Here is a 113162-nt window from a genome sequence, read left to right on the forward strand (position 1 = left end):
ATCTTCGGGGTGGCCGAGGTGGTCAGCTACATCAGCCAGTTCATGACGCTGCTGCCCGGCGACCTCATCATCACGGGCACCCCCGCAGGGGTCGGGCTCGGCCAGCGGCCGCCCTTCTACCTGAAGCGTGGAGACACGGTGCGCCTTGCCATCGCCGGCCTCGGCGAGCAGCAGCAGGCCGTGGTCTAGGACCGGAAGGGAGGCACGTCATGTGGATCCTGCGGTCCGTCAAATCCATCGCCGGCTCGGACGCCATCCGGCCGGTCCTGCTCATGCTCATCATCCTGGTGGCCTGGGATCTGTGCGTGCGGATCTTCCGCATCCCGCCCTATCTCATCCCGGCGCCCACCTATGTGGTCTATGAGCTGGTCAACCAGTGGCCCATGCTGCTGCGCGAGACCTTGCCGACGCTCTATGCGACCTTGGGCGGGTTCGCGCTCAGCGCGCTGGTGGGCATTCCGCTGGCCATGCTGATCGCGTCCTCGCGCACCATCGAGAGCTATCTCTATCCGATCCTGGTCTTCTCCCAGAGCATTCCCAAGATCGCGGTGGCGCCGCTGTTCGTGGTGTGGTTCGGCTTCGGCATCTTCCCGAAGGTGATCTCCGCCTTCCTGCTGGGCGTCTTCCCGGTGGTGGTGGCGACCGTGCTGGGCCTGAAGAGCATCGACAAGGACATGCTGGACCTGGCGCGCTCCATGCGGGCGGGGCCGTTGCGCACCTTCCTGCGGGTGCGGCTGCCCTCCGCTTTGCCGAGCATTTTCGGCGGGCTGAAAGTGTCCATCACGCTGGCCGTGGTGGGCGCGGTGGTGGGCGAGTTCGTGGGCTCCAATTCGGGCCTCGGCTACGTCCTCCAGGTGGCGAACGGCAATTTCGACCTGCCGCTCATGTTCGCCGCCCTCTTCATCCTGTCCATGATGGGCGTGGTCCTCTTCATGCTGCTCGATTTCGCCGAGCACCTGCTCATCCCGTGGCACGCCTCGCGCCGGGACGAATTCGCGGGGCAGACCTGAGCGTCGAACCCAACGAGACCAAAACATAAGCAAAAACCGAGGGAGGAAGACATGTTCAGCAGAAGGAGTGTGATCGCCGGCGCGCTGGCCCTCATGTGCGGACCAGCCCTGGCCCAGGCACCTGCAAAGGCCCCCGACAAGGCCGTGCTGATGCTCAACTGGTACGTCTATGGCGAGCACGCGCCGTTCGTGCTCGGCCTCAAGAAAGGCTATTACGCGGACGAGGGCATCGACCTGGAAATCCAGGAGGGCCGCGGCTCCGCCGTCACCATCCAGGCGGTGGGCGCGGGCACGGCCACGTTCGGCCTCGCCGATATCAGCGTCATGATCAAGGCCGTGGCCAAGGGCGCCCCGGTGAAGACCGTGGGCGTGCTGCTCCAGCGCACCCCCGGCGCGGTGGTGGCGCCCCAGGGCAAGATCAAGGATGCGAAGGATTTGGTGGGCAAGACCATCGCCTTCACGCCGGGTGACGCCGTAACCCCCATCTGGCCGCTCTACCTGAAGAAGCTCGGCATCGCCGACGGCGCAGTGCGCATGGTGGCGGGCGACGCCCAGACCAAGCTGAACGCGGTGGTGAACGGACAGGCGGACGGGCTTATCGGCTTCACCACGGAGCAGGGCGCGCGCCTGCCGGACATCATGAACAAGCCCGTGGACATGTTCCGCTACACGGATGCGGGCGTGAACCTCGTGAGCCTCGGCATCGTCACCAACACCGACACCATCAAGTCCAAGCCCGATCTGGTGCGCCGCTTCATGAAGGCCACCACCCGCGCCGTGGAGGATGCGGAGAAGGATCCCAAGGGCGCCATCGACGTCCTGCTGACCGCCTATCCCAAGATCGGCATTCCGGACGCCCAGCTGCGCAGCCTGCAATATTCGCAGGCGCTCTACCGGGCGGACGGCGCTACCGGCACCCGTCCCTTCCGGATGAAGCCGCAGGTGCTGGTGGATACGCTGGACGTGCTCACCCAATATGGCGGCCTGCCCGCCGCCGACCGGGGCAAGCCCGAGGACTATTACGCCGCGGAGTTCCTTCCGTGAGAACTGCTCTCCAACACCGGGTGCCCGCCAGCATGAGCGCGCCGCACGTCGCCGTACGGAACGTCCATATCGAGATCCGCGGCCTCACCAAGACCTACAAGTCCAAAACGGGCAGCGTCCCCTCGCTCAAGCCCATCGATCTCGATATCGACAAGGGCGAGTTCGTGGCGATCGTCGGCCCGAGCGGCTGCGGCAAGAGCACCCTGTTGAAGCTGGTGGCCGGGCTCCTGCCCGCCACCAGCGGCACCATCCGCATCGGCGGGGCGAATGTGAAGGAGCCGATCGACGATATCGGCATCGTCTTCCAGAGCCCCGTCCTGCTGCCCTGGCGCACGGTGCGCGACAACATCATGCTCCAGATCCAGATGCGCGGGCGGCGCGCTGCGGATTATGAGGAGGCGGTGGCGCGGCTCCTGAAGACCGCAGGTCTCGAAGGCTTCGAGCACCGTTTCCCCTGGGAATTGTCCGGGGGCATGCAGCAGCGCGCGGCCATCTGCCGGGCGCTGGTGCACGACCCGAGCGTGCTGCTCATGGACGAGCCGTTCGGCGCGCTCGACGCCATGACGCGCGAGCGCATGAATGCCGAGCTTCAGCGCATCTGGTACGCCACCAAGAAGACCGTGCTGCTCATTACCCACTCCATTCCCGAGGCGGTCTTCCTTGCGGACCGGGTGGTGGTCATGTCTAGCCGGCCGGGATCGGTGGAAGCCATTTACGACATCGACCTGCCCCGCCCCCGCGACCTGTCCATCATGGGGGATCCGCGCTTCGTCCGGTACACGCAGGACATCCGCAAGCATTTCTTCGCGCAGGGCGAACTGGACCACTAAAGCGCGATCTGGACGACTGGGGCGCAATCCGATCAGATTGGCCCGATCTGATCGGTGAATCGCCCGCCAGTTGCTCCTCCAGGGCGCTTTCGAGCGCGGCGTGCAGCGGTTCGGATGAGGGAAACGCATTCAACCAAAGAGATAGAGCGGTTCATCGCTTTTCGTGGAACACGGGAGCGCTCTGAGCCCCAAGGCAGAAGATGACCTCCTCCTCCCCTTCACCCGCCTACGACTATGTGATCGTGGGTGGCGGCACGGCCGGCTGCGTGCTGGCCAATCGCCTGTCCGCCGATCCCTCGCTGCGCATCCTCATGCTGGAGGCCGGCGGCAAGGATGACTGGCACTGGTTCCACATCCCGGTGGGCTATCTCTATTGCATCGGCAATCCGCGCGCGGACTGGTGCTACCGCACGCAGCCGGAAGACGGCCTCAACGGGCGCGACCTCGCCTATCCGCGCGGGCGCGTGCTGGGCGGCTGCTCGTCCATCAACGGCATGATCTATATGCGCGGCCAGGCGCGTGACTATGACGAATGGGTCGCGCTGGGCAATCCCGGCTGGGGCTGGGCAGACGTGCTGCCCATCTTCAAGCGCTCGGAAGACCATCATGGCGGCGCCTCGGACTTTCACGGCGGGGGCGGCGAATGGCGGGTGGAGCGCCAGCGCCTGTCCTGGGACATATTGGACGCCTTCCGCACGGCGGCCGTGGAGGCCGGAATCCCGCGCACCGAGGATTTCAACCGGGGCGACAATGAAGGGGTGGGCTATTTCGAGGTGAACCAGCGCCGGGGCATCCGCTGGAACACGCGCAAAGCCTTCCTGTCGCCCGCGCTGAAGCGGCCGAACCTTGAGGTCTTCACGGGCGCTGAGGTCCATCGCATTGTCATGGAGAACGGCGCGGCGACGGGCGTCACCTATCGCGGTCGGGACGGCGCCCTGGTCACCGCCGAAGCGCGGCGGGAGGTGATCCTCGCCGCCGGAGCGGTCGGCTCGCCCCGGCTGCTGGAATTGTCCGGCATCGGCGATCCCGACGTGCTGCGGGAAAACGGCATCGAGGTGCGCCACGCCGCGCCCGGCGTGGGGACCAATCTGCAGGACCATCTCCAGCTTCGCCTGACCTTCCGCGTCACCGGCGCCCGCACGCTCAACACCATGGTCACGAGCCAGCTCGCCAAGATGCGCATGGGCCTGGAATTCGCCTTGGCGCGCACCGGGCCGCTCACCATGGCGCCGTCGCAATTGGGCATCTTCGCCCGCAGCGACCCGCGCCATGCCTCCGCCAACGTGGAATTCCACGTCCAGCCGCTTTCGTTGGAAGCATTCGGCGGCGGGCTCCACACCTATCCTGCCTTCACGGCGTCGGTGTGCAATCTGCGCCCCACGAGCCGGGGCACCGTGCATGTGACCGGGCCGGATCCGTCCGCGAACCCGGCCATCCGCGCGAACTACCTCTCCACGCAGGAGGACCGCACGGTGGCGGCCGAGAGCATCCGCCTCGCCCGCCGCATCTCGGCCCAGCCCGCCATGTCCGGCTACCGGCCGGAAGAGGTGAAGCCCGGCGCCGAATTGCAGAGCACCGAGGAGCTGATCACCGCCGCGGGCGCCATCGGCACCACCATCTTCCATCCCGTGGGCACCTGCCGCATGGGGTCCGACGAGGGCGCCGTCGTGGATCCGAGCCTGATGCTCAAGGGCGTGCGGCGGCTGCGCGTGGCGGATGCGTCCGTCATGCCCACCATCACGTCCGGCAATACCTGCTCGCCCACCATCATGATCGCCGAAAAGGCGGCCGACCTGATCCTCGGGCGGCACTGACCCGAAATGGCCGATCAACCCGCGGATGGTGAAGGACGGCAGGGGAGCCTGCCATCCTTCACATTGGGACCGTCAGGACATGGATGGCCAATGGTTCACGCCGCTCATCAGCAAGCCGATGCAGGGGATCGGATCCCGAACGAGCCGCTTTACCCGTCCAGCGCCTATCGCAGGCCGCCGCCCTGCACCGCCGCGCCGGGATCGGCCGGGGTGGGCAGCCAGGGGAAGAGCGGCTTGGGCGGAGCCGAGGTCTGGGTGCTCATGCCATGCGTCGAGGGATGGCTGAGGCCGAGCTGGACATCCCGGAACGTGTGACGGTCCCGCTGCTTCTTGCCGTGCGTCGGGCCTTCCAGCGCCTGCGCCGGGAGGGCCGTCGCCAGCAGGGCCCCGGCAAGGACGAAAGCCGCGGCGCGGCGCAGTGTCATATGCGATGTGGTCATGGGAGCCTCCCGCTCACGTGGCAGAAATTTCACTTGGCAGAGAATTTCGCTTGGCCGGACTTTCCGGCGGCGGTCTTGAGGACGACGGTGATGGCCGCGCCCGTTGGGATGGCGGCGGGGGCCTGCCCGGTGAGGGCATTGCCGGACGGGGCGAGCGGCAAGGTCTTGCGGTCGCTGCCCGAGACGATCATGGCGGAGCCCGTATAGCCGGTGGTGTCCACGGGCTTTCCGGCCTCGTCGAACACGTTCACCGTCACGGCCGGGCCGGCCACGACCAGTTCCCCATGGACGCCCGCCACGTCCTCCATGGGGCCGCCATTGGGCCCCTTCTGGTTGCCGTGGGCGTGCTGCGCGAGCGCGGCTGAGGGGGCGAGCAGGGCCGCAAGAACGGCAATGGTCTTCAACATGGACTTCTCCTGTGTCGGTTGGGTCAGGTCTGGGGGGATGAGGCTGTTTCAGCGGACGGCATCGCCGCGTCGTCCGCCGGCTTGGTCTCGCGCCGGAACAGGACGTAGAGCGCGGGCAGGACCAGCAAGGTGAGGATGGTGGAGGAGACGATGCCGCCGATGACCACGGTGGCGAGCGGACGCTGCACCTCCGCGCCCGGTCCCGTCGCCAGCGCCATGGGCACGAAGCCCAGCGAGGCCACGAGCGCCGTCATCAGCACCGGCCGCAGGCGGGTCAGCGCCCCTTCCCGCACGGCCTCGGCGATCGCCATCCCCTCTTCCCGCAGGCGCTGGATGAAGGCGATGATGACGAGGCCGTTCAGCACCGCCACGCCGGACAGGGCAATGAAGCCGATGCCCGCGCTGATGGAGAGCGGGATATCCCGCAGCAGCAGCGCCGCGATGCCGCCGGTGAGCGCCAGGGGCACGCCGGAGAACACGAGGAGCGCGTCGCCCATGGACCCGAAGCTCATGAAGAGCAGCAGGAAGATGAGCGCGAGGGCGATGGGCACCACTATGGCGAGGCGCTGGGTGGCGGAGACGAGCTGTTCAAACTGCCCGCCCCACCCGATCCAGTAGCCTTCCGGCAGCTTCACCTTCTCGGCCACCTGCTTCTGGGCATCGGCCACGAAGGAGCCGAGGTCGCGCTCGCGCACATTGGCGCTCACGACGATGCGGCGCTTGCCGTCCTCCCGGCTGATCTGGTTGGGACCCGGCGAGAGGTTCAGGTTCGCGATGGCCGAAAGCGGCACATAGCGGATCTGCGTGACCGCCCCCGTGCCCCACGCCGCCCGCACCGGCTCAGCATCGCCGGGCGCGGGCGGGAGCGGCACGGGCAGGCTGCGCAGCGCCTCGATGTCGGTGCGCAGTTCCTCGGGAAGCCGCACCACGATGTCGAACCGCCGGTCGCCCTCGAAGAGAACGCCCGCCTCCCGGCCGCCCACCGCGATCTCGATCAGCTCCTGCACGTCCGCGACGCTGACGCCGTAGCGGCCCATGGCCGCCCGGTTCAGCGAAACCGTGAGCATGGGCAGGCCGGTGACCTGCTCCGTCTTCACGTCCGCCGCGCCGGGCACCTGCTGGAGCACCGCCTGCACCTGCCCCGCCACCTGGAGGAGCGTGTCGAGGTCGTCGCCGAAGATCTTCACACCCACATCGGAACGGATGCCGGAGATCAGCTCGTTGAAACGAAGCTGGATGGGCTGGGAGAGTTCGTAATTGCTCCCGGCCACCTCCTGGGCCGCCTTCTCGATGTCCTCCATCACGGCGGATTTCGGCTTGGACGGATCCGGCCATTCCGCGCGCGGCTTCAGCATGATGTAGCCGTCGGAAATGGACGGCGGCATGGGATCGGTGGCCACTTCCGCCGTGCCCACGCGGGCGAAGATTTCCTTCACCTCCGGCACCTTCAGAAGGCGCTTCTCCAGCGCCTCCTGCATCTCGATGGACTGGGTGAGGCTGGTGCCGGGCACGCGCAGCGCCTGGATCGCCGCATCGCCCTCGTCCAGGCTCGGGATGAACTCCCCGCCCATGCGCGAGGCCGCAAGGCCGCTCGCGACCACCAGCGCCGCGGCGGCCAGGGCCACCACGCCGCGATACTCGATGGAGAGGTTGAGGAGCGGCGTGTAGGTGCGCCGGGCCGTGCGCATGATGAGATTCTCATGCTCGGAAACCCGGCCCGTCACGAACAGCGCCACCGCCGCCGGCACGAAGGTCATGGAGAACAGCGCCGCGCCGAGCAGCGCCATCAGCACCGTCACCGCCATGGGCGTGAACATCTTGCCTTCCACGCCCGTGAGCGTGAGCACCGGCAGATAGACCACGGCGATGATCATGGTGCCGAACAGGCTCGGCCGGATCACCTCCTTCGACCCCTTCAGGATGGTGTCGAAGCGCTCCGCCCGCGTCAGCAGGCGGCCCCTCTTGTGCTGCTCCTCCGCCAGAAGGCGCAGGCAGTTCTCCACGATGATGACGGCACCGTCGATGATGATGCCAAAATCGATGGCCCCGAGGCTCATCAGGTTGGCGCTGACCCGGTGCTCCACCATGCCGGTGATGGTGAAGAGCATGGAGAGCGGGATGACGCAGGCCGTGACGATGGCCGCCCGGATGTTTCCGAGCAGCACGAACAGCACCGCGATGACGAACAGCGCCCCCTCGACGAGGTTCTTCTCCACCGTCGCGATGGTGGCTTCCACGAGGTGCGAGCGGTCATAGACCGCCCGGGCGATGACGCCTTCGGGAAGCGAACGGCCGATCTCCTCCAGCCGCGCTTCCACGCGCTCGGCCACGGTGCGGCTGTTCTCGCCGATCAGCAGCATGGTGGTGCCGAGCACCACTTCCTGCCCGTTCAGCGTGGCCGCGCCGGTGCGCAGCTCCCGGCCCTCCCGCACATCGGCGATGTCGCCGATGCGCAGGGGCGTGCCGGAATGGCTGCCGATGACGATCTCGCGGATCTCGTCCGCGTTCGCCACCTGGCCCGGCGTGCGCACCAGATATTGCTCGCCGTTCCGCTCGATATAGCCCGCGCCCACATTGGCGTTGTTGGCGGCAAGCGCGGTCATCACGTCGCGGAACGAGATGCGGTAGGCCATGAGCCGCGCGGGATCGGGCAGCACATGGAACTGCTTCTCGTAGCCGCCGATGGTGTTCACCTCGACGACCCCCGGCACGGTGCGCAGCTGGGGCTTGATGATCCAGTCCTGGATGGTGCGCAGGTCGGTGGGGCTATAGGGCTCGCCCGAGGGCTTCTTCGCCCCCTCCTTCGCCTCCACCGTGTACATGTAGATCTCGCCGAGGCCGGTGGAGATGGGCCCCATGGCGGTTTCGACGCTGGGCGGAAGCTGATCCTTCGCCTGCTGGATGCGCTCGTTCACGAGCTGGCGTGCGAAATAGATGTCGGTCCCGTCGTGGAACACGACCGTCACCTGGCTCAGCCCGTAGCGGGAGAGCGAGCGGGTATATTGAAGGCCGGGCAGGCCGCCCATGGCGGTCTCGATGGGGAAGGTGATGCGCTGCTCCACCTCCAGCGGCGAGAAGCCCGGCGCGGACGTGTTGATCTGCACCTGGACGTTGGTGATGTCCGGCACCGCATCGATGGGCAGGCGGGTGAAGTTCCAGCTGCCCAGCCCGATCACGCCCAGGCAGACGAGGATCACCAGCCAGCGCTGGCGGATGGAGAAGGCGAGGATGGCGTCGATCATGACCGCGCCTCCCCGCTCGTGCGGAACGCCTCAATGCTCATGGCTGGCGCTCCCCTTCGCGAGCTCCGCCTTGACGACGAAGCTGTTGCGGGCGGCATAGACATCGCCCGGCATTAGGCCGAACAGCACCTCGACCCACTCCCCGTCCCGCTCGCCCAGCTCCACGTCGCGCGGTTCGAAGGCATCGCCGTTGCGCACGAAGACCACGGCGCGATTGTCGATGGTCTGGAGGGCGTTGAGGCGCACCGCGAGGTCCACGGGCTTCTCCGCGAGCACCATGGTGCCCACGGCGAACAGGCCCGGCCGCAGGCGCATATCCCTGTTGGGAATGGAGACGCGGGCCAGCGCGCTCTGCGTGTCGGCGGCGCCGATGGGCGAGACATAGATGACCCGCCCCTCGATGGGCGCGCCCCCGTCCTCGGGATCGACTTGCACGGCATCGCCCGGGCGGACCTTCGCGAAGTCCTTGCGGTAGACCGACAGATCCACCCATAGGGTGGAGAGATCGGCGACGATGAAGGCCGGCTTCTGCTCGGACACATATTCGCCGAGCGCCACGCCCCGCTCCACCACCGTCCCCGAAATGGGGGATTTGAGGTCGTAGCTGGTGAGGCTCTGGTTGCTCTCGATGACGGCGAGCACGTCGCCCTTGTTCACCTTGTCCCCGAGGCGCTTGCGGATCTCCCGCACGATGCCCGGGAAGCGCGGGGTCACCTGGACGATGGCGTCCTGGTCGGGCTGAACGAGGCCGTTCAGCCGCAGCTTCTGGCGCAGCTTTTCCGGCGCCGCTGTCTCAAGGCCGATGCCCGCCGCCGCGAGCTTGGCGTCGTCCAGTTTCACGACGCCTTCGCCGTGGCTCTCCTCGCCGCCTTCCGCGTGGCCGCCGCCATGGCCGTCCCCGGCCTCGCTGGCGGAAGCGGCGGAGCGGTCCGCGGGAAGGCGGTCCTGGAGGGCATAGAACACGCCGCCACCGGCCACGAGGCCGAGCAGCAGCATGGCCAGATCGCGTCTTGCCGGCCGGCTCATTTGGCTTTTCCTTTGGAGAAGGTCACGGGACGCCCGGTCAGCCCCTCAAGGGTGGCGAGGGCGGTGTGGTAGGCGACGAGCGCATCCAGCTCGCGCAATTGCGTCTCGGTGAGAGAGGACTGGGCATCCAGCAGTTCGAGGAGCGTGTAGCGCCCCTCCGAATAGCCGCCCTCCAGGCCCCCGAAGGCGGCGCGCGCCTCCGGCAGCGTGCTCTCGCGCAGCAGGCTCGCCTCGTCATAGGCGGCCTTCAGCCCGTCATAGGCGCGGCCCACCTGGGAGATGAGCGCGCTACGGACCACGGCCTCCTCGGCCTCGGCCCGGCGCAGCGCCTCGCCCGCCTCCAGGATGGAACCCTGGTTCCGGTCGAACACCGGAAGCGGCATGGAGAGGGAGAGAACCACGCCGCTGTCGGCGGTCTCGTAATAGTGGCGGTAGCCCACCCCCAGGGTCACGTCCGGCACCGCCTGCGCGCGGGCCCCGTTCAGCTCGGCGCTCCGCTGGGCCTTCAGCGCCGTGAAGCGCGTGAGCTGCGGATTTTCCTGCGCCGATTTCAGAATGCGGGCGAGCGGGGGCGGCGCATTGAGGCGGGCGAGATTGCCCGTCACCGCCGCGAACCGCGCCTCCGTGAGCCCCATGAGCAGGGCCAGCTCACGCCGCGCGGTTAGGAGCGCGGCGCGAGCCTTGTCCTGCTCCACGCGGGCGAGGTCCACGGCCACCCGGGAGCGCGAGATCTCGGACGGCGAAGACGCCCCGGCCTCCACGCGGGTCCGCAGCAACGGCGCCCAGCGCTCGATGTCGCCCACCTGCCCCTTGAGGATATCGAGCCGCCGCTGGGCGCTCAGCACCGCCACGAAGGCGGCGGTGGTTTCCGCCAGCACCTGCAGGCGCAGCGCCTCGCGCTCCCACCGCGCAACGCCGGAGCCGGCATTGGCGGCGGCGATGCGCGCCTCCCGCTTGCCGCCCAGCTCCACGAGCTGGCTCACCTGGAGCGTCTGGTCGGCCAGATCCAGCCCCTGGTAGGAGCCGGAGCCGAAGGCATTGTCCACCTCCAAAGAGAGGACGGGATTGGGCAACAGGGTCGCCTGGATGCCGCGCCCCTCGGCCATTCCGATGTCGCGGTCAGCGACCGTCAGCCTCGGATTGGCAGCAAGAGCGGCTGACAGAGCCTGGGAAAGCGTGAGAGGCCGCGGCGAAGCGGCAAGCGCGGGGATCGCATGAAGCAGCACGATCGCTGCCCCAAGCGCACGCGCGAGGGCACAAATAGACATGATCCGTTCCGGGCATGGGTATGAATTGGCCGACGCGGAAGCGTCAGCGCGTCACATGCGGAAGGATCAGGCTCTGGGAGGGCGCAGTTCGGCGCCGGGGTCGCGGCCGTCCACCAGGTTCGCCGCAGCGATATCGATGGTGACGTGAATGCGCATCACCGCAACGGTGGACGGCGCATTGGGAACGGCCACGGAGCAGGAATGGCAGTCATGGTCGGCCGCCGGCAGGGTGGCATGGTCCGACGTCTGCTTCGGGGCCGTATCGCCCGTCCCTGCGGACAGGGACGCCACATCGCCGTCATCCACATGGTGGAGGGCAAAGGCATTGGTGAGGGGCGACAAAGCAAGGCAGACGGCAAGGCACAGGGCCAGCATCCGCCGAAGGGGCAGATGGGCAAACGCGCGCAGAATCTGGGCGAGGCCTCGAACCATGAGGGGAGAAAGACCCGAAGGGCCGCCGGGTGTCAAGGCACGGGCGCGCGAACATAGCCTTTCAGCCGCCGCAAGTGGGCTGAGCGGAAAGCTGCGGCGCCCGGCGTATCAGCGCGCCGTCAGATGGAAAATCGCAGCGGAGACAAGCAGACCCGCACATGGAGGCTCGCGGCGGACAGAAACGCCGAGAAGGGAGCCTGTAATGTCCGGGTAAGTCTCAAGGGTTTTTCTTAACCCCTTGAGGAAAATGGTGGGCGCACTAGGGCTCGAACCTAGGACCCGCTGATTAAGAGTCAGCTGCTCTACCAACTGAGCTATGCGCCCTCCGGGGCAGCGCCCCGTTGAGGAGTGGTCGTGTAGCAGAGGCTTTCGGCAGTGTCCATAGCCGCCCCGAAAGAAATCCACAGGCACCCGCCGATGCCTTGAAACAGCGCCGTTTGCGCCCGCGCATTCGGGGTGACGTCAAAAGAAACGGGGCGGGATGTTGCCATCCCGCCCCGTCCCACCATTCGAATCGAGCCCTCTCCGACTATTCGCGGAAGGCTTCCTCGCGCGTCTTGCTCACCGAGGGCAGCAGCACCACCACCAGAGCGATGAGGGCCAGGGCCAGCAGCACGGCAGAGATGGGGCGCGTGACGAAGACCATCGGGTCGCCGCGCGAGATGAGCATGGCGCGGCGCAGATACTCTTCGAGCATCGGGCCGATGACGAAGCCCAGAAGCAGCGGCGCCGGCTCGCAATCCAGCTTCACCAGCGCGTATCCCGCGACGCCGAACAGCGCCATGGTGTACACGTCAAACGTGTTGTTGTTCACGCTGTACACGCCGATACAGCAGAAGGCCATGATCGCCGGGAACAGCACATGGTAGGGCACCGTCAGCAGGCGCACCCACATGCCGATGAGCGGCAGGTTGAGCAGCACCAGCATGAGGTTGCCGATCCACATGGAGGCGATGACGCCCCAGAACAGGTCCGGCTTCTCGGTGACCACGTTCGGGCCGGGGGTGATTCCCTGGATGATGAGCGCGCCGATCATCAGCGCCATCACCGGGTTGGAGGGAATGCCCAAAGTAAGCATGGGGATGAAGGAGGTCTGCGCGCCCGCATTGTTGGCGCTTTCCGGCCCCGCGACACCCTCGATGGCGCCCTTGCCGAACCGCTTCGGGTTCTTCGAGATCTTCTTCTCGATGGAATAGGCCGCGAACGAGGACAGCATGGCGCCGCCGCCGGGCAGGATTCCCAGGATGGAGCCGAGAATCGTGCCGCGCAGGACCGGCGCGATGATCTGCTTGAACTCGTCCTTGGTCAGCATGAGGCTGGACACCTTCGCCGCCACAAGGCTGCGCTGGCTCTCATCCTCAAGGTTGCGGATGATTTCGCCGATGCCGAACACGCCCATGGCCAGGGCCACGAAGTCGAAGCCGTCAGCCAGTTCCTGCACCTCGAAGGTGAAGCGCGGCGTGCCGGTATAGATGTCCTGGCCGGACAGGCCGAGCAGCAGGCCCAGCACAATCATGGCCAGCGCCTTGACGATGGAGCCGGAGGCCAGTGTCACCGAGGCGATCAGGCCGAGAACCATCAGCGCGAAATATTCCGGCGGACCGAATTTGAGCGCGAGATCCGCCAGCGGCGGCGCGAACAAGGCCAGCAGGAAGGTGGCCACCGTGCCCGCGAAGAATGACCCTAGCGCGGCTGTTGCAAGCGCGGCGCCCGCGCGGCCTTGCTTGGCCATCTGGTGCCCGTCCAGCGCCGTCACCACCGATGAGCTTTCGCCCGGCAGGTTGATGAGGATGGCTGTGGTGGAGCCGCCATATTGGGCGCCGTAATAGATGCCCGCCAGCATGATGAGGGCCGAAACCGGCGGCAGGCCGAAGGTCAGCGGCAGCAACATGGCGATGGTTGCCACCGGGCCGAGGCCGGGCAGCACGCCGATCAGCGTGCCGAGAAGGCAGCCGATGAAGCAGTAAGCAAGATTTTGAAGGGTGAAGGCGACGGAGAAGCCGAGCGCCAGATTATCGAACAGTTCCACGCCCGCCTCCTCAATAACCGCCGAGCCACGGGCCGATGAGCTGGATCGGGAGGCCGAGGCCCCAGATGAACACAGCCCACGAGAACACGACCATCGTCGCGGTGATGCCGAGAGCGGTCAGAAAATGGAATTTTTGGCTACCCAGCGCGCTCACGAACACCGTCACGGCGAGGGTCGGCAGGAAGCCCAGGGGCCGCAGGAAGAAGCCAAAGAAAAGGGATGCGAAGGTCAGGCAGAACAGACCACGCCAGGCGATGCTCGTAATGGCTTCGCCCTTGAACCGGAAACCGTTGATAAAAACGATCAGGCCGAGAAAGCCCATGAGGCCGGAAAGAAGCATCGGGAAATAGCCGGGCCCCATCCGTACGGAGGATCCCATGGGCAGAGTTTGCGCCTGCCAGCCGAACAAAAGCGCGAGCGCGATGAAAAGCAGGCCAGCAAGAACGTCCTTAGGACTGCGTATGAAACTCATCGACCCCCTCCCCCCGGTAAAGATTTATTGGAGCTTTGGCGAGCCGGGGCGCCCGCCTCGTCCACCGGGCCTCAAACCCGGGCACGGACCATACTGACTATCATGCGAAAGTCGAACAAAAGTTGCGGCTTCGCCCACAATAGAGCAGTGCCGCAACGGAACTTTGCTACTTTCCCGACAGGCGATAAGCACGCCTTACCTTTGGAAATGCAACAGGCGGGTGTAGCTACACCCGCCTGAAACTCTGGACAGAGACACGGCGGACAAGATTAGCGGCTCGGCCGCTCCGCCGCGGGCTCGTCAGTCGGCATACACGCCTGCGGCCTCGATGACCGGCTTCCACTTGGCCACCTCGTCCGCAATGAACTTCTCGTGGAACTCGCGGCTGCGGCGCTCCTTGGGCTCCGGCTCGGTGCCGAGATCGGCGAAGCGGGCGATCACCTTGGGGTCTTCAAGCGCCGCCTGGAGCGCGACGTTGAGCTTGTCCATGATGTCCTTGGGCGTGCCCTTGGGCGCATAGAGGCCGTGCCAGATGGTGACTTCAAAATCCTTCAGGCCGCTCTCCTTGAGCGTGGGCAGATCACCCAGCGACTTCACGCGACCGTCCGTGGTCACGGCATAGGCCTTCACCTTGCCCGCCTTGATCTGGCCGGTGGTGTTGGTGGTCTGGTCGCACATGAGGTCGATCTGGCCGCCGATGATATCGTTCATGGCCGGGCCCGTGCCCTGATAGGGAACGGTGGTCATGGGCGCGCCCACCTTGGACATGAGCAGCATGCCGCACAGATGCGAGGCGGAGCCGACGCCGGCATTGCCGTACGTGACCTTTTCCTTGTTCTTCTTGATGTAGTCGATCAGCTCGGCCGTATTCTTCGGCTCGAAGTTCGGCTTGCCGATCAGGGTCATGGGAACGGGGGTGATGAGCCCGCCTTCCTCGAAGTCGGTCAGCACGTTGTAGGGCAGCTTGCGATAGAGGGTCGCGGCGGTCGCCTGGCCGATATGGTGGATCAGCAGCGTGTAGCCGTCCGGGGCGGCCTTCGCCACCTGGCCCGCGCCGCGCGTGCCGCCCGCGCCGCCCACATTCTCAATGATCACCTGCTGGCCGAGGGTGCGGCTCATGGATTCGGCGATCAGCCGGGCCACCGTGTCGGTGGGGCCGCCGGCCGCGAAGGGCACGATCACCGTGATGGGACGGCTCGGGTAAGGCTGCTGCGCCTGGGCGGGCGCGGCGAGACCGATAAGGGCGGCAAGCGCAAAAACCGCGTGCTTGAATTTCATGACGACCTCCTGAGCCTTGGCATGGCCCGTTATCACGTGGAGCTTATGTGTCACTTCAAGAATATCGATGGGCCATTCGTCAAGCCCGCAATCCCCCTGCCCGCTATAACTTTGGCATGAGGGCAATTATATTGCGCTGCACAATTCGGCCGGGAATTTGATCGATTTTATTATTGCAAGGCATCAGTCATCGGCGTCGCACAGCAGAAATGACCGGATGTCCGCCGGAAAACCACTTCGCCCTGCCCTAAAGAAAAGGGCCGGGCAAATGCCCGGCCCTCTTTCTGTCTGGTCCGTGAATGGCGGCGCCCGGAGGCGTGTCAGCCCGCCACGGCCTGGGGATTCAGGCTCTGGCGCTTGCGGGTGAGCTTGTTCAGCGCCGTGATGTAAGCCTGGGCGGAGGCCACCAGCGTGTCCGGATCGGCGGCCTTGGCCGTCACGGCCTTGCCGTCCTCCTCCAGGCGCACCGACACCTCGGCCTGCGCATCCGTGCCCTCGGTCACCGCATGCACCTGATAGAGTTCCAGCTTCGCGGCGTGGGGCACCAAAGCCTTGATGCAATTGAAGGTGGCGTCCACCGGGCCGTTGCCCTCGGCTTCCTCGGTGAAGACCTGCCCATCCATCTCCAGGCGCATGGTGGCCCGCTGCGGGCCGCGCGTGCCCGCGATCACCGACAGGGACACCAGCTTCACGCGATCCCCGGCGGCGGCGATCTCCCGGTCCACCAGCGCCTCGATGTCCTCGTCGTAGATCACCTTCTTGCGGTCGGCGAGATCCTTGAAGCGGGTGAAGGCGTCGTTCAGGGCGTTCTCGCCCAGCTCGTAGCCCAGGGTCTTCAACTTGTCGCGGAAGGCGGCGCGGCCGGAATGCTTGCCCATGACCAGCGAGGTCTTCGACACGCCGACGCTCTCGGGAGTCATGATCTCATAGGTCTGGGTATGCTTCAGCATGCCGTCCTGGTGGATGCCGCTTTCGTGGGCGAAGGCGTTCCGGCCCACGATGGCCTTGTTGTACTGCACCGGGAAGGAGGTCACCGCCGCCACCAGCTTGGAGGCGCGGGTGAGCATGGTGGCGTCGATGCCGGTCTGGTAGGCCAGCACGTCCGAGCGGACATTGATGGCCATCACGATCTCTTCCAGCGCCGCATTGCCCGCGCGCTCGCCGATGCCGTTGACGGTGCATTCGATCTGCCGCGCGCCGCCGGCGACGCCCGCCAGTGAATTGGCCACCGCCATGCCCAGGTCGTTGTGGCAATGGACGGAGAAGACCGCCTGGTCGGAATTGGGCACGCGCTCGCGCACGCCGCGGAACAGGCGGGCATATTCTTCCGGCGTGGTGTAGCCCACGGTGTCGGGAATATTGATGGTGGTGGCGCCCGCCTTGATGGCCGCCTCCACGCAGCGGCACAAGAAGTCGAACTCGGTGCGGGTGCCGTCCTCGGCCGACCATTCCACATCAGCCACATGGTTGCGGGCGCGCGTCACCGAAGCGACGATCATCTCCAGCACCTCGTGGGGCTCCTTCTGGAGCTTGTACTTCATGTGCACGGGCGAGGTGGACAGGAAGGTGTGGATGCGCCCGCGACGGGCATGCTTCACCGCCTCGGCGCAGCGGTCGATATCGTTGAGGGCCGCGCGGGACAAGCCGGCGATCACCGCATTCTTGGAGCGGCGGGCGATCTCGGACACGGACTCGAAATCGCCGATGGAGGCGATGGGAAAGCCCGCCTCGATAATGTCCACGCCCATCTCGTCCAGCAATTCCGCGACCTGCAGCTTCTCCTCGAAGGTCATGGAGGCGCCGGGGCACTGCTCGCCGTCGCGCAGCGTGGTGTCGAAGATCAGGACCCGGTCCTTGTCGGATACGGGAACGGCGGGAATGGAAGCCTGGGAGGTCATGTGATGCGTCCTTCTCGGGTGTCGGCCGTCACGCACTGTGGGGACTGGCCGTCTGCGCTTTCGAGGTTCTCGAAGGTGACCCCTGAGTGCCCAGGCGCATGCGCCCGGCCGGCCCTCAGGGGCGGCTAAGGAGAAGAAGCGCGCGCAGAATCAGAGCGTTGCCCGCAACCCAGGGGGCGCGGGGGGCGTGTCCGGTGCTGTTCGTCTTATTGGACGACACGGCCTGTGGCTCGCTCTCAAATGGCTCTACGGCCTGCTGGATAGACGAATTCGCGTGCGGACACAAGGCGCGCGGAGGCGTCCCGACCGACAGCCCGGGCAACCCGCTCACACAGCCCCGGCGAAGCGCCAGCGCGCATAGGCGGCGGCATAGGGCACCACGGGCAGCCCGAGATCATTCTCCCCGGCGATCACGCGCACGGCCTTCAGTTCCGGCTGCGTCTCACTGGCCAGGAAGCGCGTGATGCGCGCGGCAAGGTCTTGCGCCTTTTCGGCAAACCGGACGCGGCGGAACAGCGCGAAGAAGATGCCGTGCTCCACCACATCCCACCCTTCTTCCTCCGCGCCCTCACCGGCATCGAGCCCCACCTCCTCGGTGAGTTCGCGCAGGGCCGAGCCGCGCAGGTCCAGCACCCCGTCTGTCACATCGCGCGGATCCGGCGTCCCGCCCGCGAAATAAACATCCCCGGCGCTCGCGGTATGGTCACCCATCTCGCCCATGACGAACGCGCCATCCCCACCTTCCAGCGCCACCATGCCGAAAAAGTTCCGGGCACTGAGATCGTCCAGGCCGCGCGCACGCCACCAGGTGAAGGCGGCGAAATCCGTCTCGAAACAGGTGCCCACGAGCATGCCGTCCTGCACCGAATAGCCACGCAGCAGGATCACCCGCCCGTTCCACAGATGCGGATTGGCCGCGCACATGCGGGCGAAGGCGGCATCGATCTCGGCCCGGTGCCGCTCCGCCTCGGGCCAGCCGCCCGCCTCGACCCGGAGATCGAGGCGGGAGACCTGAAAAATGCGGAACTTGGAACCGCTCACGCGGTGGGTTCCAGCACCGGATAGTCCGTATAGCCCTTGGCACCGCCGCCATAGAGCGTCGCCTGATCGAGGGGAGTCAGAGGGGCCTGTTGCTTGAGGCGCTCCACCAGATCCGGATTGGAGATGAAGGGGCGGCCGAAGGCGACCAGATCGGCCTTTCCGCTCTCCACCGCGGCGGAGGCCAAAGCGAGGTCGTAGCCGTTATTGACCATCCAGGCGCCCGAATAGCGGCGGTGCAGCTCCTCGAAGGAGAAGCCCGGCGCGATGTCGCGCGGTCCGCCCGTGGCGCCCTCGATCACATGCACATAGACCGGGCGGCGCTTCTCCAGCTCGTCCATCACATAATTGAACAGCGCCTGCGGATCGCTGTCGGTCAGGTCATTGGCAGGCGTCACGGGCGAGAGGCGCACGCCGGTGCGGGCGGCACCGATCTCCGCGATCACCGCGTCCATCACCTCCAGCAGGAAGCGGGAGCGGTTCTCGATGGAGCCGCCATAGGAATCGGTGCGCTTGTTGGCGCCGTCCCGCAGGAACTGGTCGATGAGATAGCCATTGGCTGCATGCACCTCGACACCGTCGAAGCCCGCCTTGATGGCGTTGGCCGCCGCGCGCCGGTAATCCTCGACGATGCCGGGGATTTCAGAGAGATCCAGGGCGCGGGGCGCGGAGGTCTCGGCAAAGGCATTGTTCACGAAGGTCTTGGTCTTGGCCGTGATGGCGGAGGGCGCCACCGGCGCGCCGCCGTTGGCCTGGAGCGATACGTGGGATACCCGTCCCACATGCCAGAGCTGCACCACGATGCGCCCGCCCTTGGCATGGACAGCGTCCGTCACCTTGCGCCAAGCCGCCACCTGGGCGTCGGTATAGATGCCGGGCGTGTCCTGATAGCCCTGGCCCTGCTGCGAAATCTGGGTGGCCTCGGAGATGAGGAGGCCAGCGGAGGCGCGCTGCGCATAATAGTCCGCGGTCAGGTCCGTGGGCAGGAAGCCGGGCGCCGCGCGGTTGCGGGTGAGCGGCGCCATGACGACGCGGTTGGACAAGGTGAGGTCGCCCAGACGGAAGCTGTCAAACAGCGTGGGACGGGTATCGGACATGGAAATCCTCAAGGATGGGCGCGGAGGGGGATTGCCGCGATGCACAAGAGATAGGTCTCCCGCCGCGATCTCCAAGGCCCCCGTCCGCCCACGCCGCCTTCACACAAGCGAGAGCTTCACAGATGCAGCACGCCTTCCGCGATGACGAGGGCGGCCCCGCCGATGGTAGTCTCGGCCAGCGCACCGCCTGAAACGCGGAAGCCCAGATCGATGCGGCTTGGGCGCCCCATCTCGAACCCCTGATCGATGCGCACCCGGTGGTGCCCCTCCACACGCGCCTCTGCATCCATGAGAACGGCGGGGAAGGCGGCGGCGGCAGCGCCCGTGGCCGCATCCTCCTCCGTGCCGAGGCCCGGTGAGAACATGCGGGTGCGGAAGTCCGCATCCCCCTCTTCATCGAGGGTGTAGAGATAGAGCGCCTCGCCATAGGAACCGAGGCTGCGGATGAAGGCCGACTCGTCCGGCCGGGCCCGCGCCAGCGAGGTGAGGTTCGCCACCGGCACGAACAGGAACGGCACGCCGGCGGACGCCACCACGGGGCGGTGGGCGTCGAAGCCGATATCGCTCACATCCAGATGCAGCGCGTCCGCGCAGTCGCGGCGGGAAATCTCCACCGGCTCCAGCTCCGCCCGGCGCGGCACGGTGAAGGTTGCGGCCCCCTTGCGTGGCCCCCCGTCCGCTGCGGAGACCTCGCATTTCACGACGCCGATCTGCTCCTCGATCAGATAAGTGCCCTTGGTCGCCTTGTCTTCCAGCGCCAGAAGCACGGCCGCGCCGACCGTGGGGTGGCCGGCGAACGGCAGTTCGTGGGCGGTGGTGAAGATGCGGATGCGCGCCCGGTGCGCCGGATCCTTGGGGGGCAGCACGAACACCGTCTCGGAGAGATTGAACTCCCGCGTGATCTGCTGCATCGCCGCGTCATCAAGGCCCACGGCATCGAGCACCACGGCCAAAGGATTGCCGCCGAAGGGACGGGAGGTGAAGACGTCGAGCGTCACGAAGCGGCGCGGCATGGCGTTTCCCGTTATCCCTCATGGCATGGGCCGCCCGGCCGTGGCGCGTCCGAAGCGGCGGTCGAAACTGCGGATATGGGGAAGCAGCCCGCCCCCGGCATGCCGCGGGTGGAACCAGCCCCCTTTCGCGCATTGTGACCCTAAACGGGCTCGGGCGTGAAGAGCGTCGTGGGCTGCACGAACTCGTCCTGCGCCTGCACCAGCAGCAATTCCCGCGAGCCCGCCTCATGGGTGCGCTTCAGCAGCCCGTAGATGGACGCGCCCGCCGCCGCCAGCGCGCCCGCCGTGGAGCCCAAACGCTTGCAATGCAGGAAGAACAGGGCGGCGATGGCATCGCCCGCGCCATTCAGCGACACGTCGAGCCGGGGGGTGCGGAGAATGAAGCGACCGTCCGGGCCGGAGGCGAACAGGTCGATGGAATCGGCCGGGGTTTCCTCTGTGTGGAGGGAGGTGACGAGAATCACCCTCGGCCCCCGCGTGTGGAGCAGGTCGCAGGCCGCGATCGCATCGGCCCGGCTGCGCACCTCATGGCCGGACAGCAGTTCCAGCTCGAACTGGTTCGGCGTGATGATGTCGGCCGCCGGCACCGCCGCGTCGCGCATGAATTCCGGAATGCCAGGCCGCACGAAGATGCCGCGCCCCACGTCCCCGATCACCGGATCGCAGCAATAATCCGCCCGGGGATTGGCCGCCCGCACCCGCGCCACCGCATCGAGGATCGCCGCGCCGATCTCGGCCGAGCCCATATAGCCGGAGAGCACGCCGTCGCACGCCGCGAGGCGCCCGCGCTCCTCGATGCCCTGGATCAGATCCCCGATCACGCCCGCATCGAACACCTGCCCGCGCCACGCACCATAGCCGGTATGGTTCGAGAACTGGACCGTGTGGATGGGCCACACTTCCACGCCCAGCCGCTGCAGGGGGAAGACGGCGGAGGAATTGCCCACATGGCCATAAGCGACGTGGGACTGGATCGACAGGATGTTCATGTCGGGCCGACCGGCTGGTGGAGACATTGGCGAGCTATCGCGCCTTTCCTCCGACGACAAATGGATTCTGCTGATGGCGGGGAACAGCGGCGGTGATCAGTCCCCGTCCCTCGCCCCGCCCGCCCTTGCGGAATGCGCGCCTGCGTGCAAAGCCGGACCCGGTTTTGTTCCAGCCGGTGTGTCCCATGCTGTTCGCCCGCGATCTCGCCCTCGACCTTAAAGCCGGCCGCCTCACCGCCCCGGCGCTTCTGGAACGGTGCGCTGAGGCCATCGCCGAGCAGGAACCGGAGATCGGCGCCTTTGTCGCGCTCGATCTCGACGCGGCGCGCCGGGCGGCGGAGAAGGCCCGGCCCGACACCCCACTGGCGGGCCTGCCCGTGGGCGTGAAGGACATCATCGACACGCGGGATCTGCCCACCGCCTACGGCTCGCCCCTCTATGCCGGACACCACCCGGCGGCGGACGCGCCCATCGTGCGGCAGATCGTCCGCATGGGCGGCATCGTGCCCGGCAAGACGGTGACCACCGAATTCGCCCATATGGCGCCGGGCAAGACCCGCAATCCCCGCCGGCTTACCCATACGCCCGGTGGCTCCTCCTCCGGCTCGGCAGCAGCGGTGGCGGCCGGCATGCTGCCGCTGGCCATCGGTACCCAGACCGGCGGCTCGGTGATCCGCCCCGCCGCCTTCTGCGGCGTGACCGGCTACAAGCCCACCTTCCGCAACCTGCCGACGCTCGGCATGAAGACTTTTTCCTGGCATCTGGACACAATGGGCCTGTTCGGCGCCCGTGTGCGGGATGTGGCCTATGCCGCAGCCGCTCTCACGGGGCGGGACCTCGACATCGGCGAGCGCACGGCGGACGCCCCGCGCATCGCCCTGGTGCGCACCGCGCGTAGCCATCTTGCGGACGCCGCCGCCCATGCCGCCCTGGAAGCGGCGGGGAAAGCCCTTGAGCGGGCGGGCGGCACGGTGCACGAGATCGACCTGCCCGAGGAGGTGGAGGCGGCGGACGCGGTGCATCCCGTGATCCAGGACTTCGAGGCCTGGATTGCCCTCTCCGACGAATATGACCGCGCGGCGGACCAGCTCTCGCCGGGGCTGCGGGCCCATCTGGAAGCGTCGGCCCGCATCGAGGTGGGCGCTTATGACGAGGCCCGGCGGCAGGCCAAGCGGGCGCGCCAGAGGCTCGGCGACCTGTTCGCCGATTATGACGCGCTCCTCACCTTCTCCGCCCCCGGCGCCGCCCCCGAAGGCTTCGCCTCCACCGGCTCGCCCGCCTTCAACCGCCTGTGGACCCTCATGGGGTCGCCCTGCCTCAACGTCCCCGGCCTTCAGGACGAGACGGGCCTGCCCGTGGGCGTCCAGGTGGTCGGCCGCTTCGGCCGGGACCGCGCCGCGCTGCTGGTGGCCGCCGCGCTGGAGCGGGCGCTTGCGCGGCGCTGACCGCCCGCTGTGCGGCGCGGCATGATGAAAAGAGAAGAAGATCTCCCTGGCATACAAAACACCTATCGCAACGCATGATTTTATTGATGCGATGCAATGACTTATTTCCTTTCCTCTCCGCTCGTCTTTGTTAAGCTTGACTTGAAGATCGGCCAAGGAGAGGACTTGGAACGTGACCTTCGGTTCGGCGCTCGATCTCTTGAAGCTCGGTGCTGCCATGGCCTTCATAGGCGCGGTGGCGATGGGCATGATCTGAGCGGGACCGGACAACCAGTCGAACCTTCGTAGAATATCAAGAACAATGAAGGACAGGCCGATCGGAGCGGCGCCGGAAGACATCTTCCGGCGCCGTTCTCCGTTACACGACGCGATTCTCGGCACCCGCCGGAAGATGCCGTGTTTCAAAGACTTGATGCACTGCCAAAAGAATTCATGACGGTTTACGGGGCACTTTGCCGACTATTGCCTCATAATTCGGCACCGGCTTCATCCAATCGTCATACCGCTGTTGCGCACCCCTTCTATGGGTTTGCCGCCACTGCGGAGCCGCTTCATGCTGGAGATCGAGGGACTGACATGCCGGTTCGGCGACAAGCTCGCCGTCAGCAATGTCGATCTTCAAATCGGACATGGCGCCTTCGTCGGCGTGATCGGCCGCTCCGGCGCGGGCAAGTCCACGCTCCTGCGCATGGTGAATCGCCTCCAGGAGCCCTCCTCCGGCCGCATCCGCTTCGAGGGGAACGACGTCACCGCCCTGCGCGGCCGCAACCTGCGCCTCTGGCGCGCCCAGGCGGCCATGATCTTCCAGCAGTTCAATCTGGTTGGCCGGCTGGACGTGCTGACCAACGTGCTCATGGGCCGGCTCTCCACCATGCCGTCCTGGCGCGCCTTCACCAAGGTCTGGAGCCTTGAGGACAAGGCGCTGGCCCTCTCCGCGCTCGACCAGTTCGATATCGCGCAACTGGCCTCCCAGCGGGCGGACAGCCTCTCCGGCGGCCAGCAGCAGCGCGTCGCCATCGCCCGCGCCCTGGTTCAGGAGCCGGGGCTGATCCTGGCGGACGAGCCCATCGCCTCGCTGGACCCGCGCAACACCAAGATCGTCATGGATGCGCTGCTGCGCATCAACAAGCATTTCGGCATCACCGTGCTGTGCAACCTCCATTCCCTCGACCTCGCCCGCTCCTATTGCGACCGGCTGGTGGGCATGGCGGGGGGGCAGGTGGTGTTTGACGGCGCGCCGGAGGCGCTCACCGACGATGTCGCCCGTGACCTCTACGGCCTGGAGGCGGGCGACGTGATGGAAGTGAGTGAGGCGAGGAAGCGCCCCGCCCTCTCCGCTTTGCCACTGGGCGCCACGGCCTGAGCCGAAGGCGCCGATCCTTTCCGCAGTTCGTTCGCGCGTTCCATTCCCCGCATCCCCCGAAGGAGCGAGACATGCTGACCCGTCGTACCCTGATCGCCGCCGCCGCGGCGCTCACCCTGTCCGCGGGCGCCGCCGGCGCGCAGGACTGGAAGGCCCAGTATCCCGAGCTGGTGTTCGCCATCATCCCCGCCGAGAACGCCTCCGGCGTGACCGAGCGCTACACCCCCCTCATGGACTATCTGACCAAGCAGATCGGCACCAAGGTGACGCTGCGCATCGCCAATGACTATGCGGCGGTGATCGAGGGCCAGCGGGCGGGCAACATCCATATCGCCTCCTACGGCCCGTCCTCCTTCGCCCGTGCCCTCATGACTGGCGCGAAGATCGACGCCTTCGCCATCGAGGTGAATCTCGACGGCACCAAGGGCTATCACTCGGTGCTCTATGTGAAGGCCGACAGCCCCTACAAGTCCATTGAGGACCTGAAGGGTAAGAACCTCTGCCTGGTGGATCCCAACTCCACCTCCGGCAACAACGTGCCGCGCTTCGCCCTGAGCAAGATGAGCATCAATCCCGACCAGTTCTTCGGGAAGGTGGTCTATGCGGGCTCGCACGAGAATGCCGTGATCGGCGTGCAGCAGGGAACCTGCGATGCCGCCTTCAACTGGTGGAACGACGAGCAGGAATCCAACCTCATGCGCATGGAGCGCAAGGGGATGGCGAAGTATTCGGACTATCGCATCATCTTCAAGTCCAGCCAGATCGTGAACTCCCCGCTCGCTTACCTGGACAGCCTTCCGGCCGACCTGAAGACCAAGATCCGGGATGCCTTCTTCTCCATTGAGAAGAACGACAAGACCGCCTTCGACAAGATCTATGAAGGCAAGCAGCGCGTGTGGGAGCCGGTCACCAACGCCTCCTATGACGAGATCATCGCGCTCAACAAGTTCGTGGACGACCTGCGCAAGAAGAAGGGCTCCTGAGCCCTCTCACACACGCATCCTAGAAGACCAGCCCTCCCCCGTCCGCGGGGGAGGGATCGATTTCAAACCTGAGGAAACCCGGTCTTTTGTCCCACGCCGTCGTCCAGCTTCCGCCCGAGCAGATCGCGCCCCTCGCCCGCCTTTATGACGAGGCCGTGGCCGCGCGCCGGCGGCATACCTACATCGTGGCGGCGGTCATATTGGTGGGCATCGTGCTGTCCTGCTGGGGGGGCGAGGTGCGGCCCGCGGTGTTCGCCGCCAATGCCCACCGCCTCGGCCTGTATTTCTGGAACATCCTGCCGGTCCTGCGTTGGGAGACCCTGGGGGCGGACCTCGCCGAATGGTACTGGAACCTCGACGGCTGGCTGAAGCTGCTGTTCGAGACCGTGGTCATCGCCTATCTCGGCACCGTGTTCGGCGCCATCGGCGCCTTCTGCCTGTGCTTCCTCGCCAGCGCGAACATGATGCGCAACACGCTGGTGCGCGTGTCCGCCCGGCGCCTGCTCGAATTCCTGCGCACCGTGCCGGAAATCGTGTTCGCGCTTCTGTTTGTGGTGGCCTTCGGCCTCGGCGCCATGCCCGGCGTGCTGGCGCTCGCCATCCACACCATGGGGGCGCTGGGCAAGCTGTTCGCCGAAGTGGTCGAGAATATCGACATGAAGCCCGTGGACGGCGCCACGGCGGCGGGCGCCTCCTGGACGCAGACGGTGCGCTTCGCCGTGCTGCCACAGGTGCTATCCAACTTCGCGTCCTACGGCCTGCTGCGCTTCGAAATCAATGTGCGCGAGGCCGCCATCATGGGCTTCGTGGGGGCGGGCGGCATCGGCCAGGACCTCGTGGAGGCGATCCGCAAATTCTATTATTCGGACGTCTCGGCCATCCTGCTGCTCATCATCGCCACGGTGATGATCATCGACATGGTCACCGAGCGCATCCGCCACGCTCTCATCGGCATGGACCAGTCCCGATGAACCGCGCCCGCCTCACCCCCTCCCCGCAGGATCGCGCCCGGCTCCTCGCCCTCCACCCGGCCCTCGCGCTGAGCGTGAGAGGCGGCCACTTCATCGCCCTCGCCGTGCTGTTCGCCCTCGCAGCCTTCGCCGTCTTCGGCATGTGGTACCTGGATTTTTCCGCCCGCAGGCTCGGCACCGGCATCGCGCAGCTGTTCCATTTCGTCACGCTGATGCTGCCGCCCGACCCGGGCCGGCAATTGCCGCTCTACATGCATGCCTTGGGCGAGACGCTGTCCATCGCCTTCCTGGGCACGCTGGCGGGCGGGCTGCTCGCTTTGCCCTTCGGCTTCCTGGCGGCGAAGAACGTCGTGTCGAACCCGGTGCTGCATTTCGGCGTCCGGCGCTTCCTGGACATGCTGCGCGGCATCGACAAGCTCATCTGGGCGCTGATCTATGTGACGGTGGTGGGGCTCGGCCCGTTCGCGGGCATCCTGGCCATCGCCACCGCCTCCGTCGGCGAACTGGGCAAGCTCTTCTCCGAGGCGGTGGAAGCCTCCGACCGCAAGCCGGGAGAGGGCATCGTCTCCTGCGGCGGCTCGAAGCCCGACACGGTGCGCTTCGGCCTGCTGCCCCAGGTGCTGCCGGTGCTGGCGAGCCAGATGCTCTATTATTTCGAGTCCAATTCCCGCCAGTCCACCATCGTGGGCATCGTGGGTGCGGGCGGCCTCGGACTGCATCTGGCCGAGCAGATCCGCATCCTGGAATGGCAGAAGGTGAGCTTCCTCGTCCTCATGATGCTGCTCATGGTGGCGGTGATCGACTTCATCTCCTCGCGCCTGCGCTTCGCCATCATCGGGCGGCGGCCGGTGGCCTTCTGAAAGCCTGGCGCGCGGACCTTCAGTAAAGCAGGTCGCGATAGCGGGTCAGCATTTCCGCCTGCGTTTCCGCCGGTCCCTGGAGACCGATCTGGTCCTTCAGCATCTCGCCCATGCTGGGCAGCGTCGTGCGCGGCAAGCGGGCGTCCGGATCCCACAGGCGCGAGCGCATGAAGGCTTTCGCGCAGTGAAGATAGGCCTGCTCCACCCGCACCCGCAGAACCGTCGTGGGTTGCCGCCCGCCGATGGCGAAGCGCGCGGTCAGGTCCGCATCGGCGCGGATTTCGCCTTGGCCGTTCACCCGCAGCGTCTCGTCGATGCCGGGAATGAGGAAGAGCAGCCCGACAGCGGGGTTGGCGATGATGTTTTCCAGACTGTCGAGCCGGTTGTTGCCGGGCCGGTCCGGCAGCAGAAGCGTGCGGTCATCCTCCACGGCCACGAAGCCCGCATGATCCCCGCGCGGCGACACGTCGGCATGTCCCGCAATGTCACACGTCGCCAGCAACACGAACGGGCTCAGCGCGATGAAGCGGCGGCAGTGGGGATCGAGCCAGGTCAGTTCCTTGGCGACCGAGCGCCCCTTCGGCTGGTCATAGAGGCTCCGGAGCGCTTCCGCTGTATCCACCCGGCTCATGGCTTGATCACCAGTTGAACGCGATCGGCCGCGAAGCTGGAGCGTCCCCATTGCAGCGGCGTGCCGTTCACCTCCACGTCCAGCCGCTCCAGCACCAGAACGGTGCGGCCGGGGGCCAGAGACAGGCGGTCCTGCTCCAGCTCATTGGCGGCGCGCCCGGTGATGCGCGTCTCGCGGCGGCGATAATCCTGGATGCCCAAAGTGGCCAGCGCGCGCGTGAGGGAGCCGGTGGCGCTGTAGATCAGATCAAGGTCGCGGCAACGCGCCTCCGGGAAATAGGACCGGCCGAAGGAGATGGGCACGCCGTCCGCCTCGTGGATGGTGTCGATGCGCAGCACGGCGGCGCCCTCCGCGAGCATCAGTTCGCGCGCCATCTCGCCATGCGCCTCCTCCACCGCGGAGCCAAGGCACCGCCCGAAAGGCTCGCGGCCACCAGCGGACACGATCTCGCTGAATCGCGTGCGGGCGCCGATGGGATAGCGCAGCGGCGCCTCCTTCACGAAGGTGCCCCGCCCGGCCGTCGCCTCCAGCAGGCCCTTTTCCGCCAGCACCGCCAAGGCGCGCCGTACCGTGTGGCGGTTCACGCCGAACTTGGCGGACAGGTCGGATTCCACGGGAAGCTGGGCGCCCGGCGCATAGACGCCCGAGCCGATCTGCCATTCCAGGCGCGCGGCGATCTGCTTCCACAAAGCGACACCGCTGCCGCGCGTCACGTCCTCTTGGGCCGGGTCCGTCATGGAGGCGTGATCGAAGGCATCCATAGTCTCCTCGCTCCCTCAGAACCAAGCGACGTCGCTGTCCGCTCATTTGTATAATTTGCTATACAAATATTGTCCAGCAGGCTATGGGTCCTCTGCCCGCCCAGAATGACCCAGGGACAGGGGATTTTGACATGGCGACGGAGCCGCAGACGACCAGCCCCCGGCAGGACCTGATGGCCCTGCTTGCCCAGGCGTCGCAGTCGGAACTCGATGCGGTCATCGAGCGGTTCGCGCCTCTGCCGCGTGTGGAAGACGTGCGGCCCGCGGAAGTAGGCTTGTGCATGGTGCGCGGGCGCATCGGCGGCGACGGCTCTCCCTTCAATCTCGGCGAAGCCACGATCACCCGCGCGGCGGTGCGGCTGAATGCCATTATCGGCGTTTCCTACCTTCTCGGACGTGACCCGGAGCGGGCTCGCGCGGCGGCGCTCATCGATGCGCTCTGGCAGGACACGGCGGCCCGGCCCGCCGTGGAGGAAGCGCTTGCGCCGGTGCAGACCCGGCTGACCGCGCTGCGGGAGGTGGAGGCGGCCAGCACGGACGCAACGCGCGTGGAATTCTTCACCCTGGTACGGGGAGAGGATTGATGAGCGACATATCCCAGGCCCAGGCGTCCCTGGCGCGCGGTTTCAACGATCCGGCCCGTGACTCCCAGACGGCGTTCCGCGCGCTCATGTATGCCATGGCCCGTCCCGGTGTCCCGCGCGCGCTAGAGGCCCGCCTTTCGCCCCCCGCACCGCTGACGCCCGAACTGGCGGCCCTCGCCCTCACCGTGTTGGATTACGAGACCACAGTATGGCTCGACCCGGCTCTGGCGGGCGAGGCGGCCGTCGTGGATTTCCTGCGGTTCCACACCTCCGCCCGTCTGGTCACCGAGCCTGAGGCGGCGCAGTTCGCGCTTATCGCGGACGGAAGCGCCCTGCCCGCCTTCTCCCGCTTCGCCCAAGGCGAGCCGGACTATCCCGACCGCTCCACGACGCTGCTGGTCGCCGTTTCGTCCTTCACGGACGGTCCCTTCCAGGTGGAGGGACCCGGCCTGCCCGCCCCCGTGGGCTTCGGCGCCACCCCCTTGCCCGCCGACATGACACAGCGGCTCGCTGAAAACCGGGCGCTGTTTCCCTTGGGAATCGATCTCGTGCTCGCGGCACCGGGGGCGATCCTCGCCTTGCCGCGATCCGTTCGCGTGCGGGAGGAGGCCTAGCCATGTATGTGGCCGTCAAAGGCGGCGAGCGCGCCATCCGCAACGCCCATGATTTGCTGGCGCAGACACGGCGCGGCGATCCGGAGGTGCCGGAAATCGGCATCGACCAGATCCGCGAGCAGCTCTCTTTGGCCGTGGACCGGGTGATGGCGGAGGGCAGCCTCTATGACCGCGACCTTGCGGCGCTGGCGCTGAAGCAGGCGCGGGGCGATGCCATCGAGGCCATCTTCCTGCTGCGCGCCCTGCGCACCACCCTGCCGCGCTTCGGCGCGACTCTGCCCGTGGACACCGGCACCATGCGGGTGCGACGGCGTGTGTCGGCCACCTTCAAGGACATTCCCGGCGGACAGGTGCTCGGCCCCACCTTCGACTATACGCACCGCCTCCTCGACCCTTCGCTCGCGACGGAGGCGGAGCCCCGCAAGCCCGCGCCCGCACCGAAAAAGAGCGCACAGGCCAAAGCCGCGCAGGCCCGCGCAGCCGTGCAGGAGCCCAGCGCGCCGCCGCCCCGTGTGGTGGATCTTCTGGGCGACGAGGGCCTCATCGAGCCATCGCCCCCCGACACGGGCGCGGAACCGCCCGATCTGACGCGCGCGCCCCTCGCCTTCCCGGCCGAGCGGGAAACGCGCCTGCAGAATCTGGCGCGGGGCGATGAAGGCTTCCTGCTGGCGCTGGGCTATTCCACCCAGCGCGGCTATGCGCGCACCCATCCCTTCGTGGGCGAGATCCGCATGGGCGCGGTGCAGGTGGAATTGTTCGCCGAGGAACTGGGCTTCGCCGTTCCGCTCGGCGAGATCACCTTGACCGAATGCCAGATGGTGAACCAATTCCAGGGCAGTGCGGAGGTTCCGCCGCAATTCACGCGCGGCTACGGCCTCGTCTTCGGCCAGTCGGAACGCAAGGCCATGTCCATGGCCCTGGTGGATCGCGCCCTGCGCTGGCAGGAACTGGGCGAGGAGAAGACCGCGCCCGCCCAGGATGCCGAGTTCGTGCTGTCCCATTCGGACAATGTGCAGGCGACCGGCTTCGTGGAGCATCTGAAGCTGCCCCATTACGTGGATTTCCAGGCGGAACTGGACCTGGTGCGGCGCCTTCGGGCGGAGCACGCGGCGCGCGGCGACAGCGAACCGCAGGACGAACCCACCGAGGCAGCGGAGGCGACGCCATGACCGTCATGCCTGCCATTACCTACAATTTCGCCTATCTGGACGAGCAGACGAAGCGGATGATCCGCCGCGCCATCCTGAAGGCCATCGCCATTCCCGGCTATCAGGTGCCGTTCGCCAGCCGCGAAATGCCCATGCCCTATGGCTGGGGCACCGGGGGCGTGCAGGTGACGGCGGCCATCCTCGGGGCCGACGACGTGCTCAAGGTCATCGACCAGGGCTCCGACGACACCACCAATGCGGTGGCGATCCGCGGCTTCTTCAAGGCCACGGCGGGCGTCGCCACCACCACGCGCACGCAGGAGGCGACGGTCATCCAGACCCGCCACCGCATCCCCGAGACCGCGCTCACGGCCGGGCAGGTGCTGGTCTATCAGGTGCCCATTCCCGAGCCCCTGCGCTTCCTGGAGCCGCGCGAGACCGAGACCCGCAAGCTGCACGGCCTCGCCGATTACGGCTTGATGCATGTGAAGCTCTATGAGGACATTTCCCGCCACGGCCATATCGCCACCACCTATGCCTATCCGGTGGCGGTGGCCGGGCGCTATGTCATGGACCCCTCGCCCATCCCCAAGTTCGACAATCCCAAGATGGACGACTGCCCGGCCCTGCAATTGTTCGGCGCGGGGCGCGAGCAGCGCATCTATGCCATCCCGCCCCACACGCGGGTGGTCTCGCTGGATTTCGAGGACCATCCCTTCGAGGTGCAGCGCTTCGACAAGCCGTGTGCGCTCTGCGGGGCGCAGGATGTCTATCTGGACGAGGTGATCCTGGATGACCGGGGTGGGCGCATGTTCGTGTGCTCGGACACCGACCATTGCGAGAGCCGCAGGGCGGACGGCCATGTGGGTCCCCTCGGCGCGCCGCCGCCCGGAAAGGGAAAACCATGATGGAGACCGGCATGGCAGCGCCCCTCTCCGACGAGGCGCCCCTCCTCGTGGCGGAAGGCCTCTCCCGCCTCTATGGCGCGCGCATCGGCTGCACGGATGTGGATTTGGAGGTCTATCCCGGCGAAGTGCTGGCGGTGGTGGGCGAATCCGGGTCCGGCAAGTCCACCCTTCTCTCGCTGCTTTCCACGGAGCTTGCCCCCACGTCCGGCAGGGTGCTCTACCGCATGGACAACGGGCTGCGCGACCTGTCGGCGCTCAGCGAGGCGGAACGGCGCCTGTTGCTGCGCACCCAATGGGGCTTCGTGCGGCAGAATGCCGAGCAGGGCCTGCGCATGGCGGTGTCGGCGGGCGGCAATGTGGGCGAGCGCCTCATGGCGGTCGGCTGGCGCAATTACGGGGATATCCGCGCGGAGGCCACCTCCTGGCTCGACCGGGTGGAAATCGCCGCAGACCGCATCGATGACGACCCGCGCGCCTTTTCCGGCGGCATGCGCCAGCGCCTCCAGATCGCCCGCAACCTTGTCACCCGCCCCCGCCTCGTCTTCATGGACGAGCCCACGGGCGGGCTGGATGTCTCCGTGCAGGCGCGGCTTCTGGACCTCATCCGCTCGCTCGTGTCGGACCTCGGGGCGGCGGTCATCATCGTCACCCATGATCTCGCGGTGGCGCGGCTCCTCTCCCACCGCATCATGGTGATGCGCCACGGCCGCGTGATCGAGGCGGGCCTGACGGACCAGGTGCTGGACGATCCGCAGGAGCCCTATACCCAGCTTCTCGTGGCCTCGGTGCTCGCCGCATGACCTACCTCACCCCCTCCTCCCCCTCGCCTGCTGTCCTCGCCGTCACCGGCCTCAGCAAGGCCTTCACCCTGCATCTGCGGGACGGGCTGCGCCTGCCGGTGGTGAGCGGGGCGGACTTTTCGGTGGCGGCCGGGGAATGCGTCGCTTTGGGCGGCCCCTCGGGCGCGGGCAAGAGCTCGCTGCTGAAGATGGTGTATGGGAATTACCGGGTGGATGCGGGCGCCATCCTGGTGACGGACGGGCCGGAGCGCGTGGATATCGCCCGCGCCGCGCCGCGCCGCATCCTCAAGCTGCGCCGCGAGCGCATCGGCTATGTCAGCCAGTTCCTGCGCGTGATCCCGCGCGTTTCCACCCTCGACGTGGTGGCCGAGCCTCTGCGGCTTGATGGCGCGAGCCCCGAGGCCGCTGCCGGGCGCGCCCGCGACCTGCTCGCGCGGCTGAACCTGCCGGAACGGCTTTGGTCGCTGCCACCCGCCACCTTTTCCGGCGGCGAGCAGCAGCGGGTGAATATCGCGCGCGGCTTCATCGCCCCGCGCGACCTCCTGCTGCTGGACGAGCCCACCGCCTCCCTGGATGCCGCCAATTCGGCCGCCGTGGTCGAATTGATCGCGGGCAAGAAGGCCGAGGGCACGGCCATTCTCGGCATTTTCCACGATGCAGCGGTCCGCACGGCGGTGGCGGACCGGGTCATCGATGTCACACGCTTCGGAGCTTCCCAATGACCACCGGCGAAACCCTGCTTGCCAATGCCCGGATCGTCCTGGCCGACCGGATCGTGAGCGGCCATGTGCGGGTGCGCAACGGGCGGATCGTGGAGATCGACACCGGCAGCGTGCCGCCGAGCGCGGAGGATTTCGGCGGGGACTATCTGCTGCCGGGCCTCGTGGAACTGCATACGGACCATGTGGATGGCCATCTGGCGCCGCGCCCCAAGGTGCGCTGGAACCCGTTCGCGGCGGTGCTCGCCCATGACGCCCAGGTGGCGGCATCCGGCATCACCACGGTGTTCGATTCCCTGCGCGTGTGGCCGGACAAGAGGGCCATGGGCATGGATGGCGACGCTCCGCTCCTCGCCGATGCGCTCGCGGACGCCCGCAAGGCCGACGCGCTGCGGGCCGAACACCTCATCCATCTGCGCTGCGAAGTGGCGACGGACACGGTGGCCGAGGATGCCGAGGCGCTGATGGACCGCCATGACATCCATCTCGTCTCCCTCATGGACCACACGCCCGGCCAGCGCCAGTTCTTGAGCGTGGACCAGTTCCGCGCCTATTACATGAAGAAGAGCGGCATCTCGGAGCAGGAAGTGGACATCATCGTCACGGATCGCCTCGCCGCCCATGCGCGCCATGCCCGCACCAACCGCGCCAAATTGGTGGCCGCCGCCCAGGCGCGGGGCATCGTGCTGGCGAGCCATGACGATGGCACGCGCGACCATGTGGAGGAGGCCATCTCCGACAAGGTGGCCATCGCGGAATTCCCCACCACGGAGGAAGCCGCGCGCCTCTCCCACGGCGCCGGGATCCGGGTGCTGATGGGCGCGCCCAATCTCGTGCGCGGCGGCTCCCACACCGGCAACGTCTCCGCGCAATCCCTCGCGGAAGCCGGGCTGCTGGACATCCTGTCTTCCGACTATGTGCCCTCCAGCCTGCTCTGGGCCGCGTTCGACCTTCCGGCGCGCTCCCCGCTCATCTCGCTGCCCCAGGCGGTCGCCATGGTCAGCCGCACGCCCGCGCGGGCGGCGGGGCTCGACGACCGGGGCGAGATCGCGCCCGGCCTGCGGGCCGACCTCGTGCGGGTGGCCGTGGCCGGTGGACATCCGGTGGTGAAGGCGGTCTGGCGCGAGGGACAGCGCGTCGCATGAGCCCTCCGTTCGGGCCGGGAGCCCTCATCCTCGTCGTCGGGCCGTCCGGCGCCGGCAAGGACACGCTGATCGACAGCGCACGCGCCATACTGGCCGACCGATCCGACATCCATGTGGCCCGCCGGCTGGTGACGCGCGAACCGGGCGCGGGCGAGGCTCATGGCACGCTTTCGCGCACGGAGTTCGAGGCCCGCCGGGCCGGTTTCCCGCTCTCCTGGGATGCCCATGGGCTCTCTTATGCCCTGGACGAGGACGTGGGGCGCCAGCTTGCGCGGGGCGAGACGGTCATCGCCAACGGCTCGCGCGCCGCCCTGCCGGTGGCCCGCAGACGGTTCTCACATGTGCTGGTGGTGCATGTCACGGCGCCCCCCGCTGTGCGCGCACGTCGCCTTGCGGCACGGGGCCGCGAAAGCGAGGCGGACATTCTGGAGCGACTCTCGCGGGCCCCTGCGCTGGATATCGCGCCGGACCTCGAAATCGAGAATGTGGGGACGCCCGAGGAGGGAGGCCGCCGGCTGGCTGACTTCGTGCAGCGCGCGGCGGCCGCCGCGTCACTGACGGTAGTGCTGGATCCGGGTGGTCCGCAGTCCCGGTAGGCCGTGACGGTCGATGGAGGCCTGCCAGGACAGGAACTCATCCACCGTCAGAGTGTAGCGCTTGCACGCCTCCTCCAAGCTGATGAGCCCCCCTCGCACCGCCGCGACGACCTCTGCCTTTCGCCTGATCACCCAGCGACGGGTGTCAGGCGGCGGCAGGTCCGCGACAGTCAGGGGACTGCCATCAGGGCCTATGACGTATTTCACACGCGGCCGATACGCATCGGTCATTGTTACGCTCACCCAATTACTCTACCCAACCCAGGGTGAGCATGAGCGCGGCCAATGAACATTTCCCTAAAGACCAAATAAAACATGTTATTTACTTGTCTTAAAAGCCCGTAAAACTTGAATTAAATAACGGTAAAAACACAATACAATCAAATACAGCGTGGATACAACTCCACCGAATACAAGCCGGGACCCAAGACAAAACAAAAAGACTACAAGGTCAAAAAAGAGCGCCCGATGAGGGGCATCCGCCCGTTCCGCCGGGGAGAGCGCGTGGACCGGCCATTAAGGCGGCCTGTCTTGCTTGGATGGACACGGCGGAGCCCTCCGGGAGCAGATGGACGCCCCTGCCGAGACTCGATCCGAGGGACTTAAACCCAGGCTCGCGCTTGCCCCATGAGCTTTTGCCCAAGCCCTTGCGGGGCTTCGACAATGCCACCCGGCCCCCTTCGGGACCGAGTGCTGTCGGCGTCAGCCTTCGATGCGGTCGAAGTCTGCGATGGCGCGGGTCGCAGCGCGAATCTCGTCCAGCAGGCGCAGGCGGTTGACCCGCAGGGCACTGTCGGAGGCGTTGACCGTCACGGCCTCGAAGAAGGCGTCCACGGGCGCGCGGAGCTGGGCAAGGGCCGCCATGGCACCCTGGAAATGCTCCTCGGCCACCGCGCGGGCAGCTTCCGCCTTCACGGTCTCGATGGCCTCCGCGAGGCGCTGCTCGGCGGGCTCGGCCAGAAGGGCGGCGTCGGCCGGCCCCTCATAGCGCGCGCCGTCCTTCTTCTCCTCGATCCGCAGGATGTTCACCGCGCGCCGGTAGCCCGCGAGCAGGGTGCGGCCGTCCTCGGTCTCCAGGAAGCGCTGGAGCGCATCCACGCGGGCGACGATCATGAGCAGGTCGTCCTGCTCCGGCAGGGCGAACACCGCGTCCACCAGATCGTGCCGGGCGCCGCGCTCGCGCACATGCACCTTCAGGCGCTCAGCGAAGAAGGCGATGAGATCATCCGCCAGATCGCCGGACATGGAGGCGCCCTCTACCCGGGCGACGTCCTCGGGAGCGGCGTTCGGATCCGCCTGGAGCAGGCGGCGGGCGAGATTGCGCAGCAGTTCGCTCACCACCTTGTCCGCAAGCGATTCCAGCCGGAACACATCGTGGGGATGGGCCTCGAAATGCCCCTCGCCCAGCAGCGGCCGCGCGGCGGACACCAGAAGCGGGCGCAGCGGCAGGCGCAGCTTGTTGTCGAGGATGATGCGGACGACGCCCAGCGCCGCGCGGCGCAGCGCATAGGGATCCTTGGAGCCCGTGGGCTTCTCGTCGATGGCCCAGAAGCCCACCAGCGTGTCGATCTTGTCCGCCAGCGCCACGGCCACGGAGACCGGCGCGGAGGGCACACGGTCGGACGGGCCCTGCGGCTTGTAATGGTCCTCGCAGGCGGTGGCGATCTCGGCCGGAAGGCCCTCGCCCTGCGCGTAATAGCGGCCCATCAGGCCCTGCAATTCCGGGAACTCGCCCACCACCTCGGTGAGCAGATCCGCCTTCACGAGGCGACCGGCCAGCTCGGCCGCATCCGGGTCCGCGCCGACGGACGGGGCGATGGCCCGCGCCAGCGTCGCGATGCGGGCGATCCGCTCCGCCTGGGAGCCGATCTTCTCGTGGAAGGTGATCTGCTCGAACTTGCCGAGCCGCTCCTCAAGGCGCGTCTTGCGGTCGGTATCCCAGAAGAACTTGGCGTCCGACAGGCGCGCCCGGATGACCCGCCCGTTGCCCGCGACGATGGCCACGCCGTCATCGCTGGCGGCAAGGTTGGACACGAGGATGAAGCGGTTGGCGAGCCGCCCGGTGCGGGGGTCCTTCAGCACGAAGCATTTCTGGTTCGCGCGGATGGTGGCGCGGATCACCTCGTCGGGAATGTCGAGGAAGGCTTCATCGAAGCTGCCCATGAGAGCAACCGGCCATTCCACGAGGCCGGACACTTCCTCCAGCAGCCCCTCGTCTTCCACCAGCTCCAGCCCATGGACCAGCGCGAGGTTGCGCGCATCGGCCATGATGATGGACTTGCGGCGCTCGCGGTCCACGATCACCTTCGCGGCTTCGAGCTTGGCCATCCAGTCATCCAGGCGGCGCACCTCAAACGTCTCCGGCGCCAGGAAGCGATGCCCGCTCGTGACATTGGAGGAGACGATGCCCTCCACCTCGAAGCGGACCACTTCCGGGTCCTCCACCTCGGTGCCGAAGGTGCAGACGATGGAATGGAGCGGGCGCACCCAGCGCATCGTTCCCGTGCCCCAGCGCATGGATTTCGGCCAGGGAAAGGTCCGCACGATCTGCGGCACGATCTCGGCGATCACCTCGGTGGTGGCGCGGCCAGGCCGCTCGATCACCGCCACGTAGAAGTCGCCCTTCTTCGGGTCGGACTGGATGGTCGCCTGATCGAGGGAGGTCAGGCCCGCGCTCTTCAGGAAGCCCTGCACGGCACCCTCGGGCGCCCCCACGCGCGGCCCCTTGCGCTCCTCGCGGGTGTCGCTCTGGCGGCCCGGCAGGCCGTGCACGGCGAGCGCGAGGCGGCGCGGCGTGACGAACGCCTTCGCCCCTTCATACAGGAGGCCCCGCTCCACCAGCGCATCCGTCACGAGCTTGCGGAGGGTCTCGGCCGCCTGCGCCTGCATACGGGCCGGAATTTCTTCGCTGAACAGTTCAAGGAGCAGATCGGGCATTGTCTCGTCCGGTGGGGCACCGGCTTCCAGGGTCGAGGGTGGGATTTGGCTCTAGAGGGTTTCAACCGCCCCGTCGAGTGCGCTCAGCCGAGCGCCCTGCCTGTGCGGTCCTTCACGGTGAGCGCGGCGGCAAGCGAGATGGCCGCGAGCACCATGAGGTAATAGGAGGGCGCCATGTCGTCATGGGTGCGGTTCACCAGATAGACCGCCACCATGGGCGCCGTGCCGCCCGCAATGCCCATGGACAGATTGTAGCTGACCGACAAGGCCGAGCAGCGCGTTCGCTGCTCGAACATTTCCACCAGCATAATGGGCATGGGCCCGGCATAGGCCGCGATCAGCACCGCGAAGCCGATCTGCCCCAACTGCGCCTGGAAAGCGTTTCCGCTGGAGAGGAGCAGGAACAGCGGCCAGGAGAAGAGCAGCAGGCCCAGGAGGCCCGTCACCACCACCACCTTGCGCCCCACATAGTCGGTCAGCGTGGAGAAGAGGAAAACGCAGACCAGGAGCACCATCATGCTCAGCGTATTGATCTGCAGCGCCTGCCGTTCCGTCAGGCCGTCCACCTGGTGCATGTAGGTCGTCAGATAGACGAAGACGAGATAGAAGCCCGCGCCCAGCATCGCATTGAGCGCGATGGCGCGCAGGATGTTGCGCCACTCCACCCGGAACGCCTCCACCAAAGGCGCCTCCCCGTGGGATGGGGCCACATGGCCGGGCTCCTCGCCCATGCCGCCCCGCAGGAACAGCGTGAACCCGCCCAGCACCACGCCCGCCAGGAACGGCAGGCGCCAGCCCCATTCCACCAATTGCTCGCTGGTGAGCAGCGAAGCGGTGAGCGCCCCCACGGCCGAGCCCAGAAGCGTGCCGCCCGTGGCGCCCATGGCTGCGAAGGAGGTGACGAAGCCGCGCCGCCGGGGATGGGTGTTCTCGCCGAGGAAGATGGCGGCGGTGGTGTATTCCCCGCCGATGGAGACGCCCTGGAGCAACCTCAGGATGAGCAGCAGAACCGGGGCGAGCGCGCCGATATGGGCGTAGGTGGGCAGCAGGCCGATGGCGACCGTGGAGACGGTCATCATGCCCGCCGACACATACAGCGCGCGGCGGCGGCCGTAGCGGTCGCCCATGTGGCCGAAGATGACCGCTCCCAGCGGGCGCATCAGGAAGGACGCGGCGAAGATGCCGAACGCCGAGATCAGCCCGATGAACGGGCTCGAACCGGGAAAGAAATTCTGCGCGAATATGCTCGCGAGAAAGCCGTAGGCGGCGAAGTCATACCATTCCAGCAGATTGCCCAGCGCGCCCGCCGCAATCATGCGGGGGGCGATGGGGGCTGGATGCGCAACCGTTTCGGCGAGCGCGGTCACGCCGCGCCTCCCGCCTCCGTCTTCAGCCACGCGGCTCCGCACGCCTTGGCCAGCTCGCGCACCCGCAGGATGTAGCTCTGCCGCTCGGTCACCGAGATCACGCCGCGCGCATCCAGCAGGTTGAAGACGTGGGATGCCTTGATGCACTGGTCATAGGCGGGCAGCACCATGAGATGGCGCTCCCCCGCATCGCCGGCGGCGAGATAGCGGGTGCAGGCGCCCTCCGCCATGCGGAACTGTTCCAGCAGCATGTCGGTGTCCGCATGCTCGAAATTGTGCCGCGAATATTCCTGCTCGGCCTGCTTGAAGACGTCCCCGTAGCTCACGCGCTCGGCGCCGTCGCGGCCGTTGAAGTTCAGGTCGTAGACGTTCTCCACGCCCTGCACATACATGGCGAGGCGTTCCAGGCCGTAGGTCAGCTCGCCCGCCACCGGCGCGCACTCAAAGCCGGCCACCTGCTGGAAATAGGTGAACTGGGACACTTCCATCCCGTCGCACCAGCATTCCCAGCCCAAGCCCCAGGCGCCGAGCGTCGGGCTTTCCCAATCGTCTTCCACGAAGCGCACGTCATGCAGGCGCGTATCGATGCCGATGGCGGCGAGCGACTGGAGATAGAGGTCCTGGAGGTTGTCGGGCGAGGGCTTCAGGATCACCTGGAACTGGTAATAATGCTGGAGCCGGTTGGGGTTCTCGCCATAGCGCCCATCCTTGGGCCGCCGCGAAGGCTGCACATAGGCCGCCTTCCAATGACGCGGGCCGAGCGCGCGCAGCGTGGTCGCCGGATGGAAGGTGCCCGCTCCCACCTCCATGTCATAGGGCTGGAGGATCACGCAGCCCTGGTCCGCCCAGAAGCGCTGCAAGGTCAGCAGCAATCCCTGGAAGGATTTGTCCGGGCGCATGTGCGGCGGGAGCGCCGTATCCATCGTCTTATCCTGTCGGCCATTCGGTGTGGGGCGCCGTGCGGCGCGCGGCGGACACTAGAGCGCGATCCGTTTGGATGGAAGCAGTCTGCTTCCATCCAAACGGTGAATCGCTCTCTCACTTTTTGAAAAGAGACGGATTCAGTGGTGAGGCGCAATCGCGGAACGATCGCGCCTCACCACATCCGGCTCTGGAGCGCGATCCGCTTGGATGGAGCACCCTCGATCAAAGGTTCAGGGGGTTTGCAGGCAGAGGGTTGGGAAGCCGGCACAAGGTTCCCGCTAAGGGCGCTCGGGCCGTGAACATTTCCGTGAATGAACCCAAAGGCATGGACGGCGTTTTGGGAGGGACGGGAGAATAAAAAGGAGACTTCCATGCGCAAGCTCACCCTCGCGACTGCGGCCCTGCTCGCTTTCAGCACCATCGGCGCCTCGGCGCAGATGAGCGGCACCGCCCCCGGCGCCAATACCCAGCGTGGCCCCGCCCAGGAAGGCGGACGCACAGGCATGACCCCTGGCGCGAGCGGCTCCGGCGTGGTGAACCCGGCTGATCCGGCGGCGCGCCCGACCACCAGCGGCACCATGAGCGCCCCCAATACCCAGGCGGGCGGAGCCCAGGAAGGCGGCCGTGTCCAGGCCACGCCGGGCGGCAACCCGGCCATGGCGCCGGACACCACCGGCACCGTGACGCCGCGTACGCCCAGTTCGGGCACCGCGCCCGGCCAGGATCCCCACAAGGGCCCGGCTCAGGAAGGCGGCCGCAGCGGCACCTCCACCGGCACCACCCGATAACAAAAAGGCCCCGGAGCGGATGCTCCGGGGCCTTTCTTTTTAGGCGAAGGCTGACGGATCAGCCGCGGGTGCGGGCGCGCACCATGTAGTCGTCATAGGTATATTCGACGATCTGCCACCACAGGTATTCCTCGTTCCGGAACGCCTTGGCGGCTTCGTACACCTTCTTGAAGTCGGGGTTCTTCTGGCTGAGCTCCTCATAGAGCTCGTTGGCCACCTTGAACGCGGCATCCATGACCTCGTTCGGATAGCGGCGCAGCTGCGTGCCCGACTTCACAAGGCTCTGGATCGCCTTGGGATTCTTGGTGTCGTAATTGGCCAGCATGTTCTCATTCGCCTGGGCGGCGGTAGAGGTGAGGATGGCCTGGTAGCTCTTCGGAAGCTCATTCCACTTGTTGAGATTGTAAAAGAAGGTCAGCGAAGCGCAGCCTTCCCACCAACCGGGATAATAATAATAGGGCGCCACCTTCTGGAGGCCGAGCTTCTCGTCGTCATAGGGGCCGACCCACTCGGCCGCGTCGATGGTGCCCTTTTCCAGCGCGGGATAGATGTCGCCGCCGGCGAGTTGCTGCGGCACGACGCCCAGCTTGCTCATGATCTGGCCGGCGAGGCCCGCGATGCGCATCTTCAGGCCCTGGAGATCCTGGACCGTCTTGATTTCCTTGCGGAACCAGCCGCCCATCTGGCCGCCGGTATTGCCACCGGGCAGCATGTAGACGTTATACTTCTTGTAGAACTCGTTCAGCATCGGAAGGCCGCCGCCATGGTAGAACCAGGCGTTGATCTGGCGGGCATTGAGGCCGAACGGGAAGGCAGAGCCGAACGCGAAGGTCGGATCCTTGCCCACGTAATAATAGGACGCTGAATGGCTCATCTCGACGGTGCCGTTCTGCGTGGCGTCGAGCGCCTGCAGGCCGGGGACGATTTCGCCCGCCGCGAACACCTGGATCTGGAACTTGCCGTCGGTGGCCTCGGACACGGACTTCGCCATCAGCTCAGCGGCGCCGTAGATGGTGTCCAGGGACTTGGGGAAGGACGACGTGCAGCGCCACTTCACTTCAGGCGCGGACTGGGCGATGGCCGGCATGGCGACCGCGGTAGAGGCGGCGACACCCGCACCGGCCGCGGTGAGGAATTCACGACGTTTCATTGGGCGACTCCCTGAAAAAACTTTTACGAGCGCTTTTTGCAGCATTCGCTCGCGCCACTTCTAGTGCGGCTTCATTGCGGAGGAAAGGTCTCCCCTCCTTAGTCGAAAGGCGAAGACCGTCCCTTTGCAACCCTTACTCAATCACGATTCGCGGCGCCTTGCGGGCACTGGCCCCAACCCGCTCCAGTGAGGCGCGCACGCCCCTGGCGATCTCGCGATAGATTTCCGCTTCCGGCCCCTGCGGATCGGACACCACAACCGGCAGCCCCGCATCGGACATTTCGCGGATGCGCATGTTGAGCGGCACCTCACCCAGGAAAGGCACGCCGAGCTTCTTGGCCTCATCCCGCGCGCCGCCATGGCCGAACACGTCGGAGCGGCCGCCGCAATGGGGGCATGTGAAGTAGCTCATATTCTCCACCACCCCCAGCAGCGGCACATTCACCCGCTGGAACATGGCGATGCCCCGGCGCGCATCGATGAGCGCGAGATCCTGGGGCGTGGAGACAATGACCGCACCGGCAAGCTTCACCTGCTGGGCCATGGTGAGCTGGGCATCGCCCGTGCCCGGCGGCATGTCCACCACCAGGATGTCCAGCGGCCCCCACTTCACCTCGCGCAGCATCTGGGAGAGGGCCGACATGACCATGGGCCCACGCCAGATCATGGGGGTGTCTTCCTCCACCATGAAGCCGATGGACATGAGCTGGATGCCGAAATTGTCCAGCGGCAGCATGGTGCGCCCGTCGATCACTTCCGGCTTGGCATGAACGCCCGCGAGGCGCGGCACGGAGGGGCCGTAAATGTCCGCATCCAACAGGCCCACCTTCAGGCCGAGGTCGCGCAGGCCGAGGGCGAGATTGATGGACAAGGTGGACTTGCCGACCCCGCCCTTTCCGGACGCCACCGCGATGATGGCGCCGACGCCCGGCACCTCGATGGCCTTGCCACCGCCCGCTGGCGGGGCGGCAGGCGAAGGGGCACCGCGCCGCTCGGCGGTGAGCGCCACCAGGGCCGAGGTGACGCCGGCGATCGCCTTCACCGTGTCCTCGGCGGCGATGCGCACGCCTTCCCAGGCCCGGGCCTGCGCCGCGTCCACATTGATGGAGAGATAGACCTTGCCGTTGGTAACGACGATGCCCGACAAGGCTGGCGACGCGGACAGGGGAACACCCTCGGGGGTGCGCACCTTTGAGAGCGCCTGCCGGACGCCGTCTTCCGTCACTTCGGCCATGATGCCGTCTCCCGTTCTGATTTTGCCTCTCCTTCGCACAGCCGCTGCGCGCGGTCGAGGCTCGCGGCCACATCACGCCGCAGTTCCGGCAGCAGGTCCGCCTCGAACCAGGGATGACGCCTAAGCCAGCCGGTATTGCGCCAGGAGGGGTGAGGCAGCGCATAAAGGCGGATGCCCGGATGGGCCTCTCGGACCGTGCGCCACGCGGCAACCGTCTCGCCCAAGCCCCCGGCGAGCAGATGTCCGAGGCCGAGGCGCTTGAAATGATAGGTCTGCGCGGCCCGGCCCACGGCCAGGATCAGCTCGAAATCCGGCAAAGTGGCGAACAGCCGGTCGTGCCAGAGCCGGGCACATTCCCGGCGAGGCGGCAGGTCTGCGCCCTTCCCGTCCTGGCCGGGAAAGCAAAAGCCCATGGCGGCGATGGCGATGCGGCTCTCGTCATAGAAAACCTCTTCCCCAATGCCCATCCAGGCGCGCAGCCGGTCCCCCGACGCATCGGTGAAGGACCGGCCGGACAGATGCACCTTGGTGCCCGGCGCTTGGCTCGCCACCAGGATGCGTGCGCCCGTGCCCACATGGAGCACGGGACGCGGCGCATGGGGCAAGGGGGCGCCGAGCGGCGCCTCCAGGCAGACCCGGCAGGCCCGGATCTGCCGCAGCAGGTCCGCCAGATTGTCCGCGGCGCGATCCCGCGCCTCGATCACAGCGGACCCGTCCAGCTCAGGCGCCCGCCTGGGCGGCCGGGCGCGCGGAGACCAGAGCCCGCCAACGGGCCACATGAACGAGATCCTCCGGCAGGGCGATCCGCGCGGCGCGCATGAAATCGACGGCCACCAGCGCCACGAGATCGACAACCGTGAAGCGATCGAGCGCGATATAGGCGCTCTCCGACAGCCGGTCGTTCAGATAGGAGAGGAAGTCCAGCACCTTCGGCTTGTTGGCCTCGCCCCAATCCTTCACCTGCGGAATCTCACGCTCCGCGAGGGCCGGGTGGAGGTGGCGGAAGGCGAACTGGATGGGCAGCCAGAACTCGATCTCCACCTGCCGCAGCCACATTTCCACCAGCGCCACTTCCTGCGGCGTCTTGCCGAACAGATTCGGCTCGGGCTGGAGCGCCTCGAAATAGCGGCAGATGGCGATGCTCTCGGCGATGATCGTGCCATCGTCCAGCACGAGGACCGGCACCTTCTTGCGGGGATTGAGCCGCAGGAACTCGTCCTTCAAGTGCTCCTTCTGGGCGAGGTCCACCAACTGGACCGGCACCTCGATGCCCTTTTCCGCAAGGAAGAACTGGACGCGGCGCGGATTGGGCGCGCGGGCGGAAAGATAGAGTTTCATGAGTATGAGCGTTCCCTATTGATGAGGCGAGAGACCATGCTCCTCCAGCCAGCGTCAAGCACGCCATCCACAGGCAGCCCTTGACACTCCCCGCTGGGCGCTCTAAATCGCGCTCCTCGTCATCGACGCGCTCCGGCGCTTCGGCCTGACAGGGCGATTAGCTCAGCGGGAGAGCACTCCCTTCACACGGGAGGGGTCGCAGGTTCAATCCCTGCATCGCCCACCATTATTCCTCAACGACTTAGCTGATCACCCTCCCATACAGCGGACAGATATCCGGACAGATATCTTCGCCTGCACCCTCTCGATTTCCAACCAGAGCGGCATGCCAACTAAGTGGCATCGTCGCAGGACAGACGCTCTCCGACCGCACGGAGACCAGATCGCCCGCGCCTTCCGGGAACAACAGGCCCCTCGCTACTCGTCAGAAGCCCCAACGATACCAGCCGCGGTCGGGATCGATGCAGGTATAGCCCGCAAAGCATTGCCGCGTGTCGCGGGATGGCACCCATTCCGGCTTGAGGGCCTGGCCGGGCATGCAGAAACGCAGATTGGTCACATAGCGGTCGAACGTGGTGGGGGACGTGTCCATCAACACGCCACCCTGCCGCGCCACCAGGGCCTGCACGGCAGCACAGGTCATCTTGTAGCTGGCCGGCCGCGCGGCGGCGGGCGAAGCAAAGGCGATCAGCAAAGGCAGCAGGGCGGCGGCGGTTCGCAGCATGGCGTCCTCCCGGCGGACATGACGTTCCGCGACCCTCGGCCCCCTGGACCGGAGCCGTATCGATTTCGTCCACAAGGACGCGCGAACCGGCCCAAAGGGCACGTCAGCGCATGCCCAGGCTTATTCCGCGTCCAACAGGACAAGCAAGCGCGGAGCCTTGCTTCCGGTTCCGCTCCGGGCCGATCTCAGGGGGCGGGGAACAGAGCATTGGTGCGGCCGGTCAGATAATAGACCGCAAGGCCGACCCACTCCTTCATCCCCACATCGGTGAGGTCCTGCCCCTCCGCCGCGCGGGCGAAGGAGCCGTTGAGCGCATCTGGGCCGATGGTGCGATAATCCACCGGCGTCGCGATGACCGGAAAATCCACGGCCCGGAAGCAGCCCATGGCCCGGGGCATGTGGAAGGCGGAGGTCACCAGCAGCCAGCGCGAGCCCGGCGCGGGATTGATCATGGCCTTGGCGAACGTGGCATTCTCCGCGGTATTGCGCGAGCGCGTCTCGAACCGCACGCGCTTGAGGTCGATCCCCACATCCACAAGGGCGGAACCGACGGCCGCCACTTCTGTGGCGCCGCTTTCCCCGAAAGCCTGGGCCGCGCCCGCATAGACCAGGGCCGCCTCTGGATATTGGCGTGCCAAGGCGGCGAACACGATCACCCGCTCGCCCGCATCATTCACGGCGGGCAAGCGGCGGCTCAGGGCAACGGCATCCACCTCGGCCCCGCCCAGGAGGAGGATGCCGTCCACCGGCCTGCCGTCCGGCACGAAGGGCGGAAAGCGCTCTTCCAAAGGCGAGACGATATGGTTGGGAAGCGGCGTCAGGCCCGTCAGCACCTGCCCCACCACCGCAATGGACAGGCAGGCAAGGCCGAGCCGGCGACTGCCCGTCGCGACGAAGGCAAGCCCCAGAACGGCGATGAAGATCAACAGGTTCGAGGGAACGGCCAGCGACCAGAAAATGCGCGACAGCGTGAAAAAGTCGTCCATCGCCCTCACCCGGGATTTGACATGCGGCCGACGATCGCCGCCGCATGCCAGACCCTATGCGCAACCTTGCGCGCCGCCGCAAGGGCAGCGGCGCGCGTGTCGGGGACTTCTCACAGGGTCTTCTGGAACAGCTCCCGGCCGATCAGCATGCGGCGGATTTCGCTGGTGCCCGCGCCGATCTCGTAGAGCTTGGCGTCGCGCAGCAGGCGGCCCACGGGATAGTCGTTGATGTAGCCGTTGCCGCCCAGGGTCTGGATCGCCTCCAGCGCCATCCAGGTCGCCTTCTCGGCGGCGTAGAGGATCGCCCCCGCCGCGTCCTCGCGCGTGGTGGCGCCCCGGTCGCACGCCTTGGCCACCGCGTAGACGTAGGACTTGCAGGCATTCATGGTCACATACATGTCGGCGATCTTGCCCTGCATGAGCTGGAACGTGCCGATGGGCTGGCCGAACTGCTGGCGCTCGTGGACATAGGGCAGGACGATGTCCATGCAGGCCTGCATGATGCCCAGCGGCCCCGCCGCCAGCACCGCGCGCTCATAGTCGAGGCCCGACATGAGCACGTTCACGCCGCGCCCCACCTCGCCGAGCACGTTCTCCTCGGGCACCTCGCAATCCTCGAACACCAGCTCGCAGGTGTCGGAGCCGCGCATGCCCAGCTTGTCCAGCTTCTGGGCGGTGGAGAAGCCCTTGAAGTCCTTCTCGATGAGGAAGGCCGTCATGCCCCGCGCGCCGGCGGCCGGGTCGGTCTTGGCATAGACCACCAGCGTCTCGGCGATGGGGCCGTTGGTGATCCACATCTTGTTGCCGTTGAGCACATAGCGGTCGCCGCGCTTCTCCGCGCGGGTGCGCATGGAGACCACGTCCGATCCCGCGCCCGGCTCCGACATGGCGAGCGCGCCCACATTCTGTCCGTTCAGGAGCTTGGGCAGGTAGCGCTGCTTCTGTGCCTCGGTGCCGTTACGGCGGATCTGGTTGACGCACAAATTGGAATGGGCGCCGTAGGACAGGCCCACCGAGGCGGAGGCGCGGCTGATCTCCTCCATGGCGATCACATGCTCAAGATAGCCGAGCCCCGAGCCGCCATATTCCTCCTCCACGGTCACACCGAGAAGGCCGAGTTCCCCCAATTGGGGCCAGAGATCGCGCGGGAACTGGTTGGACTTGTCGATCTCGGCGGCGCGCGGGGCGATCTTGTCGTCCGCGAAGGCGCGAACCGTGTCGCGCAGCATGTTGGCGGTCTCGCCGAGATCGAAATCGAAACCCTGATGGGCGTTTGGCAACATGTCGCTCTCCTCCCGCTCCCGGTTCTGCGAGGTCCGGGCAGACGCGCGCCCGGAAGACCGTGGAGACGAGGCAGAATAAAACGAATGGCCGTTTATTCAACTCGTCCCGGCAGGTTCCTTGTCACTCGCGCTCGCTGTGTCCGTCCGCTCCGGCAGGCGCCGGTTCGCGCCTTGCGCGGGCACGGCCACGCGCTGCTCGTCCAGAAACCGCCGGGCGGTCTCGATGGGAACCGGCGGCGAGAACAGATAGCCCTGCGCCTGCTGGGCGCCGAAGGCCCGCAGGAAGCGAAGCTGCTCGCGCGTCTCCACCCCTTCGGCGGTGAGGATGATGCCCAGCGAGCGGCCGAGGCGGATCACATATTCGACGATGGCGGCCGCGTCGCGCTCAATGCCCAGATTGAGGATGAAGGAGCGGTCGATCTTGATCTTGGTGACGGGCACGCTGCGAATATGGACGAGCGAGGCGTGGCCCGTGCCGAAATCGTCCAGCGCGATGCGGATGCCCACGTCGCGCAGCCGCACCAGCGTCTCCCGGCCCGGCCCCTCCGCCGTGAACAGGGCGCTTTCGGTGATCTCGATTTCCAGGCGCGCAGGATCGAATCCGGTCTCCTCAAGCACCGCCAGCACCCGCTCGGAAAGATCGGGATCGCGCAGGTTGATGGCCGACATGTTCACCGAGAGGGTCACGTCCGGCAGGGTCCGTCCCGCCTCGCACGCGGCCCGCAAGACCCAGCTATCGAGCCGGCTGATGAGCCGCGAGCGCTCGGCGACGGGGATGAAGGCTTCCGGCAGCAGGCGCCCGTGCTCCGGATGGTCCCAGCGCACCAGCGCCTCGAAGCCCAGGATGCGTTCGCTCTCCACATCCACGAGCGGCTGATACAGCAGGGTGAGCTGGTCGTGGAGGATCGCCTCGGCCAGTTCCTGCTCCACCTTGCGGCGGTGCAGCGTCTCCACCTCCATGGGCGGCTCGAAGGCGGCAAAGGAGCCCCGCCCCTCCGCCTTGGCGCGGTAGAGCGCGATGTCGGCCCGCCGCATGAGATCGCGGGCGGTGGCCGCGTGGCGCGGCGCATAGGCGACCCCGACCGAGGCCCCCACCATCAATTCCCGGCCGTCCACGAGAACCGGCGCATGCACCGCGCCGGTCACGCGCGCCACATGGGCGTCCAGCGCGGCGGCGGCGGGCGCCGCGATGAAGGCCACGAACTCGTCGCCGCCGAAACGGCCCGCATTGCCGGCTTCTCCGACCGCAGCCTCAAGACGGCGCGCGATCTCGCACAGAAGCTCGTCGCCAACCACATGACCGAGCGTGTCGTTGATGTCCTTGAAATCGTCGAGGTCGAGGAACAGCAGCGCCAGGGCATCCTGGTTCTTCATGGCGGCAAGGCGCTGTTCCAGAAGCGAGATGAAGCGGCCGCGATTGGACAGGCCGGTCAGATTATCCCGATAGGCCAGGGAGCTGGCGCGCGCCTCGCTTTCCGCCAGGGCGCGGGCGGAGCGGTGCGCCCGCACCAGGAAGGCGAGGCAGATGCCCAGCAACGCCGAGGAGAGCGCAGCAATCACAGGGGCAACGTCTGTCAGCGTCCCGATGCCCGCAGACTGGGTGCGCCAGGACATGACCAGCGGCGCATCTCCCGCCAGATTGGTGAGGACAACCCCGTCCTCGCCACCGCGCGACGGTTCGCGCGCGGGCATGACATGCAGGCCCGAAACCTGAAGACGCTGCTCCATCTCCTTCAGGAAGGCGTCGTCCACCGCATCCACGGCGATGCACAGCAAACCCGGTGCGCCGGCTAACGGAGGCACGATAACCGCGAGGCCCACGCCCCGGTCATCGACGATCAGCCCCATGCTGCGCTCGCCGATGCCGCGTAGCGCGCGGCGCAGCGTGGGGGCGGCGGCCGCCATCTCCTCCTCGTTCAGCAGGGCGCCGTCGATGGAGGCATAGACCGGCTTGCCGCTTGAACGGTCCACCAGATAGGCCCGCTCGTATCCAAAATGAGCGTCCAGCGGGCGCCCGAAACGCTCATGGACGAAGGCGAACTCGCCGGAAACCGCACGGCCGATCGTGTCGCCCTCTTCCAGCAAAGCACTGGCGCTGCGCTGAACGGCGGCTGCGCGCTCCTCCAGGAGGGCGAAGACGGCGTCACGCTCGCGGGCAACAACCCGCCGGTCGTTGCCGGCCATCGTGATCACGAGAAGACCGATCAACGCCCCGAGCACCACGGCGAGCGCCGCGACGCCCGCGATGAAAAAGGTACGCTCCCTAGCGCCCGAACGTCTCGGAATTTTATCCTCCGGCGGCCAAGCCGCTGATACGACGTCCCAGGTGGAACGCTCTGTTTTTTAGGCACCTCGTCGCGCGATGCGCAACCAGCACCATCGTCGCTGCCGACGTGAGCCGGCTCACACCGGCAGCGACTGACGGGGTGTGAATATGCGCCCATGCACCGCCCGTCGCATCGGGAAAATTCCGTAAGGAATAACTTCAGCGGGCGAACCAGAGGGAAGCGAAGCCCAGGAAGGTGAAGAAGCCCACCGTGTCGGTCACCGTGGTGACGAACACACCCGAAGCCACCGCCGGATCAAGCTTGAGCTTGTTGATGGTGACCGGGATGAGAATGCCGAACAGCCCTGCCGCCAGCATGTTCACCACCAGCGCGGACGCGATCACCCCGCCGAGCTGGGTATTCTGGAACCAGAGGGCGGCGATGGTGCCCAGCAACACCGCCAATATCACCCCGTTGCACAGGCACACCAGGACTTCGCGGCGGATCACGCGCCGCGCATTGTGGCTGCCGAGATCCTTGGTGGCGAGGGCCCGCACCGCGACCGTCATGGTCTGGTTGGCAGCATTACCACCCATGGACGCCACAATGGGCATGAGAACCGCCAGCGCCACCATATGCTCGATGGTGTCGGCAAACAGGGCGATGATGAAGGCCGCAAGGAAAGCCGTGCCCAGATTGATCACCAGCCAGGGCAGCCGGGCCCGCGCCGTATAGGAGACGCTGTCGGAGAGTTCTTCGTCGCTGCCGACGCCCGCCATGGCGCGCAGGTCCTCGTCCGCCTCTTCCTGGATCACGTCCACCACGTCGTCGATGGTGATGACGCCCACGAGCCGGTCGGAATCATCAACCACAGGGGCCGAGACGAGGTTGTAGTGCTCGAAGAGGCGGGCCACCTCCTCCTGGTCGTCGCTGGCCTTCACCACCTGGCGCTGCTCGCTCTTCACGGCCGTCAGCAGCACCGAGCGACGGGTGCGCAGCAGCCGGTCCAGGGGCACGGAGCCGACGAGGCGATAGGCCGGGTCCACCACGAAGATCTCGTAGAAGGTGTCCGGCAGATCCTCCGTCTCGCGCATATGGTCGATGGCGCGGCCCACGGTCCAAAAGGGCGGGACCGCGATGAATTCGGTCTGCATGCGCCGACCGGCGCTCTCTTCCGGATAATCCAGCGAGCGCTCCAGCGCGCCGCGCTCGGGGGCCGGAATGTAGCGAAGGATTTCGGCCTTCTCGTCCTCTTCCAGGTCTTCGAGGATGTAGACCGCATCGTCGGAATCGAGGTCGCGGATGCCGTCCGCCACGATCCAGGGCTTGAGCGCGCCCAGAATCTGGACGCGCATGGTCTCGTCCAGCTCGGTCAAGGCGGTAAAGTCGAAGTCGCGGCCCAGAAGCTCGATGAGGCGCGGCCGGTCACCTTCGTCCAGCGCCTCGATCAGGTCGCCCAGATCCGCTTCATGCAGCGGCTCGATGCGGGACTTGAGCGCTGCGCGATCCCCCTCCCCGATGGCCGCCTCGACCTGTTCGATGAAGGCGGGCAGGAACGCACCGTCCTCGTCGCGGATCGCCTGGGTCTCGGCTTCGTCCAGGGGGGGAGTGTCATCCTGCATGCATCCGCCCCTTTCACCGGCATTGATGAGATCGCGGATGCGTTCTAGAGCGGCATCCAGGCTGAGGGAAACAGTTTCTCATTCCCTAAAGTCACCCGCGTGCCCTTTTGTGCCGCAAGGATCTGCGCGATCGGGGATCCAATGGCTCCAACCGGACGGCCCGATACCTCCCGCGCAGACCGGCCCCAAGAGAGCGTTTTGCGAGACCCAAATCCCACAAACCCCAACGCAAGGTCAGGCTCATGATTCGAAGCCGTTTTTCGCGATGGATCGGGGGAATCAGTCTCCCTGCCCTGCTCCTTGCCGCCCACACCGCCACTGCAGCCGAATGCCCCGGCCATCCCGGCGCCGTGGGCACCTCCCGTGTCATGGAAGTGCCGGCGGGCGTGCAGGTCGGCACCAAATCCTTCCCCACGACGCTCCCGCTCGCGGAAAAGGAAGTGATTCTCACCTTCGACGACGGCCCCTGGCCCGGCACCACCGCTGCGATCCTCGACGCCCTGAAGGCACGCTGCGTGCGGGCCACCTTCTTCCTCATCGGCCAAAACGCGAAAGCGCGGCCCGAACTGGTGCGCCGGCAGATCGCCGAGGGGCATACGGTGGCGCACCATTCCATGACCCACCCCACCGAGACCCTCGCCAAGATGCCGTTCGAGGCAGCGGTGGGGGAAATCGACCGGGGCATGGCGGCGGACGACCTTGCCGCCTATGGCAGCGCCGCCGGTGCCCCGCGCGTGCCCTTCTTCCGCTTTCCCGGCTTCGCCTCCACACCGCGCCTTCTGGATAACCTTTCAGCACGCGGCATATCGGTGTTCGGCGCCGACTTCTGGGCAAGCGACTGGAACCGCATGACACCCGCCCAGCAGCTCGAACTGGTGCTGGGCCGCCTGGAGGCCGCAGGGCGCGGCATCGTGCTGTTCCACGACACCAAGGCGCAGACCGCCGAGATGATTCCGGCCTTCCTGGACGCTCTGGCGCAACGGGGCTATCGCGTGGTGCACATGGTGCCGGCCGGCACAGGTGGGCAGAAATGAAAATGGCGACCCGAGGGTCGCCATGTTCCGCTGAGGCCGGCTAAGGCCAAATCCTGGTGCGGACGAGAGGACTCGAACCTCCACGGGTCTCCCCACTAGCACCTCAAGCTAGCGCGTCTACCAATTCCGCCACGACCGCATCCAGATCTGGCGCCGAGCCCAGGGCCCGGCAGCCGGCTCATCGCCGGGGGCCATCGTCTAACAGATCGACTCTGGCGCCACAAGGCCCTATCACGCGGCGCGCACATATCCATATAAGGGATGTGGACAAGGGCGCACCGCCGCCCGTGAAAGCCTTGTCGTTTCATGTCTGAAATCATCGCCCGCCCCCGCATCGACACCGACCTTCGCCCCGTCGCGCCCGACGCTCCGCCTGTGGAATGGCATATCAGCGACCAGCTCGTGCCCTATCCCGATGCCATGGCGCGCATGGAGGCGCGGGTCGCGGCCATAGCGGCGGGAACCGCTCCCGAGGCCGTGTGGCTGCTGGAACATCCCCCACTCTACACGGCGGGAACCAGCGCCAAGCCCGCGGATCTCGTGGATGCGCGCTTTCCGGTGTTCGAGACCGGCCGTGGGGGCCAGTTCACCTATCACGGCCCCGGCCAGCGCGTGGGCTATGTGATGCTGGACCTCAAGCGCCGCCAGCCGGACCTGCGCCGCTATGTGAGCGCGCTGGAAGCCTGGCTCATCGCCAGCCTCTCGGCCTTCAATGTCACCGGGGAGCGCCGCGAGGACCGGGTGGGCGTCTGGGTGCGCCGAGCGGGCGGCGAGGACAAGATCGCCGCCATCGGCATCCGCGTGCGCCAATGGGTGACGTTTCACGGCGTGTCGCTGAACGTCGATCCCAATCTCGACCATTTCGGGGGCATCGTGCCCTGCGGGGTGCGCGAGCACGGGGTGACGAGCCTTGCCGATCTCGGCCGGCTCGCCTCTTTGCCGGAGGTGGACACGGTGCTGCGTGTCGCCTTCGAGGAGATATTCGGTCCCACCACGGGGCCCGCCACCCCCTTGTGAGGGGCGGCGGGCATGTATCGCGGAAGGGTCAGAAGTTCCGCTGGGCGCGGAAGCCGCCGGACCACACGTCCGTGGAGCCGCCGAACGCCGTCAGCGTCCCGGCCGAGCCGGTGCCGGAGATGAGCCCCGCCGTGGCGGGCAGGCTGCCATCCACCTTGGAGTAGAGCACCTCCAGGCCGAGATCGAGATTCTTCACCGGCGACCACACGGTGTTGAGCCCCACCTGGGTCACGTTCACGCTGTAGCCACCGTTGAACAGAGCGGCGCCCGGCAGGAGCGCCACATTGGCTGCGGAGAAGGTGGCGTTCGCGGGCACATCCACCTTCACATAGCCGGCATAGAGGGCCGAGCGCAGATTCGGCATCCAGAAGTGGCGGAACTGGCCCTGGATGGACCAGCCCGTTTCCTTGGAATAGCCGTTCCCGTTCCAGATGGCGTCCGCGATGGGATAATAAGCGCCGCTGGACGCAGCGAAGGGCGAGTTGAGGTCAACGCTGCCCAAGGCCGAGGCACGGCCCTGCTGAGTGCCCGCCAGGCCCAGATAGTTCAGCGCGCCATCGGCATAATTGGCTTGCAGATAGAAGCTGTCGCCCGGCGCGAGCATGGGCAGCTTGATCTCAAGCGCGCCGCCCAGAGCGAAGCCCCAGCTATCGGTGCCGGCCGCGCCCACATATTGCGTGCCGCCGACACCCGCCGGCGTGAGGCCCGCGACCTGATGCAGCGCGCCGGACAGGAGCGCGGTGCCCCAATCCTGGTCCAGCCGCAAATTGGCGACCACGTCCGGCGCCTGCTGGCCGTCCTGGTAATTGTTGTAGCGCAGGCCATTCAGGCCGGTGAGCGTCGAACCGCCCGTGAACGTGCCGGACGACGGGCCGTACTGCACGCCGGTGGTGCGGTTGGCGGCGTCTTCAAGAGCGATGGTGGCCGAGAAGCCGTTGCCGAACTGGGCCGTATAGGCGATGGCCGACGTCCAGGTGTTCGAGCCCGCATAGGGGATCGTCAGCATGTAATCGGTGCCGGTATCGAAGAAGGACTGCGTGTAGCCGAAGGTGAAGCCCGCGAACTGGATGAAGGCGCGCTCAAGATAGAGCGAACCGCCCGCCGGGCTGCCGGCCGCCGCCTGCGAATCCCACTGGCCGCCGAACCGTACGAAGGACCGCAGCACGCCGTAATCGGTGGCGGTGCGCGCATCCAGGTCCACCACGGTGCGCACGCGCGTCATGTAGTCGTCGGCCTTCTCGGTGTTCAGCGGATAGCCGCCGACGCCGGTGCCGGGTGCGCTGAAGGCCGTTCCCGCTGCCGAGGAGATCATGGGATTGAAGGTGCCGACGGCGTTCACATAGGCGTCGAAGCGGACAAAGCCGCCGAGCCGCAGGCAAGTGTCCGTGCCCGGCACATAATAATAGCCCGCGCCATAGGCGGCGCAGACCTTCACATATTCAACGGCCTTCGCCTTGACGGGAAGGTCAGCCGCATTCGCGGCGGCGCAGGCTCCCATGCCCAGCATGGAGACCGGCAAAAGCTGCCAGAGTTTCATTGCAATTCCCCGCACGTTTGGCCCCGGCTCCGAAAAACGGAGCCGGGGCCATAATCACGACCTCAGGGTGTAGCGGGGTAACGCGATAGAAATACTACAAGCTGTATCGCCACCGGCCGCGCCGTTCGGCGCCGGCCGGCTGGGACCTCACACGCCGAGCTTCTGCTTCAGGATGTCGTTGACCGCCTGCGGGTTAGCCTTGCCGCCGGAGGCCTTCATGACCTGCCCCACGAACCAGCCCAGCATGGTGGGCTTGGCGAGGACCTGGGCCACCTTGTCCGGGTTGGCGGCGATGATCTCGTCCACCACCTTCTCGATGGCGCCGGTATCCGTCACCTGCTTCAGGCCGCGCTCTTCCACCAGCGCGCGCAGATCGCCCGCATAGGATTCCGCCAGCACGATCACCAGCAGGTCCTTGGCGATCTTGCCGGAGATGGTGCCGTCTGAAATGAGATCCACCAGCGCGCCCACCTGCGCGGCCGAAACCGGCGTGCGGGAGATGGAGACGCCCGCAGTGTTCGCATAAGCAGCCACATCGCCCATGACCCAGTTGGCCACCAGCTTGGCATTGCGGGAAACGCCCCCGGCCTTCACCGCCTCCTCGAAATAATCCGCCGTCTCCTTCTCGGCCACCAGGATGGAGGCGTCGTAGGGGGTGAGGCCGTAATCGGCGATGAAGCGGGCCTTCTTGGCGTCGGGAAGCTCGGGCAGTTCCCCTTCAAGCTCGGTGACGAAGCCGGGCTCCAGAACCAAGGGCAGCAGGTCCGGATCAGGGAAGTAGCGATAATCGTGCGCCTCTTCCTTCGAGCGCATGGACCGCGTTTCGCCCTTGTTGGGGTCGAACAGGCGCGTCTCCTGGTCGATGGAGCCGCCATCCTCCAGGATCTCGATCTGGCGGCGTGCCTCCACCTCCACCGCCTGGCCGATGAAGCGGATGGAATTGACGTTCTTGATCTCGCAGCGCGTGCCCAGCGGCTCGCCGGGCTTGCGCACGGAGACGTTCACGTCCGCGCGCAGATTGCCCTTCTCCATATCGCCGTCGCAGGTGCCGAGATAGCGCAGGATGGAGCGCAGCTTGGTCACATAGGCGCGCGCCTCGTCCGCCGAGCGCAGGTCCGGCCGGGAGACGATCTCCATGAGCGCCACGCCGGAGCGGTTCAGGTCCACGAAGCTGAGCGAGGGGGACAGGTCGTGAATGGACTTGCCCGCGTCCTGCTCCAGATGCAGCCGCTCGATGCCCACCGTGATGGTCTCGCTGTCGGACAGATCGACGATCACCTCGCCCTCGCCCACGATGGGGCTCTTATACTGGCTGATCTGATAGCCCTGGGGCAGATCGGGATAGAAATAGTTCTTCCGGTCGAACACCGAGCGCAGGTTGATCTGCGCCTTCAGGCCGAGCCCGGTGCGCACCGCCTGCGCCACGCATTCCTTATTGATGACCGGCAGCATGCCCGGCATGGCCGCGTCCACCAGCGAGACATGGTCGTTGGGCGGGCCACCGAAGGCGGTGGAGGCGCCGGAGAACAGCTTGGCATTGGAGGAGACCTGGGCGTGGATCTCCATGCCGATCACCACTTCCCAGTCACCGGTGGCGCCCTTGATGAGCTTTCGGGGATCGGCGGGTCGTGCGTGAGCGTTCATTTTCGTCCCTTGGGAATGTGGCGGGCCCTCTCATGTCCCCTACTCCCGCCCGCCGGGCGTGGCAACCGCGCGGATTGACGGGAGGCCCCGCCGCACCGAGAGTGCGCCGCTTGAAAGCCCCCCTCGGGCCGGTTGACTCAGCCGGTTCGGATCAGGCTCACGAACGCAGGCAGGCTGTCCCGAACGACCATGCGCATCGCTTCCATTTCCCTCGTCAAGGACGAGGCGGACATCCTCGAAGGCTTCGTCCGGCACAATCTGCATTTCGTCGATCGGATGTACATCATCGACGACCGCTCCACGGACAACACGCCCGAGATCCTGCGGCGCCTCGCCGACGAGAGCGATGCGGTGCGACTGCTGGAGGACGGGTGGACAGGCGCCTTCCACCAGGCGAAGCGCACCAGTGCGGCCATGCGGCTGATCCTGAAGGAAGAGGATTGGGACGTCATCCTGCCGTTGGATGCCGACGAACTGATCGGCGCGGCCGACCGCTCGGTCTTCGAGGCGGACCTTGCGGCCATCCCGCCGGGCATGGCGGGTGCGTTCGCGGAGATGCGCTATTTCGCCGGGCCGAACGACGACATGAGCATCGTCGATCCGCTGGTGCGGGTGCGCACCGCGCTCAATTACGACCCCGCCGGCATGTTCAAGAGCCTCGCCCCCAAGGCGCTGTTCAAGGAGCCGAGCCTCGCCTTTGACGAGGGCAACCATTCCCTCCTCACCCACGGCATCCGCGTGCCCACGCGCACCCTGCCCAACACGCCGCTGGCCCATTTCGCCATCCGCTCGGTGGATCAGATCGCGGTGAAGTGCCTGAAGCATTATGTGGGCTGGCGCAGCCGCGAGGACTACACCGCCAACTTCGTGCCCACTTTGGTGGCTGGCGCTGAGGCGCTGAAGGCTGAGCCGCGCTTCGCGCTGGCGCCGTCCGCCGCCATCATCCCCGCTTATTGCGCGGGCTATCCCCTGCAGGACGGCTTCGACCGGCCGTTCGCGGAACGGCGCGGGACGCTGAAATGGCCGGAACTGGCGGTCTCCCCGCCCTTCACCCAGGTGATCGGCCTGTTCGACCAGCTCATCGCCCGCGCCTCGGCGGGTGACGCGCTGGTGAAGGCGGCGGGCGGTGCGGCGGATGCAGGCGCGGTGGCCCGCGTCATCGCGGAGCGCAACGCGCTCCAGGCTGAGATGGATCGCATGAAGACATCCACCACGGCGCTGGCGAAAGCCTATTGGAGCGCCATCCTGTTCCGCGCGCGCAAGTCGCTGCGCAAGCGGAAGTATAAATAGGACAAAGCCTCTCTCGGGCCAGGGATATCGTCGCGGTAGCGGGCGCGCGACTTTCCCCTCTCTGGCCCTCCCCGGATTTCCCCCTCCCTAGCCCTCCCCCGCACGCGGGAGAGGGGACCTGTTGTGCGGGATGGACGGGTGCGCCCTCACCGAAAGCACGCCGCCAAAGCCCTCTCCCGCTTGCGGGGGAGGGTTGGGAGGGGGAAATGCAACAGCCTTCGGAAGGAGCCTCCGGCCTTAGCCGAGCCGCTTCTCCTCATAGGTCACCGTCCAGCCGATGAGACACCGCCAGAGCGTCTCCACGAGGTCTTGCGGGATATCCTGCGTGGCGGCGGCGGTCTTCACGCGCTCCACCACATCCTCCACCCGGTCCGGCAGGAGGGCGGGAATGCCGTGTTCCTGCTTCACCGCCAGCACCCGGTGCACCACGTCGAGGCGGCGGGCCAGCAGGCCCACCATCTCGGCGTCGAGGGCGTCGATCTCCCGACGCAAATCCGCGAGCGCCTGAGGCGCCTCGCTCATCGTGACCACCAGTGATCCTCCACCGGGAAGCGGCCCGCCGCATCCTCCACCGCCTGCCCGAGGGCGAACAGGGTCTCCTCCTCGAACGGACGGCCGATGAGCTGGAGACCCAGCGGCAACCCGTCCGCCGAAAAGCCGGCAGGCACGGAGATGGCGGGCAGGCCCGCCAGGTTCACCGTCACGGTGAACACGTCCTGGAGATACATCTCCACGGGGTCCGCATTGCTCTTCTCGCCGATGCCGAAGGCCGGAGAGGGCGTCGCGGGGGTGAGGATGGCATCCACGCCCTGCGCGAACACGTCATCGAAGTCACGCTTGATGAGGGTGCGGACCCGCTGCGCCTTCAGGTAATAGGCGTCGTAATAGCCCGCCGAGAGCACATAGGTGCCGATCATGATGCGGCGGCGCACCTCCGGCCCGAAGCCGGCGGCGCGGGTGCGCTCATACATGTCGATGATGTCCTTGCCCGGCACGCGGTTGCCGTAGCGCACCCCGTCATAGCGGGCGAGGTTGGACGACGCCTCCGCCGGAGCGACGATGTAGTAAGTCGGCAAAGCGTACTTGGTGTGGGGCAGCGTGATGTCCACGATTTCCGCGCCGGCATCGCGCAGCATGTCCGCGCCCTGCTCCCACAGCTCGCAGATCTCCTGCGACATGCCTTCCACGCGATATTCACGCGGAATGCCGATGCGCTTGCCCTTCACGGAGACGCCCACTGCGTCTTCGTAATTGGGGACGCGCATGTTGACGCTGGTGGAATCCTTGGCATCGTGGCCCGCCATGGAGCGCAGCAGGATGGCCGCGTCGTTCACCGACCGGGCGAACGGTCCGGCCTGATCCAGCGAGGAGGCATAGGCGATGATGCCCCAGCGCGAGCAGCGGCCATAGGTGGGCTTGATGCCCACCGTGCCGGTGAAGGCCGCGGGCTGGCGGATGGAGCCGCCGGTGTCCGTGCCGGTCGCGCCCGCGCACAGGAAGGCCGACACCGCCGCCGCCGAGCCGCCCGAGGAGCCGCCGGGGACGAGCGGGGTGGTGTCCCCCTCGCGCCGCCAGGGCGAGACCACGGGGCCGAAGGCCGATGTCTCGGTGGAGGAGCCCATGGCGAACTCGTCATTGGCGAGCTTGCCGAGCATCACCGCGCCATCGCGCCAGAGCTGCGAGGTGACGGTGGATTCGTATGGGGGAACGAACCCCTTCAGGATGTTGGAGCAGGCGGTGGTCGCCACGCCCTCGGTGGCGAACATGTCCTTCACGCCGAGGGGCAGCCCCTCCAGCGGTCCGGCATCGCCTGACGCGATGCGGGCATCGGCCCGCGCGGCCATGGCCAGCGCCTGGTCCGGCGTCTCCACCGTGAAGGCATTGAGCACGCGCGCCTGCTCCATGGCCTTCAGATAGGATTCGGTCAGCTCCACGGAAGTGAACTCACCTTGGGCGAGTCCCTCGCGGGCCTGGGTGAGGGTGAGATGATTGAGCGCGGTCATTCCACCACCTTCGGCACGGTGAAGAAGCCGCTTTCGGCTTCGGGGGCGTTGGCGAGCACCTTGTCGGGATAGTGGCCGTCGGTGACCTCATCCTCGCGGAGCGGCAGGGTCAGCGGAACCACGCTGGTCATGGGCTCGATGGAGGACACGTCGATGGCGGACAATTGCTCCACGAAAGCAAGGATGGCGTTCAGCTCACCCTGCAGCGCGGGCAATTCCTCCTCGCTCACCGCAAGGCGCGCCAGATGCGCCACCCGCCGCACCGTTCCAAGATCCACCGACATGAACCACTCCTTGACCGGGCACCCGGCCGTGCCCGCTCTTCGCCTATAGCAAGCCGGGGAATTGAAGGGCAACGGAAACGCGCCGTCCTACCCGCCCCGCACCACTTCCAGGAATTGCGGGCCGTAGCGTTCCAGCTTCGCCTCGCCCACGCCCGACACGTCGCCGAACGCCGCCAGCGAGCGCGGGCGGACGCGCGCGATCTCCATGAGCGTCGCGTCGTGGAAGATCACATAAGGCGGAACGCCCTGGGCGCGCGCCAGATCCAGGCGCAGCGCGCGCAGCTTCTGATAGAGGGCCTCGTCGCCGGGATCGTCCAGCGCCGCGCGCGGCGCGCGGCCACCGCCGGACACCCGGGCGGGCCGGGTGCGCGCCTCGGCCTTCAGTTCCACTGTGCGCTCGCCCCGCAGGACCGGGCGGCACGACTCGGTGAGGCCGAGGGCGCCATGGCCCTCCACATCCACATTCAGCAGGCCCAGAGACACCACCTGCCGCACAATGGCGCGCCACTCCTCGCGCGACACATCCTTGCCGATGCCGAAGGTGGACAGCGCCTCGTGGCCGAACTTGGCGACCTTGTCGTTGGTATTGCCAATGAGCACGTCCACCACATGCACCGCGCCGAAGCGCTCCCCGGTGCGGTAGACGCAGGACAGGAGCTTGCGGACCCGCTCCGTGCCGTCATAGGTGCGCACCGGTTCGAGACAGGTGTCGCAGTTCCCGCACGGCTCCGGCAGGGTCTCGTCGAAATAGGCCAGCATCACGGTGCGGCGGCAGCTCGCCGTCTCGCACAGGCCGATGAGCGCATCGAGCTTCGCCCGCTCCACCCGCTTGCGCGCGTCGGGCGCGTCCGAGGCGTCCACGAACTGCACCAGCTTGGCCACGTCCTCCATGCCATAGAGCATGAGCGTCTCGGACGGCAGGCCGTCGCGCCCGGCACGGCCGGTCTCCTGGTAATAGCTCTCCACGCTTTTCGGCAGGTCCAGATGGGCGACGAAGCGCACGTCCGGCTTGTCGATGCCCATGCCGAAGGCGATGGTCGCCACCATGACGATGCCGTCCTCCTTCAGGAAGCGGTCCTGGTGGCGGGCGCGCACCTCGGCGCTCAGACCCGCATGATAGGGCAGCGCCACCCGCCCCTCGGTGTTCAGCGCCTCGGCGGTGGCCTCCACCTTCGCACGGCTCATGCAATAGATGATGCCCGCCTCGCCTTCATGGGTATCCAGGAAGGCGCGCAATTGCTGGCGCGGCTGGTTCTTGGGCGCGATGCGATAGCGGATGTTGGGCCGGTCGAAGGAAGAGAGGAAGACCCGCCCCTCCTCCAGGCCCAGCCGCTCCACGATCTCGCGCCGGGTGGGCCCGTCCGCCGTGGCGGTGAGCGCGATGCGCGGCACCGAGGGGAAGCGCTCGTGCAGCACGGTGAGCTGGCGATATTCGGGCCGGAAATCGTGTCCCCATTGGGAGACGCAATGGGCCTCGTCGATGGCGAACAGGGCGATGCGCGCCCCCTGGAGCAGCGTGAGGAAGCCGTCCGTGAGCAGCCGCTCGGGCGCCACATAAAGCAGGTCCAGCTCCCCGAGCGCCAAGGCACGCTCCACCTGCCGCGCCTCGCCGGGCGCGAGGGCGGAATTGAGGGCGGCGGCCCGCACCCCGAGCTGGCGCAGCGCCTGCACCTGATCGTGCATGAGGGCGATGAGGGGCGAAACGACGATGCCGGTGCCCTGCCGCGCCAAGGCCGGGATCTGGTAGCAGAGCGACTTGCCGCCGCCCGTGGGCATGAGCACCAGCGCGTCGCCGCCCTCCGTCACATGCCGGACGATCTCCGCCTGGCGCCCCCGGAACGCCTCATAGCCAAAGACATGCCGAAGCACTTCAGCGGGATCGCGCACCCCGGCGGTGTCGGGGGCAAGGAGCGAGTCGGACGGCATGCGGCCTTATACCCCCCGTCAATGAGACCGCGAAACTGCCTTGCACGCATGGCGCCTATCGCGGCGCGCCTTCCTTCATCATCCGCACCGCATAGGCTTCCGAATACAGCCGCGCGCCGAAGGCTTCGGCGGCAGGCGGGGTGGCGGCGAGAAGTTCGTCGATGGTCCCGGCATCCCGGTTCGCGACCCAGGGGCGCCGGGCGATCTCGCGGTCATTGAGCCAGAAGGTGCCCCAGTCCGCCGTGGTGGCGATCATCTCGCGGGCGAAATCGGTGCCGGTTTCCAGCGCCCCCTGTAGGCAGAGGTCCAGATAGGACTGGAGGATGGGACAGGCGAGGTTGGGCAGAAGCGGCTCCTCGCCAGCACCCGGCCGCCTACGGGGCACATAGGCCCAGATGGTGCCGCCTTGGGGCAGTCCCTCCCAGGAGACGCCCTCGATCAGCGCGCGCGGCACCGCCACCCGGTCATAGCCCGATTCCCGCCGGTCGAATCGCGGCAGCACGGCGGGCTCCACGGGGAAGACCACGCCGTTGATGCTCCAGCCCGCCTCCCCTGCCTTCAGCGGCCGCAGGCCGAGGGCGGTGAAGCCGAGGCGCTCGGACCGCGCGCACCAGGAGCGCACCAGCCCGAATTCAGGCGAGAGCCGCGCGGCAAGCGCATGCATGCCCGGGTGGCCCGTGCCCTCGCGGGAGGCCGTGCTCATGAGGCTGCCATAGCCGAAGATGAAATCCGTGGGCTCCGGCAGGCGGCGCCCCCAGAAACTGGTCTGCGCGGTCGCCGGCCCTGCCGCCAGAATCGCGGCGGCGCCCGCCAGGAATGTCCGTCTCGTCAGCATTCCCTTCGCCTCCTCGCCCCATGGGCGGTGCCAGCATCCCCATACGGATGCTGCGTTGCAACGTCGCGCTTGCCGCCCCTGCCCTTCCTGGCCCATTCTTTTCCGCCACCGGAGGGGAAGTTCCAATGAAGCTGCCGCGCAATTTCTACAAGCCGCTCGCCATCGGCGCGCCCGCGCCCTTCCGGGAGCTGCCCGTCCGGCTTGAGCGCATGATCCATTTCGTGCCCCCGCATCTGGAGAAGATCCGCGCCCGCGTGCCGGAGCTGGCCAAGAACGTGGACGTGGTGCTGGGCAATCTCGAAGACGCCATCCCGGTGGATGCCAAGGAAGCCGCCCGCAAAGGCTTCATCGAGATGGGCAAGAGCACCGATTTCGGTACGACCGGCCTTTGGACCCGCATCAACTGCCTCAACAGCCCGTGGGTGCTGGATGACGTGACGGAGATCGTCTCCGCCATCGGCAACAAGCTGGACGTCATCATGCTGCCCAAGGTGGATGGGCCGTGGGATATCCACTATCTCGACCAGCTCCTCGCGCAGCTTGAAGCGAAGAACGGCGTCACCAAGCCGATCCTCATCCATGCCATCCTGGAGACCGCCGAGGGCGTGAAGAATGTGGAGGCCATCGCCGCCGCCTCGCCCCGCATGCACGGCATGAGCCTCGGCCCGGCCGACCTTGCCGCCTCGCGCGCCATGAAGACCACCCGCGTGGGCGGCGGGCACCCGGACTATCTGGTGCTGGCAGATGCAGCGGGCGACACGCCCCGCGCCGGATATCAGCAGGATTTGTGGCACTACACCGTGGGCAAGATGGTGGATGCCTGCGCCGCCAACGGCATCAAGCCCTTCTACGGCCCGTTCGGCGACTTCGCGGACCTTGCCGCCTGCGAGAGCCAGTTCCGCAACGCCTTCCTCCAGGGCTGCGTGGGCGCATGGTCGCTCCACCCCACCCAGATCGACATCGCCAAGCGCGTGTTCAGCCCCGATCCCGGCGAGGTGGCCTTCGCCCTCAAGATCCTCGAAGCCATGCCGGACGGCGCGGGCGCGGTAATGATCGACGGCAAGATGCAGGATGACGCCACCTGGAAGCAGGCCAAGGTCATCGTGGATCTCGCCCGCATCGTCGCGGCCAAGGATGCCGACCTCGCAAAGGTTTATGGATTGTGAATTGTTTTTGACGGTCGCCGAGGGCATGAAGGACGGGACGGGGGAGGAGTACATGCCGCAGAACGAAAAACCGAGGGATGTCGCCACCCCCGTGACGCACGGCGCCAAGGCTTGGGCTTTGGATGCGGGCAATGCGGACGAGCCCTCCAATGCCGCGCGGGACCTGCCGGCCATGCGCCAGGCCCGGTTCAGCATCGGCGACGTGGTCCGCCACCGGCATTTCCCCTTCCGGGGCATCGTGTTCGACGTGGATCCCGTCTTCGACAATACCGAGGAATGGTGGCTCGCCATTCCCGAAGAGATCCGTCCGCACAAGGACCAGCCCTTCTATCACCTGCTCGCTGAGAATGCGGACAGTGAGTATGTGGCATACGTGTCGGAGCAGAATCTGGAGCACGACCCGTCCGACGAACCCATGCGGCATCCCCAGATTCCCGAGGCGCTGGCCGAGGACGGGGAAGGCGGCTGGCAGGTTCGTGCGAACCTGCTGAACTGACCCCGCCGCCGGGCGCCGCGCGCCCGGCGTTTGCAGCCAGACTATTGCAGCGTGGTCTGGGCCAGCCAGGTCTTCACCGCATTCAGCCCTTCCCCACGGTTGCCCGTGCGGTGGTGTGCCTCCTGAAAGATGGCGAGCTGCATGTCGGCGCTGGTGCCCTCCGCGGCAATGATGCGCAGGTGCAGAAGTGAATCCAGCGAGCCGAGGGCGTCCGCATCATCCGCCACGCGGCTGATCAACTGCTCCACCGCATCCGGCACCGGCACCGCACGGCCTTCCTCCATATCCACGAACGAGCCGTGGATGCCGTAGCGCTGGGCGCGCCACTTATTCTCGTTGGCGATGGCGCGGTGGACCGTGCCGATAGCCTTGTTATGAGACGGATTGCGCACGAGATAGCGCACCAGCGCCCGGTACAGGGCGGCGATGGCCACCGCATCCTCCACCCGCGTGCAGCTGTCCGGCGCGCGCAGCTCAAGGGTCGGATGCTTGGCGGAGGGGCGCACGGCCCACCACACATAGCTGGAATCGGCGATGGCGCGCGCCGAGACCAGGGCGTCCACATAAGCCTGGTAGGCGGCATTGTCCTCGAACAGCTCGGGCAGGCCGGTGCGCGGCAGCTCGTCATAGGCCGCGAGGCGATAGCCCATGAGCCCGGTCTGCTTGGAGCCCCAGAAGGGCGAGGAGGTGGCCAGCGCGATGAAGTGCGGCAGATAGGGCACCATGCGTCGCATCACATCCACCCGCTGGTCCGGGTCGGGCAGCTCCACATGCACATGGAGGCCGCACACCATGTTGCGCTCCCCCAGCATCTGGAGGTCGTGCATGAGCCCATCATAGCGGTTCGCCTGGGTGTGGCGCACGCCGTCCCAGGTGGCGGTGGGATGGGTGCCCGCCGCGATGAAGGCGATCCCGTGCTCCGCCGCGATTCGTGCCGCAGTGCCCCGCAGGTCGCGCAATTCGTTGAGCGCGGTGCCGGATCGCGTGGCCGGGTTGGTGGCGATCTCCAGTTGCGACTGGAGCAGTTCGACGGTCACAGCGTCTCCCAGCCCCTCCTTCAACTGCGCGAAGAAGCCCGAGGGCATGCGCCGCTGCACGGCCTTGGTCTGGGCATCCACGACGAAGAATTCTTCTTCGATGCCGAACTTATAAGTTGAGGTCATCTTATTCCTCCACCCCATCGGACCCGTAACGCCCAAGCGTCATTTCGGTTGCGTGGAGAGTGGTGGAAAGTTCGCCTGAAATGTGGCGCCGGGAACCCACTAGAATAATACCAACCTCAACAAGACCCCTGCTAATGCAGGATCAGATGCTGTTTCCGCCTATCTCAACAGACCAATGAAGAAGCGAAAAAATATTCATGACTTGTGATGGAACAAACGAACGATCGTCCATCTCAAAAGATTAAACCGGCAAAATACCTGTCACTTCGGGACACAGACGGCATGCCATCTGCGCCCCTGAACGCGACAGGGAGCCTATCCCCTGAGATCGCCGCGAACCGCCTGGACCAGGGACAGCGCGACGATGGCCGCCGTATCCGCCCTTAGGATTCGCGGCCCCAGGGACAGCCGGATGCACCGGGGATGCGCGGATAGGATCCGCCGTTCCTCGGGCGCGAAGCCACCTTCCGGGCCGATGAGCAGGCTCGGCGCACCCTCGGGGCCACCGGCCAGAGCGGCGACCGGATCCGCCACCGGAGCCTCCTCGTCGCAGAAGACAAGCACCCGATCCGCCGGAAAAGCCGCGAGCCAAGCTTCGAGGCTGAGCGGGGCGTCGATCTCGGGCAAGGAGAGGATGCCGCACTGCTCGGCCGCCTCCACCGCATTGGCGGCCATGCGCTCCAGATTGAGGCGGCTCACCTGCGTGTGCCGGGTGAGGACCGGGGAGAGGCGCCCCACCCCCATCTCCACCGCCTTCTGGACCATATAATCAAGCCGGGCATGCTTGAGCGGCGCGAAGGCATAGTCGATGCGCCCCGGCGGGGTCTGCGGCCGGGTCTGCGCCTCCACCTTCAGGCGCACGTCGCGTTTGCCGCCCTCGGTCCGCCGCGCCTTCCATTCTCCGTCCCGCCCGTTGAACAGCAGGATGGCCCCGCCCACCGGCAAGCGGATGACGCCGCCCACATAATGGGCCTGCTCGGGCGGAAGGCTCACCTCGCGGCCGACATCCAGGTCGTCAGCCACATGCAGGCGTTGGATTCGCCCCTCGCTCATTGCTTCTCTCCGGCGGCGTTGAACTGCTTGAGATAGGCGATGAGATCGATCCGCTCCGCCGCGGGCTTGATGCCGAAGAAGGGCATGCGCCCGGTGGGCGCCACCGCCTTGGGGTTGGCGATATAGGCGTCGAGCGTGGCCTCGTCCCACACCTTGCCGGCCTCGCCGCCCGCCTTGAGGTCGTCGGAATAGGTGAAACCGGGGGTCAGCGCCCATTTGGCGCCCACGATGCCGTTGAGCGGCGGGCCGACCTTGGTCTTCGCGCCGGGGCCGACCGCATGGCAAGCCTGGCACTTCATGAAAGCCTTCTCGCCCTTGGCAAGGTCCGGGTCGGCAAGGGCGGGGGAAGCGAACAGAAGGAGGAGGGGGAGGAGGATGAATCTACGCATGGCGGCATAGAACACCCCGCTCCCTGCCTCCACAATCCGGCGTCTGCGCGCACCCCCTCAGGCCAGAAGCGCAGGCCGGAACCGATAATATTGCTCTGCCAGCGCGTCGATCACGCACGCGCTGCCGATCTGCCGCAGATCGATGTCCTGCCCGGGCGGGCGGACGCCGGCCACTTCCGGATTACGCGGCCCGGTCACTTCCAGCGCCGTGGGGCCGAACAGGCCAACGCTGGGCACGCCGAGGGCACCGGCAATGTGCAGCATTCCCGAATCGTTGCCGAGGAACAGGGTGGCGCTCGCCAGTTGGAACACCGCATCTTCCAGCGGCGTCAGGGTAAAATCCCGCACGGGGACGGCAGCGGCAATAAGGCGTGCCATCTCCCGCTCCTGGGGGCCACCGAGCACCCAGACCTCCCAGCCCTCTGCGGCGAAGGCGCGGGCCACAGCCGCGAACCGTTCCACCGGCCAGAGCCGCTTGTCATTATAGGCGCCGGGCGCCAAGGCGAGGACGGACGCGGCCGGAGGGCCATCGGGCAAGTCCATCTGCCAGCGCACCAGCAGATCCGGCGCCACCGCCATGCGGGGCGGCATCAGGGGGCCGCAACCGGCCAGCCCCTTGCTCGAGGCCAGCGCGCAGACCTTCTCGGTCTCCCCATGCAGGCCTCGCTCGCCGAAGCGCGGACGGTTGATGAGGCCGACGCGCCCTTCTCCCAGCCAGCCGACCCGCTCCGGAATTCCGGCCAGGAAGGGCACGAGGGCGGACTTCAGGGTGCGACTCACCACATAGACCCGGCGATAGCGCTGCTCCCGCAGCCGCGCCGCCAGGTCCAGCTTGGCGCGCAATCCGAACTGGCGATGGGGCGTGTCGTCCACGAAGGCCGCCCGCAGGTCAGGCACGAAGGGCACTAGGCGGTCGGTGGGGCTGCGGCACAGGAAGTCGATGGCGACGCCGGGATGCTGCGCAGCGATGTGGCGCGCCAGCGCGAAGCAACGCACATGGTCTCCGATGCCGCCGAAACCGACGATCAGAAATGCCTCTTGTACTTTGCTCTGCCCCGGCCGCGCGGTCACCATGCTACCACCTCACTCTCCGTTACCCCTGGCGGTAGCGGCGCGTAAGGTCAAGGGGCATCCTTCGCGGCTGCCTCTCCCCGCTCCTGGGTCTGTTTGGCCAGAGCCTCAAGCTCGGTCTCCATCTTCGCCTGCCCCTGGGCATCGAGCACGGGCGGGCGTGGAATGTCGGGCCCGGGTGTGGACAGGTTGGGATACTGGCCGTGCGGCGCCTGCGGGATGTCCGGCTCCTTGGGTCCGAACATGGAGAAGACCCCCTCCCCCGCACATCCCGTCACAAGGCTGAGGGCGCCGAGCATGAGGAGCACGCGCCCCCTGCCGCGCCCTGCGCCTCGTCGTCGGATCATCTCATGAGCCATGGACCTCTCCGTGGAACGCAACTTTGTCCGCCGAACATCGGATCGGTGCGAGCGCGCCCCTCGCCCACCGCCTTTCGCCCCGCTAATATGCCCGAAGCAGGAAACGCGATACAGGGGTCAGCGTCCGATTACCGGCGCCGGCTGCAAGGAACAAGCATGTCCGCCACGAAGGAAGTCACGTCCGAAGTCCGTCCTCCGAAGCTCGACATGGATGCCTTCGCCAATAATCTCGCCCAATTGGTCGAGGAAGGCGGAAAGGCCCTGGCGGCCTATATCCGCCCCCGCGAGGCGGGGAAGAAGGATGATCTCGCCGATGACGTGGCGGATGCGGTCCGCACCATCGGCAATGTCGCGGAATATTGGCTGTCCGATCCCCAGCGCGCGGTGGAAGCCCAATCGCGCCTGATGAGCGGCTATCTGGGGGTCTGGACCTCCGCCCTCCGGCGCATGTCCGGGGAAGAGGCCGAGCCGGTGGTCGCGCCCGACAGCCGCGATGCCCGCTTCAAGGATTCGGAGTGGACCACCAATCCCTTCTTCGATGCCCTCAAGCAGACCTATCTGGTCACCTCGCACTGGGCGGATTCCATGGTGCAGGAGGCCGACGGCCTGCCGCCCCATGAGAAGCACAAGGCGGAATTCCTCGTCCGCCAGCTCAGCAACGCTATTTCGCCGTCTAACTTCATCCTCACCAATCCGGAACTGCTGCGCGAGACCGTCAACAGCTCCGGCGAGAACCTGGTGCGCGGCATGCGCAACCTCACCGAGGATTTGATCGAGGGGAAAGGCGACCTGCGGATCCGCCAGACGGACATGTCCGCCTTCGAGCTGGGCCGGAACCTCGCCCTCACGCCGGGCAAGGTCATCTTCGAGACCGAGTTGATGCAGCTCATCCAGTATGAGCCGACGACGCCGAGCGTGAAGAAGATGCCGGTGCTGATCGTCCCGCCCTGGATCAACAAGTTCTACATTCTCGATCTCACGCCCGAAAAATCCTACATCAAGTGGCTGGTGGACCAGGGCCTCACGGTGTTCGTAGTCTCCTGGGTCAATCCCGACGCGCGCCTCGCCGCCAAGGGCTTCGACGATTACATGCGCGACGGCATCCTGGCCGCGCTGGATGCGGTGCTGAAGGTGACCGGCGAGCCGCAGGCTCATCTCGTGGGCTATTGCGTGGGCGGCACGCTGCTGGCGGTGACTCTGGCCTATCTGGCGGGGATCGGCGACACGCGCGCCGCCAGCGCCACCTTCCTCACCACCCAGATCGACTTCACCCATGCGGGCGACCTAAAGGTGTTCGTGGACGAGGAGCAGCTGACGGTCCTGGAGCGCAGGATGAAGGAGCTGGGCTATCTCGAAGGCAAGAAGATGGCCAGCGCCTTCAACATGCTGCGCTCCAACGACCTGATCTGGCCCTACGTGGTCAACAACTACATGAAGGGCAAGGCGCCCTTTCCATTCGACCTGCTGTTCTGGAACGCCGATTCCACCCGCATGCCGGCGGCGAACCACTCCTATTACCTGCGCAACTGCTACCTTGAGAACAACATCGCCAAGGGCAATGCCGAGATCGGCGGTGTGCGCATCGACATGGGGAAGGTGACCATCCCCGTCTATGACCTTGCCGCGCGCGAAGACCATATCGCTCCGCCGCGCTCCGCCTATATCGGCGCGGGGCTCCTGGGCGGGCCGGTCCGCTATGTGCTGTCCGGCTCCGGGCATATTGCCGGCGTGGTTAATCCGCCCGCGAAGAAGAAATACCAGTATTGGACCGACGGACCCGCGGGCTCCTACGACCAGTGGCTGGCCGGCGCGCAGGAGCATCCCGGCTCCTGGTGGACGGACTGGATGACATGGTTCTCCGTCCTGCATCCAGAGGACACGCAGTCACGCATGGTCGGTGGCGGCGTATTGAATCCGATCGAGGACGCCCCGGGCCGATATGTGCGGCAGAAATCATAAGGCTGGCTTTGGATATAGGCGCACTTAGCCAATTTTCGCCAATCATCACTGTCTTTTGCGCACGCAGACCTGTTGACGCTGCGACCGACTTGAAGACCTATACCCAGGCGGGTGAGCGGTACCCGCTCCTGGGGGGTCTTTATGATGGCAAGTGCAGAAAATAATACCGGCCTATTGTCCGGTGTAACGATTATCGATTTGTCCCGTGTGCTGGCGGGTCCCTTCTGCACCATGACGCTGGCCAATCTCGGCGCGCGGGTGGTGAAGGTAGAAATGCCCGGCACCGGCGACGATTCCCGCGCCTTCGGCCCGTTCGCCAATGGCAAGTCGCTTTATTTCTCTGCCATTAATTGCAACAAGGAGAGCATCGCGCTCAACCTGAAACATCCCGACGACCGCGCCATCTTCGAGAAGATGCTTGAGAAGGCGGATGTGATTATCGAGAACTACCGTCCGGGCACCATGGAAAAGCTGGGCTACGGGTGGGAAACCCTGCATGCCCGCTATCCGCACCTGATTTACGGCGCCGCCTCCGGCTTCGGCGACAGCGGCCCGTTCTCCAAGCGCGCCGCCTATGACATGGTGGTCCAGGGCATGGGCGGCATCATGAGCATGACCGGCTATCCCGGCCAGCCGCCGGCCCGCGTCGGCATCTCCATCGGCGACGTCACCGCCGGCATCTATCTCTCCAACGGCATCTGCGCGGCGCTCTACAAGCGCGCGGTCTCCGGCGTCGCCTCCAAGATCGACATCGCCATGCTGGATTGCCAGGTGGCGATCCTGGAGGATTCCGTCACCGCCTATGCCAAGACCGGCGAGATCCCCGGCCCGCTCGGCACCCGCCATCCCTCCATCGCGCCCTTCCAGGCGTTCAACGCGAAGGACGGCAACGTCATCATCGCGGCGGGCAACGACCATCTGTTCGGCCTCATGGCCGGCGCGCTCAAGCGTCCCGACCTGACCACCGACCCGCGCTTTGCCTCTAACGACCTGCGGCACCAGAACATCGACGCCCTCCAGGCGGAGATGGAGAAGACCCTGATGACCGCCACCGTGAAGGAATGGCTGGACGCGCTCAACGAAGCGGGCTGCCCGTGCGCGCCCATCAATGACGTGCCCCACATGATGGCCGAGCCCCAGGTGGCGGCGCGCAACATGATCATCTCCGTGGAAGATCCGGTTGCGGGCGCCATCAAGGTGGCGGGCAATCCCATCAAGGTGGTGGGCGCCATCGAGCCGACCACCTATTCGCCGCCCCCGGAACTGGACGGCGACCGTGCGCGAATCCTCGCTGACTTCGTTGGGGGTGCGAAATGACCGACGTGGCCAGCCAACCCCTCGTCACGGTAACGGTCACCGACCATGTGGCCACCGTCAGCCTCAACAATGCGGCCAAGCGGAATGCGCTCAGCGCCGCCTTGCTCGATGCCTTCATCGACGCCCTGTCCGGCCTGAAGGGCCAGGACGTGCGGGCGGTGATCCTGCGCGCCGCGCCGGGCCTTCCGGTCTGGTCCGCGGGGCATGACATCAAGGAACTGCCTCACGGCCACGAAGACCCGCTCGGCTATGCGGACCCGCTGGAGCGGGCCTTGCGGGCCATCCGGGAATTCCCCTACCCGGTCATCGCCATGATCCACGGTACGGTGTGGGGCGGCGCGTTCGACCTCGTCCTGTCCTGCGACATGATCGTGGCCGACGAGACGGCGAGCTTCGCCATCACGCCGGTCAATCTGGGCCTGCCCTACAACACGACGGGCCTGCTCCACTTCATCGGCCGCCTGCCCATGAACCTCATCAAGGAGATGTTCTTCACGGCGACGCCGCTGAAGGCCGACGATGCCGCCAAGTGGCACATCGTGAACCACCTTGTGCCCTCGGCGGAGCTGGACAGCTTCACCCAGGCGCTGGCGGAGGGCATGACGCACAAGGCGCCGCTCGCCGTGGCGGTGATCAAGGAGCAGCTCCGGGTGCTCGCGGACTACCAGCCCATCGCGGCCCAGGTGTTCGAGCGCATCCAGGACATGCGCCGGGTCGTCTATGAGAGCGCCGACTTCCAGGAAGGGATCAACGCCTTCCTCGAGAAGCGCAAGGCCGTCTTCACCGGCAAATAGCCGAAAAGGAACGGCCTCCGGCAGGTGATGCCGGAGGCCGTTTTCTTTTGGAACCGCCCGTTCGAGCCGAGCCTCAGTCGAAGGTGGCCGAGGTGGTGTCGCTCTTGCGGTTGTAGCGAATGGTGATCTTCTCGACCTTGCACAGGTCGATATTGCGCCAGTAGGCGCTGGAATCGTCGTCCGCATAGACGACCTTCAGATCCCACTTGCAGGTCGAGTCGCCGCGCTCGAAATCGATATCCCAGGCATCGCCGTCGGCAAGGACATCCTTGCCGAGCACGTCCTCCTCCCAGTCCTCGGACTTGGTGGGAGAGACATAGACATGGCTGATGTCATAGCCGGTCTTGTTCACCAGCTCGAAATCCTGCTTCGCGGCCAGTGCCGGAGACATGGTAAATGCCGCCAGCGCCAGCGCGGCGCCGAACAGAGAACGCTTCATCGCTCATCCCCCGAAAATTGCGCCGCGCCCCGATCTTCCCCACAGGGTGCAGGCCAATCGTCCGCTCATGGCCGGAGGACGATCCTCCGGTATCCACCTTTCAACAAGACGGCGAGCGCCCGTCAATCGCAGTGCACAAGACGCGACCGGATTTATTTTTGGCCCGTCCTCACACCTCGAAGGGCTGGCCGGACTTGGGTACCAGAACCTTCGTCGCGCCGCCCTCCAGCGCCGCCACGAAGCCGGAAGCGTCCTGCACCAGCGGCGGGAAGGAGGCATAGTGGCAGGGGACCACGGTCTCTACGTTCAGGAAGCGCTGCACCGCAATGGCCGCCGTCTCCGGGCCCATGGTGAAGCGGTCGCCGATGGGCACGAAAGCCACCTTGGGACCATGGATCTCGCTGATGAGCGCCATGTCGGAGAAGATGTCCGTATCGCCCAGGTGCCAGATGGCGGGCTCGCCGGGCGCCTTCACGATGAGGCCGTTGGCGTTGCCGAGATAGGTGGGGCTCGGCCCGCCGCCGCCCGAGGAATGGTCCGCCCGCACCATGGTGACCTTGAAGCCGCCCGCATCAATGGTGCCGCCGGTATTCATCATCTGGAGCTGGTCGAGGCCCTGCCCCGCCAGATGGGCGCAGATCTCTGCATTGGCCACCACGGGCACAGGGATCGCCGCGTTCTTCACGATGTCCACCGTATCGCCCAGATGGTCGCCATGGCCGTGGGTGAGCAGGATATGCGTCACGCCCCCGATGGCAGCCGAGCGGTCGCCCGTGAAGCCGGGATTGCCGGTGAGGAAGGGGTCGATCAAGACGACCTTGTCGGCGAACTCCAGCCGGAAGGCCGCATGTCCGAACCAGGTGATCTTCATGACGAACTCCCTTCGCGATTATCCATAGGCGGCTGCCGGGGCAGCGCGGCGGAGCATGCCCCAAGCCCCCCACGCCGCGCAACGCTGCCCGTGAAGCCACCGCTTCCCATGCCTCCCGCCCGGTGTCGCGCCGTGCTAGCCATGGGCCATGATCGCGCCCGACGCTCCCGCCCCCGTTCTTCCCCTCGCCGAACTGGCCCCGCTCCTGCCCGCGCGCGGCGCGTTGATCGGGCTCGACCTCGGCACCAAGACCATCGGCGTCGCCTCCGCGGACCCCGACCGGATGCTCGCCACCATCATCGAGACGGTGAAGCGCGCCAAGTTCACGGCCGATGCCGAACGGCTCATCGCGCTGGCGAACGAGCGCAAGGCGGTGGCCTTCATCCTCGGCCTGCCGCTCAACATGGACGGGAGCGAAGGCCCCCGCGCACAGGCGACCCGCGCTTTCGCCCGCAACTTCGCCCGCATGAGCGGCCGCCCCATCGGCCTGTGGGACGAGCGTCTTTCCACCGCCGCCGTCGAGCGGGCACTGGTGGCGGCGGATGTGAGCCGGGGCAAGCGCGCGGCGGTCATCGACCAGCATGCGGCGGCCTTCATCCTGGACGGCGCGCTGAACTTCCTGCGCAATGCTGCCGCCCGTGCCGCTCCTCCCCAGTCCGAGGACGAGGCGTGAACATTGCCCGGTCGGCGATTCGCCCCGCCTTTGTGCCCTGCCGGTTCCACGCGCCACCGAATACCTGTCCCGCAACGGGACACCCTCTTCTGCTCCGCCCCGATTTCAGATGCTGATCCTCAACGCCCTCATTCCCGTCGCCCTCATCGTCGCGCTCGGCTATTGGCTGCGCCGCGTCCTCCTGCGCGAGCCCGCCCATTGGTACGGGATGGAGCAGCTCACTTATTATGTGCTGTTCCCCTCGCTGCTGGTGGTCTCCGCCGCCCGCGCCGATCTGTCCAAGGTGAATTTCGCGGGCGTGGTGGGCGCCTATGCCCTGACCCTGGCGCTGCTGTTCGCGCTGCTCATCGCCATCCGCCCCTTCCTGGTGCGGCGGATGGGCGTGACGGGCCCCGCCTTCACCTCGGTGGCGCAGGGCGTGCTGCGCTGGAATTCCTACCTCGCCTTGGCCATCGCGGACGGCCTGTTCGGCCCGGAGGGCGTGGCAGTGGCGGCCATCGCGCTCACCAGCCTCGTGCCGCTGGTGAACATCATGGTGGTCTGGGTGCTGGCCCGCCATGCCAGCGCCACGCCGCCGGGCATGCCCGAAGTGGCGCGCCAGCTTCTGAAGAACCCGCTCATCTGGTCGTGCGCGGTGGGCATGCTCATCAATGCCAGCGGCCTGCGCCTGCCCACCGTCCTCATGGATTTCGGCGACATTCTCGGGCGGGCCTCGCTGGCCATCGGCCTGCTGGTGGTGGGCGGCGGCCTCAGCCTGCGCGGGCTGGCGACGCCGCGTGGCTATACGATGCTGACGGTGGCGCTCAATCTCGTGGCCCGCCCGGCCTTGACGCTGGCCCTCGGGCTTGCCTTCGGCCTGCGCGGCGTGGAGCTCATCACCATCACGCTGCTGGCGGCGGTGCCCTCCGCACCGGCGGGCTATGTGCTGGCACGCCAGATGGGCGGCGATGCACCGCTCCTCGCGCAGATCCTGACCCTGCAATTGCTGGCCAGCGCCGTGACGCTGCCGCTGGTTGCCTTCGTGGCGACGGCTTTGGGGGGCTAATTCAGCGGCGACCCCAGCAACTGCCCCAATAGCCGAAGCCGCGATTGTCGGTCTCAATCCAGCAGGAGGCCGGCACGAGCACGGGCGCCGCGACCACTTGCGGGATCACCACAGCGCGGGGGACCACCACCGGAGCGATAACGGCCTGCGGCACCACCGCGAACTGAGGGGCCATCGCGAATTGGGGAGCCATCGCGAACGGCGGAACAGCGAATTGCGGAACCGCGATGGTCTGGGGAACGGCGTAGATGACGCCCGGCGTGAAGACCGGGGTCGCCACGGTCGGCACCGGCACCGCCACGATGGGCGCCACCGCGATGCCCACCACCGGGCCTGAAGACCAGCCGCAATTCCAGCATTGAACCTGGGTGACCTGCGAGTCCACCGGGCCTCGGAGCCCTGCCTGTCCCGTACCGATGGAGGCGGACAGCGCCGGAGAGGCTGCCGCCGCGCCGAGGCCGAAAACCAAACCCATCACCGCGAGCGTCCGCTTCACCATGATGATCGTCTCCAGATGCCGTTCGTCCGGTGCTTTGCCGCGTCCGGACCGGAAGCCTCACCTCAGGACACCCATCCTATTGCATCCCCCCGATCAAAGCCAAACTGTATCGCTGACGCTCGGTATGAAGATGCGGCGGAATGCGTGCATGGCGCGCGGTGAACGCTTGCGGGGCGGGGCTCCAGTCTTTAAACGGTCGGGCTTGCCATGACTTCCTCCTCGCCCTTCACGCTCCATCGCCGCCACCTGATCGGAATCGAGGGACTGTCCGCCGAGGAGATCAGCGGATTGCTCGACCTCGCCGAGGAATTCGTCGATCTGAATCGCCAGATCGAGAAGAAGCGCACCACATTGCGCGGGCGCACGCAGATCAACCTGTTCTTCGAGGCGTCCACCCGCACCCAGTCCTCCTTCGAGATTGCCGGCAAACGGCTCGGGGCGGACGTGATGAACATGTCGGTGGGCAATTCGTCGGTGAAGAAGGGCGAGACGCTCATCGACACCGCCATGACGCTGAACGCCATGCATCCCGACATATTGGTGGTGCGCCATCATGCCTCGGGCGCGGTGGCGCTGCTGGCGCGCAAGGTGGATTGCTGCGTGGTGAATGCGGGCGACGGCGCCCATGAGCATCCCACCCAGGCGCTGCTGGACGCCCTCACCATCCGCCGCAACAAGGGCCGCATCGAGGGCCTCACCGTGGCCATCTGCGGCGACGTGCTCCATTCGCGCGTCGCCCGCTCCAACATGCTGCTGCTCTCCACCATGGGCGCGCGGGTGCGCGTGGTGGCGCCCTCCTCGCTCCTGCCCTCCGGCATCGAGCAATATGGCGTGGAAGTGCACCGGAGCATGGAGAGCGGCCTGGATGGGGTGGACATCGTCATGATGCTGCGCCTCCAGCGCGAGCGCATGGCCGGCTCCTTCATCCCCTCGGTGAAGGAATATTTCCATTATTTCGGCCTCGACGAAGCCAAGCTGCGCCGCGCCAAGCCCGATGCGCTGGTGATGCATCCCGGCCCCATGAACCGGGGCGTCGAGATCGATTCCGCCGTGGCCGACGGGCCGCAATCCCTGATCCGGGAGCAGGTCGAAATGGGCGTCGCGGTCCGCATGGCGGTGCTGGACGTCCTGGCGCGGAAACTTCCCAATGCGTGAGACTGCCCGAGGCTCCGAGCCCCATCCCCTGATGCTGGTTAATGCGCGCGTGGTGGACCCCTCGCGCGGATCGGATTTCCACGGCGACGTGCTGCTCTCGGAAGGCGTCATCCGCGACGCGGCCTTCGGCCTCGCGGCAGGCGGCATCCCGGACGGGGCCGAGGTGGTGGACTGCAAGGGCGCCATCGTCGCCCCCGGCCTCGTGGACATGCGCGCCTTCATCGGCGAGCCCGGTGCCGAGCATCGCGAGACTTTGGCCTCCGCGAGCCATGCGGCGGCGGCGGGCGGGGTCACCACCATCGTCTGCCAGCCGGACACGGATCCGGCCGTGGACGACCCGGCCATCGTGGACTTCATCCTGCGCCGCGCCCGCGACACGGCGGTGGTGCGCGTGCACCCCATGGCCGCCCTCACCAAGGGGCGGCGCGGCGAGGAGATGACCGAGATCGGCCTGCTCCAGGCCGCCGGCGCCGTCGCCTTCACGGACGGGGCGAAGTCCCTCACGAGCGCCCAGATCCTGCGCCGGGCGCTGACCTATGCCCGCGACTTCGACGCTCTCATCGCCCATCACACGGAGGACGCCACCATGTCCGCCGGGGCCATGAACGAAGGCGCGTTCGCCTCCCGCCTCGGCCTGCCGGGCATACCGAGGGCCGCCGAGACCATCGTGCTGGAGCGCGACCTGCGCCTCGTGGCGGGAACGCGCGGGCGCTACCATGCCGCCTCGCTCACCTGCGAGGATTCGCTGGACGTGCTGGCCCGCGCCAAGGAAGCCGGCCTGCCGGTGACCGCCGCCGCCAGCATCAACCATCTCTCCTTCAACGAGATGGATGTCGGCGAGTACCGCACCTATTTCAAGCTCTCCCCGCCGCTGCGCGCGGAGGACGACCGCAAGGCCCTGATCCGCGCGCTGGCCTCCGGCCTCATCGACGTGGTGGTGTCCGACCACAATCCGCAGGACGTGGAAATGAAGCGCCTGCCCTTCGCGGAAGCGGAGCCGGGCGCCATCGGCCTCGAAACCCTGCTGCCGGCCGCGCTGCGCCTCGTCCATTCCGACGAGATCGACCTCGTGAACCTGCTGCGCGCGCTGTCCACCCGCCCCGCCGAGCTGCTGGGCCTGCGGGCGGGCACGCTGCGTCCGGGTGCGCCTGCGGACGTGGTGGTGTTCGACGCCAACATGCCCTGGGTGCTCGACCCCGCCCAGTTGAAGTCGCGCTCGCGCAACACGCCGTTCGACGAAGCGCGCCTCAGCGGGCGCGTGCTGCGGACCATCGTTGCCGGTCGCACCGTCTACGAATACGTTTGACGCGAACGAGCGGCGCGCATGACATCCCTGGCCTGGTCTCTTCCGGCACATCTGGTCCTCGCCGCCTTGGCCTTCGGCTATCTGCTGGGCTCCATTCCGTTCGGCATCCTCATCACCCGCCTCGCGGGGACCACGGACATCCGCACCATCGGCTCCGGCAATATCGGCGCCACCAACGTGCTGCGCACCGGCCGCAAGGATCTGGCGGCCGCCACCCTGCTGGGTGACGCGCTCAAGGGCACGGTGGCCGTTCTCCTGGCGCGGGCGCTGCTGGGCGAGGAAGCGGGCATGGTGGCGGGCCTCGGCGCCTTCGCCGGCCATCTCTGGCCCGTCTGGCTGAAATTCAAGGGCGGGAAGGGCGTCGCCACCTTTCTCGGGGTGACGCTGGCCTTGTTCTGGCCCGGCGCGGTGATCTTCGCCGTCTCCTGGATCGCGGTGGCCGCCATCACGCGCTATTCGTCCCTGTCGGCCCTGATCGCCTCCGTGGCGACCCCCGTGGGCGCGGCGCTGCTGGGACACCTCAACGCCGCCGTCTTCCTGGCGGGCCTCGCTCTGCTGCTGTGGATCAAGCACCGCGCCAATATCGAGCGCCTGCTCACCGGCAATGAAGGGCGCATCGGCGGCAAGTCGGGCGACAAGGGCTCGCCCGCGCCATGACCTCCCGAGGCGCCCGGCTCTCCGATGCCCAGCGCCTCGATTGGCTGCGCCTGATCCGCACGGAACAGGTGGGTCCGCGCACCTTCCGCGCCCTCATCAACCAGTTCGGCACCGCCGCTGCCGCGCTTGAGGCCCTGCCCGGCCTCGCGCGCAAGGGCGGGCGCAGCTCCGTGCCCCAGAGCCCCAGCCGCGCCCAGATGGAAGCCGAAATGGCGGCCCTCGCCCGCATGGGGGGACGGCTCGCCGTGAGCGGCGATGCCGATTATCCCCCGGCGCTGCGCATGCTGGACGATGCCCCGCCCGTGCTGGCGGTGCGCGGGTCGGCGGCGCTGCTGGCCGCGCCGAAGGTCGCCATCGTCGGTGCCCGAAATGCCTCCGCCGCCGGCCGCACCATGGCCGCCCGGCTCGCGCGTGACATTGCGGATGCGGGCTATGTGATCGTGTCCGGCCTCGCGCGCGGCATCGATACGGCGGCCCATGGGGCGGCGCTGGATTTGGGGACGATCGGCGTGTTCGCGGGCGGCCTCGCCCGGCCCTACCCGCCGGAGAATATCCCGCTCATGGAGAAGATGGCCGTCCAGGGTGCCCTCGTCTCCGAGATGCCGCTGGAATGGGAGCCGCGCGCCCGCGACTTCCCGCGCCGCAACCGGCTGGTCTCCGGCATGTCGCTGGGCGTGGTGGTGGTGGAGGCGGCGCTACGCTCGGGCTCGCTTATCACCGCGCGGCTCGCCGCCGACCAGGGTCGGGAGGTGTTCGCGGTGCCCGGCTCGCCGCTGGACCCGCGCGCGGGCGGCACCAACAGCCTGCTGAAGTCCGGCGCCACCTTCGTGACCGAGGCGGCGGACGTGCTGGACGCCCTCGCCCCGCTCCTCCTTCATGCGCCCTCCACGGACATGGAGGCGCCGGAGGCACCGGCTCCCAGGCCGGAACCGAGCGACGGCGACCGCGCCCGCATCATCGAATTGCTGGGCCCGGTGCCCACCTATCCCGACGAGATCGTCCGCCTGTCGGGCGCGCACGCATCGGAAGTGCAGATCGTGCTGCTGGAGCTGGACCTTGCCGGCCGCCTGGAACGGCATGCCGGTGGCGCGGTGTCGCTGGTCGGCTGACCCTGTGTCAGCTCAGCGGGGTGTCCGGCTCGCCGGTGGTCTCCGAGAGGCTGCGTGCCTCCATCCGCGTCACATCCAGCAGATAGGCCAATGTTCCGAGGCGGTGCTCGCGCGCCATGCGGGACAGCTCCGCCGCCAGTGCTGCCACATAGGATGCAAAATCCGCGGCTCCCGGACCGGGCTTCGTGGCGGATCCGCGCGACATTCCGATACTCCCTGACATGGCGGTACAGGGGTCAATCCTCTAGGTTGGCGACAAATTATCAAGCTACTCTAGGTTGTATTCGGTTTCGAAACGCCGGAAGGGGCGCCCCACGGGCATGCGCTTGGCACGCCATTTGACAGGCGGCCCATCCCACCCCATGTTGCCGCCGCCGCCAGGGGCCGCGGCGTTCTCAAGAGACATTTCGCGATGCAGGTCGTCATCGTCGAATCGCCTGCCAAGGCGAAGACGATCAACAAATATCTCGGTCCCGGCTATGAGGTGATCGCCTCATACGGGCATGTGCGAGACCTCCCGTCCAAGGACGGCTCGGTGGATCCCGAGGCTGACTTCCGGATGCTGTGGGAAGTGGATCCCAAAGCCCAGAAGCGCCTCAACGAGATCGCGCAGGCGGTGAAGAAGGCCGATGGCCTGATCCTCGCCACCGACCCGGATCGCGAGGGCGAGGCCATTTCCTGGCACGTCCTGGAAATCCTGCGGGACAAGAAGGCGATCAAGGACCAGAAGGTCGAGCGCGTCGTCTTCAACGCCATCACCAAGCAGGCGGTGCTCGACGCCATGCGCGCCCCGCGCGCCATCGACGTCGCCTTGGTGGACGCCTATCTGGCGCGCCGCGCGCTGGACTATCTGGTGGGCTTCACCCTCTCCCCGGTGCTGTGGCGCAAGCTGCCCGGCGCCCGTTCGGCGGGCCGCGTCCAGTCGGTGGCGCTGCGCCTCGTCTGCGACCGCGAGCGGGAGATCGAGACCTTCGTCGCCCGTGAATACTGGTCCATCGTCGCCCAGCTCGCGACCCCGCGCGGCGACAATTTCGAGGCGCGCCTCTCCGGCGCGGACGGCAAGAAGATCACCCGCCTGACGGTGGGCACGGCCGCCGAGGCCGCGGACTTCCGCGCGGCGCTGAACGCGGCCGACTTCACGGTGGCGAGCGTCGAGGCGAAGCCGCTGCGGCGTCATCCGCAGCCGCCCTTCACCACCTCCACCCTCCAGCAGGAAGCGAGCCGCAAGCTCGGCCTCGCCCCCGCCCGCACCATGCAGCTCGCCCAGCGCCTCTATGAGGGCGTGGACGTGGGCGGCGAGACCGTGGGTCTCATCACCTATATGCGAACCGACGGCGTGGACATGGCGCCCGAGGCCGTGGCGGCCACCCGCGACGCCATCGGCGCGCAGTTCGGCGACCGCTATCTGCCGGGCGCGCCGCGCAAATACACCACCAAGGCCAAGAACGCGCAGGAGGCCCACGAGGCCATCCGCCCCACCGATCCCAACCGCACGCCCGCCTCGGTGGCGCGCCATCTGGATGCCGAGCAGGCCCGGCTCTACGACCTCATCTGGACCCGCACCGTGGCGAGCCAGATGGAATCGGCCGAGCTGGAGCGCACCACCGCCGACATCCGCGCGAATGTGGCGGGCCGCGCGCTGGAGCTGACGGCAACCGGCACCGTGGTGAAGTTCGACGGCTTCCTGACCCTCTATCGCGAGGGCCGGGATGATGACGACGAGGATGAGGAAGGCCGCCGCCTGCCCGCCATGAGCGCGGGCGAGGCGCTGGCGCGGCGCGACATCGTCACCACCCAGCATTTCACCGAGCCGCCGCCGCGCTATTCGGAAGCCTCGCTCGTGAAGCGCATGGAGGAGCTGAGCATCGGCCGCCCCTCCACCTATGCGGCCGTGCTCGCGGTCCTGCGCGACCGGGAATATGTGAAGCTGGAGAAGAAGCGCCTCGTGCCCGAGGACAAGGGTCGGCTGGTGACGGCCTTCCTCCAGAGCTTCTTCACCCGCTACGTGGAATATGACTTCACGGCGGATCTCGAAGAGAAGCTGGACCAGATTTCCGCCGACGAGATCGACTGGAAGCAGGTCCTCCGCGACTTCTGGAACGACTTCCACCTCGCCGTGGACGCCACGAAGGAGCTGCGCGTCTCCCAGGTGCTCGATGCCCTGGACGAGATGCTCACGGCCCATATCTTCCCGCCCGCGGACGACGGGTCGAACCCGCGCGCCTGCCCCACCTGCGGGGAGGGACGGCTGTCGCTGAAGATGGGCAAGTTCGGCGCCTTCATCGGCTGCTCCAACTATCCCGAATGCCGCTACACCCGTCCGCTCAGCGGCGGCGAAGGTGCGCCCGAGGGCGACGGCGTGCGCAAGCTCGGCGCGGACCCGGAGACCGGGCTCGAAGTCACGCTGCGCGACGGGCGCTTTGGCACCTATCTGCAGCTGGGCGAGACGGAGAACGGCGAGAAGCCCAAGCGCTCCAGCCTGCCCAAGGGCCTCGCCCCGGCGGACGTGGACCTCACCACCGCCTTGGCGCTGCTGTCCTTGCCCCGGCCCATCGGCAATCATCCCGAGGACGGCCAGCCCATCCTCGCGGGCATCGGCCGCTTCGGGCCCTATATCCAGCACGGCAAGGTCTACGCCAATCTGGATAAGGGCGACGATGTCCTGAATATCGGCCTCAACCGGGCCGTGGTGCTGCTGGCGGAGAAGCGGACCCGGGGCGGACGCGGCGCGGCGCCTGCGGGCCGTACGCTGGGCGACCATCCCTCGGGCGGCGCCATCACGGTGCGCGCGGGCCGCTTCGGGCCGTACGTCAATCACGGCAAGGTCAATGCGACCCTTCCCAAGTCCACGGACCCGGAGACGCTGACCCTGGAGCAGGCCGTGGTGCTCATCGACGCCAAGGCCGCCACCATGCCGGCGTCGAAGACCAAGAGCCCGAAGAAGGCCGCCGCCGATGGCGAGGCCAAGCCCGCCGCGCGGGCGAAGGCGGGCGCCAAGACCGGCGCCAAGACCACTGCAAAGAAGACTGCCGGCGCCAAGACGGCCGCCAAAAGCGCCACCGCCAAGACCACCGCCGCCAAAGCCAAAGCCCCTGCCAAGAGCAAGGCCGCGAAAGACGCCGCCGGCTGACAGAGCGGCGGCATCCGTGACGTGACGGGCCTGCGCACCGCGCAGGCCCCGCCTCACTCCAGAGCGATGGCGTCGGCGTTATCGCGCACCGTGTCGCGCAGCGGCATTTCCGGCATGCGCGCCAGGAACAACAGCCCCAGGAACAAAGCGATGCCCGTGGCCGCGAAGACGTGGCCGAACGCCTGATGCAGGCTGGCCGCGCCGGCGCCGGCCGCGAGTTGCGCGATATCGCCCAACTCGCCCGCCCCCAGCGCCGTGGCGAACACCGCGCCCAGCACCGCCACCATCACCGCCGCGCCGAGCGCCCGGAAGAAATTGGCCCCGCCCGTGGCCGTGCCGAGCTGGTGCACGGGAACCGCGTTCTGGATGCAGACCGTGGAGAGCGGGAACACCATGCCCATGCCCGCGCCGGACAGGCTGAACAGCAGGATTTCAACGCTGAGAGGCGTGCCGAACGGCAGATAGGCCACCCCCAGCAGCCCCGCGACGCCCACGAGCAGGCCGATGAGAGCGGGGCGCTTATAGTGCTTGAGCCGCGCCATCGCCTGCCCGCCCATCATGGCCCCCACGACGACGCACCCCATTTGCGGCATGAGCGCGAGGCCGGCCTCGCTGGCGGACAGGCCGCGGGCGGTCTCGTAATAGAGCGGCGTCATGATGGTGAGGGCGATCATGGTGCCGTAGACGAAGCAGACCGAGCCCGTGGCGTAGCCCACCACGGGAATGGACAGCATGGACAAAGGCAGGAACGGCTCCTCCGCCGTCAGCATGCGCCGGATGAAGCCGGCCGTGGTGACCACGCTGAGGGCCAGCAGGCCCAGGATCTGCCAGCTGCCCCAGGTGAAATGCACCCCGCCCCAGGACAGCGCCAGCAGCAGCGAGCTGGACGCGATGACCATGAGCGCGCAGCCCAGCGCATCCAGCTTATGGGAGCGCCCGTGGCGCGGCAGGCGCGGCAGCATGCGGCGCATGACCAGGAAGGCGGCGAGGCCCAGCGGCAGGTTGATCCAGAAGATGAGCGACCAATGGAAATGCTGGGCGAACACCCCGCCCACCAGCGGCCCGGCAATGCTGGCCACCGCGAACACGCTGGCGATATAGCCTTGGTAGCGGCCCCGCTCGCGAGGGGAGATGACGTCCGCGATGATGGTCTGCGCCAGGGAGATGAGGCCGCCGCCGCCCAGGCCCTGGAGACCGCGCGCCAGGATCAGCACCAGCATGTTGGGCGAGAGGGCGCAGGCCAGCGAGCCCAGCGAGAACAGCGCGATGGCCACCAGCAGAACCACGCCCCGCCCGTGAATGTCGCTGAGCTTGCCGTAGAGCGGCGTGACGGTGGTGGACGCCAGAAGATAGGCCGTCACCACCCAGCTGAGGTTCATGACATCGTCGAGATCCTCGCCGATGGTGGGCAGCGCGGTGGCGACGATGGTCTGGTCCAGCGCCGCCAGGAACATGGCGAGCATGAGCCCGAAAAGGATCGACAGGATTTCGCTGTGGGAGAACCCGCCGGACGCGCCGGAGGCCGCGCTCGATTCGGACGCGCCGCTCATGGAAGAGCCTCGATTTTCATGCAGCCCGCCTCCCGGTGCGGGAGGTGGAGCGGGCGGCAATATAAGGCGGCCTGATTATTTTGCCAGTGGGCTGGAGCGAAGCCTCCCGGAGCGACTCGCTCCCGGGCGCCGCGTCGGATAGCCTTGCACGAACGGAAGATCGAATCTTGGCCAAACGCATCTCCCCTCCCCGTCGCTCCCCCAAATCCGGCAGTCCGGCCTCCGGTGGCCGCGCCCGTCGCGGACCTGCCCCGGTGGATCCGACGATCGAGCAGGGCCGCATGCCCACGCGCGACGAACTGCTCGCCTTCGTGACATCGCACGGTGGCGACGTGGCGAAGCGCGACATCGCCCGTGCCTTCGGGCTGCGGGCGGACCAGAAGGCGGAACTGCGCGCCCTCATGCACGAGCTGGATGCCGACGGCGCGCTCGCCCGGCGCGGCCGGAAGGTGCATGTGCCCGGCGCGCTACCCGGCGTCGTGCTCGCCGACATCACGAGCCGCAACGCCGACGGCGACCTCATGGCCGCGCCCGTGGAATGGGACGAGGCCCATGGCGAGGCGCCCCTCATCATCGTGGACATCCCGCGCCGCTCCAAGGAGCCGGCCCCCGGCCTGTCGGACCGGGTGCTGCTGCGCATGGGCGACCCGCAGGACGGCCAGCTCATCGGGCGGGTCATCAAGGTCATCGAGAAGGCCCGGCGCCAGCAGCTTGGCATCTTCCGCGCGGCGCCCCATGGGGGCGGGCGGATCATCCCCATCGACAAGAAGAATCTCGGCCGCGAGCTTCAGGTGCCCCAGGGCGCGGAGATGGACGCCCAGGACGGCGACCTCGTGGCCGTGGAACTCATGCGCCAGCGCGTGTTCGGCCTGCCCACTGCGCGGGTAAAGGAGCGCCTCGGCTCGCTCTCCAGCGAGAAGGCCGTCTCATTGGTGGCCATCCACGCCCATTCCATTCCCCATGTCTTCCCCCCGGCGGTGCTGGCGGACGCCGAGAAGGCGCGGCCCGCCACCGCCAAGGATCGCGAGGACTGGCGCGACCTGCCCCTCGTCACCATCGATCCGCCGGACGCCAAGGACCATGACGACGCGGTCCATGCGATCCCGGACCCGGCCAATCCCGGCGGCTTCATCGTCACCGTGGCCATCGCGGATGTGGCGGCCTATGTGACGCCCGGCTCGGCGCTGGACCGCGAGGCGCTGCTGCGCGGCAATTCGGTCTATTTCCCCGACCGGGTGGTGCCCATGCTGCCCGAGCGCATCTCCAACGATTTGTGCTCCCTGCGCCCGCTGGAGGACCGCCCGGCGCTCGCCGTGCGCCTGGTCATCGGCCCGGACGGGCGCAAGACCGACCACAGCTTCCACCGCATCCTCATGCGCTCGGCCGCCAAGCTCGCTTATGCCCAGGCCCAGGCGGCCATTGACGGGGTGAGCGACGAGACCACCGAGCCGCTGCTGGAGACCGTGCTAAAGCCGCTTTATGCGGCCTATGCCTGCGTGAAGAAGGCGCGGGACGCCCGCCAGCCGCTGGATCTCGATTTGCCCGAGCGCAAGCTGGTGCTGAAGCCGGACGGCACGGTGGACCGGGTGATCATCCCCGCCCGCCTCGACGCCCACCGGATGATCGAGGAGTTCATGATCCTCGCCAATGTGGCGGCGGCGGAGACGCTGGAGGCCAAGCGCACGCCGCTCATCTACCGGGCGCATGACGGCCCGACCCTGGAGAAGCTCTCCAACCTGCGCACCTTCCTCCAGACGCTCGACATCAAGCTGGCAAAGAGCGACACGGTGCGCCCCTCCGTCTTCAACCGCATCCTCGAGCAGGTGGTGGGGACGGACGTGTCCGTGCTGGTGAACCAGGTGATCCTGCGCAGCCAGTCCCAGGCGGAATATGCGGCGGAGAATTACGGGCATTTCGGCCTGAACCTGCGGCGCTACGCGCATTTCACCTCGCCCATCCGGCGCTATGCGGACCTTGTGGTGCATCGCGGCCTGATCCGCGCCATGGATGCCGGCCGGGACGGCCTGCCGCCGGAGACGACGCCCGACCATCTGGCGGAAGTGGCCGCCGCCATCTCCGTCACCGAGCGCCGGGCCATGGCGGCGGAGCGCGAGACGGTGGATCGGCTCATCGCCCACCATCTGGCGGACCAGATCGGCGCCACCTTCGCGGCCCGCATTTCCGGCGCCACCCGGGCGGGGCTCTTTGTCGCGCTGGACGAGACCGGAGCGGACGGTTTCGTGCCCGCCTCGACCCTCGGCCAGGACTATTACCGCTTCGACGAAACCAAGCAGGCGCTGATCGGGGACCGGACCGGCGAGATGCACCGCATCGGCGACCGGGTAGAGGTGCGCCTCGTGGAAGCCGCCCCCGTGGCGGGCGCGCTGCGATTTGAGCTTCTGTCCGAAGGCGCCTATCTAGGGGGCGCGCGGCGACCGGGACGCGCGGACAGCGGCCCGGCAAAGCGCGATTTCCCCAAGGCCAAGAGGTCGGGGCCGAGGTCGGGGCCAAAACCGGGGCCGCGTCCCGGCACGCCCCGGCGGAAAAAGGGACGGACGGAATCATGATGGGCCTGGACGACGGCGCCCCCCGCGCGCCGGGAACCGCGATGATGCGCGGCATGATGTGCCGCTGCCCCAAATGCGGCCAGGGCCGCATGTTCTCCGCCTATCTGAAGGTGGCCGACCATTGCGACCGGTGCGGAGAGGACCTGCACCACCAGCGGGCCGACGACGCGCCCCCTTATGTGACCATCATGATCGTGGGGCACATCGTGGTGCCGCTGCTCGTCCTGGTGGAGGAAGTCTACCGTCCGGACGTGTGGATTCACCTCGCCATCTTCCTTCCGCTCACCTTGCTCTTGAGCCTAGCGCTGCTCCCGCCCATAAAGGGCGCCCTTGTGGGGCTTCAGTGGGCTTTGCGCATGCACGGCTTCGATCCCCGCAGTCCTGAACACGAGCCCATCCCACAGGCCGCGCGGCCAAAGGCGCCATGACCAATCTCGCCGAACGTCTCACCCAAGCCGAGCGCGACCAAAGCTCGCCCAACACCCGCCCGAAGGATGCCGCGTCGCTCATCCTGATCGACCGCAGCGGCAAGCAGCCTCGCGTGCTCATGGGCCTGCGCCATCCCGGCCACCGCTTCATGCCCAACGTGTTCGTCTTCCCCGGCGGCCGCGTGGAGCTGACGGACAAGGCCATGCCGGTCCACGGCATGCTGGACGCGGACAGCGAGCGGCGCATCCAGTCGCTTGTGACGCGCCCCACGCTCACCTTGGGACGGGCCCTCGCCTCCGCCGCCATCCGCGAGTTGTTCGAGGAAACCGGGCTGATGGTGGGCACCCCCGATGCCGGGGCACCCGAGATTCCCGCGGATTCCTGGAAGGCCTTCGCCGAGCAGGAAGTGTTTCCGGATCTGGAATCCCTCACCTTCGTGTTCCGCGCCATCACCCCGCCCCGGCGGCCCAAGCGCTTCGACACCCGCTTCTTCGCGGCGGACGCCGGCGCGGTCTGCAAGCAGATCGAGGGCATGGTCGGCCCATCCTCGGAGCTGATCGAGACCCGCTGGCTCACCTTCGCCGAGACGGAGAAGGCGGAGCTGCCCACCATCACGCGCGTAATCCTGGAAGAGCTGCGCGCACGCCTCGATGCTGGCTTCGGCCGTCACCTGCCGGTGCCGTTCTACAGCATGCAGCGCGGCCGCTTCGTCCGCGTCGCGCTGGACTAGAGCGGGATCGCCCGCTGAACATAAGAGGGAGCACGCACCGCTCCGATTGCCACGCAATCAAATCGGCGCGTGTTCCAGGGCCTGCCATTGACGCGGGACGGGAAGGGGGTCACCCCTCCCCCGCGAGCGCAGGACAGGGGCCCGCCCCCATCCTGCCGACAGGCATAACATCAGGACGTTTTCATGCATGCGCCGGCGAACGCGGCTCCCATGAGCCGAACCGCCTCGATCACCGCCGCCATTTCCGCCATCTCGGTGGTGGGCATGGGCATCAGCCTCTCCATCCCTCTGCTCTCGCTTGAGATGGAAGGCCGCGGGATCAACAATTCCTGGATCGGCATCAACACCGCCGTTGCCGGCATCGCCACGGTCATGACCGCCCCCTTCATTCCCTGGATGGTGCGCCGCGTGGGGCCGCGCTGGCTGCTGGGTATCGCCATATTGGTGACAGCGCTGAGCCTGCCGGCCTTCAAGGCCGCCTCCTGGTTCACCTTGTGGTTCCCGCTGCGCTTCGTGCTGGGGGCGGCGCTGTGCGTGCTGTTCGCGGTCAGCGAGTTCTGGATCAATGCCGTGGCCCCGCCCGCGCGGCGGGGGCTCATCATGGGCATCTACGCCACCGCGCTCTCCATCGGCGCCGCCATGGGGCCGGCGCTGCTGAGCCTTGTGGGCACGCAGGGCTGGGCGCCCTATCTGATCGGCGGCGGCGTGCTCGCCTGCGGCATCATCCCCATCCTGGCGGCCAAGGGCATGGCGCCGCGCATCGCGGAGAAGGGCACCGGCCCGGGCGTTCTGGGCTTCGTGCGGCGCTCGCCCACGGCGACGCTGGCGGCCCTGGTGTTCGGGGCCATCGAGACCGCCGTGATGAGCTTCCTGCCGCTTTACGGCCTGCGCCTCGGCCTGCCGGACGGACAGGCCTCGCTGCTGCTGACCATCGCGGTGCTGGGCAATGTGGCCTTCCAGATCCCGCTCGGCATCATCAGCGACCGCATCGACCGGCGCATCCTGCTGATTTTCTGCGCCAGCGTCGGCACCATAGGGGCGTTCATCCTGCCCCAGGTGCCCGTGGAAAGCCTCGGATTCCATATCGCCATCTTCCTGGTGACGGGAATCGTCGGCAGCCTCTACACGGTGGGTCTCGCCCATCTCGGCTCGCGCTTCCACGGGGCGGATCTGGCCGCCGCCAATGCGGCGTTCGTGATGCTCTATTCCATCGGCCTCGTCATCGGACCGCCGCTGGTGGGATTCGGCATGGACCTGCACAATCCCTTCGGCTTCGCCTATGTGATCGGCGGAATGCTGGCCGCCTATGTGCTCGTGGTCGGCACCCGCTTCGTCGCTTCCGGGCGCGCCAATGCTTGACAAACGGGGCGCGATGCACGAGTTTCCGCGCCCATGAGCCGACGTGCCTCTGGGCGCGCGTTCTCCCCTTTTGTCACCGCGCTGCCTTGGGCATGTCCGCGGCAGCAGGAACGAAGACCATGGCCAAGGCTGCAACCATCAAGATCAAGCTCCTGTCCAGCGCGGACACGGGCTCCTTCTACGTGACCAAGAAGAATTCCCGCACCAAGACCGACAAGATCGTGCTCAAGAAGTACGACCCGGTGGTGCGCAAGCACGTCGAGTTCCGCGAGACCAAGATCAAGTGATCTCGCCGCAAGGCTGAGACCCTGAAAGGCGCCTTCGGGCGCCTTTTTCATTTTCCGGCCATGGCGCCGCGCGGCCGGCGACGGATGAATTCGGAAAGCCGTTTTCGATCAATATCTTATGGTTAAGACTTCACGCATCGCGTGATCATCGGGGCGCGCTCGCACGCCCAACGAGACGAACGTCTCCTCCCGCAGAGGGCGCTAAAGCCCCTCCCCCACGCGCCCCTCCTGCGCCCTGGCCTCTGGCCCGTTCGGCATTCCAGGCGAGACGCACGCACGCCAGGCTTGGCCTCGGCCAGCCACGCAACGCGACGGGGCCGGCGGTGATGGGAGAATCATGGAGGCCCGGATCAGGCGCCGGCACGCACCCTGAAGGCCGATCCACCAGCGAAACCGGCATGAGCGCGACACACCCGCCCGCATGCCCCGCTCAGCCTCCAAACGCGAAAAACCCCCGGCGACCATGGGATCGCCGGGGGCTCTCGTCATTCAAAAGGAGGCGTAGGGGCTATGCCTCAGAGGCCCGCCACATACTGGCTGGGATCCACCGGCTGGGAGCCCTTGCGGATCTCGAAGTGAAGCTGGGGCGTCGCGACCCCACCGCTCTGGCCCGCCTTGGCGATGATCTGGCCCCGGCGCACCGTGTCGCCACGCTTCACCAGCAGCTCGCTGGCATGGGCATAAGCGGTGACGTAGCCATCCGCATGCTTCACCAGAACCAGATTGCCATAGCCCTTCAGCTCGTTGCCCGCATAGGCCACGGTGCCGTCCTCAGCGGAGCGCACGCTGGTGCCTTCCGGCACGGCGAAGTTCACGCCGTCATTGCGCGTGCCGCCGGGCTTCGGCCCGAAGCTGGAGATGACCCGGCCGCGCACGGGAGCGCGGAACTGGGGACCGGAGCCGGCCGCGCGGGGCGAATCATCCGCCTCTTCGGCGGCGGCGGCAGCCACGGCGGGCTTGGCGGGCGTAGCAGCGGGCTTCGCGGCGGCAGGCGTCGCCGCCGCAACCGCGACCGGAGCGGCGGCAGCCGCCAGAGGCGCGGCGGCCTGGACAACGGGCTTGGTGGCCGCTGCGGCGACAGGCGCCACGACGGGAGCGACCGCCACCGCGGCGGGCTTGGCCACGGGAGGCGCGACCGGCGCCGCCACGGGCGCCGTTGCCATCACAGGCTGGACGGCCCGCGGGGCGGGCACGCCGGCCGCGAGATTGCCGGTGGCGCTCTGCGGGACGATGAGGGGCTGGCCGATGCGCAGCGGCGCGTCAGCGGAGATGCCGTTGGAGGCCGCGAGCTGCGCGGGCGTCATATTGTAGCTGCGGGCGATGGAGGTCAGCGTCTCGCCGCCGACCACCACATGAGCCGCACCGGCGGTCCGGGGCACTGCCGCCTGGACCGGAGAGGGATATGGGCTGACCGCAGGCGTGGTGGGCGCATAGGCCACCGGAGGCGCGCTGGGAGCCGGGAACTGCGCGGCCTGGTAGGGCGCGCCGATGGGCCCGGCATCGACCCGCCCCGTGGGCGCGGCCCCGAGCGACCCGGTCACTTCCGGCGACCCTTGGGTGGAGGCCGGATAGGGACTCGAAAGCGCGGCGAGGCGTGTGGAGTCCGAGCTGCAACCGGCAAGCGCCGCCGAGGCTAACCCGACAGCGGCCAGCTTCGCCAAGGCACCGGAACCCAGAGCTTTGCAGGAAGAAAGCATGTCACCGCACTCGCACGAACGAACTGGAGCCAGTTAATCGGGCGGGGGTAAACACGCGCTTAAATGCGGCGAAATTGCTGGGATTTGCCGCTGGGTTGCGACAATTTCGCAACAGGGGCCGCCCCTGCCCCGCTTTATTGCGAGAGCTTGGGCGCGGTGGTCAGGAGGCTTCCGGTTGACGTTGCGGTACCGCTCACCGTCGAGCCGAGATTCTCCATCTGGGCGCCGAAGTTGTCGCGCGTGGACGGATCGATCACCGCCACCGGCGCCGAGATGATCACGCCCGCCGCCGTGCCGATGCTGGCAGCGGCGCCCGTGGTGACCTGGATGATGCGATCGCCCACGCCCTCGCGCCCGTCACTCAGCGTCTGCCCCTGCGCGAGGCGACTGCCGATCATCTGCACCACTTCGGGGCTCTCGGCGAACTTGCCGTGATTGAGCTGGTCGCCGGTGCGCAGCTTGGTGAGGTCGATGACGTTGATCTTCTCGGCCTCGAACTGCGAGCGGTAGGGTTCGGCGGACGGGTCCACCTGCCCGAGGCGCGCCTTGGAGCCCCACACCTTCTGGGAAACCTGGAGCGCCTTGTCATCCTGCGAGACGAAAACGGTGAAGTTCGGCCGGTCGGCCCCCATGTCCGCAAGCTGCGTGCCGAAAATGTCCACGTCCACGTCCGGCGCGGCCAGCATCACGGTGCGGATCTTGGGCGGGATGCGACCGTTGCGGATCGCCATCTGCCGCAGCGCCTCCAGTGTCACCCAATTCCCCATGGAATGGGCGAGAATGGAAATCTCGCCCACATTGGGGTCCTTGGCCATGAAGGTGAGCAGCTTCTCCAGCGCATCGCGCGAATAGGACGCGCTCTCCCGGTCATAGCCATAGGCCAGCAGGCTGCCGCGCGAGGGCCAGGTGAACAGGACCGGCACCACGTCCGTCCCGGAATCATGGACGATCTGGGCGAAGCGGAAGACCGCATCCTCGAAGCGATTGTTATAGCCGTGGATGAAGACCAGGGCGCGCCGCCCCGGCGTGGCGCGGATGCGCTGGTTGAACCACGCCTCGGCCTGCTTCTGGGTGACGATGTCCGCCTCGGTGGTGACGAAGTCGGTCTGGGGATTGCCGGGCACGCTTTTCGGCCATTGGACGTCGCCCACGGGGCGCGTGCCGTCCGGCGGAATCGAGACGGTGATCTCGGCAAAGCCCGGCGCCCGGGCGCGGTCGCCGCCATACAGATCCCCGCCCTGCACGGCCGCGCGGGTGGTGGCGACGATCATCTGAACGGAACTGGTGCCGGGCACGGTGCCCTGGACGGGAATGAGAATGCCGGCGGGGCGGCTCGCACAGCCGGCGAGCAGCGCACCGGCGACCAAGCTCGCCGCCACGGCCATCGCCCCTCTCATTCCCATGCTCCTCATATCTGCTACTTGGTCGATAGCGGAGGCGAAAAGACGGCGCAATTCACCGCTCGGCCAGAACGCGGCCGAACGGTAAGATTTCATTCACCCTGTCATCCCGCGAGCACATGTGACGGGGGAAAGCCGCCTCAGAGGGTCGCCGACACGCCTTCCAGCAGCGGCACGAAGCGCACGGCGGACAGGCGCGTTTCCGAAAGGCCGCCCGCCCCCTTCTGGTAGCGCACCAGGGTCTGGACGGCCGAAGGCTCGCCCACAGGCGCCACCAGGACACCGTCGGGCCGAAGCTGGTCGAACAAAGCGCGGGGCACTTCCGACGTGGCGGCGGTCACCAGGATGCGGTCGAACGGTGCGCGGGCGGGCATGCCGATGCGCCCGTCGCTCACCAAAGCCGTGACGTTGCGTAGCCCCAGCACCTGGAACCGGGCGGCGGCATCCGACACCAGCGCGCGATAGCGGTCCAGCGTCAGCACCTCACCCGCCAGATGCGCCAGAACGGACGCCTGATAGCCGGAGCCCGTGCCCACCTCCAGCACGCGGTGGGTGGCGTGCACGGACAGCGCCTCGGTCATCTCGGCGACCACGCTTGGCTGGGACATGGTCTGGCCACAGGCGATGGGCAGGGCCACATCGTCATAGGCATGGGCACGCACGGCGGGGTCCACGAACAGTTCGCGCGGCACGAGACCCATGGCCCGCAGCACGCCCTCGTCATGGGCTCCCCGGTGGCGCAGGGCGCGCACGAACGCCGCCCGCTCGGTTTCCTGTGCGCTCATGTCGCTCATGCCGGTGCGCCGCGCTCCTTATCGGCGAGGGGAAAGCCCCTGCGGCGGACAATACCAGAAAACTCCCCGGACGCAGGGCTTGCGGAGCGGTGCGGGGTTCGTCACCTTCCCCCCGCATGCGCCCGGCCTCGCTCGACCCTCTCTTTGCGCCCCTGACGAGCCTCAAGGGCATCGGCCCGAAAATGGAGCGGCCCTTCGGGCGCCTGCTGGACCGGGAGACGCCGCGCGTCCTCGATCTCCTCTACCATCTGCCGTCCGGCTTCGTGGACCGGCGCGCACGCCCCACCTTGGCCGAAGCCCTGCCGGACACGGACCTGACCGTGGAGGTGCGGGTGGAAGGCCATCAGGCGCCCCCGCCCGGCCGCCGCGCGCCCCACCGCACGCTGGTGAGCGACGGCACCGCCGACCTCACCATCATCCATTTCAACATGGATGCGGGCTTCATCGAGCGCATGCTGCCGGTGGGCACCACGCGCTGGCTGTGCGGGCGCATCTCGCTTTATGACGGGATGCGCCAGATGACCCATCCCGACCGCATCCTCGATGCCGCCGGGCTTGCGCGCCTGCCGCCCATCGAGCCGGCCTATCCCCTGGTGGAGGGCCTGGGGAACGGGCAGGTGCGCCGCGCTTTGGAAGCGGCGCTCGCCCGCATCCCCGATTTGCTGGAAACGCTGCCCCCGGAGCTTCTCGCCGAACGTGGCTGGCCCGACTTCCGCACCGCCCTGACCCGCATCCATCGCCCCGCCGGGCTGGACGACATCGCCATTGGCGGCCCGGCATGGCAGCGGCTCGCCTTCGAGGAATTATACGCCCACCAATTGGCCCTCGCCCTCACCCGCACCGAGCAGGCGGATGCAGGCGGGCGGGCGACTGTCGGAGACGGCCATCTCACGAAGCGCCTGCGGGCCGCCTTGCCCTTCACGCTGACCGGCGCGCAGGAAACCGCCATCACGGCCATCCAGGCCGACATCGCCTCCGACAAGCGCATGCTGCGGCTGCTCCAGGGCGATGTGGGCTCCGGCAAGACGGTGGTGGCCCTGCTCGCCGCCGCCAGCGTCATGGAGGCGGGCCGACAGGCGGCGCTCATGGCGCCGACCGAAGTGCTGGCGCGGCAGCATCATGAGACGATTGCCCCACTGGCCGAGGCGGCCGGGCTGCGGTGTGCCATCCTCACCGGCCGGGAAAAGGGGCGCGCGCGGGCCGCTTTGCTTGAGGAGCTGGCTCGGGGAGACATCCAGCTTCTGGTGGGCACGCACGCGGTGATCCAGCCCGACGTGGCGTTCCGCGATCTCGCCCTCGCCATCGTGGACGAGCAGCACCGCTTCGGGGTGGAGCAGCGCCTTGCCTTGTCCCGCAAGGGCGAGACCGCCGATTTGCTGCTGATGACCGCGACGCCCATTCCGCGCACCCTGGTCCTGGCGCTGTTCGGCGACATGGCCCTCTCGGAACTGCGGGAGAAGCCACCGGGCCGCCAGAAGGTGGACACCCGCTCGGTCTCTCTGGAGCGGCTGGAAGAGGTGACGCAGGCCGTGGGCCGGGCGCTCGCTGCCGGCGCGCAGGTCTATTGGATCTGCCCCCTGGTTGAGGAGAGCGACAAGTCCGACCTCTCCGCCGCCACCGACCGCTATGCCGACCTGAAGGAACGGTTCGGCGACACGGTGGAGCTTGTGCACGGGCGCATGAGCGGCGGCGAGAAGGATGCCGCCATGGCGCACTTCTCGTCCGGCGCCGCGCGGGTTCTGGTGGCCACCACCGTGGTGGAGGTGGGCGTGAACGTGCCCAACGCCACGCTCATGGTCATCGAGCATGCGGAGCGGTTCGGCCTTGCCCAATTGCACCAGTTGCGCGGGCGCGTGGGGCGCGGCGACAAGCTCTCCACCTGCCTCCTGCTGTTTCGCGCACCGCTGGGCGAGATCGCCAAGGCGCGGCTCGCCATGATGCGCGCCAGCGACGACGGCTTCGTGCTGGCCGAGGAGGATCTGCGCCTGCGCGGCGAAGGCGACGTGCTGGGCACCCGCCAGAGCGGCTTTCCCGGATTCGCCCTTGCCCGCATGGATGTGCATGTGGACCTCATGGCCGACGCGCGTGCCGAGGCGGCCGAGTTGCTTTCGCGGGACGCCCGTCTCGCTTCGTTCGACAGCGAAGCGGCGCGTACCTTGCTCTTCCTCCATGGCCGGGACGCGGCCATGCGGTTCCTGTCGGCGGGTTGAAGCATGAAGCGGATCTGGCGGCATACCCTGTTCGCGGCAGGCTTCGTCTTCCTGGTGATCGGCGCCATCGGCATGGTGGTGCCCATGCTGCCGGGCACGGTGTTCCTCATCCTGTCCGCCTGGTGCTTCGCGCGCACCTCGCCGCGCTTCGAAGCCTGGCTCCTCAACAATCGCTATCTCGGCCCCAGCGTGCGCCGCTGGCAGGAGACCGGGGCGATTCCCTTGCCCGTGAAGCTGCTGGCCCTCACCAGCTTCGTGGGAACATGGACGGGCTCTTGGTATGTGGGTGCCCCCCTGCCGCTCCTGATCGGGCTCGGCATCCTGTTTGGGGCGCTAGCGGTGTTCATGATCACCCGCCCATCCCGCTGAGGCCTCGTCTTCGCAGTTGAACAGCCCATATGCCTCGCCCTATTTTCCGCCCAAGCGGGACTGCCAGGCGGGACTGCCCGGCAAAGCGGAAGAGGAAGAGGAAGCGTCCATGCCCAAGCGTCTGCTGACATTCGGCGGCAACGTGCTGGTGTTCGTGCTGGCGATGCTGGCGGCTCTGGTCTTCGCGGAATTCGCCGTCCGGCTGATCATGCCCCAGAAGCTCACCGGATCGAGCCGCGTGCAGGACGAGAGCGGCCTGCTCATGAACAAGGCGTCCGGCGAGACGCTGCACCAATTCGGCGACGTTTCCGTCACCTACAATTTCGGCCCGCTGCACAATCGGCTCCTGGCGCACCCCGTGCCGGATTCGGCGGGCAAGCCGCGCGTGCTGGTGCTGGGCGATTCCTTCACCTTCGGCTGGCTAACGCCCACCGGCTCCACCTATGTGGACAAGCTGCAGGCCGGGTTCCCGAACGACCAGTTCATCAACGGCGCGGCGGCGGGCTGGGGCACGGCGGACTATGTGCGCTACGTGGAGAGCTATTGCGCCTCCATCAAGCCGCGCCTGATCCTCGTCTTCCTGAACACGGACGATATCGGCCGTGCCTATAAGAGCGGGCTCTACAGCTACCAGGACGGCACGCTGAAATCGGAAGTGGTGGGCATCGATCCGCTGAAGAAGCGGCTGAACGACCTGCCCTTCTACAATTTCGTCTCGGAGCACTCCCACCTGCTGGCGCTCGTGAAGGCGCAATTCTACCTGCACCAGCCCCAGCGCGACATTTCCGGGCGGGAGTTTCCCCATCTGGACATCTCGTCCACGGACAATCTGAAGGCCGCCGTGGGCAAGGGCGAAGCGCTGTTCCTGCGCCTCAAAAGCGCCACGGCCGCCTGCGGGGCGCAGCTCGCGGTGATCTATACGGGCTGGGTGGACTATGCCGACCCCAGCGGCGACCGCGAGCCGACCATGAACTTCCTGCGCGGTGCCAAGGACTTTTTCGCCACGAACGGCATCGCCTTCTACGACCTCGCCCAGGATCCCGCCTTGCGCAAGGTGTGGGCCGATCGCTCCGCCTACATCATCCCGGGCGACTGGCACCCGAACCAGCGCGGGGTGGATGCCATCTATCAGGGGACGGTGGACGCCCTCGGCGGCAGCGTGCTGCAGAAATAGGACTGCATCGGGCGGCGGTCTCGGCCGCCGCCCGCGCGCGTCACTCGACGGTGACGGACTTGGCGAGGTTGCGCGGCTGGTCCACGTCCGTGCCCATGAGAACCGCCGTGTGATAGGCGATGAGCTGGACCGGGATGGAATAGACCATCGGCGCCACCGTGGCCGGCATTTCCGGCAGGATCAGCTTCTGCACCGCATCCACGCTGGCCGCGGCCGCGCCCTTCGGGTCGGTGAGCAGGATGATCCGCCCGCCGCGCGCGGCCACCTCCTCCATGTTGGAGACGGTCTTCTCGAAGATGCGGTCATGGGGCGCGATGACCACCACGGGCATGGTCTCGTCGATGAGTGCGATGGGGCCGTGCTTCAGCTCGCCGCCGGCATAGCCCTCGGCATGGATATAGGAGATTTCCTTGAGCTTCAGCGCGCCTTCCATGGCCAGCGGATAATTGGTGCCGCGGCCGAGATAAAGCACGTCGCGCGCCTTCGCGAGGGTGCGCGAGAGCAGCTCGATCTCCGGGCTGAGCTTCAGCGCCTCGGTCATCAGGCGGGGCACTTCCATCATGGCCCGCACGAGGCGGTGCTCGTCTTCCTCGGACAGATGGCCCCGCGCCCGGCCCAGCGCCACGGAGAGGCAGGCGAGGGTGGCAAGCTGGCAGGTGAAGGCCTTGGTGGAGGCCACGCCGATTTCCGGCCCCGCCAGGGTGGGCAGCACCGCATCCGCCTCGCGGGCGATGGTGGAGGTGGGCACGTTGACCACGGCGATGGTCTTCTGGCCGTGCTCCTTGGCATAGCGCAGCGAAGCCAGCGTATCGGCCGTCTCGCCGGACTGGGAAATGACGATGGTCACGCCCTTGCCGGTCAGCGGCGTCTCGCGATAGCGGAACTCGGAGGCGATGTCGGTGGAAACCGGCAGGCGGCCGAACCGCTCGAACCAATATTCCGCCACCGCGCCCGCATAGAGCGCCGTGCCGCAGGCGGTGATGGAGATGTGCTCCACCTCGGCGAGGTCGAAGGGCAGCTCCGGCAGGTTCACGGTTTCCGTGTCGAGGTTCAGGTAATGGCCGAACGTGTGGCCGATGACCTCGGGCTGCTCGTAGATTTCCTTCGCCATGAAGTGGCGATGGTTGCCCTTGTCCACCAGCAGCGAGCCGGCGGCCACCTTCTGGGAGGGACGGGACACCACCTGCCCGCTTTCGTCGCGGATCAGCGCGCCCGCGCGGGTGAGGACGGCCCAGTCACCTTCCTCCAGATAGCAGATCACGTCCGTAAACGGACCGAGCGCGATGGCGTCGGAGCCGAGGAACATTTCGCCGTCGCCGAAGCCGATGGCCAGCGGCGAGCCCTTGCGGGCGGCGATGAGCAGGTCGGTCTGCCCGTCGAACAGGAAGGCTAGCGCGAACGCGCCCTTCAGGCGCGGCAGGACGGCGGCCACCGCCGCCTCGGGCGCCGCGCCGCGCACCATCTCGCGGTCCACAAGCTGGGCGACCACCTCAGTGTCGGTGTCGCTGCGGAAGGTGATGCCCTCCCCTTCCAGTTCGCTCTTCAGCTCGCGGAAATTCTCGATGATGCCGTTATGGACCACCGCCACGCGCTTGGTGATGTGGGGATGGGCATTGCGCTCGGAAGGCTTGCCATGGGTGGCCCAACGGGTGTGCCCGATGCCGCTATGGCCCGCCAGGGGATGGCGGAACAGCTTGTGGGTCAGATTCTTCAGCTTGCCCTCGGCCCGGCAGATGGCCAGATGGCCCTCTTCGAGAGTGGCGACGCCGGCGGAATCATATCCGCGATATTCCAGCCGCCGCAGCGCCTCCACGAGGCCGTCCGCCACCGCTTCCTTGCCCAAGATCCCCACGATACCGCACATGAAAAGCCGCTCCCGAGTGACCCGAGCTTGTCTAGCATGGCGCCGCGCGTGGCGGCGCCTCACTTCATCTGACGTTTTTTGACAGCGGACGGCGCGGGCCGCCCGCTCAAACCTTGCCTTTGTCCGTCTGCGCGGCCTTGGCCGCCGCGAGGCGCGCCCGCAGGTCCGCGCCCCGGCCGTCCTTGGTCACCTGACGCCCGCGGGCGATGGCCAGCGAATCGGCGGGCACGTCATCGGTGATGACGGACCCCGTTCCCACATAGGCCCCCGCGCCGATGGTGACCGGCGCCACCAGCGCCGAATGCACGCCCACGAACACGTTGGCGCCGATCTGCGTCTTGAATTTGGAATAACCGTCATAGTTGCAAGTAATGGTACCCGCACCCAGATTGCTACCCTCCCCCACATGGGCATCGCCCACATAAGAGAGGTGGTTGACCTTCACCCCCCGCTCCAGATGCGAGGCCTTGGTCTCCACGAAATTGCCGATCCGCACATCGCGCTCCAGCCGCGTACCGGGCCGCAGGCGGGCATAGGGGCCGATGGAGACGCCGCTTTCCAGCGTGGCGCCCTCCAAATGGCAGAAGGCATGGATGACCACGTCATCCGCCACGCTCACGCCGGGGCCGAACACCACATGGGGTTCCACCACCACGTCCCGGCCGAGCTTGGTGTCGGCGGAGAAGAACACGGTTTCCGGCGCCACCAGGGTCACGCCACCCTCCATGGCCGCAACGCGCAGCCGCCGCTGGAGGATCGCCTCCGCCTCCGCAAGCTGCACGCGGCTGTTGACGCCAGCCACCTCTTCCACCGAGGCCTGCGCCGCCGCCGTGGCGAGCCCCTGGTCACGGGCGATCTCCACCACGTCGGTGAGATAATATTCGCCCTTGGAATTCTCGTTGCGCACCGCGTCCAGCAAAGCGAGGGCGTGGGCGCCGGACAGGGCCATCAGGCCCGCATTGCAGAAATCGATCGTCTTCTCGGTAGGGGTCGCCTCCTTCTCCTCGCGGATGGCGACCAATTCGTCCCCTTCCATGATGAGACGACCGTATCCCGTAGGGTCTTCGGCCTGGAAGCCCAGGGCCGCCACGGCCGCGCCCGCCGCCAGGGGCGCGCGCAGCGCCAGCAGCGTCTCGGGGCGCACCAGGGGCGTGTCGGCATAGAGCACCAGCACGTCGTCCGCCGGCTGCGCCAGGGCTGCACGGGCGGCGAGCACCGCATGGGCGGTGCCCAAACGCTCGGTCTGCACGCAAACCTCGGCGCCGGGCGCCACGGCCCGCGCCTCGGCGGCCACGTCCTCCCGGCCCGGCCCCACCACCACCGCGAGGCGCGTGGCACCGGCCGCATTGGCGGCGGCGAGCACATGGCGCACCATGGAGAAGCCCGCCACCTTGTGCAGCACCTTGGGCAGGCGCGACTTCATGCGGGTGCCTTCGCCCGCCGCCAGCACGATCACCAAAAGACTGCGCCCGCTCATCGCCCATCCCTCATCCGCGCCGATCCGCTTCTTTTAAAGCGGGAACGGATTGGAACAAATCCGCGCGCCAGACAATGCCTGCGTTAGGTTACGAATGCACCAAGACCGGTGCGCGCCCCAACACGCCTCGCGCGCAGAGAAACCGAAAGCACGCTTCGCGCGCACTTGCATCGGCCACGGATTTCTGTGAACTCCCGATGGTCCGGATCGGTGATCCGCGCGGCGACAGGAACTGGCATGCCCACCACCACCTTCACCCCCGGCCCGAAGGCCATGAACTGGCTGATCTTCTGCACCATGGCCGCCACCGGCTGGGCGCTCTATGTGCGCTATCTGGTGATCGAGCCTTCGGTGGTGGGCCTTGCCTGCGATGCCGGGTTGAAGACCTTCCAGTGCCAGATGCGCTCCGTGGTCATCAACCTGTTCGGCTGGTCGGTGTTCGGCGCCATCGCCCTTGCGGCGTCGGCGCTGCAGTTCGTGCGCCCCAGCGTGCCGGCCCTCGCGGTGGGGCTGGCCTTCGCCGGGATCAGCCTCGTCCTCTACAACAATATGGCCGGAGCGGTGGCGGCGATGCTGCTCATCCTCTCGCTCGCGCGCCCAGGACGCGCGACAGCGTGAAGGCCATGACCAGGCAGATGACGCCGAACCAGGCGGCCTGCCAGTTGGCCAGGGTCTCGTTGAGCGGGATATAGACACCCGCCAGCAGCAAGCCCCAGAAGGAGATGCGCTCGGCCATCCCCGCATCGCTCCCGTCGGGACGGCGCACCAGCGCCACCACCAGCAGGCCCACCGCGATGGGGGTCAGGGGATCCACGGGGAAATCCTTGTAGCGCGGATCGAAAATCAGCTCGAACGCCACTTCGCCCACAGCCAGGACACCCAGCACCAGGAGCAGGGACAAGGTGCGCACCTTGCCGGTGCAGGCGCGGACATTGGCGAAATCCAGCCCAACGGCAAAGGCCCGCAGCGGCGTGCCGCGCGTCACGAAGCCCGCGCACAGGAGCGTTGTGGCAATGGAGAGTGCCAGTTGCGCGCCGTTGCGCGTCCAGCCCACCCAGCCCAGGCTCTCCAGCGGCAGCGTGGACAGGGTGGAGCCGATGGTCGTGCCGCCCGCCAGGGCGATGGCGGCGACGCCCAGCCATTGCACGGCGGTGGTGTTCGCTCCCTCGAATCGCCGCGCCCGGAACGCCCCGTAGAAGGCGAAGGCGAACGTGCCGATGGCCAGAGCCGCGCCCGCGGCGGCCTGGGCCGGCCAGCGGGGATAATCGCTCACCGGCTTGCCCCACTCGAACTTCTCGGCGCGGTTCGCGCTGTCGATCAGCCCCCAATGGCCGCCCACCGTGCCTTCGCTGCGCCGCTTCCAGGACTGGTCGTACGCCTCGATCACATTGACCCGGTAGCCCTTCTCCTTGGCGAGCTTCAGCACGTCATGCAGCACCAGGGCCTGATCCACCGGCGAGGGCAGCGCGCCTTCGCGCATGCGGCCGGCGCTGGGCCAGCCGGTCTCGCCGATCAGGATCTCCTTACCGGGAAACTGGTCCGCCACATGCTGGCGGATGCGGTCGATATGGGCGCCCGCATCCTTGGCGGGAACGGGGAAGTCCTCCCAATAGGGCAGGATATGGACGGTGACGAAGTCCACATCGTCCGCGAGCGCCTTGGCGCGCTCCCAGAACTCCCACACATCCGCATAGGTCACCGGCACGCCGCCCGCCCGCGAGCGCACCTCGCGCAGGATCTTGCCGATGTCGGTGGCCGACAATTCGCCGCGCAGCATCACCTCATTGCCCACCACCAGGGCGGCGATGGTGTCGGGATATTGCTGCGCCAGGGCGATTCCCGCGTCGATCTCCTTACGGTTCTTCGCCTGGTCACCGGACAGCCAGATGCCCTGGAACACCTTCAGGCCGTGCTTCTTGGCGAGCGGGGCCACCTTGTCGAGGCCCAGTTCCACCGAATAGGTGCGCACGCACTGGGTGATCTTGGCCAGCTGCGCCATGTCCTCGTCGATCTGCGCCTCGGAAATATGGGTGCCGCCATTCAGGGGCGACTGGCCCTCGCGGAACGGCGCATAGGAGACGCAGGGCAGCTTCTCGCCCGCCGCCAGCGGAGAGGGCGGCATGGGCACCGCCTTGCCGATCCAGGCCCAGGAGCCGACGACCGCCAGCAGCACCAGCGCCAGCAGGCCCACGGGCAGTGTGAGGGAGGAAACGGCGCCGGAAGGACGATCGGAAAGCGGCATGACATCTCTCTGACCCGAACGCCGGGTCACCTTGCGACATAAAGCGTCTCGACGGGACTGTGAAGGGTGGGCCAAGGCAAGGCGGAACAGCGCGTCGTCATGCTGACAAATTGCGCGCCTTCTTCTAACGTGTCGCCGCGGAATGCCTTCCGCTCATCAGCCTCGAACTTCATGGCCGTCATGGACCGTTTTCGTATCGCTCTGCTCGCGGGCGCCGTACTCCTTGCGTTCGCCGCCCCCGTCGCTGCCCAATCGTCCTCTCCCGACCAGAAGCCGGCGCAGCCGGAACAGCAACTGACCCCGGAGCAGCAGGCGGCCCGCGAGGCCCAGAAGCGCTCCGTCGAGGAATTCGCCGAGGCGGCGCGCCTTCTGCCGGGAACGGCGGGCCTGCCGGAATGCGTGTGGACCGGCCGGCGGATCGCGACCCTTCTATGGCGCGACGACATCGATACCGCCCGCCGCCATCTCGACCTCTACGAGAAGTTCGGCTGCCCCACCGAGCACCTGAAGCTGGCCTTCCGCTGCCTGGTGCGCCAGGGCAACATCGACCCGAAAACGCAAGAGCGCCTCACCGGGCGTGTTCAGCAATGTTGGGTTAATCCCGACTATGTTGCTGCACCTGCGCAATAATTAGATCATGGCATTGCCGCTCGCCCGCCGAACGGCTGCCACAGTCCCCATTTACCTCTTTATTTGAGAGGTTTAGTGTCTCGATGCACCGCCGCGTAAATTCGGCGGTGCCGACCGGTGGGGCAGGTCGAAAGGGTGCTCCGTGGCGTCCGGCTGGAACCGTTGCCAGACGCTTGAGTTGACGGTTCGTATTCCCTTTCGATTGGGTCCCGCCATGCGTCCCGGCCTTGCTGCTGCTGCAGCCGTCATTGCTGTTGTGACCGGTTTTCACGCGGCAATCTGGTATTCCCTGCGCCCCGAAGGCCATGCGCCTGCGGTGACGGAGCGTTTCGCCAGCCTGTCTTTCGCGCCTTACAGCCGGGACGTCCGTCATCCGGACAAGGGTCCCGATGTGACGGCGGCGCAGATCCGCTCCGACGTGGACGCGGTGGCGAACTATACCCGCGCGATCCGGACCTACTCCTCCACCATGGGCCTGGAACTGATCCCGGGCATCGCCGCCGAGCGCGGCCTGAAGGTGTCGGTGGGCGCCTGGATCGACAAGGACGAGACGCGCAACAAGCTGGAACTCCAGAACGCGGTCGGCCTCGCCAAGCACAATTCCAACGTCGAATCCCTCGTGGTCGGCAACGAGACCATCTTCCGCGGCGAGAAGTCGGCGGCCGAGATGGCCGAGCTGATCCGCAGCGTGAAGCGCCAGACCAACGTGCCGGTCACCACCGGCGAAATCTGGAACGTATGGCTGGACCACCCCGAGCTGGTCTCGGCGGTGGACTATATCGCCGCGCATATCCTGCCCTACTGGGAAGGCGTCACCGCCGAGAACGTGGTGGACCGCTCCATCGACATCTATAACCGCCTGCGCGCCGCCTATCCCGGCAAGCGCATCGTGATCGCGGAGTTCGGTTGGCCCAGCTCCGGCTATAATCGCGACGCGGCCGTGCCCGGCGAGATCGCCCAGGCCAATGTCATCCGCACCTTCACCTCGCGCGCCGCGGCTCTTGGCATCGACTACAACATCATCGAGGCGTTCGACGCCCCGTGGAAGAGCTTCGAAGGCTCGGTCGGCCAGTATTGGGGCGTGTTCGACGCGGACCGCCAGCTGAAATTCTCCCTCACCGGCCCGCTTGAGCAGCGCAGCTTCGGCCGCACCGCCATGCTCGCCGTGCTGCTGGGCTTCGCCTTCTGCCTGCCCATGCTCGGCATGCGCCGCATCACCGCCTCCCAGACCGCAGCGCTCGGCGCCGCCGCCTGCGCCGTGGGCGCCTGGGTGGCGCTGGTCATGGACCATTGGGCAAGCCATTACGTCACCGGCGGCAATTACGTGACGCTGGTCCTCTCCCTCGCGCTGCTGGGCCCGCTGGTTCTCGTGGTGCTCTATCGCTTCGAGGAACTCACCGCGATCCTGTTCGGCCGCGCGCCGGAGCGCCTCGTGGAGCTGCGCCCCCGCACCACCCCCACCCGCTTCCCCAAGGTGTCCATCCATATCCCGGCCTATCGTGAGCCGCCGGAGATGCTGAAGCAGACCCTGGACGCCGTGGCGCGCCTGGAATGGCCGAACCTGGAATGCGTGGTCGTGCTCAACAACACGCCCGACCCGGCCATGGTGGAGCCCGTGCGCGCCCATTGCGAAGCCCTGGGCGAGCGCTTCAAGTTCCTGAACATCGAGAAGATGTCCGGCTTCAAGGCGGGCGCCCTGCGCATCGCTCTGGAGCACACCGCCCCCGACGCCGAGATCATCGGCGTGATCGACGCCGACTATGTGGTCCATGCCGACTGGCTGAAGGACCTCGTGCCGGTGTTCGAGGATCCCACCGTCGGCCTCGTCCAGGCTCCGCAGGATCACCGCGACGGCCATCTCTCGCCCATGCACGAAGCGATGAACGCCGAATATGCCGGCTTCTTCGACATCGGCATGGTCCAGCGCAACGAGGACGACGCCATCGTGGTGCACGGCACCATGTGCCTGATCCGCCGCGCGGCCATGATGGAGGCGGGCTCCTGGTCCTCCGACACCATCTGCGAGGACACCGATCTCGGCCTGTCCATCGCCGAGAACGGCTGGAAGACCCATTACACCCGCCGCCGCTACGGCTGGGGCCTGCTGCCCGACACGTTCGAGGCCTTCAAGAAGCAGCGTCACCGCTGGGCCTATGGCGGCTTCCAGATCATCGCCAAGCATTGGCGGCGGTTCCTGCCCGGCAATTCGCGCCTCACGGCCACCCAGCGCCGCAACTTCGTGCTCGGCTGGGTGACCTGGCTCGGCGCGGAATCGGTGGGGGCGGTCGCGGCCGTCCTGTCGCTGGCCTTCGTGCCCTTCGTCATCGCGTTCGGCATCTCGGTGCCCGCTTATGTGCTGACCGCACCCATCGTCATGACCTTCCTGGTCTATGTGCTCCACTTCACCGCGCTCTACCGCATGCGGGTCGCCACGACCCCCATGCGCATGGCCGGCGCGGCGGTGGCGGCCATGGCGGTGCAGTTCACCGTGGCCAAGGCAGTGCTGGACGGGTTCCGCTACAAGGACCTCGCCTTCGCCCGCACCGCCAAGGGCAATAACTGGCTGGCGGGCGCCGCGCGCTCCTTCCCGGCCCTGCCCGAGGCCATCATCGGCTCGCTGCTCATGATCGGCGCGCTGACGCTGCACCTCACCAACTGGCACACGGTGCGCGAGGTGGACCTCTACGCCCTGGCGCTGGCCATCCAGAGCCTGCCCTTCCTGGCGGCGGCCGTCATCGGGTTTGCGGAATCCTCGCCGCTGAACGACTTCGCCGTGTGGCGGGCCGCCAAGGGCCGGGTCGCCGCGTCGGTCAAGAAGCTGCGTCCGAGCACCCCGCCCGCCGTGGCCGACTGACCCCGCAGCGCATCCCATCAGACGAAAGGCCCGGCTCGCGCCGGGCCTTTCTTTTTGTCCGGACGGCATCAAACGAGCCGGTTTGCGGCGGCCTGCCGCCAACTCGCGCATGGTCACGCTTGCGGCAAAATTGGGGACGGTTTAGGACTCCCTCCGAACCTTTCGCACCTGCGATAACGGTATCACTCAGCCGTATGATGGGAGACCTCATGGACGCCACCCCGAACACCGCATCCGCGAAGCTGACCGTGGGGGACAAGAGTTGGGACCTTCCCGTCCGTCAAGGCACCATCGGCCCCGACGTGATGGACATCTCCAAGCTCTACGGCCAGACGGGGATGTTCACCTACGACCCCGGTTTCACGTCCACGGCCTCGTGCGAAAGCCAGATCACCTATATCGACGGTGACGAGGGCGTCCTGCTCTATCGCGGCTATCCCATCGAGCAGCTCGCCGAGAACGGCGACTTCCTGGAGACCTGCTATCTCCTGCTCTATGGCGAGCTTCCCACCGCCGCCCAGAAGGCCGATTTCGACCTTTCCGTGACCCGTCACACGATGGTTCACGACCAGATGAACCGGTTCTTCACCGGCTTCCGCCGCGATGCGCATCCCATGGCCATCATGGTGGCCTGCGTCGGCGCCCTGTCGGCCTTCTATCACGACTCCACGGATATCTCGGACCCGCAGCAGCGGCTCATCGCCTCGATCCGCATGATCGCGAAGATGCCGACCCTGGCGGCGATGGCCTATAAGTATCACATCGGCCAGCCCTTCGTTTATCCGAAGAACGACCTCGACTATTCGTCGAACTTCCTCAACATGTGCTTCGCCGTGCCGTGCGAGGAGTACAAGGTCTCCCCCACGCTCTCCAAGGCGCTGGACAAGATCTTCATCCTCCATGCGGACCATGAGCAGAACGCCTCCACCTCCACGGTGCGCCTGGCGGGCTCCTCGGGCGCGAATCCCTTCGCCTGTATCGCGGCCGGCATTGCCTGCCTCTGGGGCCCCGCCCATGGCGGCGCCAACGAGGCGGCCCTCAAAATGCTCAGCGAGATCGGCCATCCCGAGCGGATCCCGGAATTCGTGAACCGCGCCAAGGACAAGAACGATCCGTTCCGTCTCATGGGCTTCGGCCACCGGGTCTACAAGAATTACGACCCGCGCGCGAAGATCATGCAGCAGACCTGCCACGAAGTGCTCAGCGAGCTGGGCATCAAGGACGATCCGCTGCTGGACGTGGCCGTGGAGCTGGAGCGCGTGGCGCTTCACGATGACTACTTCATCGAGAAGAAGCTCTATCCGAACATCGACTTCTATTCCGGCATCACCCTGAAGGCGATGGGCTTCCCCACCGCCATGTTCACGGTGCTGTTCGCCCTGGCCCGCACCGTGGGTTGGATCGGCCAGTGGAAGGAAATGATCGAGGATCCGGGCCAGCGCATCGGCCGTCCCCGCCAGCTCTACACCGGCGCCACCCGCCGCGATTATGTGGACATGGCGAAGCGCAAGTGAGCTGAAGAGCTTGAGCTGAAAGGCTCCGGCTGAAACGGTCACGCGACAGATGACAGGAAGGGCGTCCGCCGAACAGGCTGGCGCCCTTTCTCTTTCGGCGAAGCGTGGATGCCCCCCGCTGCAATCGCGCCTTGCCCCCTCACCCCTCGCGCGAGAGGGTTGGAGTAAGGGGGCCTTTCCGCCCCGCCCGAACCTCGGACTGCTTCCTCCGAGCGGCACCGCCCCCTCACCCGCCTCGCTTTGCTCGGCACCCTCTCCCACGAGGAGAGAGGGGCGCGAACGGCTGGGGCATGAGCCGCCGAACATCGCTGCATCGCCGTGAAGGGAGAGGGAGGGACGGAGTGCCCTGCCCTTCGATCAGGAGATGAAACGCTCCAGGCCCGATCGACAGTCAGGACTGCCGCAAACCCGCGACGCACGTCATGGCCGGGCGTCCCGGCCACCCACGGCACTCCGCCGGGTGGCACTCAACGGCGTGCCGTGGATGCCCACACCAAACCCAGGCATGACGGTTGGCCGGGTCCAGATTGGATTCGCCGCCGGTGTGCCACTCACCCCAAGATCAGCGGGCGAGCAGGTCCAGAACGGCGGACGCGGCGCGTAGGCTCGGGGGCTCGCCGTCGATGCCGAAAATGCCGTCCAGCCGCTCGAAGGCGGTGAGCTGGGCGCGGCGCTCGGGGCTGTCGATGAGGATGGAATCGAGCGCGGAGGCGAGCTTTGGCGCCGTGCAATCGTGCTGGAGGAATTCCGTCATGGCATTCTCGCCCAGCACCAGATTGGGCAGGAGCACGCTGGGAATGGTGAGCACGTAGGGCGCGATCAGCGCCTCCCATCCCGCCACCTTATAGGCAGCGACCGTGGGCACGCCCGCAAGGGCCAGTTCTAGCGTCACCGTTCCGGACGCCGCGAGCGCCGCCCGCGCCGTGCGGAAGGCGGCGTACTTTTCATCATCGCTCACCACGATGCGGGGGCGCACGGGCCAGCGGCGCACCGCGGCCTCCACCTGCTCCAGCCGGTGGGGCAAGGTGGGGAGGACGAATTCCGCATCCCGACCTGCCGCCACGAGGCCCAGCGCCTCCCCGAACACATCGGCCAGCCGCTCGATCTCCGAGCGACGGCTTCCGGGCAGAACGAGAATACGATAGGGCCGCGCCGCGCGGCGCGCCCGCTCGGTGGCGGACGGGCGCAGCACATCCAGCCGCTCCAGCAGGGGATGTCCCACATAGAGCGTCTGCGGCCCGCCGAGGCGCGCATGCACGTCCGGCTCGAAGGGCAGCAGCGCCAGCAGCCGGTCGATATGGGGGCGCATGGCCTTGGCCCGCCCCGGACGCCACGCCCAGACGGTGGGCGAGACATATTTGACGATGGGCAGGTCCGGCAGGCGGCGGCGCACCCGCGCGGCCACCCGATGGGTGAAGTCCGGCGCATCCACCAGAATGAGCACGTCCGGCCGCGCGGCGATGACGGCCTCCACCGTTTCCGACAGCCGCCGCAGGATCAACGGCAGCTTGCCGATCACCTGGGCGAAGCCGATGGCGGTCACGTCGTCCATGGAATAGAGGCTCTCAAGCCCCGATGCCGCCATGCGGCGTCCGCCCACGCCGGTGAAGCGCGCGCCGGACGGGGCGAGGCGCAGCAATCCCTCCATGAGGGCGCCGCCCAATTGATCGCCCGATTCTTCTCCCGCGACGATGAACACGTCCAGCGGACGGCCGATGCCGGTCACGGGTGCGCCTCGGCCGGCGCACCGAGCACGAACAGGCCCAGCTCATCGGCGATCCGCACCAGTTCGGCGCAGTCGGGAACGATGACGCCGCCCGCCTCGAAGGCGATGCCGGCAAGACCCGCCTTGGCGGCGCCGATCACCGTGGCGGGGCCGAGGGAGGGAAGATCCACGCGCCGGTCCTGCTGGGGCTTCGGGGCCTTCACGAGAACGCCCTTGCCCGCTGCGAAGCGCAGGCGGCCGCTCTCGCGCATCTGGCCGTAGCGCATCAGCACCGCGTCCGTGCCCTCCGCCGCTTCCACGGCGGCCACGAAGCCGTCCACCACGACCACCCCCTGCCCTACATCGAATGGCCCGAGCGTGCGCACCACCTGGAGCCCGAGCGCCACATCCTGCTCATCCTGGGGGCGGGGCATGACAGCGCCGAGACGCCCTTGCGGGAGAAGCAGAGCGGGCGCGACCTCATGGGCGCCCACAAGGCGGAACCCCTGCTCCGCCACAAGGCCGAGGACGCCGGAAAGAAGATGATTGTCGCCGCCCCGGAACAGGCGGGCGATGCGCGGCAGAAGGCGCAGCATGGTCCAGTCCATGCCGAGATCACGCACGCGCGGGCGCGTCAGCGTGCCCACCATGACGATGTCCTTCACGCCCAGCGCCTTGGCCCGCGCGGAGACGGAGCCCAGCGATCCCAGGCGGAACCAGGAATGGGGATAACGCTCCAAAGCGGGATCGGCGAAGCCCTGGATCAGCAGCATCACCACATCGCGGCCCTGGGCGCGGACCGCCTCGGCCACGGCGGCCGGAAAGGCGCCGCCGCCCGCCACGATGGCGAGCGGACCACGCGCCGTGGGAGATGCTTCGCCGCTGCCCGTATCTTGTGGCAGGGCCAAGGGATCAGGCCTCGCCCACCACGCCGCGGGCGGGCTGGCACAGCGGGCGCTTCACGCCGGCATCAATGAAGGTGACGAGGGCCTTGGCGAACTCGGACGTCTCCGCCCGCACCCGCAGCTTCACGAGCCGCTCCTCGAACACGCCCTCGCCGAAGAACAGCTCCCGATAGGCCGCACGGGCGGCGTGCAGGTCGCTCTTGGTGAAGCCGCGCCGCTTCATGCCGATGGTGTTCAGGCCCACGAGCCGGGCCGCCTGGCCCAGCGCATAGCCGAAGGGGATTACGTCCTCGCGCACGCCCGTAATGCCGGAAATCATGGCCTGGGCGCCGATGCGCGTGAATTGATGGACCGCGCACTGCCCGCCGAGGAAGACGAAGTCGCCCACCTCCACATGGCCACCCAGCACCGCGTTGTTGGCGAAGATGACGCCGTTGCCCACCTGGCAATCGTGCCCCACATGGGAGCCGGTCATCATCATGCAAGTGTCGCCGATGCGGGTGACGCCGCCGCCGCCCGCCGTGCCGATATTGGCCGTGGCATGCTCGCGGATGACGCAGTCCGTGCCGATCACCAAAGCCGTCGGCTCGCCCTTGTAGTGCACCGATTGCGGCGGCGTGCCGAGGGAGGCGAAGGGGAAGATCTCGGTGCGCGCGCCCACATGGGTGGCGCCCTGGATGTTCACATGGGAATGGAGCTTCACGCCCGCTTCCAGCACCACGTCGGGACCGACGGTGCAGAAGGGGCCGACGACCACGTCGTCGGCAAGGCGGGCGCCGTCGGAGACACGGGCAAGAGAATCGATCAGGGGCACATCAGAATCCGGTAATCATGGCGCCGACACGCGCCTGGGCCACCAGCTCGCCCGCCACCCGGGCTTCGCCGCGATACCACCACATGTTGCGCCGCTTGGTCTCTTTGACCATGTGGTATTCCAGCACGTCTCCCGGCACCACGGGACGGCGGAACTTGGCGTCGTCGATGGTCATGAAATAGACCAGCGGCGCGGGCTGGTCCTTGGGGATGCCGCCCTTCGCCAGGATGCAGACGACGCCGGCCGTCTGGGCCATGCCCTCAATGATGAGCACGCCGGGCATCACGGGATTACCGGGGAAGTGGCCCTGGAAATGGGGCTCGTTGGCGGTCACGTTCTTGATGCCGACGCAGGACACGTCCCCGTCGATGCGCTCGATCCGGTCCACCAGCAGGAACGGATAGCGGTGCGGCAGGCAGGACATGATGCTCATGATGTCCGCCGCGCCGAGGGAGGCCGGGGCCTCGCTCGCGGTTTCGGCCGGGACGGTGGTGTTCTCGTTCATTGATTTCCGCCCTCCCCCGAGCGATGCGCGCCGGCCTCGGCGAGGCGCTTCAGCGTGTTGATCTCGCGGAACCAGTCCCGCACGGGCTTGGCGGGCGAACCGCCCCAGCGCACGCCGGGCGGCACGTCGTCCTTCACATTGCTCGTCGCGGCGATCTGCGCCGCATCGCCGATGGTGATGTGGCCGATGACCCCCACCTGGCCGCCCAGCATCACGAAGTCGCCCAGCGTGGCGCTGCCGGAGATGCCGGTCTGGGACACGATGATGCAATGGCGGCCGATCACCACGTTGTGGGCGATCTGGACGAGATTGTCGATCTTGGTGCCCTCGCCCACAACCGTGTCGCGCAGCGCGCCCCGGTCGATGGTGGTGTTGGCGCCGATCTCCACG

The 113162-nt window shown here is 67.2% G+C and carries 103 protein-coding genes and 3 tRNA genes (2 of these 106 cut by a window edge); 47 read left to right on the forward strand and 59 right to left on the reverse strand.

Annotated features, from left to right (window positions below; genetic code table 11):
* The 5 genes from EJJ38_RS08395 to EJJ38_RS08415 all read left to right on the forward strand — a co-directional run.
* Positions 1-189, forward strand: partial view of a fumarylacetoacetate hydrolase family protein gene (locus EJJ38_RS08395; RefSeq protein WP_127089628.1) — the end only. Its footprint begins 651 nt before the window's first position; only the last 189 of its 840 coding nucleotides appear in the window; the start codon falls outside the window, past its left edge; its stop codon occupies positions 187-189.
* A 20-nt stretch (positions 190-209) separates the two neighbouring features.
* Positions 210-1010, forward strand: coding sequence for an ABC transporter permease (locus tag EJJ38_RS08400; RefSeq protein WP_127089629.1), 801 nt, complete (start codon positions 210-212; stop codon positions 1008-1010).
* 51 nt (positions 1011-1061) lie between these two features.
* Positions 1062-2054: an ABC transporter substrate-binding protein gene (locus EJJ38_RS08405; RefSeq protein ID WP_245454154.1), complete on the forward strand. Its 993-nt coding sequence runs from the start codon at positions 1062-1064 to the stop codon at positions 2052-2054.
* A 32-nt stretch (positions 2055-2086) separates the two neighbouring features.
* On the forward strand, positions 2087-2884 hold the full coding sequence (locus EJJ38_RS08410) for an ABC transporter ATP-binding protein (RefSeq protein WP_127089630.1): 798 nt from the start codon (positions 2087-2089) through the stop codon (positions 2882-2884).
* Between the two features lie 200 nt (positions 2885-3084).
* The gene (locus tag EJJ38_RS08415; protein WP_127089631.1) at positions 3085-4698 is read left to right on the forward strand and encodes a GMC family oxidoreductase; all 1614 of its coding nucleotides are present in this window, start codon (positions 3085-3087) and stop codon (positions 4696-4698) included.
* Between the two features lie 164 nt (positions 4699-4862).
* On the opposite strand, the gene EJJ38_RS08420 is transcribed toward EJJ38_RS08415, so the two are convergent.
* The 15 genes from EJJ38_RS08420 to pdxY form a co-directional block, all read right to left on the reverse strand.
* Positions 4863-5138, reverse strand: coding sequence for a hypothetical protein (locus EJJ38_RS08420; protein ID WP_127089632.1), 276 nt, complete (start codon positions 5136-5138; stop codon positions 4863-4865).
* Positions 5139-5167: 29 nt separating this feature from the next.
* The gene (locus EJJ38_RS08425) at positions 5168-5545 is read right to left on the reverse strand and encodes a hypothetical protein (protein ID WP_127089633.1); all 378 of its coding nucleotides are present in this window, start codon (positions 5543-5545) and stop codon (positions 5168-5170) included.
* A 23-nt stretch (positions 5546-5568) separates the two neighbouring features.
* Positions 5569-8787 (reverse strand): efflux RND transporter permease subunit, encoded by a 3219-nt coding sequence (locus EJJ38_RS08430; RefSeq protein ID WP_127089634.1) that lies wholly within the window; start codon positions 8785-8787, stop codon positions 5569-5571.
* 30 nt (positions 8788-8817) lie between these two features.
* Positions 8818-9813, reverse strand: a complete 996-nt coding sequence (ihpB, locus tag EJJ38_RS08435) for a divalent metal ion exporter adaptor subunit IhpB (RefSeq protein ID WP_127089635.1) — start codon at positions 9811-9813, stop codon at positions 8818-8820.
* A complete protein-coding gene (locus EJJ38_RS08440) occupies positions 9810-11081 on the reverse strand; it encodes a TolC family protein (RefSeq protein WP_127089636.1) in 1272 nt (423 codons plus the stop codon). Before EJJ38_RS08440 ends, ihpB begins: the two co-directional genes overlap by 4 nt.
* Before the next feature lie 66 nt (positions 11082-11147).
* The gene (locus tag EJJ38_RS08445) at positions 11148-11513 is read right to left on the reverse strand and encodes a hypothetical protein (protein WP_127089637.1); all 366 of its coding nucleotides are present in this window, start codon (positions 11511-11513) and stop codon (positions 11148-11150) included.
* Between the two features lie 248 nt (positions 11514-11761).
* Positions 11762-11837 (reverse strand) — tRNA-Lys (locus EJJ38_RS08450).
* Between the two features lie 205 nt (positions 11838-12042).
* Entirely contained in the window at positions 12043-13542 is a 1500-nt protein-coding gene (locus EJJ38_RS08455) for a tripartite tricarboxylate transporter permease (protein WP_127089638.1), read from the reverse strand.
* A gap of 10 nt (positions 13543-13552) precedes the next feature.
* Positions 13553-14014: a tripartite tricarboxylate transporter TctB family protein gene (locus EJJ38_RS08460; RefSeq protein ID WP_127089639.1), complete on the reverse strand. Its 462-nt coding sequence runs from the start codon at positions 14012-14014 to the stop codon at positions 13553-13555.
* Between the two features lie 300 nt (positions 14015-14314).
* Positions 14315-15292: a tripartite tricarboxylate transporter substrate binding protein BugD gene (locus EJJ38_RS08465; protein WP_127089640.1), complete on the reverse strand. Its 978-nt coding sequence runs from the start codon at positions 15290-15292 to the stop codon at positions 14315-14317.
* Positions 15293-15612: 320 nt separating this feature from the next.
* Positions 15613-17190 (reverse strand): 2-isopropylmalate synthase, encoded by a 1578-nt coding sequence (locus tag EJJ38_RS08470; protein ID WP_127089641.1) that lies wholly within the window; start codon positions 17188-17190, stop codon positions 15613-15615.
* Positions 17191-17517: 327 nt separating this feature from the next.
* Complete coding sequence (locus tag EJJ38_RS08475; protein WP_127089642.1) at positions 17518-18231, reverse strand: NUDIX hydrolase; 714 nt, start codon at positions 18229-18231, stop codon at positions 17518-17520.
* Entirely contained in the window at positions 18228-19325 is a 1098-nt protein-coding gene (locus EJJ38_RS08480) for an alkene reductase (protein WP_127089643.1), read from the reverse strand. Before EJJ38_RS08480 ends, EJJ38_RS08475 begins: the two co-directional genes overlap by 4 nt.
* 116 nt (positions 19326-19441) lie before the next feature.
* The gene (locus EJJ38_RS08485; protein WP_127089644.1) at positions 19442-20338 is read right to left on the reverse strand and encodes a PhzF family phenazine biosynthesis protein; all 897 of its coding nucleotides are present in this window, start codon (positions 20336-20338) and stop codon (positions 19442-19444) included.
* A 140-nt stretch (positions 20339-20478) separates the two neighbouring features.
* Positions 20479-21327 (reverse strand): pyridoxal kinase PdxY, encoded by an 849-nt coding sequence (gene pdxY, locus EJJ38_RS08490; RefSeq protein WP_127089645.1) that lies wholly within the window; start codon positions 21325-21327, stop codon positions 20479-20481.
* Between the two features lie 185 nt (positions 21328-21512).
* On the opposite strand from pdxY, the gene EJJ38_RS08495 reads away from it, so the two are divergent.
* The 5 genes from EJJ38_RS08495 (at position 21513) to phnE (EJJ38_RS08515) (ending at position 26949) form a co-directional block, all read left to right on the forward strand.
* Positions 21513-22772: an amidase gene (locus tag EJJ38_RS08495; RefSeq protein ID WP_127089646.1), complete on the forward strand. Its 1260-nt coding sequence runs from the start codon at positions 21513-21515 to the stop codon at positions 22770-22772.
* Between the two features lie 553 nt (positions 22773-23325).
* A complete protein-coding gene (gene phnC, locus EJJ38_RS08500) occupies positions 23326-24135 on the forward strand; it encodes a phosphonate ABC transporter ATP-binding protein (RefSeq protein WP_127089647.1) in 810 nt (269 codons plus the stop codon).
* A gap of 71 nt (positions 24136-24206) precedes the next feature.
* A complete protein-coding gene (phnD, locus tag EJJ38_RS08505; RefSeq protein ID WP_127089648.1) occupies positions 24207-25118 on the forward strand; it encodes a phosphonate ABC transporter substrate-binding protein in 912 nt (303 codons plus the stop codon).
* An 86-nt stretch (positions 25119-25204) separates the two neighbouring features.
* Complete coding sequence (gene phnE, locus EJJ38_RS08510; RefSeq protein ID WP_127089649.1) at positions 25205-26089, forward strand: phosphonate ABC transporter, permease protein PhnE; 885 nt, start codon at positions 25205-25207, stop codon at positions 26087-26089.
* A complete protein-coding gene (gene phnE / locus EJJ38_RS08515; protein WP_127089650.1) occupies positions 26086-26949 on the forward strand; it encodes a phosphonate ABC transporter, permease protein PhnE in 864 nt (287 codons plus the stop codon). Before phnE (EJJ38_RS08510) ends, phnE (EJJ38_RS08515) begins: the two co-directional genes overlap by 4 nt.
* Before the next feature lie 19 nt (positions 26950-26968).
* Here the strand turns inward: phnE (EJJ38_RS08515) and EJJ38_RS08520 are convergent, their stop codons facing one another.
* The gene (locus EJJ38_RS08520) at positions 26969-27580 is read right to left on the reverse strand and encodes a pyridoxamine 5'-phosphate oxidase family protein (RefSeq protein ID WP_127089651.1); all 612 of its coding nucleotides are present in this window, start codon (positions 27578-27580) and stop codon (positions 26969-26971) included.
* Positions 27577-28341, reverse strand: coding sequence for a phosphonate metabolism transcriptional regulator PhnF (gene phnF, locus EJJ38_RS08525; protein WP_127089652.1), 765 nt, complete (start codon positions 28339-28341; stop codon positions 27577-27579). Before phnF ends, EJJ38_RS08520 begins: the two co-directional genes overlap by 4 nt.
* 131 nt (positions 28342-28472) lie before the next feature.
* Between phnF and phnG the strand changes: the two genes are divergently transcribed.
* From phnG to phnN, 8 genes are read left to right on the forward strand one after another with little or no spacing between them, the layout of a single operon-like run.
* Entirely contained in the window at positions 28473-28925 is a 453-nt protein-coding gene (gene phnG / locus EJJ38_RS08530) for a phosphonate C-P lyase system protein PhnG (RefSeq protein WP_127089653.1), read from the forward strand.
* Positions 28925-29539, forward strand: coding sequence for a phosphonate C-P lyase system protein PhnH (gene phnH / locus EJJ38_RS08535; RefSeq protein WP_127089654.1), 615 nt, complete (start codon positions 28925-28927; stop codon positions 29537-29539). The genes phnG and phnH overlap by 1 nt, the downstream gene beginning before the upstream one ends.
* 2 nt (positions 29540-29541) lie before the next feature.
* On the forward strand, positions 29542-30708 hold the full coding sequence (locus EJJ38_RS08540) for a carbon-phosphorus lyase complex subunit (RefSeq protein WP_127089655.1): 1167 nt from the start codon (positions 29542-29544) through the stop codon (positions 30706-30708).
* A 5-nt stretch (positions 30709-30713) separates the two neighbouring features.
* On the forward strand, positions 30714-31595 hold the full coding sequence (locus tag EJJ38_RS08545) for an alpha-D-ribose 1-methylphosphonate 5-phosphate C-P-lyase PhnJ (RefSeq protein WP_127090327.1): 882 nt from the start codon (positions 30714-30716) through the stop codon (positions 31593-31595).
* Positions 31596-31606: 11 nt separating this feature from the next.
* Positions 31607-32395: a phosphonate C-P lyase system protein PhnK gene (gene phnK / locus EJJ38_RS08550; RefSeq protein ID WP_127089656.1), complete on the forward strand. Its 789-nt coding sequence runs from the start codon at positions 31607-31609 to the stop codon at positions 32393-32395.
* On the forward strand, positions 32392-33117 hold the full coding sequence (gene phnL, locus EJJ38_RS08555; RefSeq protein ID WP_127089657.1) for a phosphonate C-P lyase system protein PhnL: 726 nt from the start codon (positions 32392-32394) through the stop codon (positions 33115-33117). Before phnK ends, phnL begins: the two co-directional genes overlap by 4 nt.
* On the forward strand, positions 33114-34259 hold the full coding sequence (locus EJJ38_RS08560; RefSeq protein WP_127089658.1) for an alpha-D-ribose 1-methylphosphonate 5-triphosphate diphosphatase: 1146 nt from the start codon (positions 33114-33116) through the stop codon (positions 34257-34259). The genes phnL and EJJ38_RS08560 overlap by 4 nt, the downstream gene beginning before the upstream one ends.
* The gene (gene phnN, locus EJJ38_RS08565) at positions 34256-34855 is read left to right on the forward strand and encodes a phosphonate metabolism protein/1,5-bisphosphokinase (PRPP-forming) PhnN (RefSeq protein WP_127089659.1); all 600 of its coding nucleotides are present in this window, start codon (positions 34256-34258) and stop codon (positions 34853-34855) included. Before EJJ38_RS08560 ends, phnN begins: the two co-directional genes overlap by 4 nt.
* On the opposite strand, the gene sciP is transcribed toward phnN, so the two are convergent.
* From sciP to EJJ38_RS08585, 4 genes are all read right to left on the reverse strand, one after another.
* On the reverse strand, positions 34811-35086 hold the full coding sequence (gene sciP / locus EJJ38_RS08570; protein ID WP_127089660.1) for a CtrA inhibitor SciP: 276 nt from the start codon (positions 35084-35086) through the stop codon (positions 34811-34813). The genes phnN and sciP overlap by 45 nt on opposite strands.
* Positions 35087-35557: 471 nt before the next feature.
* On the reverse strand, positions 35558-37792 hold the full coding sequence (gene glyS, locus EJJ38_RS08575; protein ID WP_127089661.1) for a glycine--tRNA ligase subunit beta: 2235 nt from the start codon (positions 37790-37792) through the stop codon (positions 35558-35560).
* Positions 37793-37875: 83 nt separating this feature from the next.
* Complete coding sequence (locus EJJ38_RS08580; RefSeq protein WP_245454155.1) at positions 37876-39159, reverse strand: MFS transporter; 1284 nt, start codon at positions 39157-39159, stop codon at positions 37876-37878.
* Positions 39156-40058 (reverse strand): glycine--tRNA ligase subunit alpha, encoded by a 903-nt coding sequence (locus tag EJJ38_RS08585; protein WP_205666152.1) that lies wholly within the window; start codon positions 40056-40058, stop codon positions 39156-39158. Before EJJ38_RS08585 ends, EJJ38_RS08580 begins: the two co-directional genes overlap by 4 nt.
* 396 nt (positions 40059-40454) lie before the next feature.
* Here EJJ38_RS08585 and EJJ38_RS08590 point away from each other — a divergent pair, with 396 nt between their 5' ends.
* Positions 40455-40871: a hypothetical protein gene (locus tag EJJ38_RS08590; protein ID WP_127089663.1), complete on the forward strand. Its 417-nt coding sequence runs from the start codon at positions 40455-40457 to the stop codon at positions 40869-40871.
* Between the two features lie 58 nt (positions 40872-40929).
* Here the strand turns inward: EJJ38_RS08590 and EJJ38_RS08595 are convergent, their stop codons facing one another.
* From EJJ38_RS08595 to EJJ38_RS08610, 4 genes are all read right to left on the reverse strand, one after another.
* Positions 40930-42021: a TRAP transporter substrate-binding protein gene (locus EJJ38_RS08595; RefSeq protein WP_127089664.1), complete on the reverse strand. Its 1092-nt coding sequence runs from the start codon at positions 42019-42021 to the stop codon at positions 40930-40932.
* 133 nt (positions 42022-42154) lie between these two features.
* Entirely contained in the window at positions 42155-43255 is a 1101-nt protein-coding gene (locus EJJ38_RS08600; protein WP_127089665.1) for an Mrp/NBP35 family ATP-binding protein, read from the reverse strand.
* Positions 43243-44034 carry a uracil-DNA glycosylase family protein gene (locus EJJ38_RS08605; protein WP_127089666.1) on the reverse strand — a complete coding sequence of 264 codons (792 nt, stop codon included), beginning with the start codon at positions 44032-44034 and terminating at the stop codon, positions 43243-43245. The genes EJJ38_RS08600 and EJJ38_RS08605 overlap by 13 nt, the downstream gene beginning before the upstream one ends.
* Complete coding sequence (locus tag EJJ38_RS08610; protein WP_127089667.1) at positions 43976-44593, reverse strand: glutathione S-transferase family protein; 618 nt, start codon at positions 44591-44593, stop codon at positions 43976-43978. The genes EJJ38_RS08605 and EJJ38_RS08610 overlap by 59 nt, the downstream gene beginning before the upstream one ends.
* Before the next feature lie 151 nt (positions 44594-44744).
* Between EJJ38_RS08610 and EJJ38_RS08615 the strand changes: the two genes are divergently transcribed.
* Positions 44745-44819 (forward strand) — tRNA-Val (locus EJJ38_RS08615).
* A 198-nt stretch (positions 44820-45017) separates the two neighbouring features.
* On the opposite strand, the gene EJJ38_RS08620 is transcribed toward EJJ38_RS08615, so the two are convergent.
* From EJJ38_RS08620 to mgtE, 5 genes are all read right to left on the reverse strand, one after another.
* The gene (locus tag EJJ38_RS08620) at positions 45018-45317 is read right to left on the reverse strand and encodes a hypothetical protein (protein WP_127089668.1); all 300 of its coding nucleotides are present in this window, start codon (positions 45315-45317) and stop codon (positions 45018-45020) included.
* A 185-nt stretch (positions 45318-45502) separates the two neighbouring features.
* The gene (locus EJJ38_RS08625; RefSeq protein WP_127089669.1) at positions 45503-46303 is read right to left on the reverse strand and encodes a YdcF family protein; all 801 of its coding nucleotides are present in this window, start codon (positions 46301-46303) and stop codon (positions 45503-45505) included.
* Positions 46304-46413: 110 nt separating this feature from the next.
* A complete protein-coding gene (locus tag EJJ38_RS08630; protein ID WP_127089670.1) occupies positions 46414-47586 on the reverse strand; it encodes an isovaleryl-CoA dehydrogenase in 1173 nt (390 codons plus the stop codon).
* Between the two features lie 96 nt (positions 47587-47682).
* Complete coding sequence (locus EJJ38_RS08635; RefSeq protein ID WP_245454211.1) at positions 47683-49770, reverse strand: putative bifunctional diguanylate cyclase/phosphodiesterase; 2088 nt, start codon at positions 49768-49770, stop codon at positions 47683-47685.
* Positions 49771-50071: 301 nt separating this feature from the next.
* Positions 50072-51475 carry a magnesium transporter gene (gene mgtE, locus EJJ38_RS08640; protein ID WP_127089672.1) on the reverse strand — a complete coding sequence of 468 codons (1404 nt, stop codon included), beginning with the start codon at positions 51473-51475 and terminating at the stop codon, positions 50072-50074.
* A 350-nt stretch (positions 51476-51825) separates the two neighbouring features.
* Between mgtE and EJJ38_RS08645 the strand changes: the two genes are divergently transcribed.
* A complete protein-coding gene (locus tag EJJ38_RS08645; RefSeq protein WP_245454156.1) occupies positions 51826-52509 on the forward strand; it encodes a polysaccharide deacetylase family protein in 684 nt (227 codons plus the stop codon).
* A gap of 54 nt (positions 52510-52563) precedes the next feature.
* Here the strand turns inward: EJJ38_RS08645 and EJJ38_RS08650 are convergent.
* Positions 52564-52648: transfer RNA gene (locus EJJ38_RS08650), tRNA-Leu, on the reverse strand.
* Between the two features lie 167 nt (positions 52649-52815).
* On the opposite strand from EJJ38_RS08650, the gene lipB reads away from it, so the two are divergent.
* Complete coding sequence (lipB, locus tag EJJ38_RS08655; RefSeq protein ID WP_127089674.1) at positions 52816-53526, forward strand: lipoyl(octanoyl) transferase LipB; 711 nt, start codon at positions 52816-52818, stop codon at positions 53524-53526.
* 28 nt (positions 53527-53554) lie between these two features.
* Here lipB and EJJ38_RS08660 read toward each other — a convergent pair whose 3' ends face one another.
* Together EJJ38_RS08660 and gatB are read right to left on the reverse strand one after the other, a co-directional pair.
* On the reverse strand, positions 53555-55063 hold the full coding sequence (locus tag EJJ38_RS08660; protein WP_127089675.1) for a porin: 1509 nt from the start codon (positions 55061-55063) through the stop codon (positions 53555-53557).
* Between the two features lie 147 nt (positions 55064-55210).
* The gene (gene gatB / locus EJJ38_RS08665) at positions 55211-56707 is read right to left on the reverse strand and encodes an Asp-tRNA(Asn)/Glu-tRNA(Gln) amidotransferase subunit GatB (protein WP_127089676.1); all 1497 of its coding nucleotides are present in this window, start codon (positions 56705-56707) and stop codon (positions 55211-55213) included.
* A gap of 189 nt (positions 56708-56896) precedes the next feature.
* Between gatB and EJJ38_RS08670 the strand changes: the two genes are divergently transcribed.
* Complete coding sequence (locus tag EJJ38_RS08670; protein ID WP_127089677.1) at positions 56897-57997, forward strand: glycosyltransferase family 2 protein; 1101 nt, start codon at positions 56897-56899, stop codon at positions 57995-57997.
* A gap of 237 nt (positions 57998-58234) precedes the next feature.
* Here the strand turns inward: EJJ38_RS08670 and EJJ38_RS08675 are convergent, their stop codons facing one another.
* The 5 genes from EJJ38_RS08675 to EJJ38_RS08695 all read right to left on the reverse strand — a co-directional run bounded on the left by EJJ38_RS08675 (position 58235) and on the right by EJJ38_RS08695 (position 63045).
* Positions 58235-58519: a chorismate mutase gene (locus EJJ38_RS08675; RefSeq protein WP_127089678.1), complete on the reverse strand. Its 285-nt coding sequence runs from the start codon at positions 58517-58519 to the stop codon at positions 58235-58237.
* Positions 58516-60000 (reverse strand): Asp-tRNA(Asn)/Glu-tRNA(Gln) amidotransferase subunit GatA, encoded by a 1485-nt coding sequence (gatA, locus tag EJJ38_RS08680; RefSeq protein WP_127089679.1) that lies wholly within the window; start codon positions 59998-60000, stop codon positions 58516-58518. Before gatA ends, EJJ38_RS08675 begins: the two co-directional genes overlap by 4 nt.
* Entirely contained in the window at positions 59997-60284 is a 288-nt protein-coding gene (gene gatC, locus EJJ38_RS08685) for an Asp-tRNA(Asn)/Glu-tRNA(Gln) amidotransferase subunit GatC (protein ID WP_127089680.1), read from the reverse strand. The genes gatA and gatC overlap by 4 nt, the downstream gene beginning before the upstream one ends.
* Before the next feature lie 87 nt (positions 60285-60371).
* Positions 60372-62210 (reverse strand): DNA helicase RecQ, encoded by a 1839-nt coding sequence (recQ, locus tag EJJ38_RS08690; protein ID WP_127089681.1) that lies wholly within the window; start codon positions 62208-62210, stop codon positions 60372-60374.
* A 55-nt stretch (positions 62211-62265) separates the two neighbouring features.
* Positions 62266-63045, reverse strand: a complete 780-nt coding sequence (locus EJJ38_RS08695) for a gamma-glutamylcyclotransferase family protein (protein ID WP_245454157.1) — start codon at positions 63043-63045, stop codon at positions 62266-62268.
* 125 nt (positions 63046-63170) lie between these two features.
* Here EJJ38_RS08695 and EJJ38_RS08700 point away from each other — a divergent pair, with 125 nt between their 5' ends.
* Complete coding sequence (locus EJJ38_RS08700; RefSeq protein WP_127089682.1) at positions 63171-64211, forward strand: HpcH/HpaI aldolase/citrate lyase family protein; 1041 nt, start codon at positions 63171-63173, stop codon at positions 64209-64211.
* 172 nt (positions 64212-64383) lie between these two features.
* On the forward strand, positions 64384-64707 hold the full coding sequence (gene hspQ / locus EJJ38_RS08705) for a heat shock protein HspQ (protein WP_127090330.1): 324 nt from the start codon (positions 64384-64386) through the stop codon (positions 64705-64707).
* Between the two features lie 41 nt (positions 64708-64748).
* Here hspQ and EJJ38_RS08710 read toward each other — a convergent pair whose 3' ends face one another.
* The 5 genes from EJJ38_RS08710 to EJJ38_RS08730 all read right to left on the reverse strand — a co-directional run bounded on the left by EJJ38_RS08710 (position 64749) and on the right by EJJ38_RS08730 (position 68628).
* Positions 64749-65870 (reverse strand): carboxylate-amine ligase, encoded by a 1122-nt coding sequence (locus EJJ38_RS08710; RefSeq protein WP_127089683.1) that lies wholly within the window; start codon positions 65868-65870, stop codon positions 64749-64751.
* A gap of 315 nt (positions 65871-66185) precedes the next feature.
* Entirely contained in the window at positions 66186-66923 is a 738-nt protein-coding gene (locus EJJ38_RS08715) for a 16S rRNA (uracil(1498)-N(3))-methyltransferase (RefSeq protein ID WP_127089684.1), read from the reverse strand.
* Positions 66920-67312, reverse strand: coding sequence for a c-type cytochrome (locus EJJ38_RS08720; RefSeq protein ID WP_127089685.1), 393 nt, complete (start codon positions 67310-67312; stop codon positions 66920-66922). Before EJJ38_RS08720 ends, EJJ38_RS08715 begins: the two co-directional genes overlap by 4 nt.
* A 57-nt stretch (positions 67313-67369) precedes the next feature.
* On the reverse strand, positions 67370-68386 hold the full coding sequence (gene waaF, locus EJJ38_RS08725; protein WP_127089686.1) for a lipopolysaccharide heptosyltransferase II: 1017 nt from the start codon (positions 68384-68386) through the stop codon (positions 67370-67372).
* Positions 68387-68433: 47 nt separating this feature from the next.
* Positions 68434-68628, reverse strand: coding sequence for a hypothetical protein (locus tag EJJ38_RS08730; protein WP_127089687.1), 195 nt, complete (start codon positions 68626-68628; stop codon positions 68434-68436).
* A gap of 270 nt (positions 68629-68898) precedes the next feature.
* On the opposite strand from EJJ38_RS08730, the gene phaC reads away from it, so the two are divergent.
* The 3 genes from phaC to scpB all read left to right on the forward strand — a co-directional run bounded on the left by phaC (position 68899) and on the right by scpB (position 72812).
* Complete coding sequence (gene phaC / locus EJJ38_RS08735) at positions 68899-70701, forward strand: class I poly(R)-hydroxyalkanoic acid synthase (RefSeq protein WP_164738463.1); 1803 nt, start codon at positions 68899-68901, stop codon at positions 70699-70701.
* 144 nt (positions 70702-70845) lie between these two features.
* Positions 70846-72018, forward strand: coding sequence for a CaiB/BaiF CoA transferase family protein (locus tag EJJ38_RS08740; RefSeq protein WP_127089688.1), 1173 nt, complete (start codon positions 70846-70848; stop codon positions 72016-72018).
* A complete protein-coding gene (gene scpB / locus EJJ38_RS08745; protein ID WP_127089689.1) occupies positions 72015-72812 on the forward strand; it encodes a methylmalonyl-CoA decarboxylase in 798 nt (265 codons plus the stop codon). Before EJJ38_RS08740 ends, scpB begins: the two co-directional genes overlap by 4 nt.
* A gap of 73 nt (positions 72813-72885) precedes the next feature.
* Here the strand turns inward: scpB and EJJ38_RS08750 are convergent, their stop codons facing one another.
* Positions 72886-73251 carry a hypothetical protein gene (locus EJJ38_RS08750; RefSeq protein WP_205666128.1) on the reverse strand — a complete coding sequence of 122 codons (366 nt, stop codon included), beginning with the start codon at positions 73249-73251 and terminating at the stop codon, positions 72886-72888.
* A gap of 169 nt (positions 73252-73420) precedes the next feature.
* Positions 73421-74122: a metal-dependent hydrolase gene (locus EJJ38_RS08755; RefSeq protein ID WP_127089690.1), complete on the reverse strand. Its 702-nt coding sequence runs from the start codon at positions 74120-74122 to the stop codon at positions 73421-73423.
* A gap of 148 nt (positions 74123-74270) precedes the next feature.
* Between EJJ38_RS08755 and ruvX the strand changes: the two genes are divergently transcribed.
* Both ruvX and EJJ38_RS08765 read left to right on the forward strand, forming a co-directional pair.
* Positions 74271-74795 (forward strand): Holliday junction resolvase RuvX, encoded by a 525-nt coding sequence (gene ruvX, locus EJJ38_RS08760; protein WP_127089691.1) that lies wholly within the window; start codon positions 74271-74273, stop codon positions 74793-74795.
* A gap of 109 nt (positions 74796-74904) precedes the next feature.
* Positions 74905-75840 carry an AEC family transporter gene (locus EJJ38_RS08765; RefSeq protein ID WP_127089692.1) on the forward strand — a complete coding sequence of 312 codons (936 nt, stop codon included), beginning with the start codon at positions 74905-74907 and terminating at the stop codon, positions 75838-75840.
* 1 nt (position 75841) lies between these two features.
* On the opposite strand, the gene EJJ38_RS08770 is transcribed toward EJJ38_RS08765, so the two are convergent.
* A complete protein-coding gene (locus tag EJJ38_RS08770) occupies positions 75842-76339 on the reverse strand; it encodes a hypothetical protein (protein ID WP_127089693.1) in 498 nt (165 codons plus the stop codon).
* Between the two features lie 207 nt (positions 76340-76546).
* On the opposite strand from EJJ38_RS08770, the gene EJJ38_RS08775 reads away from it, so the two are divergent.
* Genes EJJ38_RS08775 through dprA form a run of 4 tightly spaced genes read left to right on the forward strand, consistent with a single transcriptional unit; the run spans position 76547 to position 80566 of the window.
* A complete protein-coding gene (locus EJJ38_RS08775) occupies positions 76547-77494 on the forward strand; it encodes an aspartate carbamoyltransferase catalytic subunit (protein ID WP_127089694.1) in 948 nt (315 codons plus the stop codon).
* Positions 77487-78800, forward strand: a complete 1314-nt coding sequence (locus EJJ38_RS08780) for a dihydroorotase (RefSeq protein WP_127089695.1) — start codon at positions 77487-77489, stop codon at positions 78798-78800. The genes EJJ38_RS08775 and EJJ38_RS08780 overlap by 8 nt, the downstream gene beginning before the upstream one ends.
* Positions 78801-78818: 18 nt before the next feature.
* A complete protein-coding gene (plsY, locus tag EJJ38_RS08785) occupies positions 78819-79457 on the forward strand; it encodes a glycerol-3-phosphate 1-O-acyltransferase PlsY (protein WP_127089696.1) in 639 nt (212 codons plus the stop codon).
* Positions 79454-80566 carry a DNA-processing protein DprA gene (gene dprA, locus EJJ38_RS08790; protein ID WP_127089697.1) on the forward strand — a complete coding sequence of 371 codons (1113 nt, stop codon included), beginning with the start codon at positions 79454-79456 and terminating at the stop codon, positions 80564-80566. Before plsY ends, dprA begins: the two co-directional genes overlap by 4 nt.
* A gap of 7 nt (positions 80567-80573) precedes the next feature.
* Here dprA and EJJ38_RS08795 read toward each other — a convergent pair whose 3' ends face one another.
* Positions 80574-80771 (reverse strand): hypothetical protein, encoded by a 198-nt coding sequence (locus tag EJJ38_RS08795; RefSeq protein WP_127089698.1) that lies wholly within the window; start codon positions 80769-80771, stop codon positions 80574-80576.
* A 207-nt stretch (positions 80772-80978) separates the two neighbouring features.
* On the opposite strand from EJJ38_RS08795, the gene topA reads away from it, so the two are divergent.
* Entirely contained in the window at positions 80979-83696 is a 2718-nt protein-coding gene (gene topA / locus EJJ38_RS08800) for a type I DNA topoisomerase (RefSeq protein ID WP_127089699.1), read from the forward strand.
* A gap of 53 nt (positions 83697-83749) precedes the next feature.
* On the opposite strand, the gene EJJ38_RS08805 is transcribed toward topA, so the two are convergent.
* A complete protein-coding gene (locus EJJ38_RS08805; protein WP_127089700.1) occupies positions 83750-85246 on the reverse strand; it encodes an MDR family MFS transporter in 1497 nt (498 codons plus the stop codon).
* Between the two features lie 281 nt (positions 85247-85527).
* On the opposite strand from EJJ38_RS08805, the gene rnr reads away from it, so the two are divergent.
* The 5 genes from rnr (at position 85528) to rpmG (ending at position 90618) form a co-directional block, all read left to right on the forward strand.
* A complete protein-coding gene (gene rnr / locus EJJ38_RS08810; RefSeq protein WP_127089701.1) occupies positions 85528-87813 on the forward strand; it encodes a ribonuclease R in 2286 nt (761 codons plus the stop codon).
* Positions 87810-88241, forward strand: a complete 432-nt coding sequence (locus tag EJJ38_RS08815) for a DUF983 domain-containing protein (RefSeq protein WP_127089702.1) — start codon at positions 87810-87812, stop codon at positions 88239-88241. The genes rnr and EJJ38_RS08815 overlap by 4 nt, the downstream gene beginning before the upstream one ends.
* The gene (locus EJJ38_RS08820; RefSeq protein ID WP_127089703.1) at positions 88238-88972 is read left to right on the forward strand and encodes an NUDIX hydrolase; all 735 of its coding nucleotides are present in this window, start codon (positions 88238-88240) and stop codon (positions 88970-88972) included. Before EJJ38_RS08815 ends, EJJ38_RS08820 begins: the two co-directional genes overlap by 4 nt.
* A gap of 210 nt (positions 88973-89182) precedes the next feature.
* Positions 89183-90331: an MFS transporter gene (locus EJJ38_RS08825; protein WP_245454158.1), complete on the forward strand. Its 1149-nt coding sequence runs from the start codon at positions 89183-89185 to the stop codon at positions 90329-90331.
* A gap of 119 nt (positions 90332-90450) precedes the next feature.
* On the forward strand, positions 90451-90618 hold the full coding sequence (rpmG, locus tag EJJ38_RS08830; RefSeq protein ID WP_127089705.1) for a 50S ribosomal protein L33: 168 nt from the start codon (positions 90451-90453) through the stop codon (positions 90616-90618).
* Positions 90619-91133: 515 nt separating this feature from the next.
* Here the strand turns inward: rpmG and EJJ38_RS08835 are convergent.
* The 3 genes from EJJ38_RS08835 to EJJ38_RS08845 form a co-directional block, all read right to left on the reverse strand.
* Positions 91134-92159 (reverse strand): M23 family metallopeptidase, encoded by a 1026-nt coding sequence (locus EJJ38_RS08835; protein ID WP_245454159.1) that lies wholly within the window; start codon positions 92157-92159, stop codon positions 91134-91136.
* Positions 92160-92449: 290 nt separating this feature from the next.
* Positions 92450-93712: an alpha/beta hydrolase gene (locus EJJ38_RS08840; protein WP_245454160.1), complete on the reverse strand. Its 1263-nt coding sequence runs from the start codon at positions 93710-93712 to the stop codon at positions 92450-92452.
* A 143-nt stretch (positions 93713-93855) separates the two neighbouring features.
* The gene (locus EJJ38_RS08845) at positions 93856-94509 is read right to left on the reverse strand and encodes a protein-L-isoaspartate(D-aspartate) O-methyltransferase (protein ID WP_127089708.1); all 654 of its coding nucleotides are present in this window, start codon (positions 94507-94509) and stop codon (positions 93856-93858) included.
* Between the two features lie 116 nt (positions 94510-94625).
* Between EJJ38_RS08845 and recG the strand changes: the two genes are divergently transcribed.
* From recG to EJJ38_RS08860, 3 genes are all read left to right on the forward strand, one after another.
* A complete protein-coding gene (gene recG, locus EJJ38_RS08850) occupies positions 94626-96719 on the forward strand; it encodes an ATP-dependent DNA helicase RecG (RefSeq protein ID WP_127090333.1) in 2094 nt (697 codons plus the stop codon).
* A gap of 3 nt (positions 96720-96722) precedes the next feature.
* On the forward strand, positions 96723-97088 hold the full coding sequence (locus tag EJJ38_RS08855; RefSeq protein ID WP_127089709.1) for a YbaN family protein: 366 nt from the start codon (positions 96723-96725) through the stop codon (positions 97086-97088).
* A gap of 109 nt (positions 97089-97197) precedes the next feature.
* Positions 97198-98262: an SGNH/GDSL hydrolase family protein gene (locus tag EJJ38_RS08860; protein ID WP_127089710.1), complete on the forward strand. Its 1065-nt coding sequence runs from the start codon at positions 97198-97200 to the stop codon at positions 98260-98262.
* A gap of 40 nt (positions 98263-98302) precedes the next feature.
* Here the strand turns inward: EJJ38_RS08860 and glmS are convergent, their stop codons facing one another.
* Positions 98303-100126, reverse strand: coding sequence for a glutamine--fructose-6-phosphate transaminase (isomerizing) (glmS, locus tag EJJ38_RS08865; RefSeq protein WP_127089711.1), 1824 nt, complete (start codon positions 100124-100126; stop codon positions 98303-98305).
* A 106-nt stretch (positions 100127-100232) separates the two neighbouring features.
* Complete coding sequence (glmU, locus tag EJJ38_RS08870; protein ID WP_127089712.1) at positions 100233-101603, reverse strand: bifunctional UDP-N-acetylglucosamine diphosphorylase/glucosamine-1-phosphate N-acetyltransferase GlmU; 1371 nt, start codon at positions 101601-101603, stop codon at positions 100233-100235.
* 237 nt (positions 101604-101840) lie between these two features.
* Between glmU and EJJ38_RS08875 the strand changes: the two genes are divergently transcribed.
* Positions 101841-102221: a hypothetical protein gene (locus EJJ38_RS08875; protein WP_127089713.1), complete on the forward strand. Its 381-nt coding sequence runs from the start codon at positions 101841-101843 to the stop codon at positions 102219-102221.
* Here the strand turns inward: EJJ38_RS08875 and EJJ38_RS08880 are convergent.
* Positions 102181-103845, reverse strand: coding sequence for a glycoside hydrolase family 17 protein (locus EJJ38_RS08880; RefSeq protein ID WP_127089714.1), 1665 nt, complete (start codon positions 103843-103845; stop codon positions 102181-102183). The genes EJJ38_RS08875 and EJJ38_RS08880 overlap by 41 nt on opposite strands.
* 66 nt (positions 103846-103911) lie before the next feature.
* Between EJJ38_RS08880 and EJJ38_RS08885 the strand changes: the two genes are divergently transcribed.
* The 3 genes from EJJ38_RS08885 to gltA all read left to right on the forward strand — a co-directional run bounded on the left by EJJ38_RS08885 (position 103912) and on the right by gltA (position 108843).
* On the forward strand, positions 103912-104475 hold the full coding sequence (locus EJJ38_RS08885) for a hypothetical protein (protein ID WP_245454161.1): 564 nt from the start codon (positions 103912-103914) through the stop codon (positions 104473-104475).
* A gap of 214 nt (positions 104476-104689) precedes the next feature.
* Entirely contained in the window at positions 104690-107329 is a 2640-nt protein-coding gene (locus EJJ38_RS08890) for a glycosyltransferase (protein ID WP_205666129.1), read from the forward strand.
* Between the two features lie 209 nt (positions 107330-107538).
* Positions 107539-108843, forward strand: coding sequence for a citrate synthase (gene gltA, locus EJJ38_RS08895; protein WP_127089715.1), 1305 nt, complete (start codon positions 107539-107541; stop codon positions 108841-108843).
* A 562-nt stretch (positions 108844-109405) separates the two neighbouring features.
* Here gltA and lpxB read toward each other — a convergent pair.
* The 5 genes in view from lpxB to lpxD are tightly spaced (at most 4 nt apart) and all read right to left on the reverse strand, a layout consistent with a single transcriptional unit that may run on beyond the window.
* Positions 109406-110569: a lipid-A-disaccharide synthase gene (gene lpxB / locus EJJ38_RS08900; RefSeq protein ID WP_127089716.1), complete on the reverse strand. Its 1164-nt coding sequence runs from the start codon at positions 110567-110569 to the stop codon at positions 109406-109408.
* The gene (locus EJJ38_RS08905) at positions 110566-111456 is read right to left on the reverse strand and encodes an LpxI family protein (RefSeq protein ID WP_127089717.1); all 891 of its coding nucleotides are present in this window, start codon (positions 111454-111456) and stop codon (positions 110566-110568) included. Before EJJ38_RS08905 ends, lpxB begins: the two co-directional genes overlap by 4 nt.
* 4 nt (positions 111457-111460) lie before the next feature.
* Positions 111461-112267 (reverse strand): acyl-ACP--UDP-N-acetylglucosamine O-acyltransferase, encoded by an 807-nt coding sequence (lpxA, locus tag EJJ38_RS08910; RefSeq protein ID WP_127089718.1) that lies wholly within the window; start codon positions 112265-112267, stop codon positions 111461-111463.
* Position 112268: 1 nt separating this feature from the next.
* Complete coding sequence (fabZ, locus tag EJJ38_RS08915) at positions 112269-112772, reverse strand: 3-hydroxyacyl-ACP dehydratase FabZ (protein WP_127089719.1); 504 nt, start codon at positions 112770-112772, stop codon at positions 112269-112271.
* On the reverse strand, positions 112769-113162 hold the 3' end of the coding sequence (lpxD, locus tag EJJ38_RS08920) for a UDP-3-O-(3-hydroxymyristoyl)glucosamine N-acyltransferase (RefSeq protein ID WP_127089720.1). The gene runs 671 nt beyond the window's last position; only the last 394 of its 1065 coding nucleotides appear in the window; its start codon lies beyond the right edge, outside the window; it ends in the stop codon at positions 112769-112771. The genes fabZ and lpxD overlap by 4 nt, the downstream gene beginning before the upstream one ends.

The organism is Aquabacter cavernae, assembly GCF_003993795.1.
GTDB lineage: Bacteria > Pseudomonadota > Alphaproteobacteria > Rhizobiales > Xanthobacteraceae > Aquabacter > Aquabacter cavernae.

Bases quoted from the DNA above. Each gene is read 5' to 3' on its own strand.
- EJJ38_RS08400 (WP_127089629.1), top strand. From the start codon at position 210: ATGTGGATCCTGCGGTCCGTCAAATCCATCGCCGGCTCGGACGCCATC.
- EJJ38_RS08405 (WP_245454154.1), top strand. From the start codon at position 1,062: ATGTTCAGCAGAAGGAGTGTGATCGCCGGCGCGCTGGCCCTCATGTGC.
- EJJ38_RS08410 (WP_127089630.1), top strand. From the start codon at position 2,087: ATGAGCGCGCCGCACGTCGCCGTACGGAACGTCCATATCGAGATCCGC.
- EJJ38_RS08415 (WP_127089631.1), top strand. From the start codon at position 3,085: ATGACCTCCTCCTCCCCTTCACCCGCCTACGACTATGTGATCGTGGGT.
- EJJ38_RS08420 (WP_127089632.1), bottom strand. From the start codon at position 5,138: ATGACCACATCGCATATGACACTGCGCCGCGCCGCGGCTTTCGTCCTT.
- EJJ38_RS08425 (WP_127089633.1), bottom strand. From the start codon at position 5,545: ATGTTGAAGACCATTGCCGTTCTTGCGGCCCTGCTCGCCCCCTCAGCC.
- EJJ38_RS08430 (WP_127089634.1), bottom strand. From the start codon at position 8,787: ATGATCGACGCCATCCTCGCCTTCTCCATCCGCCAGCGCTGGCTGGTG.
- ihpB (WP_127089635.1), bottom strand. From the start codon at position 9,813: ATGAGCCGGCCGGCAAGACGCGATCTGGCCATGCTGCTGCTCGGCCTC.
- EJJ38_RS08440 (WP_127089636.1), bottom strand. From the start codon at position 11,081: ATGTCTATTTGTGCCCTCGCGCGTGCGCTTGGGGCAGCGATCGTGCTG.
- EJJ38_RS08445 (WP_127089637.1), bottom strand. From the start codon at position 11,513: ATGGTTCGAGGCCTCGCCCAGATTCTGCGCGCGTTTGCCCATCTGCCC.
- EJJ38_RS08460 (WP_127089639.1), bottom strand. From the start codon at position 14,014: ATGAGTTTCATACGCAGTCCTAAGGACGTTCTTGCTGGCCTGCTTTTC.
- EJJ38_RS08465 (WP_127089640.1), bottom strand. From the start codon at position 15,292: ATGAAATTCAAGCACGCGGTTTTTGCGCTTGCCGCCCTTATCGGTCTC.
- EJJ38_RS08470 (WP_127089641.1), bottom strand. From the start codon at position 17,190: ATGACCTCCCAGGCTTCCATTCCCGCCGTTCCCGTATCCGACAAGGAC.
- EJJ38_RS08480 (WP_127089643.1), bottom strand. From the start codon at position 19,325: ATGTCCGATACCCGTCCCACGCTGTTTGACAGCTTCCGTCTGGGCGAC.
- EJJ38_RS08485 (WP_127089644.1), bottom strand. From the start codon at position 20,338: ATGCCGCGCCGCTTCGTGACGCTCGACGTCTTCACCTCCCGTCCCTTC.
- pdxY (WP_127089645.1), bottom strand. From the start codon at position 21,327: ATGAACATCCTGTCGATCCAGTCCCACGTCGCTTATGGCCATGTGGGC.
- EJJ38_RS08495 (WP_127089646.1), top strand. From the start codon at position 21,513: ATGCTGTTCGCCCGCGATCTCGCCCTCGACCTTAAAGCCGGCCGCCTC.
- phnC (WP_127089647.1), top strand. From the start codon at position 23,326: ATGCTGGAGATCGAGGGACTGACATGCCGGTTCGGCGACAAGCTCGCC.
- phnD (WP_127089648.1), top strand. From the start codon at position 24,207: ATGCTGACCCGTCGTACCCTGATCGCCGCCGCCGCGGCGCTCACCCTG.
- phnE (WP_127089650.1), top strand. From the start codon at position 26,086: ATGAACCGCGCCCGCCTCACCCCCTCCCCGCAGGATCGCGCCCGGCTC.
- EJJ38_RS08520 (WP_127089651.1), bottom strand. From the start codon at position 27,580: ATGAGCCGGGTGGATACAGCGGAAGCGCTCCGGAGCCTCTATGACCAG.
- phnF (WP_127089652.1), bottom strand. From the start codon at position 28,341: ATGGATGCCTTCGATCACGCCTCCATGACGGACCCGGCCCAAGAGGAC.
- phnG (WP_127089653.1), top strand. From the start codon at position 28,473: ATGGCGACGGAGCCGCAGACGACCAGCCCCCGGCAGGACCTGATGGCC.
- phnH (WP_127089654.1), top strand. From the start codon at position 28,925: ATGAGCGACATATCCCAGGCCCAGGCGTCCCTGGCGCGCGGTTTCAAC.
- EJJ38_RS08540 (WP_127089655.1), top strand. From the start codon at position 29,542: ATGTATGTGGCCGTCAAAGGCGGCGAGCGCGCCATCCGCAACGCCCAT.
- EJJ38_RS08545 (WP_127090327.1), top strand. From the start codon at position 30,714: ATGCCTGCCATTACCTACAATTTCGCCTATCTGGACGAGCAGACGAAG.
- phnK (WP_127089656.1), top strand. From the start codon at position 31,607: ATGGCAGCGCCCCTCTCCGACGAGGCGCCCCTCCTCGTGGCGGAAGGC.
- phnL (WP_127089657.1), top strand. From the start codon at position 32,392: ATGACCTACCTCACCCCCTCCTCCCCCTCGCCTGCTGTCCTCGCCGTC.
- EJJ38_RS08560 (WP_127089658.1), top strand. From the start codon at position 33,114: ATGACCACCGGCGAAACCCTGCTTGCCAATGCCCGGATCGTCCTGGCC.
- phnN (WP_127089659.1), top strand. From the start codon at position 34,256: ATGAGCCCTCCGTTCGGGCCGGGAGCCCTCATCCTCGTCGTCGGGCCG.
- sciP (WP_127089660.1), bottom strand. From the start codon at position 35,086: ATGACCGATGCGTATCGGCCGCGTGTGAAATACGTCATAGGCCCTGAT.
- glyS (WP_127089661.1), bottom strand. From the start codon at position 37,792: ATGCCCGATCTGCTCCTTGAACTGTTCAGCGAAGAAATTCCGGCCCGT.
- EJJ38_RS08585 (WP_205666152.1), bottom strand. From the start codon at position 40,058: ATGCGCCCGGACAAATCCTTCCAGGGATTGCTGCTGACCTTGCAGCGC.
- EJJ38_RS08590 (WP_127089663.1), top strand. From the start codon at position 40,455: ATGCGCAAGCTCACCCTCGCGACTGCGGCCCTGCTCGCTTTCAGCACC.
- EJJ38_RS08595 (WP_127089664.1), bottom strand. From the start codon at position 42,021: ATGAAACGTCGTGAATTCCTCACCGCGGCCGGTGCGGGTGTCGCCGCC.
- EJJ38_RS08600 (WP_127089665.1), bottom strand. From the start codon at position 43,255: ATGGCCGAAGTGACGGAAGACGGCGTCCGGCAGGCGCTCTCAAAGGTG.
- EJJ38_RS08605 (WP_127089666.1), bottom strand. From the start codon at position 44,034: ATGTGGCCCGTTGGCGGGCTCTGGTCTCCGCGCGCCCGGCCGCCCAGG.
- EJJ38_RS08610 (WP_127089667.1), bottom strand. From the start codon at position 44,593: ATGAAACTCTATCTTTCCGCCCGCGCGCCCAATCCGCGCCGCGTCCAG.
- EJJ38_RS08620 (WP_127089668.1), bottom strand. From the start codon at position 45,317: ATGCTGCGAACCGCCGCCGCCCTGCTGCCTTTGCTGATCGCCTTTGCT.
- EJJ38_RS08625 (WP_127089669.1), bottom strand. From the start codon at position 46,303: ATGGACGACTTTTTCACGCTGTCGCGCATTTTCTGGTCGCTGGCCGTT.
- EJJ38_RS08630 (WP_127089670.1), bottom strand. From the start codon at position 47,586: ATGTTGCCAAACGCCCATCAGGGTTTCGATTTCGATCTCGGCGAGACC.
- EJJ38_RS08635 (WP_245454211.1), bottom strand. From the start codon at position 49,770: ATGGCCGGCAACGACCGGCGGGTTGTTGCCCGCGAGCGTGACGCCGTC.
- mgtE (WP_127089672.1), bottom strand. From the start codon at position 51,475: ATGCAGGATGACACTCCCCCCCTGGACGAAGCCGAGACCCAGGCGATC.
- lipB (WP_127089674.1), top strand. From the start codon at position 52,816: ATGTCTGAAATCATCGCCCGCCCCCGCATCGACACCGACCTTCGCCCC.
- EJJ38_RS08660 (WP_127089675.1), bottom strand. From the start codon at position 55,063: ATGAAACTCTGGCAGCTTTTGCCGGTCTCCATGCTGGGCATGGGAGCC.
- gatB (WP_127089676.1), bottom strand. From the start codon at position 56,707: ATGAACGCTCACGCACGACCCGCCGATCCCCGAAAGCTCATCAAGGGC.
- EJJ38_RS08670 (WP_127089677.1), top strand. From the start codon at position 56,897: ATGCGCATCGCTTCCATTTCCCTCGTCAAGGACGAGGCGGACATCCTC.
- EJJ38_RS08675 (WP_127089678.1), bottom strand. From the start codon at position 58,519: ATGAGCGAGGCGCCTCAGGCGCTCGCGGATTTGCGTCGGGAGATCGAC.
- gatA (WP_127089679.1), bottom strand. From the start codon at position 60,000: ATGACCGCGCTCAATCATCTCACCCTCACCCAGGCCCGCGAGGGACTC.
- gatC (WP_127089680.1), bottom strand. From the start codon at position 60,284: ATGTCGGTGGATCTTGGAACGGTGCGGCGGGTGGCGCATCTGGCGCGC.
- recQ (WP_127089681.1), bottom strand. From the start codon at position 62,210: ATGCCGTCCGACTCGCTCCTTGCCCCCGACACCGCCGGGGTGCGCGAT.
- EJJ38_RS08695 (WP_245454157.1), bottom strand. From the start codon at position 63,045: ATGCTGACGAGACGGACATTCCTGGCGGGCGCCGCCGCGATTCTGGCG.
- EJJ38_RS08700 (WP_127089682.1), top strand. From the start codon at position 63,171: ATGAAGCTGCCGCGCAATTTCTACAAGCCGCTCGCCATCGGCGCGCCC.
- hspQ (WP_127090330.1), top strand. From the start codon at position 64,384: ATGCGCCAGGCCCGGTTCAGCATCGGCGACGTGGTCCGCCACCGGCAT.
- EJJ38_RS08710 (WP_127089683.1), bottom strand. From the start codon at position 65,870: ATGACCTCAACTTATAAGTTCGGCATCGAAGAAGAATTCTTCGTCGTG.
- EJJ38_RS08715 (WP_127089684.1), bottom strand. From the start codon at position 66,923: ATGAGCGAGGGGCGAATCCAACGCCTGCATGTGGCTGACGACCTGGAT.
- EJJ38_RS08720 (WP_127089685.1), bottom strand. From the start codon at position 67,312: ATGCGTAGATTCATCCTCCTCCCCCTCCTCCTTCTGTTCGCTTCCCCC.
- waaF (WP_127089686.1), bottom strand. From the start codon at position 68,386: ATGGTGACCGCGCGGCCGGGGCAGAGCAAAGTACAAGAGGCATTTCTG.
- EJJ38_RS08730 (WP_127089687.1), bottom strand. From the start codon at position 68,628: ATGTTCGGACCCAAGGAGCCGGACATCCCGCAGGCGCCGCACGGCCAG.
- phaC (WP_164738463.1), top strand. From the start codon at position 68,899: ATGTCCGCCACGAAGGAAGTCACGTCCGAAGTCCGTCCTCCGAAGCTC.
- EJJ38_RS08740 (WP_127089688.1), top strand. From the start codon at position 70,846: ATGGCAAGTGCAGAAAATAATACCGGCCTATTGTCCGGTGTAACGATT.
- scpB (WP_127089689.1), top strand. From the start codon at position 72,015: ATGACCGACGTGGCCAGCCAACCCCTCGTCACGGTAACGGTCACCGAC.
- EJJ38_RS08750 (WP_205666128.1), bottom strand. From the start codon at position 73,251: ATGAAGCGTTCTCTGTTCGGCGCCGCGCTGGCGCTGGCGGCATTTACC.
- EJJ38_RS08755 (WP_127089690.1), bottom strand. From the start codon at position 74,122: ATGAAGATCACCTGGTTCGGACATGCGGCCTTCCGGCTGGAGTTCGCC.
- ruvX (WP_127089691.1), top strand. From the start codon at position 74,271: ATGATCGCGCCCGACGCTCCCGCCCCCGTTCTTCCCCTCGCCGAACTG.
- EJJ38_RS08765 (WP_127089692.1), top strand. From the start codon at position 74,905: ATGCTGATCCTCAACGCCCTCATTCCCGTCGCCCTCATCGTCGCGCTC.
- EJJ38_RS08770 (WP_127089693.1), bottom strand. From the start codon at position 76,339: ATGGTGAAGCGGACGCTCGCGGTGATGGGTTTGGTTTTCGGCCTCGGC.
- EJJ38_RS08775 (WP_127089694.1), top strand. From the start codon at position 76,547: ATGACTTCCTCCTCGCCCTTCACGCTCCATCGCCGCCACCTGATCGGA.
- EJJ38_RS08780 (WP_127089695.1), top strand. From the start codon at position 77,487: ATGCGTGAGACTGCCCGAGGCTCCGAGCCCCATCCCCTGATGCTGGTT.
- plsY (WP_127089696.1), top strand. From the start codon at position 78,819: ATGACATCCCTGGCCTGGTCTCTTCCGGCACATCTGGTCCTCGCCGCC.
- dprA (WP_127089697.1), top strand. From the start codon at position 79,454: ATGACCTCCCGAGGCGCCCGGCTCTCCGATGCCCAGCGCCTCGATTGG.
- EJJ38_RS08795 (WP_127089698.1), bottom strand. From the start codon at position 80,771: ATGTCGCGCGGATCCGCCACGAAGCCCGGTCCGGGAGCCGCGGATTTT.
- topA (WP_127089699.1), top strand. From the start codon at position 80,979: ATGCAGGTCGTCATCGTCGAATCGCCTGCCAAGGCGAAGACGATCAAC.
- EJJ38_RS08805 (WP_127089700.1), bottom strand. From the start codon at position 85,246: ATGAGCGGCGCGTCCGAATCGAGCGCGGCCTCCGGCGCGTCCGGCGGG.
- rnr (WP_127089701.1), top strand. From the start codon at position 85,528: ATGCCCACGCGCGACGAACTGCTCGCCTTCGTGACATCGCACGGTGGC.
- EJJ38_RS08815 (WP_127089702.1), top strand. From the start codon at position 87,810: ATGATGGGCCTGGACGACGGCGCCCCCCGCGCGCCGGGAACCGCGATG.
- EJJ38_RS08820 (WP_127089703.1), top strand. From the start codon at position 88,238: ATGACCAATCTCGCCGAACGTCTCACCCAAGCCGAGCGCGACCAAAGC.
- EJJ38_RS08825 (WP_245454158.1), top strand. From the start codon at position 89,183: ATGAGCCGAACCGCCTCGATCACCGCCGCCATTTCCGCCATCTCGGTG.
- rpmG (WP_127089705.1), top strand. From the start codon at position 90,451: ATGGCCAAGGCTGCAACCATCAAGATCAAGCTCCTGTCCAGCGCGGAC.
- EJJ38_RS08840 (WP_245454160.1), bottom strand. From the start codon at position 93,712: ATGAGAGGGGCGATGGCCGTGGCGGCGAGCTTGGTCGCCGGTGCGCTG.
- EJJ38_RS08845 (WP_127089708.1), bottom strand. From the start codon at position 94,509: ATGAGCGACATGAGCGCACAGGAAACCGAGCGGGCGGCGTTCGTGCGC.
- recG (WP_127090333.1), top strand. From the start codon at position 94,626: ATGCGCCCGGCCTCGCTCGACCCTCTCTTTGCGCCCCTGACGAGCCTC.
- EJJ38_RS08855 (WP_127089709.1), top strand. From the start codon at position 96,723: ATGAAGCGGATCTGGCGGCATACCCTGTTCGCGGCAGGCTTCGTCTTC.
- EJJ38_RS08860 (WP_127089710.1), top strand. From the start codon at position 97,198: ATGCCCAAGCGTCTGCTGACATTCGGCGGCAACGTGCTGGTGTTCGTG.
- glmS (WP_127089711.1), bottom strand. From the start codon at position 100,126: ATGTGCGGTATCGTGGGGATCTTGGGCAAGGAAGCGGTGGCGGACGGC.
- glmU (WP_127089712.1), bottom strand. From the start codon at position 101,603: ATGAGCGGGCGCAGTCTTTTGGTGATCGTGCTGGCGGCGGGCGAAGGC.
- EJJ38_RS08875 (WP_127089713.1), top strand. From the start codon at position 101,841: ATGCCCACCACCACCTTCACCCCCGGCCCGAAGGCCATGAACTGGCTG.
- EJJ38_RS08880 (WP_127089714.1), bottom strand. From the start codon at position 103,845: ATGCCGCTTTCCGATCGTCCTTCCGGCGCCGTTTCCTCCCTCACACTG.
- EJJ38_RS08890 (WP_205666129.1), top strand. From the start codon at position 104,690: ATGCGTCCCGGCCTTGCTGCTGCTGCAGCCGTCATTGCTGTTGTGACC.
- gltA (WP_127089715.1), top strand. From the start codon at position 107,539: ATGGACGCCACCCCGAACACCGCATCCGCGAAGCTGACCGTGGGGGAC.
- fabZ (WP_127089719.1), bottom strand. From the start codon at position 112,772: ATGAACGAGAACACCACCGTCCCGGCCGAAACCGCGAGCGAGGCCCCG.